100 protein-coding genes and 1 pseudogene (1 of these 101 only partly in view) are annotated in these 115,343 nt (G+C 48.3%); 47 read left to right on the top strand and 54 right to left on the bottom strand.

Annotated features, from left to right (window positions below; translation table 11 throughout):
* The first annotated feature begins 422 nt into the window (after positions 1-422).
* The 7 genes from ACKFKF_RS00185 to ACKFKF_RS00215 all read left to right on the top strand — a co-directional run bounded on the left by ACKFKF_RS00185 (position 423) and on the right by ACKFKF_RS00215 (position 12,088).
* Entirely contained in the window at positions 423-1,310 is an 888-nt protein-coding gene (locus tag ACKFKF_RS00185) for a hypothetical protein (protein ID WP_446865840.1), read from the top strand.
* 1,531 nt (positions 1,311-2,841) lie between these two features.
* The gene (locus ACKFKF_RS00190) at positions 2,842-4,017 is read left to right on the top strand and encodes a response regulator (protein WP_446865841.1); all 1,176 of its coding nucleotides are present in this window, start codon (positions 2,842-2,844) and stop codon (positions 4,015-4,017) included.
* A gap of 45 nt (positions 4,018-4,062) precedes the next feature.
* A complete protein-coding gene (locus ACKFKF_RS00195) occupies positions 4,063-4,428 on the top strand; it encodes a response regulator transcription factor (protein ID WP_446859274.1) in 366 nt (121 codons plus the stop codon).
* Between the two features lie 14 nt (positions 4,429-4,442).
* Positions 4,443-4,982, top strand: coding sequence for a chemotaxis protein CheW (locus tag ACKFKF_RS00200; RefSeq protein ID WP_446865842.1), 540 nt, complete (start codon positions 4,443-4,445; stop codon positions 4,980-4,982).
* Positions 4,979-8,542, top strand: coding sequence for a GAF domain-containing protein (locus tag ACKFKF_RS00205; RefSeq protein WP_446865843.1), 3,564 nt, complete (start codon positions 4,979-4,981; stop codon positions 8,540-8,542). Before ACKFKF_RS00200 ends, ACKFKF_RS00205 begins: the two co-directional genes overlap by 4 nt.
* 17 nt (positions 8,543-8,559) lie before the next feature.
* Complete coding sequence (locus ACKFKF_RS00210) at positions 8,560-11,619, top strand: response regulator (protein ID WP_446865844.1); 3,060 nt, start codon at positions 8,560-8,562, stop codon at positions 11,617-11,619.
* Positions 11,597-12,088, top strand: a complete 492-nt coding sequence (locus tag ACKFKF_RS00215; protein ID WP_446865845.1) for a chemotaxis protein CheW — start codon at positions 11,597-11,599, stop codon at positions 12,086-12,088. The genes ACKFKF_RS00210 and ACKFKF_RS00215 overlap by 23 nt, the downstream gene beginning before the upstream one ends.
* Positions 12,089-12,137: 49 nt before the next feature.
* Here the strand turns inward: ACKFKF_RS00215 and ACKFKF_RS00220 are convergent, their stop codons facing one another.
* From ACKFKF_RS00220 to ACKFKF_RS00275, 12 genes are all read right to left on the bottom strand, one after another.
* Positions 12,138-13,103, bottom strand: a complete 966-nt coding sequence (locus tag ACKFKF_RS00220) for a transglutaminase family protein (protein ID WP_446865846.1) — start codon at positions 13,101-13,103, stop codon at positions 12,138-12,140.
* A 3-nt stretch (positions 13,104-13,106) separates the two neighbouring features.
* A complete protein-coding gene (locus tag ACKFKF_RS00225) occupies positions 13,107-14,060 on the bottom strand; it encodes an alpha-E domain-containing protein (RefSeq protein WP_446859268.1) in 954 nt (317 codons plus the stop codon).
* A 127-nt stretch (positions 14,061-14,187) separates the two neighbouring features.
* A complete protein-coding gene (locus tag ACKFKF_RS00230) occupies positions 14,188-14,421 on the bottom strand; it encodes a hypothetical protein (RefSeq protein WP_446865847.1) in 234 nt (77 codons plus the stop codon).
* Positions 14,421-14,708, bottom strand: a complete 288-nt coding sequence (locus tag ACKFKF_RS00235) for a type II toxin-antitoxin system HigB family toxin (protein WP_446865848.1) — start codon at positions 14,706-14,708, stop codon at positions 14,421-14,423. The genes ACKFKF_RS00230 and ACKFKF_RS00235 overlap by 1 nt, the downstream gene beginning before the upstream one ends.
* Before the next feature lie 149 nt (positions 14,709-14,857).
* A complete protein-coding gene (locus tag ACKFKF_RS00240; protein WP_446865849.1) occupies positions 14,858-15,229 on the bottom strand; it encodes a type II toxin-antitoxin system RelE/ParE family toxin in 372 nt (123 codons plus the stop codon).
* Positions 15,222-15,518: a hypothetical protein gene (locus ACKFKF_RS00245; RefSeq protein ID WP_446865850.1), complete on the bottom strand. Its 297-nt coding sequence runs from the start codon at positions 15,516-15,518 to the stop codon at positions 15,222-15,224. The genes ACKFKF_RS00240 and ACKFKF_RS00245 overlap by 8 nt, the downstream gene beginning before the upstream one ends.
* Positions 15,519-15,591: 73 nt before the next feature.
* Positions 15,592-15,804 carry a hypothetical protein gene (locus ACKFKF_RS00250; protein WP_446865851.1) on the bottom strand — a complete coding sequence of 71 codons (213 nt, stop codon included), beginning with the start codon at positions 15,802-15,804 and terminating at the stop codon, positions 15,592-15,594.
* Between the two features lie 134 nt (positions 15,805-15,938).
* The gene (locus ACKFKF_RS00255) at positions 15,939-16,073 is read right to left on the bottom strand and encodes a type II toxin-antitoxin system RelE family toxin (RefSeq protein ID WP_446865852.1); all 135 of its coding nucleotides are present in this window, start codon (positions 16,071-16,073) and stop codon (positions 15,939-15,941) included.
* A 130-nt stretch (positions 16,074-16,203) separates the two neighbouring features.
* Entirely contained in the window at positions 16,204-16,416 is a 213-nt protein-coding gene (locus tag ACKFKF_RS00260) for a hypothetical protein (RefSeq protein ID WP_446865853.1), read from the bottom strand.
* 44 nt (positions 16,417-16,460) lie between these two features.
* A complete protein-coding gene (locus ACKFKF_RS00265; RefSeq protein WP_446865854.1) occupies positions 16,461-19,037 on the bottom strand; it encodes an NACHT domain-containing protein in 2,577 nt (858 codons plus the stop codon).
* Positions 19,038-19,132: 95 nt separating this feature from the next.
* Entirely contained in the window at positions 19,133-20,566 is a 1,434-nt protein-coding gene (locus tag ACKFKF_RS00270) for a circularly permuted type 2 ATP-grasp protein (protein ID WP_446865855.1), read from the bottom strand.
* A gap of 323 nt (positions 20,567-20,889) precedes the next feature.
* A complete protein-coding gene (locus tag ACKFKF_RS00275) occupies positions 20,890-21,492 on the bottom strand; it encodes a DNA-3-methyladenine glycosylase (RefSeq protein WP_446859353.1) in 603 nt (200 codons plus the stop codon).
* 162 nt (positions 21,493-21,654) lie between these two features.
* On the opposite strand from ACKFKF_RS00275, the gene ACKFKF_RS00280 reads away from it, so the two are divergent.
* From ACKFKF_RS00280 to ACKFKF_RS00295, 4 genes are all read left to right on the top strand, one after another.
* Positions 21,655-21,777, top strand: coding sequence for a hypothetical protein (locus ACKFKF_RS00280; RefSeq protein ID WP_446859354.1), 123 nt, complete (start codon positions 21,655-21,657; stop codon positions 21,775-21,777).
* Between the two features lie 76 nt (positions 21,778-21,853).
* Entirely contained in the window at positions 21,854-23,497 is a 1,644-nt protein-coding gene (locus ACKFKF_RS00285; protein ID WP_446865856.1) for an MBL fold metallo-hydrolase, read from the top strand.
* A 245-nt stretch (positions 23,498-23,742) separates the two neighbouring features.
* Complete coding sequence (locus ACKFKF_RS00290) at positions 23,743-24,444, top strand: hypothetical protein (RefSeq protein WP_446865857.1); 702 nt, start codon at positions 23,743-23,745, stop codon at positions 24,442-24,444.
* A 665-nt stretch (positions 24,445-25,109) separates the two neighbouring features.
* Complete coding sequence (locus tag ACKFKF_RS00295) at positions 25,110-26,501, top strand: malic enzyme-like NAD(P)-binding protein (protein WP_446865858.1); 1,392 nt, start codon at positions 25,110-25,112, stop codon at positions 26,499-26,501.
* Positions 26,502-26,659: 158 nt separating this feature from the next.
* On the opposite strand, the gene ACKFKF_RS00300 is transcribed toward ACKFKF_RS00295, so the two are convergent.
* Positions 26,660-27,436 (bottom strand): LmeA family phospholipid-binding protein, encoded by a 777-nt coding sequence (locus tag ACKFKF_RS00300; protein WP_446865859.1) that lies wholly within the window; start codon positions 27,434-27,436, stop codon positions 26,660-26,662.
* 391 nt (positions 27,437-27,827) lie between these two features.
* Between ACKFKF_RS00300 and ACKFKF_RS00305 the strand changes: the two genes are divergently transcribed.
* Together ACKFKF_RS00305 and ACKFKF_RS00310 are read left to right on the top strand one after the other, a co-directional pair.
* Positions 27,828-29,078 carry a DUF4912 domain-containing protein gene (locus tag ACKFKF_RS00305; protein ID WP_446865860.1) on the top strand — a complete coding sequence of 417 codons (1,251 nt, stop codon included), beginning with the start codon at positions 27,828-27,830 and terminating at the stop codon, positions 29,076-29,078.
* A gap of 241 nt (positions 29,079-29,319) precedes the next feature.
* Positions 29,320-29,889 (top strand): hypothetical protein, encoded by a 570-nt coding sequence (locus ACKFKF_RS00310; protein ID WP_446859360.1) that lies wholly within the window; start codon positions 29,320-29,322, stop codon positions 29,887-29,889.
* 61 nt (positions 29,890-29,950) lie between these two features.
* Here ACKFKF_RS00310 and ACKFKF_RS00315 read toward each other — a convergent pair whose 3' ends face one another.
* From ACKFKF_RS00315 to ACKFKF_RS00380, 14 genes are all read right to left on the bottom strand, one after another.
* A complete protein-coding gene (locus ACKFKF_RS00315) occupies positions 29,951-30,376 on the bottom strand; it encodes an ATP-binding protein (protein WP_446859361.1) in 426 nt (141 codons plus the stop codon).
* A gap of 2 nt (positions 30,377-30,378) precedes the next feature.
* On the bottom strand, positions 30,379-32,046 hold the full coding sequence (locus tag ACKFKF_RS00320; protein ID WP_446859362.1) for a SpoIIE family protein phosphatase: 1,668 nt from the start codon (positions 32,044-32,046) through the stop codon (positions 30,379-30,381).
* Between the two features lie 238 nt (positions 32,047-32,284).
* Positions 32,285-34,501 carry a GumC family protein gene (locus ACKFKF_RS00325; RefSeq protein ID WP_446865861.1) on the bottom strand — a complete coding sequence of 739 codons (2,217 nt, stop codon included), beginning with the start codon at positions 34,499-34,501 and terminating at the stop codon, positions 32,285-32,287.
* Positions 34,502-34,719: 218 nt separating this feature from the next.
* Positions 34,720-36,189, bottom strand: coding sequence for an SLBB domain-containing protein (locus ACKFKF_RS00330; RefSeq protein ID WP_446865862.1), 1,470 nt, complete (start codon positions 36,187-36,189; stop codon positions 34,720-34,722).
* Positions 36,190-36,382: 193 nt separating this feature from the next.
* Positions 36,383-37,627, bottom strand: coding sequence for an L-2-hydroxyglutarate oxidase (lhgO, locus tag ACKFKF_RS00335; RefSeq protein WP_446865863.1), 1,245 nt, complete (start codon positions 37,625-37,627; stop codon positions 36,383-36,385).
* 68 nt (positions 37,628-37,695) lie between these two features.
* Positions 37,696-38,919 (bottom strand): class I SAM-dependent methyltransferase, encoded by a 1,224-nt coding sequence (locus ACKFKF_RS00340; protein ID WP_446865864.1) that lies wholly within the window; start codon positions 38,917-38,919, stop codon positions 37,696-37,698.
* A gap of 52 nt (positions 38,920-38,971) precedes the next feature.
* Positions 38,972-39,895: a phytanoyl-CoA dioxygenase family protein gene (locus tag ACKFKF_RS00345; protein WP_446865865.1), complete on the bottom strand. Its 924-nt coding sequence runs from the start codon at positions 39,893-39,895 to the stop codon at positions 38,972-38,974.
* Positions 39,896-40,354: 459 nt separating this feature from the next.
* Positions 40,355-41,008 (bottom strand): PIG-L deacetylase family protein, encoded by a 654-nt coding sequence (locus ACKFKF_RS00350; protein ID WP_446865866.1) that lies wholly within the window; start codon positions 41,006-41,008, stop codon positions 40,355-40,357.
* 24 nt (positions 41,009-41,032) lie between these two features.
* Positions 41,033-41,821 carry a glucose-1-phosphate cytidylyltransferase gene (locus tag ACKFKF_RS00355; RefSeq protein WP_446859369.1) on the bottom strand — a complete coding sequence of 263 codons (789 nt, stop codon included), beginning with the start codon at positions 41,819-41,821 and terminating at the stop codon, positions 41,033-41,035.
* Positions 41,822-41,872: 51 nt separating this feature from the next.
* Positions 41,873-43,186 (bottom strand): DUF4910 domain-containing protein, encoded by a 1,314-nt coding sequence (locus tag ACKFKF_RS00360; RefSeq protein WP_446865867.1) that lies wholly within the window; start codon positions 43,184-43,186, stop codon positions 41,873-41,875.
* A gap of 29 nt (positions 43,187-43,215) precedes the next feature.
* The gene (locus tag ACKFKF_RS00365; RefSeq protein WP_446865868.1) at positions 43,216-44,553 is read right to left on the bottom strand and encodes a UDP-glucose dehydrogenase family protein; all 1,338 of its coding nucleotides are present in this window, start codon (positions 44,551-44,553) and stop codon (positions 43,216-43,218) included.
* Positions 44,553-45,704: an NAD-dependent epimerase/dehydratase family protein gene (locus ACKFKF_RS00370; RefSeq protein WP_446865869.1), complete on the bottom strand. Its 1,152-nt coding sequence runs from the start codon at positions 45,702-45,704 to the stop codon at positions 44,553-44,555. Before ACKFKF_RS00370 ends, ACKFKF_RS00365 begins: the two co-directional genes overlap by 1 nt.
* Before the next feature lie 82 nt (positions 45,705-45,786).
* Positions 45,787-47,022: a methyltransferase domain-containing protein gene (locus ACKFKF_RS00375; RefSeq protein ID WP_446865870.1), complete on the bottom strand. Its 1,236-nt coding sequence runs from the start codon at positions 47,020-47,022 to the stop codon at positions 45,787-45,789.
* A gap of 257 nt (positions 47,023-47,279) precedes the next feature.
* The gene (locus ACKFKF_RS00380; protein ID WP_446859374.1) at positions 47,280-48,323 is read right to left on the bottom strand and encodes a glycosyltransferase; all 1,044 of its coding nucleotides are present in this window, start codon (positions 48,321-48,323) and stop codon (positions 47,280-47,282) included.
* Positions 48,324-48,374: 51 nt separating this feature from the next.
* On the opposite strand from ACKFKF_RS00380, the gene ACKFKF_RS00385 reads away from it, so the two are divergent.
* Complete coding sequence (locus ACKFKF_RS00385) at positions 48,375-48,506, top strand: hypothetical protein (RefSeq protein WP_446865871.1); 132 nt, start codon at positions 48,375-48,377, stop codon at positions 48,504-48,506.
* Between the two features lie 78 nt (positions 48,507-48,584).
* Here ACKFKF_RS00385 and ACKFKF_RS00390 read toward each other — a convergent pair whose 3' ends face one another.
* The 5 genes from ACKFKF_RS00390 to ACKFKF_RS00410 form a co-directional block, all read right to left on the bottom strand.
* Positions 48,585-49,802 (bottom strand): methyltransferase domain-containing protein, encoded by a 1,218-nt coding sequence (locus tag ACKFKF_RS00390; RefSeq protein ID WP_446865872.1) that lies wholly within the window; start codon positions 49,800-49,802, stop codon positions 48,585-48,587.
* A 9-nt stretch (positions 49,803-49,811) separates the two neighbouring features.
* A complete protein-coding gene (locus ACKFKF_RS00395) occupies positions 49,812-50,861 on the bottom strand; it encodes an NAD-dependent epimerase/dehydratase family protein (RefSeq protein ID WP_446865873.1) in 1,050 nt (349 codons plus the stop codon).
* Positions 50,785-51,636, bottom strand: a complete 852-nt coding sequence (gene rfbF, locus ACKFKF_RS00400) for a glucose-1-phosphate cytidylyltransferase (protein ID WP_446859377.1) — start codon at positions 51,634-51,636, stop codon at positions 50,785-50,787. Before rfbF ends, ACKFKF_RS00395 begins: the two co-directional genes overlap by 77 nt.
* 97 nt (positions 51,637-51,733) lie before the next feature.
* Positions 51,734-52,702, bottom strand: coding sequence for a glycosyltransferase family 2 protein (locus ACKFKF_RS00405; protein WP_446865874.1), 969 nt, complete (start codon positions 52,700-52,702; stop codon positions 51,734-51,736).
* A 291-nt stretch (positions 52,703-52,993) separates the two neighbouring features.
* The gene (locus ACKFKF_RS00410) at positions 52,994-53,959 is read right to left on the bottom strand and encodes a glycosyltransferase family 2 protein (RefSeq protein ID WP_446865875.1); all 966 of its coding nucleotides are present in this window, start codon (positions 53,957-53,959) and stop codon (positions 52,994-52,996) included.
* Positions 53,960-54,550: 591 nt separating this feature from the next.
* On the opposite strand from ACKFKF_RS00410, the gene ACKFKF_RS00415 reads away from it, so the two are divergent.
* From ACKFKF_RS00415 to ACKFKF_RS00450, 8 genes are all read left to right on the top strand, one after another.
* The gene (locus tag ACKFKF_RS00415; protein ID WP_446865876.1) at positions 54,551-56,335 is read left to right on the top strand and encodes an ABC transporter ATP-binding protein; all 1,785 of its coding nucleotides are present in this window, start codon (positions 54,551-54,553) and stop codon (positions 56,333-56,335) included.
* Between the two features lie 38 nt (positions 56,336-56,373).
* A complete protein-coding gene (locus tag ACKFKF_RS00420; protein WP_446865877.1) occupies positions 56,374-57,453 on the top strand; it encodes a glycosyltransferase family 2 protein in 1,080 nt (359 codons plus the stop codon).
* 41 nt (positions 57,454-57,494) lie between these two features.
* Positions 57,495-58,730 (top strand): glycosyltransferase family 4 protein, encoded by a 1,236-nt coding sequence (locus ACKFKF_RS00425; RefSeq protein ID WP_446865878.1) that lies wholly within the window; start codon positions 57,495-57,497, stop codon positions 58,728-58,730.
* A gap of 365 nt (positions 58,731-59,095) precedes the next feature.
* Positions 59,096-60,151, top strand: a complete 1,056-nt coding sequence (locus ACKFKF_RS00430) for an NAD-dependent epimerase/dehydratase family protein (protein ID WP_446865879.1) — start codon at positions 59,096-59,098, stop codon at positions 60,149-60,151.
* Positions 60,138-61,475, top strand: coding sequence for a glycosyltransferase family 4 protein (locus ACKFKF_RS00435; protein WP_446865880.1), 1,338 nt, complete (start codon positions 60,138-60,140; stop codon positions 61,473-61,475). Before ACKFKF_RS00430 ends, ACKFKF_RS00435 begins: the two co-directional genes overlap by 14 nt.
* On the top strand, positions 61,448-62,680 hold the full coding sequence (locus ACKFKF_RS00440) for a glycosyltransferase family 4 protein (RefSeq protein ID WP_446865881.1): 1,233 nt from the start codon (positions 61,448-61,450) through the stop codon (positions 62,678-62,680). The genes ACKFKF_RS00435 and ACKFKF_RS00440 overlap by 28 nt, the downstream gene beginning before the upstream one ends.
* A gap of 126 nt (positions 62,681-62,806) precedes the next feature.
* On the top strand, positions 62,807-64,003 hold the full coding sequence (locus ACKFKF_RS00445) for a glycosyltransferase (RefSeq protein ID WP_446865882.1): 1,197 nt from the start codon (positions 62,807-62,809) through the stop codon (positions 64,001-64,003).
* Positions 64,004-64,022: 19 nt separating this feature from the next.
* Entirely contained in the window at positions 64,023-65,279 is a 1,257-nt protein-coding gene (locus ACKFKF_RS00450; protein ID WP_446865883.1) for a glycosyltransferase family 4 protein, read from the top strand.
* A gap of 293 nt (positions 65,280-65,572) precedes the next feature.
* Here the strand turns inward: ACKFKF_RS00450 and ACKFKF_RS00455 are convergent, their stop codons facing one another.
* From ACKFKF_RS00455 to ACKFKF_RS00465, 3 genes are all read right to left on the bottom strand, one after another.
* On the bottom strand, positions 65,573-66,835 hold the full coding sequence (locus ACKFKF_RS00455) for an O-antigen ligase family protein (RefSeq protein WP_446865884.1): 1,263 nt from the start codon (positions 66,833-66,835) through the stop codon (positions 65,573-65,575).
* 138 nt (positions 66,836-66,973) lie between these two features.
* A complete protein-coding gene (locus ACKFKF_RS00460) occupies positions 66,974-68,344 on the bottom strand; it encodes a hypothetical protein (RefSeq protein ID WP_446865885.1) in 1,371 nt (456 codons plus the stop codon).
* Complete coding sequence (locus ACKFKF_RS00465; protein ID WP_446865886.1) at positions 68,344-68,919, bottom strand: YqeG family HAD IIIA-type phosphatase; 576 nt, start codon at positions 68,917-68,919, stop codon at positions 68,344-68,346. The genes ACKFKF_RS00460 and ACKFKF_RS00465 overlap by 1 nt, the downstream gene beginning before the upstream one ends.
* A 348-nt stretch (positions 68,920-69,267) precedes the next feature.
* Between ACKFKF_RS00465 and ACKFKF_RS00470 the strand changes: the two genes are divergently transcribed.
* Positions 69,268-69,453 (top strand): hypothetical protein, encoded by a 186-nt coding sequence (locus ACKFKF_RS00470; RefSeq protein WP_446865887.1) that lies wholly within the window; start codon positions 69,268-69,270, stop codon positions 69,451-69,453.
* Positions 69,454-69,755: 302 nt separating this feature from the next.
* The gene (locus ACKFKF_RS00475) at positions 69,756-70,484 is read left to right on the top strand and encodes a Bax inhibitor-1/YccA family protein (RefSeq protein WP_446865888.1); all 729 of its coding nucleotides are present in this window, start codon (positions 69,756-69,758) and stop codon (positions 70,482-70,484) included.
* Positions 70,485-70,680: 196 nt separating this feature from the next.
* Here ACKFKF_RS00475 and ACKFKF_RS00480 read toward each other — a convergent pair whose 3' ends face one another.
* On the bottom strand, positions 70,681-71,283 hold the full coding sequence (locus ACKFKF_RS00480; RefSeq protein WP_446859394.1) for a Uma2 family endonuclease: 603 nt from the start codon (positions 71,281-71,283) through the stop codon (positions 70,681-70,683).
* 249 nt (positions 71,284-71,532) lie between these two features.
* On the opposite strand from ACKFKF_RS00480, the gene ACKFKF_RS00485 reads away from it, so the two are divergent.
* A complete protein-coding gene (locus ACKFKF_RS00485) occupies positions 71,533-71,940 on the top strand; it encodes a VOC family protein (protein WP_446865889.1) in 408 nt (135 codons plus the stop codon).
* A complete protein-coding gene (locus tag ACKFKF_RS00490; protein WP_446865890.1) occupies positions 71,906-72,976 on the top strand; it encodes a dipeptide epimerase in 1,071 nt (356 codons plus the stop codon). The genes ACKFKF_RS00485 and ACKFKF_RS00490 overlap by 35 nt, the downstream gene beginning before the upstream one ends.
* Positions 72,977-73,046: 70 nt before the next feature.
* On the opposite strand, the gene ACKFKF_RS00495 is transcribed toward ACKFKF_RS00490, so the two are convergent.
* Positions 73,047-74,528 carry a WD40 repeat domain-containing protein gene (locus ACKFKF_RS00495; RefSeq protein ID WP_446865891.1) on the bottom strand — a complete coding sequence of 494 codons (1,482 nt, stop codon included), beginning with the start codon at positions 74,526-74,528 and terminating at the stop codon, positions 73,047-73,049.
* 80 nt (positions 74,529-74,608) lie between these two features.
* On the opposite strand from ACKFKF_RS00495, the gene ACKFKF_RS00500 reads away from it, so the two are divergent.
* The 3 genes from ACKFKF_RS00500 (at position 74,609) to ACKFKF_RS00510 (ending at position 77,836) form a co-directional block, all read left to right on the top strand.
* Positions 74,609-75,298 (top strand): Uma2 family endonuclease, encoded by a 690-nt coding sequence (locus ACKFKF_RS00500; RefSeq protein WP_446865892.1) that lies wholly within the window; start codon positions 74,609-74,611, stop codon positions 75,296-75,298.
* A 129-nt stretch (positions 75,299-75,427) separates the two neighbouring features.
* Positions 75,428-76,618, top strand: a complete 1,191-nt coding sequence (locus ACKFKF_RS00505) for an RNA-guided endonuclease InsQ/TnpB family protein (protein ID WP_446865893.1) — start codon at positions 75,428-75,430, stop codon at positions 76,616-76,618.
* 180 nt (positions 76,619-76,798) lie between these two features.
* Entirely contained in the window at positions 76,799-77,836 is a 1,038-nt protein-coding gene (locus tag ACKFKF_RS00510) for a DUF1611 domain-containing protein (RefSeq protein WP_446865894.1), read from the top strand.
* On the opposite strand, the gene ACKFKF_RS00515 is transcribed toward ACKFKF_RS00510, so the two are convergent.
* The gene (locus ACKFKF_RS00515; protein WP_446866006.1) at positions 77,816-78,145 is read right to left on the bottom strand and encodes a DUF3037 domain-containing protein; all 330 of its coding nucleotides are present in this window, start codon (positions 78,143-78,145) and stop codon (positions 77,816-77,818) included. The genes ACKFKF_RS00510 and ACKFKF_RS00515 overlap by 21 nt on opposite strands.
* Before the next feature lie 76 nt (positions 78,146-78,221).
* Between ACKFKF_RS00515 and ACKFKF_RS00520 the strand changes: the two genes are divergently transcribed.
* Positions 78,222-78,464 carry a hypothetical protein gene (locus ACKFKF_RS00520; protein WP_446865895.1) on the top strand — a complete coding sequence of 81 codons (243 nt, stop codon included), beginning with the start codon at positions 78,222-78,224 and terminating at the stop codon, positions 78,462-78,464.
* On the opposite strand, the gene ACKFKF_RS00525 is transcribed toward ACKFKF_RS00520, so the two are convergent.
* The 3 genes from ACKFKF_RS00525 to ACKFKF_RS00535 all read right to left on the bottom strand — a co-directional run bounded on the left by ACKFKF_RS00525 (position 78,461) and on the right by ACKFKF_RS00535 (position 80,687).
* Positions 78,461-79,189 (bottom strand): choice-of-anchor W domain-containing protein, encoded by a 729-nt coding sequence (locus ACKFKF_RS00525; protein ID WP_446865896.1) that lies wholly within the window; start codon positions 79,187-79,189, stop codon positions 78,461-78,463. The two genes, ACKFKF_RS00520 and ACKFKF_RS00525, sit on opposite strands and share 4 nt — an antisense overlap.
* A 264-nt stretch (positions 79,190-79,453) precedes the next feature.
* A complete protein-coding gene (locus tag ACKFKF_RS00530; RefSeq protein WP_446865897.1) occupies positions 79,454-79,897 on the bottom strand; it encodes a retroviral-like aspartic protease family protein in 444 nt (147 codons plus the stop codon).
* Between the two features lie 61 nt (positions 79,898-79,958).
* Complete coding sequence (locus ACKFKF_RS00535) at positions 79,959-80,687, bottom strand: hypothetical protein (protein ID WP_446865898.1); 729 nt, start codon at positions 80,685-80,687, stop codon at positions 79,959-79,961.
* Positions 80,688-80,814: 127 nt separating this feature from the next.
* Between ACKFKF_RS00535 and ACKFKF_RS00540 the strand changes: the two genes are divergently transcribed.
* The 6 genes from ACKFKF_RS00540 (at position 80,815) to ACKFKF_RS00565 (ending at position 87,545) form a co-directional block, all read left to right on the top strand.
* Positions 80,815-81,120, top strand: coding sequence for a small RNA NsiR4-regulated ssr1528 family protein (locus tag ACKFKF_RS00540; protein WP_446865899.1), 306 nt, complete (start codon positions 80,815-80,817; stop codon positions 81,118-81,120).
* A 51-nt stretch (positions 81,121-81,171) separates the two neighbouring features.
* Positions 81,172-82,206 carry a threo-3-hydroxy-L-aspartate ammonia-lyase gene (locus ACKFKF_RS00545; RefSeq protein WP_446865900.1) on the top strand — a complete coding sequence of 345 codons (1,035 nt, stop codon included), beginning with the start codon at positions 81,172-81,174 and terminating at the stop codon, positions 82,204-82,206.
* Positions 82,207-82,391: 185 nt separating this feature from the next.
* Positions 82,392-82,799: an acyl-CoA thioesterase gene (locus ACKFKF_RS00550; protein WP_446865901.1), complete on the top strand. Its 408-nt coding sequence runs from the start codon at positions 82,392-82,394 to the stop codon at positions 82,797-82,799.
* 149 nt (positions 82,800-82,948) lie between these two features.
* Positions 82,949-84,421, top strand: coding sequence for a TIR domain-containing protein (locus ACKFKF_RS00555; protein WP_446865902.1), 1,473 nt, complete (start codon positions 82,949-82,951; stop codon positions 84,419-84,421).
* Between the two features lie 1,333 nt (positions 84,422-85,754).
* Positions 85,755-86,792: a hypothetical protein gene (locus ACKFKF_RS00560; protein ID WP_446865903.1), complete on the top strand. Its 1,038-nt coding sequence runs from the start codon at positions 85,755-85,757 to the stop codon at positions 86,790-86,792.
* Between the two features lie 129 nt (positions 86,793-86,921).
* Positions 86,922-87,545 (top strand): hypothetical protein, encoded by a 624-nt coding sequence (locus tag ACKFKF_RS00565; RefSeq protein ID WP_446865904.1) that lies wholly within the window; start codon positions 86,922-86,924, stop codon positions 87,543-87,545.
* Between the two features lie 543 nt (positions 87,546-88,088).
* Here the strand turns inward: ACKFKF_RS00565 and ACKFKF_RS00570 are convergent.
* From ACKFKF_RS00570 to ACKFKF_RS00600, 7 genes are all read right to left on the bottom strand, one after another.
* Entirely contained in the window at positions 88,089-89,237 is a 1,149-nt protein-coding gene (locus ACKFKF_RS00570; RefSeq protein WP_446865905.1) for a hypothetical protein, read from the bottom strand.
* Between the two features lie 300 nt (positions 89,238-89,537).
* Positions 89,538-90,494 (bottom strand): NAD-dependent epimerase/dehydratase family protein, encoded by a 957-nt coding sequence (locus tag ACKFKF_RS00575; protein WP_446865906.1) that lies wholly within the window; start codon positions 90,492-90,494, stop codon positions 89,538-89,540.
* A gap of 28 nt (positions 90,495-90,522) precedes the next feature.
* Positions 90,523-91,689 carry a hypothetical protein gene (locus ACKFKF_RS00580; protein ID WP_446865907.1) on the bottom strand — a complete coding sequence of 389 codons (1,167 nt, stop codon included), beginning with the start codon at positions 91,687-91,689 and terminating at the stop codon, positions 90,523-90,525.
* A 152-nt stretch (positions 91,690-91,841) separates the two neighbouring features.
* On the bottom strand, positions 91,842-93,119 hold the full coding sequence (locus ACKFKF_RS00585; RefSeq protein ID WP_446861644.1) for an aminotransferase class I/II-fold pyridoxal phosphate-dependent enzyme: 1,278 nt from the start codon (positions 93,117-93,119) through the stop codon (positions 91,842-91,844).
* Positions 93,120-93,746: 627 nt separating this feature from the next.
* Complete coding sequence (locus tag ACKFKF_RS00590; protein ID WP_446865908.1) at positions 93,747-94,634, bottom strand: hypothetical protein; 888 nt, start codon at positions 94,632-94,634, stop codon at positions 93,747-93,749.
* A 45-nt stretch (positions 94,635-94,679) separates the two neighbouring features.
* A complete protein-coding gene (locus ACKFKF_RS00595) occupies positions 94,680-95,186 on the bottom strand; it encodes a hypothetical protein (protein WP_446865909.1) in 507 nt (168 codons plus the stop codon).
* 139 nt (positions 95,187-95,325) lie between these two features.
* On the bottom strand, positions 95,326-96,420 hold the full coding sequence (locus ACKFKF_RS00600; protein ID WP_446865910.1) for an aromatic ring-hydroxylating dioxygenase subunit alpha: 1,095 nt from the start codon (positions 96,418-96,420) through the stop codon (positions 95,326-95,328).
* Between the two features lie 159 nt (positions 96,421-96,579).
* On the opposite strand from ACKFKF_RS00600, the gene ACKFKF_RS00605 reads away from it, so the two are divergent.
* Entirely contained in the window at positions 96,580-97,056 is a 477-nt protein-coding gene (locus tag ACKFKF_RS00605; protein WP_446865911.1) for a hypothetical protein, read from the top strand.
* 209 nt (positions 97,057-97,265) lie between these two features.
* Here ACKFKF_RS00605 and glgP read toward each other — a convergent pair whose 3' ends face one another.
* Together glgP and ACKFKF_RS00615 are read right to left on the bottom strand one after the other, a co-directional pair.
* Positions 97,266-99,857, bottom strand: a complete 2,592-nt coding sequence (gene glgP / locus ACKFKF_RS00610) for an alpha-glucan family phosphorylase (RefSeq protein ID WP_446865912.1) — start codon at positions 99,855-99,857, stop codon at positions 97,266-97,268.
* A gap of 212 nt (positions 99,858-100,069) precedes the next feature.
* Positions 100,070-100,474, bottom strand: a complete 405-nt coding sequence (locus ACKFKF_RS00615) for an NIL domain-containing protein (protein WP_446861638.1) — start codon at positions 100,472-100,474, stop codon at positions 100,070-100,072.
* 169 nt (positions 100,475-100,643) lie between these two features.
* Here ACKFKF_RS00615 and ACKFKF_RS00620 point away from each other — a divergent pair, with 169 nt between their 5' ends.
* Positions 100,644-101,243 (top strand): thioredoxin family protein, encoded by a 600-nt coding sequence (locus tag ACKFKF_RS00620; protein WP_446865913.1) that lies wholly within the window; start codon positions 100,644-100,646, stop codon positions 101,241-101,243.
* 103 nt (positions 101,244-101,346) lie between these two features.
* On the opposite strand, the gene ACKFKF_RS00625 is transcribed toward ACKFKF_RS00620, so the two are convergent.
* Positions 101,347-102,642, bottom strand: coding sequence for a pentapeptide repeat-containing protein (locus ACKFKF_RS00625; RefSeq protein WP_446865914.1), 1,296 nt, complete (start codon positions 102,640-102,642; stop codon positions 101,347-101,349).
* Between the two features lie 701 nt (positions 102,643-103,343).
* Between ACKFKF_RS00625 and ACKFKF_RS00630 the strand changes: the two genes are divergently transcribed.
* From ACKFKF_RS00630 to ACKFKF_RS00650, 5 genes are all read left to right on the top strand, one after another.
* Positions 103,344-105,443: a CapA family protein gene (locus ACKFKF_RS00630; protein WP_446865915.1), complete on the top strand. Its 2,100-nt coding sequence runs from the start codon at positions 103,344-103,346 to the stop codon at positions 105,441-105,443.
* Positions 105,444-105,512: 69 nt separating this feature from the next.
* Complete coding sequence (locus ACKFKF_RS00635; protein WP_446865916.1) at positions 105,513-106,382, top strand: aldose epimerase family protein; 870 nt, start codon at positions 105,513-105,515, stop codon at positions 106,380-106,382.
* Between the two features lie 172 nt (positions 106,383-106,554).
* Positions 106,555-107,862, top strand: coding sequence for a sensor histidine kinase (locus ACKFKF_RS00640; protein ID WP_446865917.1), 1,308 nt, complete (start codon positions 106,555-106,557; stop codon positions 107,860-107,862).
* A 103-nt stretch (positions 107,863-107,965) separates the two neighbouring features.
* Entirely contained in the window at positions 107,966-108,175 is a 210-nt protein-coding gene (locus ACKFKF_RS00645; RefSeq protein WP_446865918.1) for a DUF6888 family protein, read from the top strand.
* Positions 108,172-108,405: a DUF6887 family protein gene (locus tag ACKFKF_RS00650; RefSeq protein WP_446861631.1), complete on the top strand. Its 234-nt coding sequence runs from the start codon at positions 108,172-108,174 to the stop codon at positions 108,403-108,405. The genes ACKFKF_RS00645 and ACKFKF_RS00650 overlap by 4 nt, the downstream gene beginning before the upstream one ends.
* Positions 108,406-108,409: 4 nt before the next feature.
* On the opposite strand, the gene dusB is transcribed toward ACKFKF_RS00650, so the two are convergent.
* Both dusB and ACKFKF_RS00660 read right to left on the bottom strand, forming a co-directional pair.
* The gene (gene dusB / locus ACKFKF_RS00655; RefSeq protein ID WP_446865919.1) at positions 108,410-109,468 is read right to left on the bottom strand and encodes a tRNA dihydrouridine synthase DusB; all 1,059 of its coding nucleotides are present in this window, start codon (positions 109,466-109,468) and stop codon (positions 108,410-108,412) included.
* A gap of 62 nt (positions 109,469-109,530) precedes the next feature.
* Complete coding sequence (locus ACKFKF_RS00660) at positions 109,531-110,601, bottom strand: Gfo/Idh/MocA family protein (RefSeq protein WP_446865920.1); 1,071 nt, start codon at positions 110,599-110,601, stop codon at positions 109,531-109,533.
* A 97-nt stretch (positions 110,602-110,698) separates the two neighbouring features.
* Here ACKFKF_RS00660 and ACKFKF_RS00665 point away from each other — a divergent pair, with 97 nt between their 5' ends.
* Complete coding sequence (locus ACKFKF_RS00665) at positions 110,699-111,373, top strand: carbonic anhydrase (RefSeq protein WP_446861628.1); 675 nt, start codon at positions 110,699-110,701, stop codon at positions 111,371-111,373.
* 295 nt (positions 111,374-111,668) lie between these two features.
* A complete protein-coding gene (locus ACKFKF_RS00670) occupies positions 111,669-111,968 on the top strand; it encodes an RNA recognition motif domain-containing protein (protein WP_446861627.1) in 300 nt (99 codons plus the stop codon).
* A 488-nt stretch (positions 111,969-112,456) separates the two neighbouring features.
* Here ACKFKF_RS00670 and ACKFKF_RS00675 read toward each other — a convergent pair whose 3' ends face one another.
* A complete protein-coding gene (locus ACKFKF_RS00675) occupies positions 112,457-113,506 on the bottom strand; it encodes a D-alanine--D-alanine ligase family protein (protein ID WP_446865921.1) in 1,050 nt (349 codons plus the stop codon).
* A 775-nt stretch (positions 113,507-114,281) separates the two neighbouring features.
* Between ACKFKF_RS00675 and ACKFKF_RS00680 the strand changes: the two are divergent.
* Positions 114,282-115,169: pseudogene (locus tag ACKFKF_RS00680) on the top strand (RNA-guided endonuclease InsQ/TnpB family protein).
* A gap of 84 nt (positions 115,170-115,253) precedes the next feature.
* Positions 115,254-115,343, top strand: partial view of an NAD(P)/FAD-dependent oxidoreductase gene (locus ACKFKF_RS00685; RefSeq protein WP_446865922.1) — the beginning only. It continues 1,113 nt past the right edge of the window; only the first 90 of its 1,203 coding nucleotides appear in the window; it begins with the start codon at positions 115,254-115,256; its stop codon lies off the right edge, out of view.

Raw genomic sequence — 115,343 nt, forward strand, 5'->3', positions numbered from 1 at the left:
TTTGTCTAACGGGTTTGTGTTCTTTAAGCTGTGTTTTACATAGTAGAGCATTGAACGCAATTCAACCTTTCTAGTGGATGCATTGGTCGAGTCTTCTAACGCGATCGAGGTAACCTGTGCTTGCAAAAAGTTCTTTTTTTGTTGGGAGGTTCCGGTTTCTCTCAAAATCCTCCGGACTATTGCAAGATGGGTTCGTAACTTTGAGAGTGTCTTTCTGAAAAAAATATTATCTCTGTGCTCAAATTTAAAGTAGGTCAGCTTAATTAACCTGAAGGTAGAACCCTTTACCCATCTATCATGCAGGATTACGGAGCGTCTTCAATTTAGTTCTACTTTGCGATTTAATGCAATGTGCAACTTCAAATTCATCTCCATCGCGCTATTGACTCCCTCTCAATGCCTCCTTATGTGAATCACCCATCATGGACAAGTCCTTATTTAAGAAATTCCTGTTGCCTGGCATTTTAGTTGCTTGTGCTACTTTTTCGGGATTAATCTTCACATTGACATCGAGGCAGTCAACGCTCTTTTTAGCCGAAACAACCCCATCGCAGGAGGGCACTGTTCAGCGGCTATTAACAAATGAGCGTAAGGAACTTGCGATTCGCCATGTTGGGGTGTCTATTATTTTGAGTGTCGCGTCTGGAATAGCCACCATTGAAATGCTCAGAAGGTGGTATAAGTTTCAAACAAAAATTCAAGAAAAGTTGCAGCAATTTGAGGTCACCCAGCATTTTGTGACGACAGAAGAGGTTGCCACACCTTCATTCCTCGCTAATGATTTCCTCGATTCTGAAAAAGACACTGCCCTACCAGAAACCTTTAATCTAGACTTGCCACCAACGATTGTTCTAGACGAATCTTCTGATGTTGCAGTCCTTGCTCCCCAAGCTGAGCCAACTAGCTGGAATGATGTTGCCTTCTTCCGTTCACCAGTCTTTAACGCAGTAACCTCTAATTCAGCAGCCTCCCACTCACAGACCGAAGGGGTCGTCGCTGAACGCCATAGTTTTGCCCAGAATGGGTCTCGATCGGTTGCTCAACCCTCGATCGAGATGCCAATTTTAGAATTACAGCCACCCTACCAGACTCATCGTGTGACCCTGCCTGGTTCTTCCCGTTATCAGTTTGCCATCTTGTTTGATGACCAGTCTTATTGCCTCGTCAAGTTAGAGAAGACGCGCGAGAATGCACTCAAAGTTGCAGCCTTGTTAGCTGACTTACATCAGCGGGTCATTATGACTAACACCAAGCGAGGGTATGCGATTTGGACTTGGCAAGCTCAGGCAAATCAAAAGTTTGTCCTTTGAGCTTGTAGTAATTGCCAGAAATCTCCTAAGAACTGTAAATTTAGGAATGAGACTTAAATAACTTCGACAATTGTAGAGCCTCGGATCGCCCTCCTCACGAAGTGGGGCGAAGCCCTCGCCAACCCTTCTCCCCAGGGCTACCGTGTACACACAAGTTGATTGATCCGTCATTGCCGAGACCCTTCGCCCCCTAAATCCCCCAAAATTGGGGGACTTTGAGCTGTCGTCCTGGCTTTGAACTTTGGAAATCTTTCCTTGGTCAAAGTCCCCCAGAATGGGGGATTTAGGGGGCTGAAGCCGATTGAAACGAAGCGATTCCGGACTTGTGTGTACACGGTAGCCCCAGGGAGAAGGGAGCCAGATCTCTTGTTCCCTCTCCTTGGGGAGAGGGCTAGGGTGAGGGTGAAATTTCGGAGTTATTTAATCCACGATCCTTAGTAAGCCCAAAGACTGGGTTACATTGAGCTTTGTGAAACGCACCGCTTTCAAACGTTAGTGGTGTGTTTTGCTGAAAGTGGTTGTTTGCGATCGAGCTTTGAATCCAGTTTCCCCCCTTTTTAAGAGGCTAGGCGAATCTCATGAGTGTCCTACTAAAAATGATTATTTGCGATCGACTAATCCTGATTGCACATCAAGTCTCTTCTCAAATAAAGATTGGTTTTTCCTGAAGTTGGGCTGGAGTTCAGTAGAGATACTAATCATTGTTGAGTTGTTATAAAGGTGCTAGAAAAATACTAACAACGGCGTATGAAGTTCAGCAAAAATGCTGGAAATTTTGAGAGAAAATAGCAAGAATGATGGTAACTTAGATTTTAGAGAATTCAACCCTGGCTGTTGGAACGAGATTTTCAGGGAACTAAGGGCTTTTACCACTACAAGGATTTTGACTCAAACACCTAAAGCCACCGAAACTCTACCAGGGTGTTTACATCGATGCAGCTACCACAGACAAGATTAAACGTCGATCGTGTGCCTTTGACGAAAGTAGTTACGGCTAGAGACATCCCTTCATAACTAACTCAATAATGCAGAAAAGCATCCTGAGCATCTGTTTGGAAAGTTCGGCTGATAACAGAATCTACTAGATCCCCTTACAAAAGGAGACAGTGAATTCGGTTCCTGCTTAAAGTCCTACCGTGTACACACAAGTCGTTGTCGCTTCGTTTTAGTCGGCTTCAGCCCCCTAAATCCCCCATTCTGGGGGACTTTGACCAAGGAAAGATTTCCAAAGTTCAAAGCCAGGACGACGGCTCAAAGTCCCTCACTTGTGGGGGATTTAGGGGACGAAGGATCTCAGTAATGACAGATCGATCAACGTGTGTGTACACGGCAGGCTTGAAGGCAGAGGCGATTTTAATAGAAGGAACTCCCAAAAATCTTGATTGTTCCGATTTGCTTTGGGGCAAGTTTTCACCATCCATCTCAAGAATCATAGTTTCAAAATTCTTTTGCTCCAGCCCTGCTGTTTTTGGGGCGCTGAGTCTCTATCACATCCAAAAACTTTCTCTTAACAATGTTTACTCCCTCCTCTGTGAAATCGATAGAGCCTCCGATCGCAACTTACAAAGTGGAGACGACTGATGAACTAGCAAGACATATTCAAATTTTTACTCGTGAGAAAATCTCAGGGCGGCTCGACTTGAGTGCTCCTAATAGCGAGGGAGCCATGTGGAGTTTGTTTTTTCGACTGGGTTGTCTAACCTGGAGTGCTGGTGAAATGCATCCGCTGCGCCGTTGGAATCGACAACTCTATCAGCACTGTCCGCATTTAGTCGCTGACTCTTTTGAACAACAAACAGGCCGTCCTCAGCACTGGGACTATAAATCTCTGATCAACCAGGTAAAACAGGGAAAAATTCAGCAAGGAACGCTGGCAGCGATCGTCGGAGGTAACATTCTAGAGATCCTGTTTGATGTCATTCAGGCAGAACAACACCCCCATCAACCTTCAGCAATGAAGCTGGACTACTACAACAAACTCCCTCAAGAACTCATTCATTCAACATTGGTTTCGATTCAAGCTGACCGGGCCTGGCAGCACGCAGAAAAAGCCTGGGCAATCTGGCAACAAGCAGGCTTGGTTAACTTTTCCCCTAACCTGGCTCCGATTATCTGGGACGAAGAGGGACTGCGACAGCAAACGTCTCTACTTGCCTACCACAACCTCTCTACGTTTGCCGATGGCAGTTGGACACTACGGGACTTGGCTATCAAGCTAAAACAACCCCTGGTGCCCTTAACACAGTCTCTCATGCCCCACGTTACTCAAGGGATGATGGGGCTAACGCTGGTCAACGACATCGCCTTTCAGGTCAAGCCTAGTAAAGGGCCTTTGGTTGCCTACATTGACGACAGCCGATTTGATAGTGCAACAATGGAGCGCATTCTAATCCCGGCTGGCTATCGGTTCATCAACATTCGCGATTCAGTACAGGCGCTACCAATGTTACTAGAACACAAACCTGACCTGATCTTTTTGGACTTACTCATGCCAGTCGCCAATGGCTATGAAGTGTGTGCCCAAGTTCGTCGCATCTCAGCGTTTAAAGAGACTCCAGTGATTATTCTCACGAGTAGTGACGGGATTGTCGATCGCGTGCGCGCAAAAATTGTTGGCTCTTCGGGCTTTTTGGCAAAGCCGATCGAGTCAGACAAAGTGCTATCTGCATTACGGCAGCATTTATCAGTTTCCTCCGTAACATTCTAATCAGGGTGCCGATTTGAAGAACGTTGTATTACGAGAACATTGCTCATGACTACGATCCTTTTAGTTGAAGATAGTTTGACAGAAACCACAGTGCTCACCTACTACCTTAAACAAGCAGGGTTAGCAGTAATTAGTGTGACTAGCTGTGAAGAGGCTCGAATCAAGCTTGGCTTAAATAAACCAGATCTGGTTATTCTCGATGTGATCTTGCCAGGTCAAAGCGGGTTTGAGTTGTGCCGCGAACTGAAGACACAGGCGAGTACTTCACAAATCCCGGTCGTCATCTGCTCAACCAAAGGAACGGATGTCGATAAGATGTGGGGAGCCATGTTGGGGGCTGATGCTTACCTCCCTAAACCTGTAGACCAGAAAGAGTTTACGAACATCATCCTTCGTTTAACGGCTGTTTAGGAAGCCACTCTACAATGCAATCCTTTGATTTAGTACCTACCATCAGTAACCTGAGCGCGCTACTCTTAGCGCCTCCTCCTCCAGACACTCGTCAACGGCTGCTCTGCTTTCCTCTGGGGACTCAAGATAGTGTGCTCCTGCCTCTAGAACAAATTACAGAAATTCTCAGTCTCGATCGCTCAGGAATTTTACCCGTTCCCGAAATGCCAGACTGTGTAATGGGAATCTGTAACTGGCGAGGCGAAATGCTTTGGCTAGTAGACTTTAATAACTTTGTGGGTTACCCCTCTCCGCTATTCGCGCACTCGTTGGATGCGATCTCGGTCATTGTGATTCAGATCAATCATCAGTCGATCGGGCTTGCAGTTCCCCAAGTCGATGACATTCAGCTACACGATCTCCAGCAACTCCAGCCAGCGACGATCGGGTTATTTCCGCCTAAGCTATTGCCTCTTGTTCAAGGTACGCTACCTGGGTGCAGCGATGCGGTCTTAGATCTCAAAACCATTGTTCATTGCCCCCTATGGAAAAAACACCCAGGCGGAGAGGGTTGAAGTTTTTTGCTTTATCCGCTTCTCCAACCGTCCGATTTGTGAGGCAACTTGTGGGTAGTGACCCCTCACAAGTGCCAGACGTGACTGATACACACCCTGATGTCAGCTTGACTACCCAGGAAATAAGGCTGGAAGCTGATTCCCACACTTTTCAACTAGACGATCTCGATGATTCACACCGTGAGCGGGCTGATGCAAGTTTGACTGCTCAGGAAGGGGAAGTTTCCCATTTTTCTCAACTAGACGATGATGCACAGACACCAACAATCATGCAAAAACTAGAGCAATCTGAATCAAGTCACAATCCTAGTTACGAGATTATCCACCCACCTACCTACGAGACGATTCATCCAATGCCAAACTCGATCCATAGCGGCGAGACACTGACCGAAAACGCTGATCACTCTGCTCTGAGTTGGTTAGTTAACATTGCTGACCAGATGCGCCATGCTGAAGCAGTAGAGCATCTATTTGAAATTACTGTGTCTGCGGCTCGACAATGTTTGCAAACCGATCGAGTACTGATTTATCGCTTTGAAAATAACCAACAGGGTGTTGTGTTAGCTGAGTCGATGGTTAACGGCTACACGCCCAGTTTGAAAGAGTTTTTACCTGCGATCGCGTTTGGAGCCAAACAAGCACAAGATTATCAACAGCAAGCCTTTATTGCTCTAGAGGATCAAGAATCTCTAACTCCTCATCAGCTTCAGCTACTAGAACGGTTTCAGGTGAAAGCTAGTCTTAGTTTCCCAATCTGGGTCGAGGAGCAGCTCTGGGGGTTATTAGTTGCTCAACGCTGTGCTGACTCGCGCAAATGGCAAGCGTTTGAACTAGATCGACTTAACCAAATTGCTAAAGAACTGAGACTCCATCTTCAGCCTGTCGTCGCGCGGGCCCAAAAGCAAAAGAAAGTTGAGCAAGACCGGATTATTACAAGAGTTATCAATAAGATTCACCAGTCTCAGGATGTGTCCAGTGTCTTTCAGACGACGACTCACGAAGTTCGGCAGCAGTTGAAGTGCGATCGCGTCGCTGTCTATCGCTTTAACCCTGATTGGACAGGTCAGTTTATCTCAGAATCAGTAGGCAAAACCTGGACTGCACTGGTCGGACTTAATCTGGAAACCGCCTGGAATGATACCTACATGCAAGAGACGCAGGGCGGCCGTTATCGCAACCATGAATCGATCGCCATTGACGATATCTACAACGCAGGTCACAGTCCCTGTCACATTGAGATTCTAGAAGGGTTTGAAGTCAAAGCTTATGCCATTGCCCCAATCTTTGATGGAGACACCCTGTGGGGCTTGCTGGCTGCCTACCAAAACTCAAAACCACGCCATTGGGAGCCGACTGATGTCAGTTTGCTGGTTCAAGTTGGTCAGCAGTTTGGGCTGGCACTTCGACAAGCAGAATCTTTGGAGCAAGTACGATCGCAATCCATCCAGTTAAACCGGGAAATCGAACATGGGCAAGCAATCACCGATGTCATCGACAAACTGCGCCAAACCCTGGAAGTAGATGCCATCTTCAAGACGGTCACTCAAGAGATTCGCAGACTTCTCAATGTCGAGCGGGTAACGATTTACAAGTTTCGCTCAGACTTTTTTGGCGACTTTGTAGCGGAATCAGAGGCTAAAGGCTTACCGCAACTGGTCGGGAGTGGTTGGGAAGACCCTTACCTTCAGGAACACAAAGGCGGTCGATTTCTCAATAACGAACCCTTAGTGATCGATGATATCTACAATGCAGGTCTCACCGACTGCCATATAGAAGCTTTAGAGAACTACAGCGTTAAAGCTTGTCTGGTGGTTTCTATTTTCCACGGGCAAGAGCTTTGGGGGCTACTGTCGGCGTTTCAAAATAGCAAGCCGCGACATTGGGAAGAGGAAGACATTCGGCTAATGATGCGCGTGGCGGCTCCTTTTGGGTTTAGCTTACAACAGGCGGAGTACATCGAACAACTGCGAACTCAAGCCAAACAGTTGGCAAGAGCCGTCGAACAGCAACAGTTTACCGCCAAGGTGGTTGAGCAAATTCGGCAGTCGCTTGATTTAGAGAAGACCTTCAAGACCACTGCTAGAGAGATTCGAGGCTTTTTGGAAGTCGATCGCGTTGCTCTGTTCAAGCTCTACCCTGAATCTGGCTACACGATCGGAGAAACCATCGCCGAGAGTGTTAAACCCGGTTTTGTTTCAGCCCTGTCTATTAAGGTTGAAGACCACTGTTTTGGCGATGGATTTGCAGAACACTACAAAAAAGGGCGAGTCTGCGCGATCGATGACATTTACAATGCAGGGCTAACGGATTGCTACATCGAAGTACTTGCCCAGTTTCAAGTAAAAGCCGATCTGGTCGTAGGCGTTCTTAAAGGTGGGGAACTGTGGGGCTTGTTGTGTATTCACCATTGCAGCGAACCTCGACATTGGCAAGAAACAGAAATTGAATTTATCAAACAGATTGCCGCTCAACTCGGCGTTGCAATCCAGCAGGGAAATTATGCCCAACAGCTAAAAGAACAATCGCAGCAGTTAGCAGAATCAGCCCTACAAGAGAAGACCGCGAAAGAGCAGCTTCAGCAAGAAGTCATTCAAGTCTTGATGTCAGTCCGACCCTCGTTAGAAGGTGATCTGACGGTTCGCGCTCCGGTTACAGACACCGAAGTTGGAACGGTTGCCGATGCTTACAACAATACTCTAAACAGTTTGCGACAAATCGTTATGCAGATGCAAACTGCCGCCAGTCAAGTCACCCAGACAACTCAAATGAGCGATACATCTATTACAACGCTGACTGCTCAAGCTCAAGAACAACTCCACTCAATCGACCAAGCTCTCCAACAAGTGCAGACGATGGTTGACTCAACAGGAGCAGTGGAAATTAACGCCCAGCAAGTAGAAGCCGCAGTCCAACAAACCAACCAGACTGTTTTGGCGGGGGATGCTGCGATCGACCGCACTGTCGAGGAGATGGAAGACATTCGAGAAACCGTTGTAGAAACCAGCAAGCGGCTCCAGCGTCTGAGCGAATCTTCTCAAAAGATTTCTAGAGTTGTCAGCTTGATTGGTAACTTTACGACTCAGACCCAACTACTGGCACTGAATGCGTCGATCGAAGCCACACGAGCCGGGGAGTTTGGGCGAGGGTTTGGCGTAGTTGCCGATGAAGTGCGATCGCTGGCTCGACAGTCTGCGACGGCTGCTACCGAGATTGAGCAGCTTGTTCAAGAAATTCAGGCAAGCACGGCTGAGGTGTCTACTGCAATGGAGGTCGGAATTCAACAGGTGGAGTCAGGAACCACGGTTGTGAATGAAGCTCGGCAAAATCTAAATGAGATTGTCAGTGCGACGGCTCAAATTAGTCAACTGGTCACAGGCATTACTCAAGCCACTCAAGCCCAGACTCAGCAGTGTCAATCAGTGACCCAAACAATGTCGAAGGTAGCCGCGATCGCTCACAAAACCTCTGAAGATTCGGTGACGATTTCTGCATCCTTTAAGCATCTCCTGGCAACGGCTCAAGACCTGCAATCTAAGAGTGAACAATTCAAAGTCAACTAGCATATTGGACTTCTATCATGTCCCTAGACCCTACCATCCGCGAGCAAACCTATCAATACTTTCTCCAAGAAGCCCCCGAACTCCTGCACGCGATCGAAGAAGGCTTGTTGAGCCTCAAAGAAAACTGGGGCATCAATCAAGTCAACAACCTGATGAGAGCTACCCACACTCTCAAAGGGGCTGCGATGAGCGTAGGCTTGGAGACTATCTCCGTTGTCGCTCACTCTTTAGAGGATATCTTTAGAGCGCTCTGTCAGCCCAATGTCTCCCTTGATCTGGAGGCCGAAGCGCTACTGTTTGAGGGCATGGAGTGTCTGCGCCTGCCGCTCATGGCTCAACTCACAGGCAGATCGGTTGATGATGCTGAAATTCTCGATCGAGCCGCCACCATTTTTTCTCAACTACAAGGGAAACTGGGAGACTGTTTTGGTCACGAGGCTTATCTGCCGACTTCAACTGATTTGGGCTTTGATTTGACGCAATCTTTGTTTGAAGTTGGAGTCACCCAGCAGCTAGAGCAAATCAAGACGGCGCTAGACAGTCAATCACCTGAGAAAATTGCCACGACCCTGCACACTCAGGCTGAAATTCTCTTAGGGTTAGCCGAATCTTTGAATCTAGCTGGGTTTGGGGCGATCGCGCACACTGTTCTCACCGCTTTAGACAATCACCCGGAACAGTCTGTGATCATCGCTCAAACTGCGTTAGTAGACTTTCAAGCAGGACAGGCGGCTGTACTCGCGGGCGATCGCAGTCAGGGGGGCGAACCTTCGATTGAGCTACAACAACTAGCAAATCTTCCGCCTCGTGCGAATACCTTCTCACTAGAGGCTGGACTAGAAAGCAATGAGTTGTTAAGCGAAGAACCAAACGCGCCTCTTTTAGAAAGCATCTGGGGAATGCAGTCTACGACAGACGAGCCAGCGATCGAGCTAGGAAAACTCATGGCCTCATCAGAGGTCAGAAGTGAGCAAGCTACCAAGGAACACGCTTCTTCCCAACCAGAGCGATCGACGACTTCTCTCAATTCCTGGTCTCAAAAAGATTCAGCTTCACTGTCTCCTAGTGTGCGAGTGAGCGTCAAACATCTTGACCACCTGAATTACTCAGTCGGAGAACTCGTCACCACCCAAAGTCGTCAGGTGCTCCAGACCGAGCAACTACAGTCTGCGAGTAAAACGCTGCTCACCCAAATCAAGCAGCATCAACAACTCCTCAACCAACTTCAAAATCAGTCTGACCATCAGGTAACTTTGCTAAAACAATCGCAAACCGGGAACCCTACAACTTCTCGTTCAAGGTCTTCTAAAGCGGCCCATAGAGCTTCTAAGAAAGGGAAGGTACACCAAACTCGCTCTGATTTCTTAGCGCGGGACTATGGGAGTAATGCTGCGTTGATTCAGACAATTTTGGATCACGTTGTGCAGTTGGCAGAAACAGCGGATGCCATTGATTTGTTAACGCGCGAGTCTAATCAAACGCTCGAAAAACAACATCAACTGCTAACCTCTACTCAGAGTGCTTTGATCGAAGCCCGAATGCTACCGCTGGGCGAGATTTTTGGTCGCTTTCCTAAGACTTTGCAACAGCTAGAAACTCTGCACAACAAGCCCGTCTCGCTAAAACTACAAGGAAACGACGTTTTGGTAGACAAGGCGGTTGCTGAGAAGCTATTTGACCCCCTGCTTCATCTAGTTCGCAATGCGTTTGACCACGGGATTGAGGCTACCCAAGTTCGCCAACAGCGCGGTAAATCAGAGAAAGGGCAGATTAAAATCGCTGCTTACTACCAGGGAAGGCATCTGGTGATTGACGTGCAGGATGACGGAAATGGACTAGATTTTGAGCAGATTCGACAACGTGCGATCGAGCGACAACTCCTCTCATTCGATCAAGCACATCGTCTCAATCCAACTCAACTAGCCGATTTACTGTTTGAGCCAGGGTTTTCTACGGTGTCTCACATCAGTGATTTGTCTGGGCGCGGTGTTGGGCTGGATGTTGTGCGAAGTCAGTTACAATCTCTGCGCGGGTTAGTAACGGTTGAGTCTGAACTACATCAAGGAACTACGTTTAGGTTACAAATTCCGCTGAGTCTAACGATCGCTCAATTGTTTGTCTGTGAAGTTGGCTCCAAAACCTATGCTTTGTTAGATGATGCCGTCGAGCAAATTCTACTTCCGCTTGCTAGTCAGATTCAGGAGCGCAATGGGGGTAAGTTTCTCCGCTGGACTAAAGGCACAGATGAGAAGGTCGCTCCTATCTACTCGTTGACAAGCATTCTGGAGTATGATGCAAGCCCAGCTTCCCAACCTTTTCAGTCTCCTGCTCTTACTCAGTCAGTCAATCCTGTGATTGTGATTCGCTGCCAAGACACGCTGCTGGGGTTAGAGGTCGATCGCTTAGTCGGCGAACAACAGTTGGTTATTCGTCCTTTAGGAACCATGATCGGGTCACCAAACTACCTGCACGGAGCCGCTGTTTTAGCTGACGGACGATTGGCCTTAGTGATGGATGGGGCGATGTTGCTGCAAAAAGTGTTTGATCAGCAGCGCGACATTGGAATTGAGAACAGTTGGGCAATGTCTACGGTTGCGTCACTTCCAGAAAACAGGCAGCGATCGCTGCTTCAATCTCAGTTCACGTTTCCAAACCTCCCAGCTTCAGATACCAGGTCAGACACGCGCATTCTAGTAGTAGATGATTCCATCACAACTCGCGAATCTCTAACGCTGACGCTGCAAAAAGCGGGCCACCGCGTGTTTCAAGCTCAAGATGGTTATGAAGCCCTTGAGCAGTTTCAACGTCAGTCTGAGATTCGCTTGATCATTTGTGATGTTGAAATGCCTCGAATGAATGGATTTGAGTTGCTGAGAAGCCGACAACAAATCCCTCAGTTAGCAGACATTCCGATTTTAATGCTGTCGTCTCAGAGTGGTGAAAAACACCAGACACTCGCCGCACAATTGGGAGCAACCGCCTATATGGTCAAGCCTTATATGGAGTACAAACTGTTAGCAATCGTGTCAGAGCTACTAGCCAGAAATGTACTCAATGCTGTATCCGAGCGAGGATAGTCTGAAACCGATGCAAAATGAGTCAAAAGCGGAGAAGTTTATTGCATTTGCTGTGGAGGATTATGATCTGGCGCTGCCGATCGCTGAAGTTCTGCAAGTGGTCAGGTGTCCTCTCAGCACAGATCCCAAAGTCGGCAAAATGGGGCTAGTGCAGATTGGTCAGCACATGGTTCGAGTTTTAGATTTGCACCAGCAGTTAGGAGCAGAACCGACCTCACGGCCTTTTTTATTGATTGCACACAGTTTTCCAGGAGAGTTTTGTGCAATTCCAGTCTCTGAGCCACCGAGTTGTATCGAGTTTTTGAGAGAGAACATGCAGCGACTACCACAGTCTAGCCCGTTGTCTGGTGTGCTAGCGATCGCGAGTCATGCGCTGGTCATCCCCCAGGAGGAAACGACAACAACTATTCTTCTACTAGACATCAAACGAATCTTAAACATGACCACTCCCGCTCTTGCGCCAGGTTAAAGAACTAGATGAGTTTGTTCACTCTGCTTATAGACTCGGCTTGCCCCGTCTAACTTCCAAGGCCTTGAATTTGCAGGTGATACTTCATCTCAGATTGTATGCCGCCTGTTTGTTTGAAACTACCAGAGATGGGGGCGGCGTAACTAGACAGGGAACTGGCAACTAAGGCAATGTGACGATCGCTCACTGCTAACCCATGCGTCGGATCATAGCCTCGCCAACCTGCTCCCGGTAGATACACTTCTGCCCAGGCGTGGAGGTGACGATCAGCGCTGTCCAAATCGCCTTCTTGATAGCCGCTGACAAATCGGGCAGCCAGTCCGATCGCTCGACACACTTCGACAAACAAAACAGCGAAATCTCGACAGGAACCTTTCTTCTCGCTCCAGGTGACTCCGGGTGGGGTGGGTGCGCCTGTTTCGCGGATCATGTATTGGCAGTTTTGGTAGATGCGCTGATTGAGTTCTCCTAAAAATTGAATCGGGTCGCTTTGGGTGGTTTGCTGAATCTCCTGGGCTAGTTGCAGGGCGATCGGGTCGATGGCGGTGGGGTACTTTAACCCTTGTCCGATCAGATAGGGCTGAAGTTGGGAGAGCAGTGAGGAAGGATAGTCGATCGGCAGTTTGAGTGCCCAAGACTCCATCAGATAGTTAAAGGGATTGCTTTGATGAGTGATGACCTGTGATTGAACTGTGATCGCTAGGGAGTCTGTAAGCGTTTGCGGAAACCATAGTTTGATCAGCGTGTTGCCATCCAGGTCGGTGATGTCCGATCGAGACAACGGGGTGGGAGTGACGGTCAGCATGAACATTTGCAGGGTTTGCCAACCATCCGATCGCGGTCGCAATCGCACCAGATGAGGCTGCAACATCACAGGCTGACTGTAGGTGTAAGTGGTAGTGTGAGTGATTTGGTAAAGCAAAGAGAGAAGGGATGAGGGATGAGGGATGAGGGATGAAATGGGTAGTTTGTGATCGCTGAAGGTGGGACGGTGTTTCTGGGATTCAACCCGCATTTTTTATCCGATCGGCTCCAGTGCAAAGAATGTCTCAAAGATCTTTTTACCGACATCGTTAGTGCGTCCTTGTAGATTGTCGAGAAATTCATGAAGGCCAGTGTGAACGATTTCGTCGATCGTGATGTAGTCTAAGTCCGATCGCAATCTTCCTAAAGCGCGTTCGACCGGACTGTTCCACGTTCCCGGTGGCGTGCCCGTGATTTCGTGGAGCGATCGTTCGGCTTGCTGGATGCAAAAACGAATCGATCGGGGAAATTCTCGCTCTAAGACCAAAAATTCTGCAACCGACTGGGGCGAGATGCGGTGGAGTCCTCGTTTGCGATACATCTCGTAGGCGCTGGCTGATTTGAGCAAGGCCATCCATTGCAACTCATCCAGAGTGGTGCCGACATCTTTGACCGACGGGAGCAAGATGAAGTATTTCACATCGAGGATGCGGGTGGTTTTGTCGGCGCGTTCGAGAAATCGTCCAATTTGCCCAAAGTGCCAACCTTCGTTGTGGGTCATGGTGGCGTTGCTGACTCCGACAAAGAGATGACTGGCGAGTTTGACTTCGACAAAAAAGTCAGAAAGATTAGACAAGGACTGATTCTCTGAGGCTTCTTTGACCAGGAAATAAAAGGCGTTAACCTGCTGCCACATTTCGGAGGAGATGATTTCTCGCACCGATCGGGCGTTGTCTCGTGCGGACTGAAGGCAAGACAGGATTGAGTTGGGATAGGCGCGATCGAAGGTCAAAAATCGGATCACGTTCTCTTGGGTGGCTTCGCCGTACCGTTCTTTGAACAGGGGCAAGTCTCCGGTTGTCATCACCAACGGTTCCCATTGTTGTCCCAATCCCAAAGGCGAATCGAGCAGCAGGGTCAAATTCACATCAATGAATCGAGCAATGTTTTCGGCCCGTTCGACATAACGATTGAGCCAGTAAATTGAGTCAGCAACGCGACTAAGCATAAGAGAGGTTGGAGATGAGATTTTTGCCGATTGGTTTATCGTAAAGGACTGTTGGCGCGACCCCTTGCGGGTAACTTGAAGAGATCGCTCCTCAATTCGAGAGTTTCGGGATGGGTAAAACCGTAAGCTACGCCACTTCTTCTAACTCAGGAACGTGTTCAGCTTCATAGTTTTCGATTAAGACACCGATTACATCCATCATCGAAGCAAGGGGATGATCTTCATTTTCGCCGACTTGATCAATCAGACTATCAAGTAGTTCGACTAGGCGATCGTATTCCTGTTCGGTATGAGGAACAAAAACTGTCTCTGCAATGGATGACCAGGCAACAATTGTTTGATCTAGATTAAGGTTTTGCATTATTCTTCCCACCTATCATCATCGTATTCGCCATGAGTTAATACAGCTCGAATATAAACTTTTTTGCGATTGTAATGAATCGCTGCAATGAGTCTAACTTTGTTACCTCCAATATTGAAGACATTTAATTTCCCGACTTGATCGGCAGATGGAAAGAGTTCACGAAGTTCAACGAATGAATCAAATTCATCTTGCTTAATGAACTTATACCACTGAGCCAGAGCGTTTTTTGTATCTGGATGCAGTTTGGCAAATTCATTAAGCCGTTTGCGTGTCATCACATGCATGTTAGTTTGCTCATGCGTCCTCCATTTTTGATTTTACATTTTTAATTGTTCCTGTACCCATGTTCGGAGTTACTCGTCGGGGTCGTTGAGGGAGCGTCGTGCAGCAGTTTGAGAGTTTTGGGATGGGTAGAATATTGGTGAGGAAAGCTTCAGACATTTGTTTCTTCAGAAGTTGTGTTAAATCCTTTGATGATTTGACGAATCTCATCTACTTCTATATCTGACTGGTCAGACTTTGAGTAAATGTCTAACAAAACAATCAACTCAGTAGATACGATCCAGTAAATTAGACGATAGCCACCACTTTTCCCTTTTTGACTGTCGCTGTTTTTGAGCCTCACCTTCATAACTGTGGAACCAATACCAGGAATTTGATTTCCTAGAGATACTCCAATTTGCAATTGCTCAAGAATGGGCTGAAGATCAGCTCGAATTTGGCGATACTTCTTGACTAATGCTTTCAGCTTATGTTGAAACTCAGGAGTCAGTCTAATCTCGACCAAGGGTGCGTCGTCAGTCAACTTCAATACCCTCCCAAAGTTGAGAAAGAGGTAGGGTTTGTCCGGTTACTGCTTGCTGCCAAGAGTTACGAAAGCTTTCTGTTGAAAAGTTTGTATCTGCTTCCGGCGTGGCTTGATTTTCCAGAGAATGGGTTTGTTGAATGATTGTGGATAGTGTTTTTAGAAGTTCAAGCTGCTCTGTGAATGAAAGCGACTGAGCGAGATTAATCGCTTGTTGAAGTTGAGATGTCATGGCATGTCCTCCATTTGTAATTCTATAGTTTGAATTTTTAATTGCTCCTGTGCCCATTGTCGCAATTGCTCGTCGGGGTCGTTGAGGGAGCGTCGTGCAGCAGTTTGAGAGTTTTGGAATGGGTAAGCAATTAACCTTTCCAGTTTTCCTTTGCTCTAGAAAAAATTTCGTCCAATTGCTGCTCTTCGTAAATCTGACGAGAAATTTCTACAGAGTCGGTTGAGTTTTGGTTGATCAAAGCTAGAAAGCGTAAAGTAGCTGCCATGCCTAGCTCTTTCTTGAGAGCGGCGATCGGTTTGACTCGAAGTTGAGTGTCGTTCATAGTTGGGGTAGAGTCCGTCATGGGCTTTCTCTCCAAATATAGTTAACTGGATTCATGGCTTCACAGGCTAATGCAAGTTTTCTGGCTTGCCGTGAGTTGCTCGATCGCACAGCAGTTTAAGGATTCTAGGATGGGTGCGATCGGGGGTATAGCAATTAATCTTTCTTGTAAATGTCACCTCTATTGCCAATGACATACACTTCGATATCACCAGAGGCGATATCAACTGTGAAAATCAGTCGAACTTTGCCAATTCGGAGCCTGTAGAAGCCTTCCCATTTCCCTTTCATCTGTTTGATGTCAAGTTCTGTAAACGGAATGATGCTTTGTTCTTCAACAACAATCAGCAGTTGATTCAGACTTGCTTAAATTCGGCTGAAGGTGCTAGGGTCAGCCTTCTCGATAAATTTGACTGCTTGTTTACGAAGCTTGATTGCCATGCTTCACCCACGCTGTCATATCAGTCGCTTCATCTTCGTTATAATCAGCGGGCGAACCAAACTCGGCTTCTAGTTCTGCTTGTTCGGCATCATCAACATAGGGCACCAGGATTTTGCAGAGCATCAATCGCTCCTCTCGCAAAACTTCCCGCATGGTTTCTTTGATTAACATCTTCAGTTCTTGAATTTCCACGGTTTCATCCACTAAATTAAGTTTGCCTTTCTGCGATCGTGTTTCTATTGTCTCTCACCTGCCATCTTTTCTAGTTGCTCCTGTGCCCATTTTCGGAGTTGCTCGTCGGGGTCGCTGAGGGAGCGATCGTGCAGCAGTTCAAGAGTTTTGGGATGGTTGGAATAATATCTGATAATATTCTCCAAAACTATTATTCTAAAATCTCTACTTGAATCTTTTGCACAATGTAAAAGGAATTTAAAACTGTGTGGAATATCTTTGTAATGATAAGCAATCGACTTAATTGCTCGCACAAGGAGAATCACTGATGGAGCATAATGTTCGATAGCCAAGGTAAGTAGTTGAGACATTTTTTTCTCTGTGTCATCAAGTACTTCTTCGGAATGTACAAACTCAATCTCATCTTCCCGCATTGATTCAGACAGAAGGGAAAAAGCCTCTAAATATCCGGTAGGATCTTTATTAACAAGGCCTATGAATTCTGAGTGTCCTAAACTGTTAGGTTCATAAACGTATTGAAGTATCTTTTTTGTTCTCTCAAAAGCTTTAAGTCTTAAATGGAAAACGTCTTTCTTGCTGAAGACCTGAAATAAGCATTCGTTTGCTAAAAATATATTTATGAACTCTTTCGATTCATCATTTTTTTCAATCAAGAACTCAACTAGCTGACATGTAAAACTCGTGTCAACCGCTCCACAAATCAGCCTCAAAACCTCATGCCAAGTTTCATCCTGCCAGTGTTGACCGAAGACCTCATCTCGCAATTGTTCAAAGGTCAAAGTGCGCTGTTTCTCAAATCGATGAACAATCTCCATCGCGCAGAAATATTCTAGAAAGGTGCGGTGGACAAAGCCGTAGGTGTCGGCTCCCCGATCGCACAAAATCCAATTCCGATGCCGCAACTGATCGATTAATCTATTCGCCTTTTCACGCGGTTCACCAAAGCCCTGATCGCGCAAATAGTTGGTCAAAATTTGGGTCAATCGATCGGCGCTAATCAGATTTCCTTTCAGCCCGTCTTCGCTAGTTTGCATCTCGTAGGCAATCAGGCGAAGCATTTCCTGTTTTTCGCGCCGCCCGATCGCATCCATCGGTAACTGCAATCGCTTGTGATCCACATCCCAGTGATAGAGCAACACTCGCGAGGCTTGGTCGTAGAGGTCAGCACGATCGCTGGGTAATTCTTGCCGTCGATTTAGAATTGCCATCATCGTCAGCAGCAACGGATTATCGGCCAAATTTTGGATGGCTTTGGAGTTGGCGATCGCTTCTTTCAATCGTGTGACTAATCGAAGCTTATCGACATCATTTCCTAATGCTAAGGTATACCAGCGATCGATAAATTCATGAATCTCATCAGTATCTAACGGCTGAATCGTAAAGTGACGAAAATTCGCGTGTTGTAGTCGTTCTGGGTTATAGCCAATAATGCGCGATGTAATCAAGATTTGCGCTTTTGGGTATTGCTGGGCAAAGCGGATGATGTCGTCAATGATGGCGGATTGAGTGGAGCGATCGAACACCTCATCCAATCCATCAAACATCACCAGCGTTGAATGTTCCTGCAAATGCTGATCAAGTTGCTGTTGATCAAACTGCCAATCGACACCCCGCCCACGATGCAGAAAGTCTAAAAAGTTATTAACTGGCGCAACTGCATACTCTTTCAACTCAATTAATAGCGGCAATAATTTAGTCTTGCTCTCCACCCATTCCAGCGCCAGATATTGCAATAGCGTAGACTTTCCTGCCCCCGGATCGCCCAGCATCACCGCTCGTTGAGAATCTGCAACTGCCTCCAACACCTTCTGAGAGGGTTGCTGAAAGTAGGCTTGTCGATAGTGTTTTAGAGCTTCGGGAGACAAATCAGATTCTAATTGTCCCCGTGCTTGGAGTTGACGCTTTAGATCTAGCGGCAGTTCTGGTGGTAATGCTTCTCGTACTGTTTGTTCAATGAACATATTCCAGAGCTTGATCGCATCCATTTGATCGGTACTGTCGATCGCATACAGCTTCAAATGCCCATAGCTACACTGCAAGCTCTCTCGATATTGAGCAACATCAAAACCGGGTGAGATTTGAGCCGTGTTATGAGCAATTTCTTCTAGCAGTTCAGTTTCTAGGAGCGATCGCAGTTCCGGCATTTCTCGCACGATTCGCCGCACTCTTTTTAGATACAAACTGCCGACTTGCTGCCAGTCAAATTTCTGTGGCAGAACTGGAAACGACTTGTCTCTCAACCTCGATCGCTTCCAAATAGTTTCTAACGCTGTCGTGTCAATCGCCGCACAGTCTTTTTCAAACGCTTTGCCCAACAGAGGTTTGACCGATTCATCTTTCACAAACTCAATCAGGGCTGGATCGTAGCGATCGCGGATTTCTGCTCTCGATAATTCTTGATCTTCCAGTTCTTCTGCCACGATCGCCAGAAACTCTTTTAGAGCCATTGCCACCGCTTTTTTTGCCACCTCTGGTTTGACAGCCGTGATCCCTTCCTTGAGGCAACCCTTCAAGAAATCCTTCACGTAGTCCTCTGCGGCAGATTGCCCCAACTTCAGAGCTTGCTCAAAGATGGCTTTACCGATTTCCGCTGCGCCGATCGTTATTAACCATTCCAACATACTGAATGCTCAGAGGTATCGAATCTTGTTACCAATATGGCATCTAGGGTAGCAGTCAGACTCAGTAGCGGTGAAATCAAGTCATGGGCTGCTCTTCACTGACAGACGACCCAGGTATCTTTACTGCCGCCGCCCTGAGATGAATTGACGACGAGAGAGCCTTTTTTGAGCGCGACGCGAGTTAGACCACCGGGATTGACATAAATCTCTTTGCCGTAAAGGACATAAGGGCGTAGATCGACGTGACAACCCTCAAACTGATCTCCGATTAGAGATGGGACACGAGACAGTGCGAGAGTCGGCTGGGCAATATACTTGCGCGGGTTAGCTTTGATCTTCTCGGCAAACTCAGCTTGCTCCGCCTGGGTTGAATGTGGGCCGATTAACATCCCATAACCGCCTGACTCATCCGCCGCTTTGACGACGAGCTTATCCAAATTGGCAAGAACGTGATTTTGCTGCTGTGCCTCCCAACAGAGATAAGTCGGGACATTTGAAAGAATCGGCTCTTCGCCCAAATAATAGCGAATCATCGCCGGAACGAAGGCATAAATCACTTTGTCGTCAGCGACCCCGGTTCCCAGTGCGTTCGCCAATCCCAATCGACCGTTACGATAAACCTCCATCAAGCCCGGAATCCCCAACAGCGAATCGGGACGAAACGCCAAGGGATCGATGTATTCATCATCAATGCGGCGATAAATCACGTCTACCCGCTTTAAGCCCTTGGTCGTCCGCATCTGCAAATAGCCATCAGACACGACCAGATCCCGACCTTCGACCAACTCCACGCCCATCTGCTGCGCCAAAAAAGAATGCTCAAAATAAGCCGAGTTATACATTCCTGGTGTCAGCAAAACGACGGTGGGATCGGGCAAATGGTTGGGCGCAAGATTCAGGAGCGTTTCGAGCAGATGACTCGGATACTCCTCCACAGGCTGAATCTTCATCGTATTAAAGACAAGGGGCAGCGTACTTTTCATCACGCGCCGACTTTCTAAGACATAAGACACCCCAGACGGACAGCGCAAATTGTCTTCGAGCACATACCACTCGCCATCGCGATCGCGCACCAGATCCGTCCCAGTAATATGGCACCAAATATTTTCTGGCGGCTTTAACCCCAGACACTGCTTCATGAATCCCTTAGATGAGAGAATCAACTCCTCCGGGATCACGCTGTCTCGAATAATCTTCTGCTCGCCGTAAATATCTCTAAGAAACTGATTGAGCGCATAAATTCGCTGCTTCAACCCCTTCTCAAGCTTGGCCCAATCTTGACCCGACAAGACCCGTGGAATGATATCAAACGGAAAAATTCGCTCGGTGCCCTCATTGTCACTGTAGACATTAAACGTCACACCCATCTTAAACAGGGCAATTTGGGCCGCTTGCTGACGGCGTTGTAGCTCTGCGATCGTCAATGAGTTAATCCGATTGATCAAAGGAACGGCTTCGGGCCGAGGTTGCCCTTTGGTGATGAAAAGCTCATCGTAAAAATCACCAGGTTCGTAATCGTCCAAGTTCACGGCTTGCCCAACGTTAACGCTACCCTAATCAATAGAATTGTGTCCGACTTCAAACTGTAACAATGACTACGTTATTTTCTTTTCATCGTCCCTCAAGGATTATAGATTGAATAGAACCGACGATCGAGCTACAAAGTTCGATACTATTTGACATCAATTCGATGAAGTTTTTTCGCTGCGTTGTTCAGCACTTCTGCCCCCCAAGCCGCCAATTTTAAGAAACTTCAAGAGAAGACTTCTGGTTCAAAGTCCCCTACTCGTGGGGGATCTAGGGGACTGTCCGGATTAATCACCGTAGCGAAAGATCTCATCAAAACTCAAGCTCATCCCTTCTTCGACACCGCCGCACAATCTTTGACATACCACCGCCAGGGCAAGTCGGCTCCTTGAGTCAACCCGATGCGCGTCGTCTGGACAAAGGAAATCGAGTGGCGATCGATCTGATCTTGATAATCCTGGCTGCGAGGCTCCAACCACAAAGGCTCTCCAGGCTGTAGCGGTTTTGCCGTTAGAGTGAGATCGATTTTGAGCGCACGACAGAGTTTTCCGGGCCCAGCACCCACACGAGACGGCTTTTCGGCAGGACACCACACCGGAATCGTCTCCAACTGCAACGCCCGAATCAAAACCGCGCTAGGAATGCCATCCAAATCAGTCACGACATTCAAGCAGTGATACATCCCATAAATCAGATACACATAGGTCATCCCCGCCGGGCCAAACATCACTTTGTTACGCGGAGTCTGACGGCGGTAAGCGTGGCAAGCCGGATCGCCCTCCGTATAAGCCTCCGTCTCCACAATCAGCCCCCGAATCAGTGACCCATCTGGCAACCGACGCACGATCGTACAGCCCAACAGATCAGGCGCGACGAGAAGAGACGATCGAGACAGCCAATCCGGTTGAATAAAAGGCGTAATGCTCAAAATCCAAAACTCAAAACTCCACTTCTCACTTTAGGAGAATCTGAGAAAAATCTTTGGTTTGTCAAGATTACAGAGCGTTCAGTATAAGATCACTGCCAAAGGTTACAAGCATTTCTGCCTCATCAACGGTACACTTCAGATAAACTCATCATAGAAACTCATATGGATGTCAAACTCGTTTTACTAATGCTGACTGGCGTTTTCACGATCGCGTGTCTTTTCTTTGGCACCCGCAACGGCTTCTACGACTCTGACAACTACCACGGCAACGGGTCAGCCCATTAATCGAGTCGTTTGGATTAAAGCTGGACGTTGGTCGCCAAGAGCGATTTCTATAACCTGATATTGCGATCGTTAGACTGTGATTCAACTGGATTGTTTGCCCTATGGCGTGGGTCATGCGGATGAAGGGGTGTGTTTACTCGTCCGGATGGGGCCATACCGGGTTTTGCTCGATTGTGGATTGCGCGACCTTTCGTCGCTGACTGGCTTGGGGGCTGAAGTTTGTCCTGCCGATTTGGTGTTGTGCAGCCACGCCCATGCCGACCATGCAAGAGGATTGCTGTCACTGCATCAAGCATTTCCCAAACTGCCCATTTATTCCAGTGAGGTGACGACTCAACTCCTGCCGCTCAACTGGACAGGTGCACCGATGTTTAGCCATGCCCTGCCGTGGCGATCGCCCGTTGAGTTTCAAGATGGACTAACCGCAGAATTGTTTCCCGCCGGACACCTACCCGGAGCGGCCGTCATTTTGCTGACGTACACGCCGCCTCCATCCGTTTCCGATCGCTCCTACACAGTGCTCTACACAGGGGATTTCTTTCTCTCTAACTCTCGCCTCGTCGAAGGGCTACGCCTGGAAGAACTGCGGAGCTTGCAGCCAGATGTGCTGATTGTCGAAGGCAGCTATGGCACGGCCCGATATCCCCATCGACGACAACAAGAAAACCAGCTTGCCGAAAGAATTAGCAGCGCGATCGCTCATAATCAATCCGTTCTCTTACCCTTGCCGACGTTGGGTTTGGGGCAAGAATTGTTGATGTTGTTGCGAAGCCATCATTTGTTTACCGGACGCAATATCGACATTTGGGTAAATGGAACGGTGGCGGCGGGCTGCGATGCCTACCTAGAATTGCTGCCTAGTTTGCCGAGCGCTGTTCAAAATTTTGCCCGTCACCAACCGCTATTTTGGGATGAGCGAGTCCGTCCCCATGTGCGTCACCTTGAGGTCGAACAGCGATCGACGATCACGCATCCCTGTATCGTTCTCACTGATCTCACTGTCGATTTGAACCAGTTTTGTCAACCCGAAGATTCGTGGCTGGTGTTGTTGCCACAGCAGGTTAGTCAGCAAGAAGGGCAAGCGATCGAGGAAGTTTCTTCGTCTCAGATCGCGATCGAGACCTATCTTCTGGCCCAACATTGTGACGGCCCCAGTACCACTCAGCTAATTCACAATTTGCGCCCTCAACATGTGGTGTTTGTGCATGGAGCGCCCAATTATTTGGCTGATTTGACGGGGCTAGAAGAATTGCACAATCGCTATCATCTACATTCGCCATCAGCCGGAAGTTTGGTAGAACTGCCGATCGGCGAAACTTTTTTGCAGCCTGTTGCACCTGACAATAGCTATGAAGGCGAACTGGCAGAATTGGGAACGGTGGTGACAATTACACTTCCTGACTCGGTGATGGCCGATCCGCGCTGGCGATCGCTAGCTGATACAGGCCTGGTCGAAGCTCGCTGGCAGGGAGAAGAACTGGTTTTGCGAGGGCTACATCAGCGTGAATTGTTGAATCAGGGAGGCGATCGACTTCCCGATTGGTCGCTGAGAGAATGCTGTCAAAATTGTCGTCATTTTCGCGGACAGCGCTGCTGGAATCCAGGTTCTCCCTTATTTAACTTTAAGGTGACACCCGACGGCTATTGTCCTGGATTTGAGGCGACCCAAGCTCTAAGTGAAAGTTTGGAAGAGATAGAAGACAGAGGATCAGACAGCTAGAGAACGAGAAGAGTAATTGAGAAATAACAGTCACTCTACTGCTCTCTGAAGTGATCTCAAAAATCTAACCTGAGACTGGTGTAGATCTGTCATCCTGGGTACTATTAAGTTAAGGTCTGGTTATAGTTTAGTTATCAATTACTGAACCTAATCTGTCGAAGCCTGTAGGCGTTTGGGCGGCGGATTTTGGGCGAGTGATTGATAGTTTCGATCGCCACTAGCTCAACTGTTTGGAGAATGCTTAAGTGAAATTTTGGTTAAAACTCAGTCTAAGCAATTGGGCAACTAGATTACTTTATTTATGTCTAGCGACAGATGTCGGTCTTATATTTGTTCATATCGTCCATTGGCAAACGAGCCTCGCAAATAGTCATCTCTTCTCGATCGAAGCCGATCGTGGATATGCAGAATTTTTTCAATATATCAAAGAGTACTGGATTGTTCTTTTGTTAGGATTGACTGCACTAGAAAGACGCTCAATTCTATATTTAAGCTGGGCTTCACTATTTGTCTATCTATTACTAGACGATTCGCTACATATCCATGAGAGATTAGGTGAGTCTATTTCAATAAAGTTTGCGTTTTCCGACTTGTTAGGTATACGAGCCATTGATTTAGGAGAGCTAATTGTATCTGGAGCATTTGGGTTAACATTTTTAATCTTTATTGCTGTTTCCTATCAGTTTGGAGACTCTAAATTTAGAAGAACTTCTAAACGCTTAACTTTTTTAATGCTTATTTTGGTTCTGTTTGGGGTGGTCATCGACATGATTCATGGTGTCCTTAACTTCACAAAAATAAGTTCTCTAATTGGGCTATTGGAAGACGGCGGCGAAATGCTTGTGATGAGCACGATCGTTTGTTTTGCCTTTAGCTTATTGGGATCTTCTCAAGCTCAAAGCGAGACGGCAACAAAGCTTGTAGAAAACCCGAACGCTTTTGAATAAAAGTTACTTTCAGCCTCTTGAGATTTTGTGAGTTTATGCCAAATATCACAGAAATCAGTTTGAGAAACTTTAGACTACCGATTCAATAGTTGCAATATTGCCTATTTTGATTGGTGATGTACAGTTCCTAGAATTCAAATTCTTGGTCAAGGGGCTTCCATTAAACACGAGGCTGGATTTCTGCTAGTTTAAGTCTCCATACTTGCTCATCCGCTTCGCCCACATTCTCAAAGTTTATATATTCACCTTCATTTAGAGAACAGACACTTAGAGAACAGATTGCATAATTACAATCTTTAAAGTCGTACCATTTCACTTCCTCTTTGAAACACTACCAAACTCTAGCTCATACGATCGCTTCTACAGTACGCCTAGAATAAATACAGATCTACATTGCACTTTAGGGAGTACTTTTGAAGCAGCGATCGCTAAAAACCCCAGTATTTCTCTCGCTATAAAGTTGTAGTTTTAAGGCAATCCAATAATGGGTGGTATTGAACTGCTGTCATTCAATGATTCAACTTCCATATCGATTTTGTGCTGAATTCGTGCAGTTGAGTACAATCTTGCTGCTTGCCTTCCTTTAAGCTACAAAAGATTGATTAATTTGGACTTTAGATTCCGATTCAATCTAAGATCTAAACTCCCAAATCTAAAATACCGCTATGGCAAATCTCACCCCCAATCCCAGCTACAGCCTCTCCATCCGCTTTCAAGTGCCCAATCAGCCCGGAATGCTTACTAGCGTCACTCAAGCCGTCTCCGATCGCGGCGGCAATATGGGGCAAATCGATGTCGTCGAACAAACCCGCGACTCCTCCACACGAGAAATTGTCGTCGATACCGCCAGCACCGAACACGCCGAAGAAATCATTCAAGCGGTGAAAGCACTGCCCAACGTTAAAGTTCTCAACAGCTACGATCGCACCTTCGCGCTCCATCAAGGCGGCAAAATCACCGTTCGTAGTAAAGCCCCTCTGAGCAGGCAGTCAGATCTGGCCATGGCCTACACCCCAGGAGTCGGTCGCGTCTGTATGGCCATCGCCCAAAACCCTGATCGCGTTTACGAATTGACCATCAAACGCAACACTGTGGCGATCGTGACCGATGGCAGCGCTGTTTTAGGATTGGGCAATCTGGGCCCCGAAGCCGCCATGCCCGTGATGGAAGGCAAAGCCATGCTGTTTAAAGAATTTGGCGGACTGGATGCTTTTCCGATTTGTCTCGCAACGCAGGACACCGACGCGATCGTTGAAGCGGTGAAAAACATTGCTCCTGTCTTCGGAGGTGTAAATTTAGAAGACATTGCGGCTCCGCGCTGTTTTGAGATCGAAGCCCGCCTTCAAAAAGAACTTAACATTCCCATCTTTCACGACGACCAACACGGAACGGCGATCGTCACGTTGGCCGCTCTGACCAACGCCCTAAAAGTCGTCAAAAAATCCCTATCTACAGTAAAGATTGTGATCAATGGAGCCGGGGCCGCCGGGGTTGCGATCGCTCATCTCCTCCTCAAAGCGGGTGCGACTCAAATCGTAATGTGTGATTCCAAAGGCATTTTGTCAAGCGATCGTCCCGATCTAAACGATCAAAAACGTGCTTTTGCAGTCGAGCAACCGGGTAAACTTGCAGACGCAATGAAAGCTGCTGATGTCTTTCTAGGAGTGAGTGCGCCGGGAGTGGTTACGCCTGAAATGGTGCGATCGATGGCAAAAGATCCGATCGTTTTCGCGATGGCCAACCCCGTCCCCGAAATTCAGCCCGAACTGGTACACGATGATGTGGCAGTAATGGCGACCGGACGCAGCGACTACCCCAATCAAATCAACAACGTGTTAGCGTTCCCCGGAGTGTTTCGCGGTGCATTAGACTGTCGTGCCTCTGGCTTCACTACTAGCATGTACTTGGGTGCTGCTCTAGCAATCGCCAGTCTAGTTGCTGACAGTGATCTAAACCGAGAAAATATCATTCCGTCTGTGTTTGACGATCGTGTGGCCACTGCCGTTGCTGATGCCGTTCAACGAGCCGCTCGCGAAGATGGAGTCGCCAGAATTTAAGCAAGATTGCCGGATCACAAATTTCCTCAAAAACAAAGCCAGGAGTGCTCACCCAAACCAATCCGCACACTTGTTTCATCCTTATTCCTCATCCCTCCTCACGAAGCGGATTACCCCCAAAGGGGAACAGATCATCGAAGTTCTCCCTCATCCCTTCTTCAAGGACTCACCAACAATCTCGCCTCACACACCACCTGTCCCGCCGTCAACGTCAATTGTTGAATTTGAGTTTCTGTTCCGAGGCTGACCGTGTAGCCGTTGAGGTCGTCGATCGCCATTCCTCGTTTTGCTTTGGCATGGGGGAGCCATTGAGGATTGACAAGTTTTAGCTGATGGGGACTAGTCACCTCAAATCCGGTGCGAATGGCGATCGCGCTCACGGCTCCACTTACAGAAATTAATGAGGCACTGATGAGAACCTGATTCTCTTCGAGGGCAATTTGGAGGTTTTGCAAATTCAAATCGGGATCAGAGAGAGAATCGGTCAGATCACCTGACTTAAGCAGCATAATCAAAAACTCTTTGACTCCATTTGCCAACAGAGGAGCCTTCAGAGACGCATCCAGATCTTCCTGGTGCAACAGTACCCGCCCCTCAACAGAAATGGGTTCCAACAACTCCAGAGCCTTACCTCGCAGCACCTGACCTAGATTGACGCGAATGTTTGCTCCTGTTAAAAAAATCTCGCTCAGATGCAGACCCTGGTAAACCGCTTTACAAGCCGACAGCCTGATCTTAGGAATGCAGCCCGACAGAATCTGTCGATCGCCCGCCGTGATCTCTAGCTGCAACGCTTCAACGTGTTCGACCTGCGATCGTAGCCACAACCTCACAGCCGGAGACAGAATTTTGCTAATCAGACGACTTTTTTGAGTTGGGGGATCAGTCTGCTCCTCCACGGGGTTTGAGTTCACATCAGACTGAGAAGAATCCATACAGCCTCAACATTAAAGACGATCGTAGGTTGCCATACAGCATACAGGAAACTACAGTCGTCCTTTTTGCCTTTGCTAAATTCCTTTTTTGGGTGCTGATTGTCAAGAAATCCTGACATTTAGATTTCTTTTGGGATCTTTACCTTCTGTAAGCATGATTTAGCGATCCCCAAGTTAGAGAAAATGTCATGACTTCATAACATTGCGATCCCCGATCTGCCCGAAAACTCGTCGATCGACCTGAAACTCAACGCTTTGACCCCTTGACCCAACTCGGACTTTTGGGCACTATGACTCAGTAGAGAGCGATCCCCGGATTGTTAACGAAGGTAAACTTAGACGAGTCGTTAGGAACGATTGATGCGGTTAGAAAAGATTGGAGCAAATAATTATGGCAACCGAACGTCCCCCTCTCGAAGAAATGACCCTACGGCAACTGAGACGAGTTGCAAGTGAGTACGGAGTCTCCCGCTACAGCCGAATGCGTAAAGATCAGCTTTTAGCGTCGATCGAAGAAATCCAGCGCACCCGATTTTCAACAAACCCATCCCGTAAACTTGAGGCACAGGAAGAAGTGGAAGCAGCAAAGTTTGATGTTGGACAGAGTGATCTCACAGGTGGTTCTTTAGCTGTCGTTGATGAAGACCTGGCAGACTTACCCCAGGGTTATGGTGAGAGCCGCATCGTGCTGATGCCCCGCGATCCCCAATGGGCCTACACCTACTGGGATGTCTCCAACGAACACAAAGAAGCGCTGCGCTCTCAAGGCGGTCAACAACTTGCCCTGCGAATCTACGATGTTACCGACCTGACCTTACAGTTTCAAAGCCCCCACAGCGTCCAAGAATATCCCTCAGATGAGTTGGCGAGAGAATGGTATTTGCCGATTCCGGTGAGCGATCGCGATTACATGGCTGAGATTGGCTATCGCTGTGCAGATGGTCGTTGGCTCGTCTTGGCGCGTTCTACTCCGGTGCGAGTGCCTCCGGTCTACCCCTCTGATTGGATTGAAGATCAGTTCATCACCGTCTCGTGGGAAGAAGATCTGCGCGACAAAACTTTCCTTGAATTGGTGCCTCCTGCCAAACGCATGATGATGGGCGAAGCGGCGATCGCAGGCACGATGACCAGAAACCCCATCTACGACGAAATTTTTGGATTGGCTCAAAGCATCGAAGCTCAACGGATCGCCGGGTCGCTCTACGGCTCCATGCAGCAGGTTCCCATTCACGAAGAAGCCATCAGTTCCTACGTCTTCCCGTCGGGTGTAGGCATGTGGGCAGTGCCAACGACTTCTGGCTCAACGATGTCGGGCGTGGGGATGTCGGGAGTCGGCTTTTCTGCCTCGATGCCGCCGATTCGTCCTCGTCAATTTTGGCTAGTTGCGGATGCAGAACTGATTGTCTACGGCGCAACTGAACCTGATGCCACTGTAACGATCGGCGGTCGCCCCATCAAACTCAACCCCGACGGCACGTTCCGTTTCCAGATGTCTTTCCAAGATGGCATGATTGACTACCCGATCATGGCCGTTGCGGTTGATGGCGAACAGACCCGCGAAGTTCACATGAAGTTTGAGCGTGAAACCCCTAGCCGTCGCACCAACACCAAAGAAGAAGCAGTGCAGGAGTGGTTGGTCTAAGAAGGGATGAGGGATGAAGCCTTTCAATCCCCTTCTTCTTCTGCCTATTTTCTAGTTTTTCTAAATCTCCCTAGTCTTTCCCTCGCATGGTCGGGGGATTTTTTTGTGCGATCGTCCATCCCTCATCCCTCCTTGCGAAGCGGATTACCCCCAAAGGGGAACAGATCATCGAAGTTCTCCCCCCTCCCGAAGCGGAACAAAGTTCTCCCTCATCCCTCACCATTCCTATTAAGATGGACTAATGACACCAGAAGAAATTCCCACAACCCTTACCACTCTGTTTGGTGAAACCATTCAAACGCTTGCGCCTGGTTCCTATCAGGTCGAAACTGCTGAATTTAGGCTGCTTGTGTTGCTTTCAGACGACCAATCCTGGCTGAGAGTGCTATTGCCGATCGCCCCCGCTCAAGAAGCCAAACCCTATTTAGAAGAACTCTTAGAAGCCAATTTTGACACGACGCAAGAAGCCCGATACGCGCTGCATCAAGGCGTTTTGTGGACGGTCTTTCAGCACAGTTGTCATGGGCTATCGATCGCAGACTTCACCGCAGCTTTAGAGCGACTCATTTTTCTACATCAGCAAGGGTTGGATGAGAGCTTTAGTGCACTCGCCGAAAAGCAAATTCGCCAAATTATTCAAGCCGCCAAACGCCAGGGGCAATCTTTGGAACTGACGCTGCAAACGCTCGATCGCTTCTATGAAGAAGGACTGCTGGGCGAACTAAGCATGAGTGCCCAATCTCGCGAAGAGGTGTTGACCGCGTGGCAACGTCAGCTTACAAGACTGTGGGCAGAGGTAGAACCATCCTGATCAAGGCTCCCTCTGGGCAGAGGTAGAACCATCCTGATCAAGGCTCCCTCTTCAAACGCCCCTACTTAATGCCTGCCATCAGACTCGCCTCTAGCTTGAGACAATTGCGACCGTCTACCTGCAAACGGTACTCCACGCGATCCATTAGGCGATTCAAAATGAGCCAGCCATATCCATGCTCTTGTTTATCCTCTGGACAGGGAGCCAAATAGGTCGAAAGGTCATACCCCTGCCCATAATCCCAAATTTCTAGCGCCAGGTCGCGATCCTTGACCTCAAGGCGAATCAGCACAGGAAGGTTAGGACGATCGCGATGAGCATGACGCACCACATTGGAGTAAGCCTCTACCAGCGCCAACCGTAAGCGAGAAGACTGACGAGTCCAATCGACCTCATCCCCAATCTCAATCTCTAGACTGCTCAACAACCAGTTCTCAGCAATGCTCAAAAACTTTAAGTCGCTTGGGATGTGAAGCTCAGTTCTCATAGTTAAAGAACCTCCAGAGATAAAATCGTCTGGTCATCTTCTTGAACGGCATTGTGGGATTGGATTTGGGCTAACAGTTGTTTCAAGTCTAAGCGTTCCCCTTCTTGCAGCAGCAATTGCCAAAGTCCGGCTTGTTTTAACATCGAGCCTTCACCCGCCGCTCTAGACGGACAAGTCGGCTTCTCAGAATGAATCGTTGCTTCAGTAATGCCATCACTGGTTAACAAAACGATTTCTTTGGAATGAAGGTCAATGCTGCCTGCGATCGCCGTCCAATCCGGTAAAATCCCCAACGGAACGCCACGCACTTTGAGATAAGTTGGCTCGATCCCACAGAGATCAGGCTGTCTTGACCAGACCATCGGATAAATATGCCCCGCATTGGCGTAAACTAACCGCTTTGTGGTCGGCGTATATCGCGCTATGACCATTGTGATAAAACAGTTTGTGCTGATCAAATCCTGAGACAGAATGCTATTTAGACTCCGCATGACGACATCGGGTTCAGGCGCACCTTCTTGAGACAATTCTCGTCTCAGCACCGAAATCGCACTCGCCATAAACAGCGCCGCCGGAACGCCCTTTCCTGACACATCGCCCACCGCCAGCCAGACATCGCCTTGAGGGTGATGATAGACCTCAAAAAAATCGCCGCCCACCTCTCTCGCTGGGTGACAACAAGCCTGCACCTTCACGCCCTCTAACACAGGCAACGTCTGCCGCAAAAGATTGCTTTGAATCTGTCGAGCGACGGCCAACTCAGCCCGAATCTGTTCTGCTTGCTGTTGGGTTCGCTGGTAAAGCTTGGCTTGTGAAATCGCCAGGGCTGCCTGCTCTGCGACACCTTCGATGAGTTCGATGTCCTCCTTTGACCAGGGACGATCGCCCTCCGCCTGATGTAAAGAGAGAATCGCCAATAGATCTTGCTGATAGGTCAACGGAACTGCTAAATGGGTTTCTCTTTCTGCTGATTTGCGGGGTGGATCTATTTGTGTCCTTCGATTTACCAAAACCGCTTGCACTAAGGGAGCCTCGCGATCGTCCTGACTCTTAGGGCTAGACTCCTGAGACACGCAATATCGAGCAGAATGACGCTGAAGACTGGATTCCTCGACGGGATGAAGCATACAGCAAGCCGCATTTAGGGTCTGCCCCAGCGTCTCTACAATGGTTTGCAGCATACTGTGGTAATCGAGAGACTCGCGAATCGCCGTTGTGATTGCATTAAACAGAGATTCTCGGCGCAGTGCCCGACGCAGATCTTCTGTTCTTTGTTTGAGAACTCGATAGGTTTCTGCGGCTTGCTCGACTACGACTTGAAGCTGCTGCGGTTTCCACGGTTTGGTGATGTACTTAAAAACTTTGCCCGCGTTGATCGCCTCGACCAGATCTTCAACATCCGTATATCCCGTCAGCACAATCCGAATCGTATCGGGGTAGCGATCGACCGTTTTGCTCAAAAACTCAGTTCCCAGCATTTCAGGCATTCGTTGGTCAGAAATAATCACGGCCATCTCGCCCTGCTGATCGAGTAGTTTTAGCGCCGAAATTGCACTGTCTGCTCTCACCACATCAAAATCTCGTCGAAAGGTGCGATAAAGCAAGTCCAGATTATCTGGCTCATCGTCTACGATCATCAGCTTGAGCTTGGGGGTAGCTTCCCGTCTCATGCAGTTTTTTGCTCCTATGAGAGTTGGTAGAACTCATCTAAGTGAAGATGCCCCAGTCTTCCGTAAAACTAACCTGGCTTGATTTTGGCGGGGTGTGTATGATGACGCGCTTTATCTAAAACGACCCTCATAAAAAAAGAGCGCATTAGCTGCACCCTTCTCTGTTTGTCAGTTTTGAGATGAATGTGGGGACGAATTAGACCGATTTGAAGTTCAAGACTTGACCCCCTCGATACGACTATCTGCGGGTTGCACCTCCGATCGCTTGCTGAGTCTGCACCGTGTCGTAGTAGTAAGCCATCTGCAAATTGCCAACATGATGTTTGGAATCATTAGCAACCGTCCCCAAGATCACCGTGGGAGAAATTCTCAGCCCTTCTAGCGCTTGCTTTTGAGCATCGCGATTGGTCTTACCTAGCCGCGTCACAAGCAGCAGCCCGTCGGTTTTAGCAGCAACCAGATTTGCATCGGCAAGGCCAATCAGAGGAGGCGTGTCATAAATCACTAGATCAAAGGCAGACTTAAACTGCTCCATAAGCTGCTGCATTTTCACAGAAGACAGCAAGCTGACGGGATCTCGCGAAACCTGCCCAGCGGTCAGAATGAAGAGATTTTCGTCTTGAGGAGACTGCTGCACCACTTGCTTGTAGTCCAAGTTTGAGCTAACCAGATCGCTCAGTCCTTTGGTGTTCACCAATCCCAGACGGTTATGCAACTGAGGGCGACGTAATTCTGCATCCACCAATAAGACCCGCTGCCCCATTGCGGCGGCCACCTGCGCTAGGTACAGTGCGACCGTGGACTTGCCATCTTGAGGGGTTGGAGAACTAACCACCAGAGCGCGCACCGGAGTCTCTGAATGCAGAAGCCGCACATTGGTATAGAGCGATCGAAACGCTTCCAAAAAAGGCACTGCCCCAAACTTACGAGGCTTGAAACCCATAAATTGGCTGGCTCGTTGAAAGACTCCACCCGCGTCAGGTAACGCATTGAGCCGATCCATTTCGTCTAGCTCTTGATTGGTCGGAATCACCCCCAACATCGGGAGGCGAGTCGCTGCTTTGACTTCATCAGGACTGTAGAAGATGTTGTTTAACTTATCGACCAGAAGGGCGATCGCTGACCCCAACAACAATCCCAAAATGGCTCCTAGCAAGAGGGTTGTTCTAAAGCGAGACTGTCCCGGTTCACCAGGGGCCGCCACCAGTTGCCAGGGGGTTTGTCGCTGTCCGGCATCAATTCTTAGCGCTTCACGCTTGGCTAAAAACTGGTTGAGGTTATCAGTTGCGATCTGGAGTTCACGCTGAATTCGAGTGTACTCACGAGCAATCACAGAAAGTTGCTTCATGCGATCGTTGAGTTGGCCTTCGGTGCTGACCAGCGCCTGATTACGAGCAGACAAATCTCGAATCTGACTGGCTACTTCGTCTTGCACCCGTTGGGCTTCATTATTAATCAGAGGCAGCAGGTTCGATCGCTGGTCTTGCAGCACCCTGACGTTGGGACTGCCATTTACAAATAATGAAGACTCAGCCGCGATCTGAGTGTCTACCGTTTGCAGTTGTTCGAGTAGTCTTTGGTAGCGCGCGTTTTGACTGAGAGCAGTCGTGGCAGCAACGCCGTCTGGCTTTTGAGCAAGCTGAGATTGCAGGTCAGAAAACCCGGAGCGAATCTGATTGAGCGCCACTTCGTTTTCTAAACGCTGCCGTCTAAAAGCGGTCATCTGCTCAGACAGTTCACGGCTCTGCGATTCGGGGTCAAACAGGTTGTACTGTTGGCGAAACTGTTGTAGCCGTTGTTGACCCGTTTCGACTTGTTTTTGCAGTTGAGGCAGTTGGGACTCGATAAAATTTGTCCCCTGGCGCACGTCTGCGAGTCGCTCGTCAAGACTGTAGGCCAGGTAGCTTTTGCTTAATTCGTCCAGAATGGCTTTGACTTTTTCGGGCTTGGAGTCTTCGTAGATAATCTCAACAATTTCTGTGTTGGGCACCGGCTTGATGCTGATACCCGCCGCCAAGCTTTCGTAGGTCAGTTCGGGGTATTGGGGTTTGAATTTGTCTACGATCGGCTGAATGATTTTAGAACTGGTCAACAGCTTCATGCGAGTATCGTCAAAGCCGCGCACCACATTGTTGACATCTCGGCTGGCATTGGCATTGGAATTGAGCGCTTGAGGCAAGGAGGTCACGACCTGAGATTCGGCCGTTACAGGCCGGGTCAAGATCTGGAAGGCACTCTTATAGGTGGGATTTGTGACCGCTTTGACGAGTGCTAGTGAGGTGACAACTGTTGCCACACCTGCGATCAGCAACCCCCGGCGGCGCAGCACCGAGAAGATCTGACCGAGATCTAACACATCATCCTCTTCGGGCTGACCGCCTGTCATGAGCCAGTGAGGGCGTTTACCGTTTTTTGACGATAAGGGGGGCAGCGATTGGGGATATTGTCCGTCCATCTTGACCTCTTCCAACTTGCTTGATGAATAACGATCGTGTATCTCTAGAAATCGATTGAAGCCACACCTTTGAGTCAGGTTGATCAGTGTGTTTTGAGGTCTGTTGCCTAGGGTTTAGAAAGGCTGGGGGGATCTTTTAAGTGGAGTGTCCTGAATTGTGTCATTGTCAATGCCCCCAAAGTTAACTCAGTCTTAGTGTTTCAGTCCAGTAATAGAGACTATCTAAAAATATTGAAAAAGTTCAGGACTGAGAACACGTTGCTAAACGGACTCAAGATTGTGCCTAAGACATCGGTGGCTTTGGTGATACCAGAACGGTTGACCACAATCACGTCATCATTTCGCAGAGCGGGGTTTTTGTTTTCATCGATGCCTCTGGTGAAGTCAATGCCGATCGTCCGTTGAGAGATTGTACTGTCAGGATTAAGGCGAATCAGTTCTACCGTGCTGGTTTTGGCGCGTCGATTGTCAAAGCCGCCTGCTGCTAAAATGACTTTATTCAACGGCGTATTGGGCGGCACTTCTACCACACCCGGTCTGGTCACCTCACCCACCACATTGACGCGAATCGTATCCGGCGAGAAGCTGGCAGACGCGATCTGAGCAGACTCCGCAGCCGTCACCGAGGTCGCCGTAGGAATCACGATCGTATCCCGGTCTTGCAGAATGAGATCCTGGCGCAAATCGCCTTCTTTGAGCAGTTTCCAGAGGTCGATCGTCAGCGTTTGTTCGGCTCCGGTTTTGGTGGTGCGCTTGACTTGAATCTGCCGGACATCTGCCATTGGTTTAATGCCCCCAGCGACCTGAATGGCTCTAGTGATCGTGGGCACGTTGTCGGTCGTATTGTTGTTGGTATTCACGCCACTGGCTCCACCCGGAATTCCAGCAGCACCTGTACGAGCCGTTCCGGTGACGGTGTAAGGGCCGGGGCGATAGACTTCACCGACGACAGCAATATTGAGCGGCTGGTTGCGGTCAGAAGAAAAGCTCGTGGTGGCCAGTTGAGAAGACTCGGCTAAATTGACTTCGCTGGTTGTCGGAATATAGATTGAGTCGCCGTCACGCAGCACAATGTCTCTTCGCAGATCGCCTGTTTGCACAAAGTCCCACAGATCGACGTTGATCACCTGTTCGCCGCCGTTGGGTTGGGGTCGCCGGAGTTGCGCTCGTCGGAGGTCTGCGGCCTGAGTGATGCCCCCTGCGGTTTGAATGGCGCGTGTCATAGTGGGCAGTTGCGAGCCGCCTTCAGCCGTTGACAGCAGGTAAGAACCGCGACGGTTAACTTCTCCGGAAACGCCAACTTTGACTGGGCGAGGCGCGATCAGGGTAACGGTCACGATCGGGTATTTCAGCAGTTTTGCGTATTGTCGGGAAGCGATCTCTGAAGCTTGGGTCAGCGTCATGCCGCGCACCGGGATCTTGCCCACTTGCAGCAAGCTAAGGGAACCATCGACCAACACCTGAGTTTCTAGATTGAACTGAGGCAGCCGAAAAACCTCGATTCGCACGCGATCGCCCGATCCCAGGGTGTAAGATTCATCCACTGACGCGTCGCTAAAGGCCTGTGAGCGGGTGCCAGGAGTCTGAGTGGGCGGTAGTTGCGTTGCGTTGAGCGGGGAAGCTGTGGCCCAGGTGAGGAGGGTCAATCCAGCAAGGGAAAGGATGGGCTTGGGTAGGAAGGGTCTCATGTCTGACTAGGCTCTCTGAATATCTGACCGAAAAGGGTGTTGTTGAAAGGCGATTTAAAGATTTGACGGAATACGACAGGATAGAGTCAGCAAAGATACGAAGAAGCTATGAATTAATTAAACAAAGCTTCAGTAAATTCTGGACGGTCTGGGGCGGTTGTTTGTCAAATCATTATGTTTCTTGTCGATTACTTTAAGTAGAATTCGCGTTGACGTTGAGCGAGGTGGGGCTGAGGAACACGGGAGAAAATTGGGTAGTCGGCACCTGAGCGGCGATCGCTTGACCGATTTCCAGCGAGGCTGTTGCAGCGGGGGAAGGGGCGTTACAGACATGTAGAGCATTCCCCGATTGCACGATCAAAAAGTCATCCACCAGTTTGCCTGCGGGTAGAAGCGCCTGGGCCCTGACTCCAGCGTGAGTGGGAATCAGATCGTCGGATTGAATGTCGGGAATCAATCGCTGTAAGCTCCGCACAAACAGGGCTTTGCTGAACGATCGGGCCATTTCTCGCAGCCCTTGATCGGCGTGTCTGGCGGCAAGTTTCCAGAAGCCAGGGTAGGTGACCACATCAGCAAAGTCACGTAGATCGAAATCAGTTTTGTGATAGCCTTCTCGCTTAAAACTCAGAACCGCATTAGGGCCTGCATGAACGCTACCGTCAATCATTCGAGTAAAGTGAACGCCCAAAAAAGGAAAGTTGGGATTGGGAACGGGATAGATCAACGTTTTGACGAGATGCCGCTTTTCTGGCTTTAGCTCATAATATTCTCCTCTAAATGGAATAATTTTGGCGGGCGGTTTGGTTTTGGTGAGTTGAGTGAGGCGATCGCTCTGGAGTCCCGCACAGTTGATCAAAAATCGAGTGTTAAACATGCCGTTGGGGGTGGCGATGCCGTGTCCCTCGCTGGTTTTGACCAACATTTCGACCTGAGTGTTGAGGCGCAGATCGGCTCCCTGGGCGATCGCCAGTTCTGCATATTTCTGACAAACCTGTCTATAGTTGACAATTCCCGTTGAGGTGACGCGGATGCCAGCCAGACAGCGCACATGCGGTTCGATTTCTTGAACTTGAGCGGGTGTGAGACGGGAGACGGGCAGACCGTTTTGGAGTCCTCGCTGGTAGAGGGTTTCTAGGTGGGGCAGTTCCTGGGGTTGAGTCGCGACGATGACTTTGCCGCAGACTTCGTGATCGAGGCGATGTTCTCGACAGAATTGGATCAGCGATCGACTGCCTTCGCGACAAAATTTGGCCTTGAAACTGCCGGGTGGGTAATAGATGCCTGAATGAATCACACCGCTGTTGTTTCCGGTCTGGTGGTGGGCCCACTGGCTCTCTTTTTCGAGCAGCAAAATCTTAGCGCTGGGATAGCGGGTTGCCAAAGTCATGGCTGTCGATAAGCCGATAATGCCGCCGCCAATAATTGCAAAATCATACATAAGGTAGCCCTGACCGTCGGTGAACCGTTCTTAGCCTTGAAAAGGGTGTTTCGTTATTTTTTTGGACGTTAAATTGAAACAAGGTGGGTTGAAACGCCCATTTGGTTAAGCATTTGTTGAATCTCGGTACAGTAAATCGCATTCATGACAATCACTTCATCGGGCTGATACTCTTTGAGAGACTGAGGCGATCGAATCTCTTGCCCCACACCTGGAATAAATCGACCGTGACGATGAGGATTGATGTCTACCACACAGTCGATCGCGGTTTGAGTCCCCAAGGTCGTCAGAAAGGCTACACATTTAGAGCCAGATCCCCAGACGGCGATGCGTTTTCCCTGCGATCGCATGTCCTCCAGGTGCTGTTTCCAATAGGCTAATTTGGGGGCGATACAGGTTGTGAAGTGCTGAACCGCTTGCAAAAGTTGGTCTACGCTCTCCTCGGCTGGGTGGATTTTGGTAGAAGGTGTGACGACAGGACGCGCTTCGATCATCAAATACTGATCGCCGTAGTCCAGATACAAATCTTCGACCTCAAATCCTGCATGACGAAACAATCTAGCCAGCGATCCAGGGGTGAAGTAAGAACAGTGTTCGTAATAAATGTCTTCAAACGCCTGCTCTTTGAGAACTCGTCCCATGTCTGGGATTTCAAAAAAGACGGTGGTTTCGAGACGATCGCCAATCGATCGACGAATCGTTTTGATCAACTCAGCGGTTTGGTGAATATGTTCCAAGGTGTGGCGACAGCAGATCAGATCACCGCAGCGATCGGCATATTTTTCAGAATAATAGTCTTGGATGAATTGGATGCGATCGGCTGCCTGACTCTGGACTCGTCCGCTCACCGAAGTGGGATCAATACCCAGTCCACGATTGTTGCCCAACTCACACAGCAACACCAAAAAGTCACCTTTGCCGCAGCCGATTTCGACAATTTCTTGATCGTGCAGGTCAAACTTCTCAATTAGACGAGTTGCCAGTTTGTAAGCAAAAGAGTTGAATGTCGGTGAAAAACTCTGCTGATCTTCATAAATCGGCGAGTAGTCAGAATGGCGGGCATCAAACGCCACGTTGGTAATAAATCCACACTGCGAACAAACACCCAACGCCACATCCCCACAGGGAAAATCCAGCGCTTCCTGTTGAGTCGGCATCATCAAACAGCTATGTACGGGGACGTTTTTCACCTCATAAAAGACCGCAAGTGCTGAGTGTCCGCAGCTTGGGCAAGCCTGGGTCGTCTGCGGTGCGATCGGGTTAGCTTGTTCAATAACGGGCGGTTGACTCATGAGAAATGTTTGTGAATGGGACGATCGCAGGATTGGCTAAATCTGAACTAACTTAAACCGAACTTAATTCAGGCTGAAAGATCAAGCCTTCTTCGCTGGGGGTCGCATCATAAAGAGACACAATTTCTTCAGGAAGCCGAGCAAGATCGCTGCCGCGCATGAAATCTCTCAGCGAAGTGCCCGTAGGCGCAGAGTCAATATTAGAAGCGCCCCCTTTAGAAAGGATTTCGTCCAGGTGTGCCGTTCTAAAATCAAGGCTGTAGCGACTCACACCCGACGTGTTGGGCACCGTTGAGTGCATTTGTGCGCCCGAAAATAAGACAATTCCTCCAGCGGGGCAGACAACGCGAACCTGGGGATCTAGCTCGATCATTTCAGTTGCGTGGGGCTGTTTGCGAGTGTCTGACTTGATGTGCTGTGAGGCATTTTTGCGTCCGTTTTGGTTCCACTCATAGTAGTTAAAACTGCTGGATTCGTTTTCTACAGCCTGATTCCAGTAACGAGGGTGAAACGCCATCGAACTCTCAGACTCAATCTCATAAAGCGGGAGCCACCAGTTAAGCTGACACATCGGCGCAGAATACCACGTATCTCGATGGGGGTGGTGAGCATAGCCCACGCCGCTCGTCAGATAGCCATCCGAGGTCACCATACGAAAGCGCGGCACATCTAAATAGGTTTGATCTAAATCGCACGCCAAATCAGTCAAAACGTCCCGAATCAACTGCTTGGTGCTGGGATGATGAATAAACTGAGGCTTGAGAGGAGCGACGATCGCCACGTATTCCTCAACTGACAGATGATATTGAGCCGTTTTGGGATCGAGGGGAGCAAAGGCCGCTTCGAGCATCTCGCGGGCAAGCTGACACAGAGCTAACGTGCTAGGGCGCGGCGAAAAGACGAAGATTTGCCCTTGATAAAGGCGTTGTCGTCTTACCGAGTCACTGACAGCAGAATCAAAGTAAACAGTATGCATTGAGGGGTTCTCTCAGCGATTGCAACAAAATGACAGGTGTGGCTGGCGATCGTTTCGGTGGAAAAACTCTCTGGAAAAACTCTGATCAATCTTCAATATCAGACTCAAACGCTAGGCCTAAATTCTGGCTTGCAGCTTGAGCCAGCGTTAGATCGTTCCAAAAACCTTATCTCTTCCGTAAATCTTCGGGCAAGTCCTTTCATGCACTCTTCATGGTTATGGATGAATTTCTTCAAGGTTTGGGGTGATCACTCAGTTATATTCAGCATTCATCGAAGTTTTCAATTTAAAGGTTGAGTGAAGCTGCTCTGTATTATGGAGGCTAATAAAAGATTTCTAAAATTCCATCAAGAGATGATATTAAATCGACCCTCAAAGAAAAAGAGACCCCTACAGAGATCTCCTAAATTGCTAATAAATCGCTAATCAATTGAAACTTTCGATCGTTTGCTCTACAGATCACATCACGACCTTTCGACAGTGAAAAGCTTCCGCAAATTTGCTGGGGGAATTAGACTCAACGCCTCGCAGCCGCAGGAGTGCCTGAAAAGTATCTTCAGTAAACCACTGTCGTTTTTTCTGTGTTTCAAAGACATCTAGAATGGTTTGAATTTTGCGTTGACAAATCGTCTCGTCGAGAGGCACAAAGAAATTGGGGTTACCAATATCACCATCATATTTGGGGATTTCATACTCCAAAATTAAGTGATCTCGAAAACTATTCCAGGTCAGATCAGAAATTAAGCGGTGATCTTGATGGGCATCCTTTCGATAATGAGTGAAGACCAGATCGGGTGAAAATGCCTGCTTAATTTCCTCAAAATATTCCTTAATCTCAGCCCCTACAAAGGGAAAGAAACTGTTTCGGAAGTTTTTGACAACAATATTCTCAACTTTTGCATCTTTGAGAAATCGGTTGGCGCTGAGAAATGCTTCCTTCGATCGCACTTCACTAGAGCTAAAGACAACCCAGTAAAAAACGAGGTTTGGATAGGTTTCAATTAGCTTAAGAATCGTTCCTCCACAGCCAATTTCGATATCATCGCAGTGGGCACCGAGACACAAAACTCGATACGTCGAATCGTCGGTTTGGTCAAACTGTAACTTCAGCACTTTTGCTCTCCGTGAATCGTGGCGTTACAAAATTTCAGGCGTTTTCCAAACTTCCCAAACGGCTTTGCCTTGAGAATACATATCATCCAAATTTTGTTTGTCTCTAAAAGTGTCCATGCAAGTCCAGAAGCCGTCGTATTTATAGGCAATCAGTTCTTCTTTTTCGATAAGTCTTTGGAAAGGTTCGATTACTAACTCCTCACCTTTTTCCATGAATCTAAAAATGTCTCTCTTAAAGGCAAAGAAGCCACCATTAATTCGTGTATCTGAGCTTGTTACGTGTTGGATGCTGGTAACTAAACCATTTTCTTGAGTCGAGACGACATGAAACGTTTGCGTTGGTTTGACACAAAGAAAACTCGCCGTTTTATCTTGTCGAATAAAGTTGTCAATGTAATGATCTAAAGGAAGATTGGTCAACCCGTCGCTGTAGTTTGCTAGAAAAATTTCGTCATCGCCAATATGTTTTTCGACGGCTCTTAGACGTTGACCAATGTTGGAATGTAACCCTGTATCAACGAAGGTAATCTTCCAATCTTGGATGTCACTATTCAACATTTGAACTTCTTTACCGCCGCTCGATAACACAAAGTCATTTGACAAACATTCGTTGTAGTTCAAAAAGTAATCTTTGATAAAGTCAGCTTTGTAGCCAAGACATAAAATAAATTCTTTGTGACCATAGTAGGCATAGTATTTCATCAAATGCCAAAGAATCGGTCGATAGCCAATATTCACCATCGGCTTTGGAATACTTTCGGAATAGTCTCTAAGTCTTGTTCCTAAACCGCCACAAAACAAAACAACTTTCATTGGAATAGTCTCCTTGCGTTAATTTCTTTAAGAATTCCCTATTTTTTGATGTCACAGCAATTCTCTTAACAAATCGTTTTTGATCAGGGCATCGGCAGCTTTTTTGATCGCATCGAAGTCAGAATTAGAGCGATCGGCAATCTCCAATAAACTATGTTGACCATCCGATAAGTTGAGCGTCCACAGCATCGCCATTTCGCTAATCCCACTCCCTGACGTGCCACCCACTGCCCGATAAAGTCCCCGTTTTCCTAGCTGAGGTTCACATTTGGGATTTTGATTTAAGTAGGTTCTATTGTGTTCCAGAACCGAGAAAACCGCTAAACATTTGACAAAAGAATCCTTCAGGTAGACAGGCTGAATAAATTCTAAGTTGTCAGCCGATGTGTGATATTCAGGATACTTGCCATTCGGAGTTCTCATCAGACAACCGACTGGAAGATTGAACCCTGGAGAACAGTATTGCCGCTCATCATAGCCGTAGGGAATGAACTCGATCGCTTCAAATTCCTGTCCAGAATGCTGCAAAACGTGAAGAACTGCTCGATCGATTTCAGTATTGCCTCGCCGACTTTTTTTGTAGGTTGATTTACCTGAGTCGCCCAAACAACTCAACACCAACCCATGCTTAATGTTGGCGACCCGATCTTCGTTTTGACTGAGCCAGGTGATCGAACCAATGGTAGCTGGAATGAAAATAAATCGATAGGAATAGCGACGCGCAATCTGACTTAACTGCTTGGCTAAAAAGGTGGCGATCGCAATTCCAGCTAAATTATCATTCGCAAGAGAAGGATGGCAAGCATGACAGGAAATCAGCACCTCATCCGACGTTTCTCCAGGCAGATAATACTCGCCGTAAGTGAGATTTCCAGGCTCTAAGGTGGAGTCAATACAAACCTCATACTCACCTTCTGGAAGGTTAAGGAACTGCTGATGAGTCAGACAAAATCCCCAACTGTCTTTGTAGTACGACGTGCGGTAAGGAACCCAATCAGGGCGATCGGGCAACGTAAAAAGATGGGGCTTCAACGATTCCAGCGACATGGTTTGATGAACTGGAATGCTGTAGTTCACCACATGCAAATTGGACTTTTGGAAATCGATGACGCGATCGCCCTGAGAATTTTTGACATACGCATCTCGAATATTCCACTCTCTGGGCACCGTCCAGTCAAAAACTTGAGTTCCAGACGGCACTTCGTAGAGCGTCAGAGGAATGTGGGATTGAATCTGATTCAGCGTTTGGCGAAAGCCGTTTCCCGTGATGCTGCGACAAATCGGGTACAGCTCCGCCGCAAACTGATAGATTTCCTGTGCCGTGTGGTCTAGATCAAGTTCTCGTCTGAGATCACTGATATTCATGGCGTTTAGCCTCTTGAGGTCACAGGTTGTTACAGCCCAATTCCTTCGTAGCGCTCAATGCTCTGCTTCTCCAATAGACGGCGACCATCGATAAATAATGGCTGTGGATTTGTCTGAGAAAGGATTTGGGGCACCGATCGAAACTCATCCCACCGCGTCACCAGCACGATCGCATCCACGTTTTCGAGAACTTGAGCCAAACTGTCACAAAAATCGAGCTGGTCAGAACCGAGTATATGGGCCGCTTCCTGATTGGCAACGGGATCGTAAGCCTTCAGAATTGCCTTTTGTGCCAACAGATCTTTGATTAGAGGAATCGCGGGAGATTCGCGCATGTCGTTGGTGTTGGGTCTAAAGGAGAGTCCCAAAATGGCAATCCGAATCCCTTCCAGCGAGGGGAAGTGCTTGTGAAGTCGATCGATCACCTGTTGAGGTTGAGCCTGATTGACTTGAATCACTGCGTCTAACAAGGGCATCGGACGATTGTGCTTTTCACCGTGGGCAATCAGCGCCTTCACATCTTTGGGCAAACAGCTTCCCCCAAAACCACAGCCAGCCGCGAGAAAACTGGTAATCGGCGGGACAACGCGATCGCCATTGGGCAAAATCGTGGTCAAATAGCGGCTGTTATGAACGCCCTGCATCACGTCTACGATGTCGGTATTGCCGATCGCCGCACACAAATTCCCCACTTCATTCGAGAAGGAGATCAGCAGCGCCAGCAGAGAGTTTGACGTGTACTTGATCATTTCTGCGGTCGAGTTGTTAGTTCTGACGCGATCGACTCCTTCAAATCCACTGTAAAGTTCGCCCAGCAGATCGATACTTTGGTCATCAATACCGCCCAGGACGATGCGATCGGGATACATAAAGTCGCTCACCGCTTCGCCTTCGGTCAGAAATTCTGGGTTCATGCCCACGCCGAAATCAACGCCCGCTTTTTTGCCAGAAGCCGCTTCCAGAATCGGTAACACCACTTGATCGGTTGTGCCCGGAACAACAGTACTTTTGACGATCACTAGATGATACGTGGACTTGTCTTTGAGCGCTTCGCCAATTTGTTGAGCGGCTTGCTTGACGTAGGTCAGATCGACTTCTCGCCCATCGAATGGAGTGCCCACGGCGATCAACGAAACATCGGTTTCCAATATCGCTTTCCGAAATTCGGTCGTGGCTTTGAGACGAGTGTGAATGTTGCGTTCTAGCAGTTCGTCTAATCCGGGTTCGTAAAATGGCGAAATGCCCTGGTTGATTTTTTCAACTTTGATGGGGTCAATATCGACGCAGAGGACTTGATGCCCTTTTTCTGCAAAACAAACGCCCGACACCAATCCGACATAGCCTGTGCCAATGATCGAAACTTGCATTATGCGTCCTCCGCTTCCTGGTTGTCGTGATACCAAATCAGCGATCGTCTCAGTCCTTCTTCGACAAAGATGGTCGGATTGTAGCCCAGATGGGTGCGAGCTTTTTCGATGATCGGGCAGCGTCGGTTGGGATTGTCTACGAGATAATCCTGGTCTTCACTGACTTTGCGAACCACTTTACCTTGATAGCCAAACAGTTCTTGAGACAGGGAAACGACGCGCTCCGCCAGTTCTGCAACCGAGATTTCAGGAGTCTCAATCCCAATGTTGTAGGCTTCGCCTGCGTGGCCTTTGACCAACACTTTGTAGTAGCCCGTAATCGAGTCAGCCGCATAGCAGAAGGTGCGTTTGGGCGATCCATCCGACAGCATCGTGATATCTCGACCCGAAAAAACGTCTCGCGCAAAATCAGGCAGGAGACGACGATCGGTAATCTTCAACCCCGGCCCATAGTTATTAAACGGACGCGCAGTTTTGATCGGCAAGCCATACTGTTGAGCAAAGTTGACGCAGAGTGTTTCACCATAGCGTTTGGCTTCGTCGTAGCAAGCACGCGGGCCTGTACAGGACACATAGCCGCGATAATCTTCGGGCGTAGGAATATTCTCTGGAGACGGATCACCATAGATCTCGCTGCTAGAGAAAAACAAAAAGCCGCCAACTTCCTTGCCCTGTGATTGCTGATTTTTGAAGTGTTCCAGCAGATTTCGCAGTCCGTTGACGTTGGCATCCATCGTGCCGATCGGGTCTCTGCGGTAGAAAGTGGGAGAGGCGATCGAAGCGGCATGAATAATGTACTGAAAATCTCCCATGTCAGATGGGAGTGGCTGGGTCAGGTCATGTTTGAGCAGCGTCAGCGTCGGATCGCCTTTGAGATCCGTCAGCCAAGTGGGAACGCCCCGCGAATAGTTGTCATAGACGGTGAGATTGATTTGCTGTCCAGCGTCCGCTTTCTGATTCCAGTGGAGAACGGATTGCACAAAGTAGTAGCCCAGGAAGCCAGCGCCCCCGGTGATCAGCAGATTTTTGCCTGCCATCTGACCAAATTCTTCGGTGAGATTGGCGCAGATGTAGTCGAGGTCTTGGGTGATGATGTCTTTTGCGGTGAGCGTGGATTGGCGATCGACGCTCACATTACTCGTTCCAACCATAGGTGTCCGGGAGATAGTGAAGTGATTAGTAAGTTCAAATTGCTGAATTAACAGCGACGAATTGACGACGATGAATTGACGACTAAGAATAGATTTTGACTTCAGGAATCGGAATCACAAACTGTCCGCCCCACTCGCGAATGTAGGAAACCTGATTCATGATTTCGTCTTTGACATTCCAGGGCAAAATCAGCAGATAGTCCGGCTTGGTTTCTCGAATTTTGTCGGGCGACAGGATGGGAATATGCGTTCCTGGCGTGAACTTGCCCTGTTTGTATGGGTTGCGATCGACCGTGTATTCTAGAAAATCAGTGCGAATGCCACAGTAGTTGAGCAGCGTGTTTCCTTTGCCGGGAGCGCCGTAGCCTGCGATCGTTTTGCCCTTCTGTTTCGCAGTGACCAAAAATTCCAGCAGTTTGCGCTTGGTTTCCTTGACTTGCTCGGTGAAGGTAAAGTAGGTTTCTAGCTTGTTAAAGCCAGCCGCGTCTTCTCGTGCCAAAAGCTCGGTAACGCGCTCTCCCACAGGTTTAGAACTGTCTTCGGCATGACGGGCATAGATTCGCAACGAGCCGCCGTGAATGGGAATTTCTTGAACGTCAAACAGCGTCAGCCCATGATGCGCGAAAATCTTCTGAACAATCGCAAAAGACAGATACGAAAAATGCTCGTGATAAATGGTGTCAAACTGATTTTCCGCCATCAGGCGCATCAGATGAGGAAACTCCATCGTGATCACGCCGTCAGACTTGAGCAAAACCTTCATTCCAGAGACAAAATCGTTGATGTCGGGGACGTGGGCCAAAACATTGTTGCCCAACAGTAAGTCTGCTTTGCCGCGCTCATCGGCTAACTCGATCGCCGTCTGTTTGCCAAAAAACCGATTAACGACCGGGATACCTTTATCGATCGCCACCTGAGACACATTCACCGCAGGCTCGACACCAAGAACAGGAATCCCTTTTTTGAGAAAATACTGCAACAGATAGCCATCATTACTGGCAATCTCAGTGACCTGACTTTCAGCGGTGAGATGGAAGCGATCGACCATCAGATCCGCGTAGTCACTGGCATTTTTGAGCAGCGCATCTACATAAGACGAAAAGTAAGCGTACTCAGTAAAAATATCCTGGGGACTGACGAATTCTTGCAACTGCACGAGAAAACAGTTGTCACAAACATAGGTATGAAGCGGATAAAACGGCTCCATGTGGTTGAGTTCTTCGGGGGTGATGTGGGTCTGACACAGCGGCGACATGCCCAAATCAACGAAGGTGTGGTGCAGAGGAGATCCGCAAAATCGACAACTCGAACTATTCATAGACAGTGCACCTTGCAGTGGAAAACATTCAGATCACCTGGTTTAATTAGGAAGTTTTGACTCAACTTGCCGAGCCTAATTTACCAGAGTCAATGCTGTCCGTTAACAACTTCGGACGATTCTAAACATCTGTCTAAAGTCTGCGGTACTTCTACTGAATTTCCTAGTCAACGTCCGGCACTTCTACGTAATCTTTACCCAAGTCTGCACAGTCTTTACTCAAAATACATGCAGAAAAATTAGAAGGGTTCACTCTGTTAACGGTTAAAAATGTCTAGCGTGTCTTGTTCAAAATGCCTTGTCAGGAAACAGTTTAGGGATTCCACTCCATTCAGTTTGTAGTCCACAGACGATTTAAAGATAAGCACCTTGTTCTTCGTGTTTTTGACTTGAAGCGAGACAGCCATAAGCCGATTCAGCTTTCCTAGATACTGGAGAAAAGCGCTGGGATGGTAGCGTACTAGCAGCAACATTGTGCGTATAGCAGGTACAAATCGCTTGGCTCTGGCTTCATTTCCAACTTTGCCTGCAAGGACAGATCCCCAAAATTTTGACCAGTTTTTTTTGCCAATTTCGGAGTCTTCCTGGTAGTGGGGGTGAGCTTGAATGTAGTCTTGCTGAGAATCGATGATGCCTAAAACTGCCTTGAGCATCCGGGTGGCCTGGCTTGAAGCATTTTCTGCATGTTGGCGATAGTCAGCAATTAATTGGTTATGACAATAAATGGGGAAGGCTCTGGCAACTCTCAAATAGAGATCATAATCTTGAGCCAGTCTGAGGGCGGGGTTAAACTGCCCGATCGCTTCAAAAACGCTACGCTGAAACAACACAACTCCACAGGGGCAAATCCCCAAATTGGCTTGCAGCAGTGCTTGATAATTGGCAGTCTCAACAGGCTCTTGTGGGTCGGCTATTAGTGCGCCATCAGCCGCAACGGGTCTCGATAGCCCAAATACAAAGCCAGCGTCCGTATGAGTTTGCAGGTAGGCGACGTTGGTGGCGATCGCGTCAGGCAGCAGGCGATCGTCACTATCCAGAAACAGTACGAGCGATCCGCGACTTTTCTCAAGCCCATGATTGCGGGCAACGCTGACCCCTTGATTGGGTTGGTAGTGATAAGCAACTGAGGGATAGCGGGCACAAATTTCGCGAGTGTTGTCGGTGGAGCCGTCGTCAATGACCATCACTTCAATGGGACGATAAGTTTGGGCAAGGACGCTCTCGATCGCTTCACTAATAAATGACGCATTGTTGTAGCTGGGAATGACGATCGAAACCAGAGTTGACTTTTTCGCATCCATGTTTGTCGCCTCCTTTTCAGGTGAGTATAGGGGCGATCCTGGAGCTTTTGTGTGTCAAAGGCTTGTCGTCCACACTTCGCTGATATGGCAGCTTCTTATGAAAAATCAGGCGCAAAGGAAGCGTTAGTTTATTCGTTGAGAAAGCCTAAAATGCTCTGGTTGTATGGCTTCTACGATCGATAAGTATGTGCTGATCAAACAGGGTTAGTGATTAATAACACACACAAGCGTCAAGTTTAAGCAGCGATCGATTGCTCTCGACTAAACAATTTTGGGAGATGGAATTGGGATGATAAATTGACCGCCCTGTTGCTGATAATCGGCTTGCTGGCGCATGATTTCTTCGGCAAAGTTCCAGGCTAAAATCAGGACATAATCGGGTTGGTCTGCTAACAGTTTGGCAGTCGGAAAGATCGGTAGGTGATTTCCACCCATGTATCGTCCGTGCTTAAACGGATTCAAATCCACAACGTAATCAATTAGCTGCTGGTCAATGCCAAAATAACTGAGTAGCGTGGTTGCTTTGGCGGCGGCTCCATAGGCTACAATTCGTTTATTTTGTTGCTTCAGATTCCGCAGAATGGCGAGAAGATCTTGACGGATGGTTTGAATACGATCGGCAAAGTTCAAATAATAATCCAGGCAATCGACGTGACGATTCTTTTCTTCCTCCAATAATATTTTTACCGATTCGCGCACCGCTTCTACAGGCTCGACAAAGACGCGCAGCGATCCGCCGTGGACAGAAACTCGCTCCACATGATTGAGATATAAATGGTGGCGACGAAACAAGCGATCGAGCGCTGTCACTGAGAAATAACAAAAATGCTGATGGTAAATGGTGTCAAATTCGCCGTGATCGACCAGATCAACAACATAGTGAGCTTCCATTACGGCAATTCCTGTCTCTTTGAGAATCGTGCGAATCCCTTCGACAAAGCCGTTGAGATCGGGAACGTGGGCCAACACATTATTCGCTAAAAAGACATCTGCGACTTTGTTTTGCGATCGTAGGTCTCGCGCCAATTCTTGATTAAAAAACGTGTTGAGCGTGGGAATTCCTACCTTTTGAGCAGCCGTTGCTGGGCCGTCAGCGGGATCGATGCCCAAAACGGGAATGCCTTGTTCTACAAAATTTTTGAGCATGTAACCGTCATTGCTGGCGGCTTCGATCACCAAACTGTTAGCGTTGAGGTGCCGGGATGAGATCAGCGATCGGGCACTCTGCCCAAAATGCTCCATCAGCGACGGCGAAACCGAGGAAAAGTAAGGATAGTCTCGACAAAACAGAATTTCTGGCGGCACCGTTTCTGTAATCTGCGTTAGCGAGCAGACCGGACAAAAGGCAAAATCGAGCCGTGCGGTGAGTTCGGGTTGTTGGGGATGGGTAAGTAGCGCGTCAGCAAGCGGCGTTTGCCCAAAGTCAATGATGATATCGAGATCAGGGTTGCCACAGGAACGGCAAGTAGGATGACTCATGGGTGAATTCTACAACTCCGTCTCAGTTAGCGTCGTCTTCTGCCAGCGCAAATTGGAATCGAGCATTCCATCATTGATCAAGTACTTGATGTGAGCAATCCGCTTGTACTTTTCGCCCTCAAACTCATCCAGCGTTAGCCCCACCTTTTGGTAGGTGTTGTAAAGTTCCACGGCTCCCTTTTGGGCCGTCCACTGGGGCTGATATTCAGGCAGCGTTTGAGCGATTTTGTCGCAGTCCACACAGTAGCAGCGCAGATCAGGGCCCGCATCCTCGGCGTATTCTACTTCGCATCCCGGAACGGTTTCTCTCACAATCTCAGCAATGTCTCGAATCCGGTAATTTTCGCTTGTCCGTCCCACGTTAAACGCCTGATTATGAACCAGTTCACGAGGCGCGTGCAGTACCGCGAGAAAGGCGCGAGAAATGTCTTCAATGTGAACGATCGGTCTCCAGGGTGTGCCGTCACTTTTGATCAACACCTTGCCCGTCGTAAAGGCCCATGCGACTAAATTGTTTAACACCAGATCAAAGCGCAATCGAGGCGAAACTCCATAGGCCGTCGCACTTCGCATAAAGGTGGGAGAGAAGCGATCGTCTGCCAGCTTCGTCACTGCCTGCTCGGTCATCGCTTTTGAAGAACCGTAGGGCGTGACAGGATTAAAGTCAGAAGTTTCATTCACAGGCGTATCCCCCGCCGCTCCGTAATTGCTGCAAGACGACGAGAAAATGAATCGCTCTACCCCGGCTGATTTTGCCAGCTTTGCTAAATGCACTGAGGCTGCGTAGTTGATTGCGTAAGTCAGGTCAGGATTCAAATCGCCCAGCGGATCATTCGACAATCCCGCTAAGTGAATGACTGCCTCAAATCCCGCCAGATCAGCCGCGTCAGCGTCACGAATGTCTTTTTGTAGACAGGGAATTTCGGGAATACGGCCACCAAACGTACAGCGCTGATAGAGGTCGCTATCAAATCCGACGACTTCATGCCCGGCTGCGATTAGCAGGGGTGTCATGATTGTGCCGATGTAGCCTTTGTGCCCCGTTAACAAAACTCGCATTCTGATCTCCCCAAACTTTCCAAGGTGCTTTGCCGCTTTCCCAGAGGCTTTCGAGAATTTTCTTCTCGCGAATGGTGTCCATACATTGCCAAAAAGACGTATGTTTGTAAGCCATCAACTGCCCATCTCTAGCCAACCGCTCTAAGGGTTCTTTTTCCCAATGGGTTGTATCGCCATCAATGTAGTCGAAAATTCCCGGCTCCAACACAAAAAACGCGCCGTTGATCCAGCCTTCTCCAATCTGAGGCTTCTCAGAAAACTCGACAATTTGCTCTCCATCCAGTTGCAGATGGCCAAACCGCGCCGGAGGACGCACTGCCGTCAGAGTCGCCAATTTTCCGTGTGATCGATGAAACGCCAACAGTGCACCCAGATCCACATCAGACACGCCATCGCCCCAGGTCAGCATAAAGGTCTGATTGCCCACATAGGGAGCCAGTCGCTTGATTCGTCCGCCTGTTTGGGTCGAGAGTCCGGTGTCGATCAGGTCGATCGTCCAGTCTGGCTTTACGCCGCCGTGCATTTCAATCTGTCCAGTTTGCAAATTTACCGTCAGATTGCTGTTAAGCGAACAATAGTCCACCATGTACTTTTTGATGACTTCGCCTTTGTAGCCGAGGGCGATCGCAAAGTCCTTGAAGCCATAGGTAGAGTAGTGCATCATAATGTGCCAGAGAATCGGACGGCCCCCAATCTCGATCATTGGCTTCGGTCTGGTTTCAGTTTCTTCGGCAAGACGAGAACCCAATCCGCCTGCCAGAATTGCGACTTTCATGAAAACTCCCACAAATGGTATGCCAAACTGTTGACGATGCACGCTGTCATAGCAAACTTAATGAAACCCGTGCGACACCACTGCTGGATTTTGGGATTTAGCCATTGACTTGAGACGGTTTCGGTGGGCTGGGTGGACTGCTTCCGGGCTTCCCGACCTGCAACAATTGACTCGTCGCGGACAAAACATCTCTCACCATGTGTTTCCAGTAGCAGTTTAGCCACTCGCGCATGTGACCCAGACAGGCCATTTTTTCGGCGCTGCTGACGGGGGCTTGTAAAATCGATCGACAGTATTCAATAAACAATGTCCAGCGCGGCAGCATAAATTTACCCGACTTAGAGGGGTCAAACCAAACCGTGTAGCCAAAGTAATCCTGATCGCTATTCTCTTTGGCAAACAGTTTGCAGGACTGCTCTGCGTGTTGTCTGGAGAGGAATAAATATTCTGGAAGCTCATAATATCGCCCCAACAGCGCCAATCGCGCCAGCAGCACCCCATCTGCGTGACCATACGACCCGTGTAAGGGAATTGACCTGAGCGCACTGATTCGCATTACCCCAAAAATCGGAAAACATTCTTGATGAGTGCAGACAATATCGTGAAACCGCTCGTGAGGCTTTTCAGAATTGAGTCGCAGCTTGCCATCGTAATCATAGTGACGCGCATCAGGGTCACCCTTCGCATCTACAAACTGAGTCCACGGATAGCAGTTGATGATGTCGGGATGGCGATCGAGCACTTCAACGCACTTCTCTAGATAGGTTGGCGCACACATATCATCATGGGCTGCCCACTTAAAATACTTGCCTCTTGCCAGCGCGACCAGCCCGTTATAGTTGCGAGCGGCTCCAATATTGGTCTCATTGCGGTGGTAGCGAATTCGCGCATCTTTTGTCAGGTATTCTCGACAAATCTCTTGGGTGCGATCGCTCGAAGCGTTGTCCGAAATAATCAGTTCAAAGTCGCTAAACGTCTGAGCTAGAAACGAGTCGATCGCTGCCTCCAAGTAATTTTCACCGTTATACACAGGAATGCCAATGCTTACACGAACTGTCTGCGTCATCTGGGTATTTTCTCCACATCGCTGAGGGGGGCAGCTTTCAACAACTTGACACCAAATTGATCATCTTATGGAGAAATTGTACAGAGCCAATTGAGAAAAGTGGGCGTTCTTGCCAACATCCTCTGACCAACTTGAAAGCGATCGCCCAAAAAATTCTCTTTTCTTTTCTTTTCCTAAGGTCTCTGTGACTTCCAGGCTGATGACTTAGAAGGCTACGCGATCGCTTTCATCACTCCCCTATCGCAATCAGAAATGCAAATCGACCTGTTTGACGACACCGGACGGGTTGGACTAATTTGCCTGAGAAGGCTGATGACGGCTCATGCCCTGCTTGAGAGAGTGAAGCGAGTAATTGACCGCGCCCAAAACGTCTCTCACCATATGTGTCCAATAGCAGTTGACCCAAACTTTGAGTTGACGAAAACAGGTAATTTTTTCAGAAAAGCTAATGGGCGCTTGCAAAATCGATCGGCAATATTCGATAAACAAAATCCAGTGCGGCAGGGTAAATTTTCCGGTCTTGGAGGGGTCATACCAGGCAGCATACTCAAAGTAGTCGTAGTCGCTGTCTTCCTTGGCAAAAACCTTACAGGACTGCTCTGCATGTTGCCTGGAGAGAAAGAGATATTCTGGAATCTCGTAATATCGACCTAACAGCGCCATTCGAGCCAGCAACACCCCATCTGCGTGACCATAGGAACCATAGAGAGGCACTTGTCTCAAAGCACTCAACCGCATCAGCCCAAAGATCGGAAAGCATTCTTGATGAGTGCAGGCAATATCGTGAAACCGCTCGTGAGGCTTTTCAGAATTGAGTCTCAGCTTGCCGTCAAACGCATACACTTCAGGACAGAGCAGCCCTCGATCGTCGATATATCGCGTCCATGAATAACTGAGAATCACACCGGGGTCGCGATCGAGAATTTCGACACAGCGCTCTAGATAGGTCGGCTCATGAATATCGTCGTGGGCAGCCCATTTGAAATATTCTCCCTGAGCGTAGTCAATTAGGCAGTTGAAGTTGGGGGCGGCTCCCAGGTTGACCTCGTTGCGGTAATAGCGAATTCGGGCATCTTTTGCCACGTAGGATCGACAGATTTCTTCAGTGCGATCGCTCGAAGCATTGTCTGAAATAATAATTTCAAAATCCTTGAAAGTCTGGGCGAGCAGCGAGTCTATTGCCGCTTCCAGATAGTTATCCCCGTTGTAAACAGGAACGCCAATACTGACACGGGTACGATTATTTGTTTGATCCATCATCTGAGATCCTTCTGATGCAGCATGATTGCTAAAACTTATGCTTAAAATTTATGCAACTTGAGTACAAGCGCGATCGCAAATTGAGAAACGGGACGATCGCGAAACTGAATGACCTGTGCTTTCCACGATTATCAAAAAGCGCGTGAGAAAAGCCAGTGCTTCTACGGGGTCTTTACCGAAAAAATACATTATGTTTGGAGAAAGCCTCTTTTCTACTCCAAGAAAACACGATTGCCTCTGTGGTAGTTGATATACTGAGCAAACCAATCAGACCCCCTGAGCAGCGCACCCCTCTATGAAGATCAAGTGAAGTCATTTTTGAAGCAATTGCGCCTGTTGAAACGTTTTTAGAAGGCCATCAAATCGATTAAAGTCTTGAAAACTCAGGTTTTCGCCAACCAAAATGTGGCTTACAAATCATGCTGACTTCCTTGAAGATCTTCCGTAATTACCCTGCTCAGTCTTGTCAAATTGAGAGGCCTTTCATAGAAAATGAACCATGAAAAGTGGCAACTTTCCCCAGTACACCGCTGCTAAATTGAGACTCACAACAGGACTATTTTTTACAAGCAATGAGGTGCTGACCAGATGATGAGTTATCTGTCCAAGTTTTTCTATCTTCTGGGAGAACGAAGAAACCAATTATTTCTGCTCGTGTCTCTATTTATATTTACTTCTTTATTAGAGACCCTGGGGATTGGACTGGTTGGCCCTTTCATTTCGATCGCCACCAATTTGAAGTTTATTGAACAAAATGAGCGACTGAGTTGGCTCTATCAACGCTTTGGATTTACACCAGGTCAAGAATTTAATTTTTTGATTGCGGTCGGCTTGGTGGTGGTTGGAATCTTCTACTTAAAGTCATTCTTGAGTTTTTACATTCAAAGATACATTTTTGAGTTTGGATTCAAGCAGCGAGGAGAGCTTTGTACTCGGTTACTTCATGCCTACTCAGCAGCCCCTTACACCTATCACCTCACTCGAAATTCATCGACCTTGATGCAAAACATGCTCAACGAAACTGAGTTGTTTAGCTACAAAGTTGTGATGCCGATGTTGTTTGCAATTTCTAATAGTGTGGTCACGCTGGCGATCATCTTTCTATTAGTTAGCACCAATTCAATGGCGATGTTTATTATTATTGGCATCGTGTTGTTGGCATCTGGGTTGTTTTATCAGTTTAGACACAAGCTCGTTTTTTGGGGGAAGGAACGATCGGAGTCCTACGAAGAGATGATGCGAATTATCAATCACAGTTTAGGTGGACTCAAAGAAGTTCGGGTGATTGGTTGTGAAGGTTATTTTGAAGAACAAGCCAGCGTTCAGATGGATCGATTTGCCGTTTCGAGTGCGGCGCACATGTCGTTTACTAATTTGCCTCGCTATGCGATCGAAGCCTTTCTCATCACTTTCTTAGTCGGCTTTACCGCCATCTTTTTAGTCTTTAATCCGGCAAATAGTCAAAGTTTAAGCTCGGTTTTGGGCATCTTTGCGATGGCTTCTATTCGCCTGCTGCCAGCGGTTGGCAATGTGGTTAACTCGCTCAATGATGTGCGATATGCCAGCTACTCAATGGACAAGCTCTACTTTGATCTACAGTCTCTAGAAAAGCAGTCACCAAAGTTACCAGAAAGATCTAAAGAACAGGCGATGCCATTTTCTGAACAGCTTGTTTTAGATCAGATCACCTATCGCTATCCCAACGTTGAAGAAGAGGCGCTGGATCGAATTTCTCTAACCTTAAAAAAAGGAGAATCAATTGGGCTGATTGGGCGATCGGGTGCCGGGAAAACAACGCTAGTCGATGTCATTTTAGGACTGCTAACGCCAGAAAGTGGAGATATCAAAGTAGACGGCGTTTCTGTTTACAACAATCTTAGAGCCTGGCAAAATCTGATTGGCTATGTGCCACAATCTATCTTTTTGATCGACGACACGTTAGAGCGAAACATTGCCTTTGGAGTTCCCGACCATCTCATCAATCAAGAGAAGCTAATTCAAGCTATTCAAGTCGCTCAATTAACTGAGTTGGTAGAGCAACTACCTGAAGGAATCGGCACCGTTATTGGAGAACGAGGCGTTCGGTTATCAGGGGGGCAACGGCAACGAATTGGAATTGCTAGAGCGCTCTATCACGATCGCCAACTGCTCATTTTAGACGAAGCCACGGCCGCATTAGATAATGAGACCGAAAGTTTAGTCAGTGAAGCCGTTAAATCATTAGGAGGCAGCAAAACAATTATTCTCATTGCTCACCGATTGACAACTTTGGAACATTGCGATCGCATCTATCAAGTTGAAAAAGGACGCATTACCAAGTCAGGAAGCTATCAAGAGGTCGTGCTGAGTAAACAGGCTTCGGCTCAATCCTAATGCTGGTTCAAAACTTGCTTAAAACTTGACAATTGCCCATGAATTCACCTGAGATTTCTGTCATTATCCCCACCCTCGATCGGGCGACTCTGTTACTAGAAGCGCTAACTTCTTTACAGCAGCAAACGTTTGAAAACTGGGAGGCATTAGTCGTTGATGACGGTTCTCAAGATGACACCGAATTACAGGTTCTTCAACTGAACCAAATTGATCCCAGAATTCGCTATGTCAAACGGTCTGAGACACCTTCGGGCGCACCTGCCTGTCGCAACCTGGGAACGAGATTATCAAAAGGCAAGTATTTGATTTATCTAGACTCAGACGATTGTCTGTCCCAAGATGCTTTAGAAAAGAGATTTTCTTGTATGGAGATGTCACCCAAACTTGATTTTGGAGTGTTTCCCTGCATCATTTTTCGGGAGCATCCTAACGACTTACAGCTACTTTTGAATGTGGATAAAGAAGTCGAAGATGTCGATCGTTTTCTCTCTTTTGATTTGCCCTGGCAAACCATGTGTCCAATTTGGAGAAAAGACGCTCTAAATCGATTGGGGGATTGGCATGAAGCACTCTCAAGCTGGCAGGATGTCGAATATCATATTCGTGCGCTTGCGTTGGGTTTCAACTATCAAAAATTCCCTTATCCAGATTGTTTTTGGCGAGTCTGTCACGCTGGATCAGTCAGCGACAAAGCACGAGGCACGGCGCATCTCAACTCTCACAAAAAATTGCTGATTGAATTGCAGAAAAATCTCGATCGAGCAGGACTATTAACCAAACAGCGCAGACACCGAATTGGTGGGCTTTACTTCGGGTTTATTGACCCCCTTGCGAGTGAAGGATTCAAAAAAGAAGCGCTGGAAATCTGGTCGTTGGGGTTTGAGCAGGGCATTTTTAATGCTCAGGTTCATCAACAGGGCGTTTTGTATATTCTCGCCTCGACGGTTTGGGTGCCCCATCGCCTGGTTCGTAGAAGCCTTCGTCGCTTGATGCGAAAATACTTTCAGCTTACCTGGGGGACTCCCTTCATTCCAGAACCCTCAAAAACGATTCGCAGCATTCCTGTAACAACCGCCTATCCCTCTGCTCCAAGTTCTGAAGCCGCCACCACTGATTAAAAATCAATCAAAATATTCACTGAGAACTTTAAATAAGAATTATGAAGGTGCTACTGCTCAACGAGTCTGATATCAACGGAGGGGCAGCACGGGGCGCATATCGGCTTCATCAAGGATTGCAGACGATCGGCGTAGATTCCTCAATGCTGGTGCGCGATCGCTTTAGCAGTGATCAGACGGTGACCGCTCACAAAACGATTTTGACTAAGCTTGGGCCGCCCCTAAATGGCATTCCCCTCAAGCTCTATCCCAAAACTCAGACACTTTTTTCAGCCCAGTGGTTGCCTGACGATCTGCGGTCTGCGGTACGCCAAATCAATCCCGATGTGGTCAATATCAATTGGGTCTGCAACGGCTTTCTACAAATCGAAACGATCGCCCAATTTAACAAACCGCTCGTCTGGACGCTGCACGACATGTGGCCGATGACGGGAGGCTGTAACTACAACGAAGGGTGCGATCGTTACCAGTCCAATTGCGGAAGTTGCCCTCAGTTGGCAAGTCATCGAGAATTTGATCTGTCTCGCTGGATTTGGCAGCGCAAGTCCCGTGCCTGGAAACAGTTGAACTTAAGTCTGGTCGCTCCCAGTCAATGGATTGCCGACTGTGCGGCTAAAAGTTCTCTGTTTAAAGAGCGGCAAATCGAGGTGATCAACGGCGGATTAGATACCGAAAAATATCGTCCGATTCCTCAGTCGATCGCGCGTGAAGTTCTGAATTTGCCACAGGACAAAAAACTCATCTTGTTTGGCGCACCCGGAGCCATGACCGACAAGCGCAAAGGATTTCATCTCTTGTTGCCCGCTTTACAAAACTTGAGTCAGTCGGGTTGGGCAGCGCAGAGCGAAGTGGTCTTGTTTGGCACATCTCAGTCTGATTCCGCCCGCTTAGACTTCAAAACGCACTACCTGGGCAAGCTGGCAGACGATGTGACGTTGGCGCTGGCTTACTCTGCTGCCGATGTGATGGTCGTGCCTTCGCTGCAAGAGTCTTTTGGGCAAACGGCTTCTGAATCGTTAGCCTGTGGCACACCTGTTGTGGCTTTTGACGCGACCGGGCTGAGAGATATTGTGGATCACGAGCAAAATGGCTATCTGGCAAAACCGTTTGAGATTGAGGATCTGTCGCGGGGGATCGCCTGGGTGCTAGAAGCGGACGATCGCCGCCAACTCCTCTCTCAATCTGCACGAGAAAAAGCCCTCCGAGCCTTTTGCGTCAAGCTGCAAGCCGATCGCTACCAACGGTTGTTTCAAACCCTCTTAGCGTCAAAGATTTAATAGGTTGTTAACCCAGTCACAGTTCTACCCTAAACAAAAAGCGATAGGGTAAGTCAAACCTGATTACGCGATCACACTTACACTCTCTTTACTTTTGTCACAAATATTACAGTCAGCCGGGTTCAGAATTCGTGAATTTACCGGAAAGTGTCAGGTTCATTCCTTAAAGAAGCAGTGAAACCGCCGACAATCCCTAGCAAAATCACAAAGCTGGCTGATTTAATAGCGTTACTTGGTGTAGACATTTGGCGAATCCCTGAACAATTCTGGGCGCAGATTCTCAGCGATCGCGTCTCGGCTCAATCAGGCAGATCGTTCTTCCCAGGGTGAAATCTATTCCGTAATGAATCCAGGAGTGATCTTAGATGCGAGTTTTAGTGACGGGTTCGAGTGGTTTGATTGGGTCTGAAGCAGTGGAATATTACGATCGAGAGGGGCATCACGTCGTCGGAGTCGATAACAATATGAGGGCTGAGTTTTTTGGCGCTCAAGGCGACACTACCTGGAATTTAAGCCGTCTCCAGCAAAAAACCAGCCAGTTTGAACACTACACGATCGACATCCGCGATCGAGAAAGTCTGTTTGAGCTATTTCGCACTCACAAGTTTGACTTGATCATTCACTGTGCAGCCCAACCCTCCCACGACAAAGCCTGCCAGATTCCCATTCTCGACTTTGAAGTCAACGCCCTCGGCACCATCAATCTTCTAGAATCGACTCGCCAGTTTTGTCCCGAAGCGGTCTTCATCCACATGAGCACCAACAAGGTCTACGGCGACGCTCCTAACGAAGTGCCAATGGTAGAACTCGAAAAGCGCTACGACTATGCCAACCAGTCAGACTATCACGGCATCCCAGAAACCTGTCGCATTGATCGCTGTCTCCATTCCCTATTTGGCGCTTCTAAAGCATCAGCCGACATTGTGGCTCAAGAGTATGGACGCTACTTTGGCATAAATGTGGGCATCTTTCGTGGGGGTTGTCTAACCGGGCCGTCTCATTCGGGCGTTGAGCTACATGGGTTTCTCTCTTACCTGGTGAAAGTCGCAATTAACGGCGGCACCTATAAAGTATTTGGCTACAAAGGGAAGCAGGTGCGAGACAACATTCACAGCTACGACGTGATCCAGGCGTTTGAAGCGTTTCGCAACAGTCCCCGTCCGGGTGAAGTGTATAACCTGGGAGGCGGCCGAGAAAACAGCATTTCGATTCTCGAAGCCTTTGACGTGGTTGAAGAGCTGACCGATCGCAAAATGAAGTGGGTCTACATGGACGAAAACCGCATCGGCGATCACATCTGCTACATGTCCGACTTGCGAAAGCTTAAAGCCCATTTTCCCAACTGGCATCTGACGCGCAGCGTTACCGACATTCTGCAAGAAATCGTCACGGTGGAGCAATCCCGCTATGTTAATGCCTGAAGTCGGAGATCGCAGCCCAGAAGAACGGGAGGCTTTAGGGTCGCTCAACACTCAACCCCCAACTCTGAATACTCAGTCAAACCGCACCCCTGATTCGCGGCTGATGATGTTTGAGCTTTCGGTTGGCGGGCACTATCCGGGATACATTCAGCATCTCGTGCGCTATTGGCGAGAACGATCGCTGATCGGGCATCTAGATGTCGTGGTTTCGCCAGAATTTTTGGAGCGGCACTCAGAGGTCGTAGCGGAAGCGGGAGACCATTCTAGAATTCAATTTAGGGCGATCGCTCCCTCAGAGGCGGCGGTTCTTAGTCCTCGCTCGTCGGCCCGATCTCGGTTCGTTCGCGCCTTTCAAGAATGGAAGCTGCTGCGGCACTATGCAACAACGCTGAAATCGGATCACTGTCTGATCCCCTACTTTGACACTCGACAGTTTCCTCTAGCGCTGGGGGCGACGCTGCCCTGCTCGTTTTCTGGAATCTATTTTCGTCCCACGTTTCACTACCCCAGTTTCGAGAATCATTCGTCTCGCCACGATTGGGCACAACAGTTGCGCGACAAGGTTTTGATGAACCGCGTGTTGGCAAATCCTCAACTGCAAACCCTGTTTTGTCTCGATCCCTTTGTCCTAGAACACTGGGAGCAGTTTCACACCAACGTGCAGCCTGTCTATTTGCCTGATCCTGTGCAAATCTATGATCAACCGCTTGAAGTTACAGATAGCCTGAAAGTAAGCTTAGGCATCGAGCCACACAGAAAAGTCTTTTTGTTGTTTGGTGCATTGGATGGGCGCAAAGGCATCCATCAGCTATTAGAGGCGATCGCGCGACTCCCTCCTGAAGATTGTCAGCAACTCTGTCTCCTGCTAGTCGGCCCGATCGACCCCGCAGAAAAACCTCAACTCGACGGTCAGATTGAGTCGCTTCGGCGATCGCTGCCCGTTCAGATTGTGGGGTCTCATCAGTTTGTGATCGATCGCGACATTCAGCCTTACTTTCAACTAGCCGATGCGGTACTGGCACCTTATCAGCGCCATGTAGGAATGAGCGCCATTTTAGTCAGAGCAGCCGCGGCTCAAAAGCCTGTTTTAGCGTCCAACTATGGATTAATGGGCGAGATTACTCGTCGCCACCAGTTAGGAGTTGCCGTCGATTCTACTGACCCTCACGCCATTGCAAACGGGATAACGTCTCTATTGCGAAACCCCATAGACCAGATGGGCGATCGCCAAAAAATGCAGACATTCGCCGCCCAAAACTCAGCCCAACGATTCGCCAACGTTATTTTTGAAACGATATGGACAGGTCAGCCTCAAACGCTCTAGCAAAGTCGCCCACTAACTCGCCTCTACCCCATCCTGAAACCCCGATCGAGTCAGACATTGCCAATCTCAAGGTGGCGTGGGTGTTTCCTTCGCTGGCTCTGGGTAGCTACTGGCATCCGGTTTTTACTCAGTTTACTAAGCGAATTAAGCAGACCAAGATTTTTACAGGAGTCTGGACTGGGTTTGCCCCAGGGTTTGAGAACGCTTTTACGGTTGAGATTGTTGGAGAGACAAAGTTCATTCCGACCGAAGCCGACACTGGGCAATATGTGCGAAATATCACCGTTGCCTCGCCTCGCATTGTTCCCCAGTTGCTGCGGTTCAGACCCGATGTGATTTTTGCGAGTGGCTTCTCAATGTGGACGCTTTTGATCCTGTTGTTAAAGCCGATCGCGGGCTGGCGCGTCATCATTGCTTATGAGGGCTGTTCTCCGGCCTTTGACTTTTTAGACGATCCGATTCGGCTGTTTTTTCGGCGGCGCATGATTCAGTTTACGGATGCCTACATTACTAACAGCGACGCAGGGCAGACTTATCTGATTGATGTTCTCAAGACCCCGCCAGAGCGCGTTTTTGCTCGACCCTATGAAGTGCCCGACGCACAAGCCCTCCTAGGTCGCGTCAAAGAGCGAGAACCTGACAGCTTTAAAGATGCCTCACGCCCAGTTTTTCTGTTTGTTGGGCAACTGATTCGTCGTAAGGGCTTACATTTGTTGCTCGAAGCCTGTGCCGTTTTGCGAGCCTGGGGCTATCAAGATTACACGCTGGTCGTGGTAGGGGATGGCTGCGATCGCGATGAGCTAGAAATCCTCAGCCGCAATCGAGAACTTGACAACGTTCGCTGGGAAGGGTGGGTCGCTTATGACGAGCTTGGCTCCTATTTCTGCAACGCCGATGTGTTTATTTTGCCAACGCTAGAAGACACCTGGGGCATGGTCGTTTTGGAATCAATGGTGTTTGGGAAACCTATCCTCTGCTCAAACTGTGCGGGAGCCGCCGAGATGGTAGCAGACGGTGAAAACGGCTATGTGATCGATCCCAATGACCCCGAAGCACTGGCAGAACGGATGAGTCGGTTTATCAAAGATCCCAATCTTGCGCCAACGATGGGAGCGCGATCGCAGCAAATCATCGAAAGCTATGAGCCTGAAGGAGTTGCCCAGTTTCTAACTCAGGTCGTGGAATTTGCTCACAAGGGTCGGTGAGGGAGAGCTGCGCGAGGAGGGAGGAGGGAGGAGGGAGGAGGGAGGAAACCGCAGGCGTTGGTGTCTGGAACTGCTTCCTGAGACTGTTTTCTTGGATGGAAGGGATCGCAAAATGGGTCAGATTGAATGAATCTTTACTTGTATCTCAAGCACTTTCCGGCTCAGGAAAATCCTGCTCATGAGGGCACTTCTAAGGCAGTTCACGGTTTGGCATCAGGTTTGGCATCTTGTGGGGTGAGTGTGACGATTCTCTGTGAAGGGACAACACCGGGGTGTTTTCAGACAGAAGCAGGCTACCGAATTCGCTGTTTTGCAAGTCCCAACACTCATCCGTCTCTGAGCCTTTCCGCTGCCCTCAAGCGATATATTCAACATCACATCTATGCTGAAGATCTGGTAATTCTCAACGGCATTTTTCACCTCAGCGTCTATGCAATGTCTCGCTGCTTGATGCGATCGCGCATTCCCTATGTGGTTGCTCCTCACGATCCCTATCATCCAGCCATCTTTGGCACCAAGTCTTTTCTCAAGTGGACATATTGGTATTTGATAGAGCGGCGGCTTTTGAGACAGGCCAAGGCCGTGCAGGTTTTGGATTGCCGACATGGAGAATGGCTGAGACACCTAGGCATTGCCACCACGATCGTGGAAGTCTCCAACGGTTTTTCACCCCAGGATGTTCACCCCGAAGCGACGCTGAACTGGACAAGTAATCGCCCGCCTCGACTGTTCTTTTTGGGTCGATTAGATGCCTACAACAAAGGATTAGATATTTTACTGAATGCCTTTGCTGAGATTGTCCAGGTTGCAAACGCGACGCTCGAAATTCAGGGGCCGGACTGGGGCGATCGCGCCTCCCTGCAAACCCAGTCCATTCGACTCGGCATTCACGATCGCGTCACCTTCTTAGAAGCAGACTATCAAAACTCACCCTCTATGCTGATGGGCGATCGCGATATCTTTTGTTTGACTTCTCGATTTGAGGGGTTCAGTTTGTCCGCATTGGAGGCGATGTTAGCGGGTCGCGTTTTGTTGGTGTCAGAAGTTGCGGGAATTGCGCCCCATGTCCAATCGAGTGGGTGTGGAGTCGTGGTTGCACCAGAAACTGAGGCAATCAAAGCCGGACTTTTGCAGTTATTTCAGCGTCGCGGTGAGTGGCAGAATCTCGGTTTGCGAGGACGACGCTATGCGCTAGAGTACCTGCAATGGAACCAGATCGCCGCCCGTGCTCTAGAGCAATATCAGTCTCTTTGTGGCTTTTCGGCCTCTCAAACTTCTACAAAATCGTCTCCGTCTCATCTGCCTGCCAGAGTTGATTTTTAGTCATTTAACTTTCACGTTTATGAAAATTTTGCTATCTGCTTATGCCTGTGAACCAAACCGCGGTTCTGAACCAGGAATCGGTTGGAACATGGCGCAGGCTATCCCCAAGCATCACCAGGTTTGCATTTTGACCTCCAATACCCATCGGGCAGCTATCGAAGCAGAATTGGCCAAAAATCCGATTCCCAATCTTAAGGTGGCTTACCTTGATCCGCTGGGCTGGGTTTATGACTGGAGTCAAGAAGGTAAACGTCCTTTAGTGGGGGTGCATTTACACTACTATTTGTGGCAGATCTGGGCATATTTTGTGGGGCGATCGCTGCATCAAGCCATCCAGTTTGATCTCGTCCACCATGTTACTTATGGAAAATATCAGAGTCCCAGTTTTTTGTCGCTGCTGCCGATTCCCTTTGTGTTGGGGCCGGTGGGTGGTGCAGAGTTAGCGCCTCAGCCTTTTTGGAAAGACTTTAGCCTCAAGAATAAAATCTATGAAATTGTGCGGGCGGCCGCCCAACGGATAGGAGAGTTTGACCCGTTTGTGAAGATGACGATTCGGAGAAGTGCGATCGTCTGGGCCACCACCGATGACACCGCAAAACGACTGTACAAGCTGGGGGCCCGGTCTGTCGAAGTGATGAGCGCGCTCAGCCTCCCTGATTTAGAAATCAATCAATTAAAACAGCAGTCTGCGGTCAAAGATGCGCCGATCCGCTTTATCAGCATGGGTCGATTGCTGCATTGGAAAGGGTTTCACCTGGGTTTACAGGCTTTTGCGGAGGCCAATCTCCCTGACGCTGAGTATTGGATTTTGGGTATCGGGCCAGAGCAGCAGCGGTTAGAAAATTTAGCAGAATCTTTGAACATTGCCCACCAGGTTAAGTTTTGGGAGCGCCTGTCAAGAGAAGAATCCCTGCAAAAGTTAGGGCAATCTCATGTGTTGGTGCATCCCAGTCTGCACGACTCAGGCGGATGGGTGTGCATTGAGGCGATGGCGACGGGCCGCCCAATCCTCTGTCTCAATTTAGGCGGGCCCGGTGAGATGGTGACAAATGAAGTAGGAATCAAGGTAGCGGCTCAATCTCCTGAACAAGCGATTCAAGATTTAGCGCAGGCGATGAAAAAACTGGCTCATAATTCAGAGTTGCGCGATCGCATGGGTCAAGCCGGACAGCAGCGGATTCGAGAAGCCTACAGCTTGGAGAGCAAGGAGCAGCGATTCACCCAAATCTACCAGGAACTCACGCAAGCTTCTAAAGACTCACCTAAGTCAGCGTGAATTCAATGAGAATTTTTCGCTTCGTTGCTGATGGCTTCTGCTCTCCAAGCTGCCAATTTTGACGTGAATTCGATGAAATCTTCTCGCTTTGTTGTCCAGCGCTTCTGCCCCCCAACCCCCCAAAATTGGGGGACTTTCAGACAAGATCTTGGGTTCAAAGTCCCTCACTCGTGGGGAATTTAGGGGGCTGCCTGGATTCACAACCGCAGCGAAAAATTTGCTCGAATCCACGTTAAGACAGGCATTTTAGTTCACAATTTGCCGTGTTGAATACGCACTCATTTAAGACTCATTTAAGGCTGCTCGGCGACTGTCCACTCCTCGGTCTCAGATTTGTCAGGCAGCGATCGCAGTTCTTGAAGATATTGATTTCTCATTCTGTAGTGCGCTGCTTGCAGACCGATCGCCGTTCCGGTCAATAGCCCCAGAGGAGACATCGCAAACACATAAACAATCACGTTGTCTGTAACCATCGAAAGCCCAATGCTGACCAGCGCCAGGAAAGCCGCAAGTTGAACATGGGCATTGTCACGATCGTAGCGATCGGCCCACAGCCAGGATTTGAACGTGATGGCAATGAGCCAAGCGTAGCCGAGTCCCCAAAAGCTGAGTCCCAGATAGCCAAAATCATGCTGTAGCCGCAAATAGTCATTGTGAGGTTGTCCCCCTTCAATCACCAGTGAGGTCGCGCCCGGCCCTAACCCAATGATTTTCCCAAACAGCGGCGCTCTGGCGATCGAGTTTTGCACCGCCTGCCATAAATATTCTCGCCCCGACGTGTTGAGGCTTATGCCCCCAATTTGACCGCTGTCTCCCACTTCTGTAAAGCGTGCCCGAATCGGTTCAACAAAATTGAAGGCTAGATAAGCAACCAGAGCAATAAAGCCTGCCCACAAAAAGAATCTGATCCAGGTTTTATAGTTGTGCGGCGAGATTCGTGAGAACGGAAAGATCACAAGCGCGATTACAGTAGCGGTGCGTGACAAACTCATGCCAATCAAGGCAATCAAAATAATCGCCCACAGCAAATCTTTGGAGTATCGGTAACGGGCGCTGGCCAAAAACCAGGAGACGGCAATCAAAGCAAACAGCGCAAACGATCGCGCCCCAATAAACAGATTGCTCCCCGGCCCTGCGACCAGACTCGCGGCATAAATCAGCCCAGCACACTGACAGGCTCGATGGAATCCCGTGTGCAAATACCAGAGCTGATCTTTTGCTCGATAAGTCTCGATCGCCCCCAGCAGCAGCAACCCAACAAAGCCACAATACACCAGTAAACTTTGAGCCTGATCGCGTAATGAAAGATTGAGGTCGGCGGGGTCAAATACAAGTGAGGCGACCCCTAAGCTGAGAAATCCCATCAGTAGAGCACCTGGCCCTATAACTTGCTTAGGGATCTTGGCTCGTAGAACCACAAACGCGAGGCTGAACACCCCCAGTAAAATTGTCCAACCAGCTTGAATGCTAAACGAACCTCCTCGAAGGCGAGTGCCTGCATCGACGATGCCGCAAATCAGGGCGCTGGCTGTGAGGAGAATAAGTGAGAAGTTCATGGGCGTTTTGGGTAAGTAGGATGCTGGTACTTTGGGGGAGGGATTAGGGATTAGGGATTAGGGATGAAAGAATTGCTTCTATTGGTTGGGGGGATTAAGATTTCTCACTGCATTGTTGACTGCATTGTTGACGGACGACTAGAAAGACGATCGTGACGCAAGGGCGTTGTATTGAGCCTGGTTTAGGAGAGCGGTTGTCTCTTGAAATTGCCAGAAATTATTGAGGCCTGCACTCAGCAATAGACAAAGAATCAAACCCAGGGCGACTTTACGAGTTTGACCGATCGTACTCAGGGCGGCAACGGGCAGCAACAGAGCCAAAAAGTTAGGCGCATAGAGAAAGGTTTCCTCACCAAAGAGAATAAAGAGTCCCAACTGCGTCACAACAGATGCTCCTAGGACGAGCTTGAATCGTGGGTTACGATCGACCTTAAAGAAATTCCAAACGCCCAAACCTAGAATGGCTGTCCACAACCCGACAGCGACTCCGCCCAAAACACTGCCTGATCCCGGTCGCGATCGCTGGATGCTCAACAGTTCGGGAGAATTAGCGTGAGGGAGCTTTGTGGTTTCTGGCATAACCTCTGGCATAACCATTGTGTGAGCGATCGCAGCACCCAAAACTTGCCCAATGCGCTCAGGAGAAGGGACGGTCAGAAATTTAAGCCGAGTTTTTTGGACGGGTGATTCTGAAGAGGCGGTACTTGTCAGCGTCAATGAAGCTTGAGCCGCAGGTGGCATGGTTGCCGATCCGACTGGCAAAATTAGACCTTTAATCACATAGAGCACCAGCACCAGACCCACCGTTGCTGATAGAATGCCTAGCGCAGGTTTCCAGGTTTTGTAGATCAGCGTAGCGATAAGACTTGTGAGCCAGTTAGTGATGGTAAATCCTAACGCAACGACATTCGCAACAACGTACCAGATGGGCGAAACGGGACGAGATTCACTGACCAACGCCACCCAAAACGTTAGCAAAAATCCCAACGCAGCAAACTGACAGGTTTCTAAAATCGTTCCCCAAAATAGAGAAGTCGCACTGACGATCGCCACACAGGTCAACAAACTGGCATCCAGCAAACGGCAACCCATATTTCGCACAACCAGAAACAGAACGCCACTCCAAACCCCTGCTACCAGGCTTACCAACAGCCGAATCGACTCAATCACGTCAACCCCTAGAATGAGTCGAAACACCGCAGCCACCGGAAAGACAACCAGCGAAAACAAGGGGTGCAGCTTGGTGTAGTGAGCTTGGTGAACTGGGTAGGCAGCCCGTTGAAATTGCAGCGGCAGATCAGCTTGAAACCAAACATCAAAGAAGTTGTAAAGATTAGCGGGAATTTGATGAGCCAGCCAATAAGTAATCAGTCCGCTCACACTTCCAACCAGCATCACCGCCAGCAGATCTTGGCGAGGTTTTGAGATGTCTTTGAGCATGGTAGAAATCATTTGCTTGACTCTAGTAGTTGACCCTGGATCGAGAAGTTGAGGTGCGATCGTCGTCATCAAACCTGTTTACGAGAGTATTCCTGCTCCGAAAAGTTCCATAGTTCTTGAGGTCGAGTGTAGGGTTTTTGAATCAGCCAGCCCGCAATTTTTTCCCACCAGCGAGGCGGATGGGGGAGAGACGCAACTTGAATCGATCGACATCCCACAATCCACGCCCCAATTAAATCGGTATGCAAACTGTCGCCGATCACCACAACCTGACTGGAGGGTAGCCCCATCGATCGCAGGGCGCATCGAAAGCTGCGCGGAAAGGGTTTGCGAGCAGGACTAAGGGTGGGCATTTTGAGGCGATCTGACCAATAATCAACGCGGTGCTGACGTTTACCGTTGGAGAGAATGAAGAAGCTGAATCCCAATGATTGGGCTGTAGCAATCCAGGTTTCGGCGTGGGGGGCGAGGTAGCGATCGTCTTCTGACACCACTGTATTATCCAAGTCGAGAATGATTCCTTTGATGCGATGGTACTGCAAAAGGTCTGGCTCGATTTCGGCAAGGGTGTGAACGTACCGGGGAAGCGGAAATTTGGAGCGACGAGCCGCTACTTTTCTCAGTTTGATTTGCCAATTATTCATCAGCTTCTTTAGGTTGACGAATCACCATAAGTTCTTTCCCGATTCAATAGAGAGCTTAATTATTCAACTACTTTTTAATTGCCACATGGCTGAATTCGCTAAAGCTCAGTAGATCAACGCACTCCACGAACTTTTCTCAGCAAAAGCGCTGACTCTAAAAGGGAAGCGGCCGCAATTCTACTGACCTATCTTTTACAGGAGATGGTACGGGATGACAGTTCTAAAACCCAAAGTTGAGGGGAGCTTTTACAAAATCTTTAAGAATTTCAGACCTTTATTAGAATTCAAAATTAGCTCGACCCGTCGCGAGTCGTAATACTCAAACGAATACTGACAAGCTATTTAGATTTGAATCAGCACACTCAAGACGCGCTTCAACCAATCGTGGCTCAGACACAGGTTGCTCAAAGTTTAGAAACGCTCCCGTCTACATCTGCTCAACGGCGATCGGGCATGGAGCAGTCAGTGGAAACGCCAGATTTTTTAAGCAAACCACCCTGCGATCGATCAATGTTGAAATTGACTTTAGGCTGAGGTATGGCATCAATGCGTCGCTGGGCTACAAGTTTGGGGGCGCGGGTTAAAGGTAAATTTTCTTATGGCAGCAACAATGTTGATAACCAAGTTCTCACAACTCAAATAGGATAGCTATATCTATAAGGTGTATTTAGACAAAGGCAGCAAAAAATAGATGTAAGTGAGCAGTTCAATTGTGGCTGCTGCAACGAGCATTACTGTAACAGGCTCACATCCTTTATTTTCTTGATACTTTTTGGTCGATTCTCAAAAATCGGAGGAAAATAGAAGAATGACAAACTCTATTTACCTGGAAGCACATGAGTAATACCAGTAATTTCCGTCAAGCGATCCGCGATGCGAAGGGGCAGGCGCTCGTCGGCCCTAACGTGATTGCCAATGCCCTTCCCTGGTTGGGCGGCGGTCTGATGCTCACGGCGTTGGGCACTTACGGCGGTCTGACAGTCATTGCCAACAATCCGCAGATTTTTATGCCCACGTTTATTGGGGCAGTTATTCTCGAATTGATTTTGTTTTTCGTGGCTTCTAGCGTTGCCCAAAAAGGAAACAATAGCGTTGCACTGCCGTTGTTGGCAACTTATAGTTTGCTGTCGGGCTATACCCTGAGTGGGTTGGTCTTTTTAGCACTGCAAACTTCGGGAGTCGGGATTGCAGGAGTGGGATTTGCGGCTTTGGGCTGTGGTGTCACGTTTATTGCAGCAAAACCGATCGGCTCCAATCTGTCCGAAGAAGACGGGATGGCGCTGTCAAAAACGATTCAGCTAGGCATCATCGCGCTGTGTGTCGTGCTGTTGGGTCAGTTCCTTCTATCGGTCTTTGGGATATACACTCCTGGATTCTTAGAAGTAGCTATCTCAGCGATCGGTGTTCTGTTATTTGTCGGTTCTGCGGTGGTTGACTTTTTTATTCTGCCGCGCACTTACACCGATGAACAGTATCTCCCTGCTGCGCTGTCGATGTATTTGACTTACATCAATCTGTTTGTGTTCATTCTGCGATTGCTGATTGCGATTAACGGTCGTGACTAATTCTTGATTTCAAATCATTGAATTATTTGTAAGAGAGGCGTAATTCGTTGCGTCTCTTTTTCTTTTCTACTTTCTTTCTATACTGAAGGAAGAGTTAGGATACTTCTGTTTGGAGTCACGGAATTATTAGATTTCCTGGCAGATTGCAAAGATCAACGTCTGGTGCCAGGTCGCCCTGACTCCACCGTTGCGATGATCAAGTGAGTTTGGTCGGAAAGGCTTTAGACAAATCCAGCGTTAGATCAGGGAAATAAGGAAGAGTAAGCCCTTCATTTGGCAACAAGACCCGCTTAACTCGATAACCAAATCCCTGCGATTTTTGATAAGGCTCACGATAGGTTTCTAGAACATTTTCGAGTAGATTAAAAATCCAATAATCTTGAATATTGTGTTCTGCATAGAGATTTAGCTTTGTCTCCTGGTCATACGTCAGAGAAGCGTCAGAAAGCTCAATCAACCACAATACATCTTCTGGCTTTGGATGCGACTCTAAATAGTCATCAGAACGATTTGTAACGATCGTAAAGTCGGGTTCTGGCTCACTGTTAGAGAGAATAATAGGAGACTGACATCTTACAGTTGCACGGTCGGACAGCAGTTGAGGCAACGCTCGAATCAGCTTGGTCAAACAGACCTCATGAGAAGTTCCTTTTGCTGCCATATAGACCAGTTCTCCTCGGATTAATTCGATGCGATCGCCCTCCGCAAAAAAACCAAGCTCACTCAAACGATGATATTCGTCTACAGTGAAACGCTTGACGGTAGGCTGACTCGGACTTTTGGTGATTGGGAGATTCATAAGCTTTAGCGTAAAATCGCCTCGATAGTTGGATTATAGCGGCTTCTGGTCTAACCCTTGATTTGAGAAGATTCTGAGTCTAGAGTGCTAGGTTAAAGCCATTATCGATCTATTAAAGATAATCTTCTCATTGGTCAAGTGATTTTAGAGAAGCTAGACTTGCTGGCAGATTGCAAAAAACAGCGATTAATTCCCAATCCAAAGAATCTTGATTATCCAGTTGCCGTGATTAAGTAATACAAAAATTTTATGAACGTCGATCGCTTCGATCATTTAGTTCTCACTGTTCAAGATATTGAAGTGACTTGCGAATTTTATACAAAAGTTTTAGGAATGCAAGTCATTACATTTGGACAGAATCGTAAAGCCCTAAAGTTTGGTTGTCAGAAAATCAATTTACATCAGGTTGGTCAAGAATTTGAGCCAAAAGCACTCCATCCAACCTCCGGTTCTGCTGATTTGTGTTTCATCACCCAAATCCCGATGCAGCAGATCATTCGTCATGTACGATCGTGCCAGGTAGACATTCTCGGAGAGCCGATTGAGCGAACAGGCGCAACGGGCAACCTTCTCTCGATTTATCTGCGTGACCCTGACGGCAATTTAATCGAACTCTCTAACAATGCAAATTCAGATCCAAACCTTTACCGTTCATAAGCGGTTTGCCCTCACCATTAGTCGCGGAACCACTGCCCAAACCACAAATGTCCTGATCAGAATTGAGCAAGATGGCATCGAAGGCTGGGGAGAAGCGTCGCCGTTTTCGATCGGAGAACAGCCCCAAACCACCGAGAAAATTGCGCGGTCTCTCCAAGCGATCGCACCCCTACTTAAATCCTTGCATCCCCTCGAACGTAGCCGCATCGACCAACTAGCCCAGCAGTCTCACCTGCCCTCTGCCGCCTGTGCCGCGCTCGATGTCGCCCTACATGATTGGGTAGGCAAAGCCATCAACCTCCCGCTCTGGCAACTGTGGGGCTTGGAAAGAGAGAAGATTGTTCCGACTTCAGTGACGATCGGCATCAGTTCTCCAGAAGCCGCAAGACAGCGAGTATTAGATTGGTTAGGCAAAGGCACGGTTACCGAACCCTCTCTCGGAATTCAAGCCTTGAAGGTGAAATTGGGCAGTCCAGAAGGAATCGAAGCCGATCGAGCCATGTTGCTGGCCGTCAAAGAAGCGGCTCCTCAAATTTCGCAAATCAGTATTGATGCCAATGGCGGCTGGACAGTAGAAACCGCGCTCAAAATGGCATTCTGGCTGGCAGATCAAGGCGTAACTTACATTGAGCAACCGTTACCCAAAGGACAAGAAGCTGATCTAGCCAAGCTTTACTATCAGTCCCCGTTGCCGATCTTTGTGGACGAAAGCTGCTGGACGAGTCGGGATTTGCCGTTGTTGGTCGATCGCGCTCACGGCATCAATATCAAACTCATGAAGTCAGGCGGTCTGTCAGAAGCGTTACGCATGATTCACGCGGCCAGAGCCTTTGGCTTTAAGGTGATGTTTGGCTGCTATTCTGACAGTTTGTTACTCAACACCGCCCTTTCTCACTTGTCCCCATTAGCCGATCACCTCGACTTAGACAGCCATTTGAATTTATCGGATGATCCCTTCATCGGGGCCACCTTCCAAAACGGGCGCGTCGTCCCGACTAATCTCCCCGGCATCGGCGTAAAACTGAGAAACCACTAATCGCACTTTGAGAAGCTTACAAGTTGATAACTTACAAGTTGATAATCCATTCAAAACGTTCAAGAGCAAGTTACGGCTTTTCCCTTTTTTCGACGATCGCCAAGTGCTGACCATCAGGACTAAAAACTTTAAACTCGCCCTGAACTTCCATTACCTTGATACCTGAGCGATTAAATAAGTAAATCTTCTCTTTTGAAGTAGTACTTAATTGACCAGTTGAATTAAACTCTGGAGCAAGTCCTGGTAGTTGAGCAACTTGTTTACCGGATGAATCATAGAGATAGCTTTTCTGAGAATCACTTGTAATTAAACGTTGTCCATCCGGGCTTGAGAATGAGAAAGATTTGCTGTAAATTGCTTCCGAAGGGAGTGGAGTGCCACCAGCCCCATATAAAATCATTTCAGCCGGAGAAAGATCTCCAGCCATTTTGGCAAGTTCTCGACCAGAGCCATCAAACAAGCGGCTTTGTCCACCAGAAATATCATTGGGTTGTTTGTTCTTTCCAGTTAGAAAGGTTACAACTTTATCGCCCTGCGGTAGGAAAGCAGCATAATTTCCTGGCAAGCGAGCAAGTTCTTTTCCTGACACATCATATAGATAAACTGTATTGCCTAAAACGGTCACCAAACGCTTACCACTCGCACTAAATCTCCCGTTTCTCCCTCGTAGTTGAGCAATTTTTTTGCCAGCCGAATTGTACAAGTAGCTTGAGTCTCCTCTAAAATCAGTAGTCAGAATGAATTGTTCACTGCGATCGAAGATGCTAAAAAAACCTGATAGTTGAGCGATCTTCTTACCCGAAAAGTCATACAGATGAAGGAATGGTTCATCCCACGTCCCCACCGCGGAGAAAAACTTTTGCCCTTTGGGACTAACCCCTGAACATGCTTTTGGCAATTGAGCGATCGTCTGACCCGCTGAGTTAAACAAATTACAAGTTGTGGAATCTAATCGATTTAGAATCAGTCGTTTCCCATCTGCATCAAACCCACTATAAAGGTCAAGAAATAACCCTTGCATTCGAGCCAGTTGCCGACCTGAAGCATCAAACAAATAGGCACTATCGTCTGTAAGCGTGACAACTCGTTGACTATCTGGACTGAACATGTGCGATGAGGAACTTCTTCCCGGTAGTCGAGCCAGCTTGCGCCCTAGTGAATCGTATAGCTGAAAATAACCTTTATCTCCTAAAATGATTCGTTGTCCATCTGGGCTAAACTCTGGTGCGCTTCCTTCAAGTTGCATTAGTTTTTTACCAGATAGATCAAACAAGTAAAAGCGTCCCAGCCCAAACCCTGATTCTGTTAGCAATTGTCGCCCGTCTGGACTAAAGCGATATATCTTTCCTTCAAACTCAGCGAGTTTTTTACCAGATGAATTAAATAAACGAGTGACATATTCTTCTTTAGCAGAAACGGGTAATTGTTGTGCAAGTTCTGTTACGTTAGTCGCTACAGCCCGCCCAGGTTCATATTGAGAATGCAGCAGTGACGGGGTTGCGATCGCAAAAAATAACACTGCAACAATAACGCTCGTTCGTTGAATTAACATTTTGCTGTGTGATTAACATCTTGCTTTAACGTACCCAGTTCTTATACTAAAAAGAGACTGTGACACACAGGAGAACGGCTATGTCACTCGAACCTATCCTGACCAACCCGCTCAACCCCCAAGAACCCCTTCTCGCTGGTTACGAGCCTGATCCTGAGCCTGACCCAGAATGGGAATTTCCGTCACCGCCCACCGATCTTCCTTACGACGACGGAGAACCCTTGGAAAGCAACCGCCACCGCATCGCCATGAATGTGTTGATTGACTCGACCCTACAAGCCCTCAGTCACCGGACAGACTACTTTGCAGGCGGCAACATGTTTGTCTACTACAGCCAAAACCAAGCCATGAATCGAGACTTTCGAGGGCCCGACTACTTTGTGGCTCTGGAGGTGGATGGCGATCGAGAGCGGCGCAGTTGGATTACCTGGGAAGAACAAGGACGCTACCCTGATGTGATCGTCGAATTCATGTCCCCATCTACTGCTAACATCGACCTCAACGAGAAAAGACACCTCTACGAACGCACCTTTCGCACCGCAGACTACTTTGTCTACAATCCATTTGACCCCACCTCTCTACAAGGTTGGCATTTGGATGCTTCACAGCGTTATCAGCCTTTGACTCCCAATTCTCAAGGATGGCTCTGGTCTGAAAAACTTGGACTCTGGTTGGGCAATTGGCACGGGAGTATTCGGCGAGAACCTCCGACGGGAGGCTGTTCCTGGTTGCGACTTTACCGAGATTTTGCGGAGAGCCCCGCTCCTTGAGGACGGGGATGCAGAGCAACGGCGCTATCGCGCCAATCTCTCAGGCAGCAGACCAAGAGATTTTCAACACATCTTATACATCTTATATTGACTGTGCTAATATAAGAATATCGTGGGTGGGTCAAAACGATGCTGGTCTTAGAGTTCAAAACATACGGGAAATCAAGCCAGTTCAAAGCAGTAGACGAAGCAATTCGCACTGCCCAATTCATCCGAAATAGCTGTATTCGGCTGTGGATGGATGTTAAGGGGACAGGACAAAACGATTTGCAAAAATACTGCGCGGTGTTAGCAAAGAATTTCCCGTTTGCAAATGAACTTAACAGCATGGCTCGGCAAGCCAGTGCAGAACGAGCCTGGTCATCCATCAATCGGTTCTTTGAAAACTGCAAGAAAGGAATCCCCGGTCAGAAAGGGTTTCCGCAATTCCAAAAAGATTGTCGCTCGGTTGAGTACAAAACCTCTGGATGGAAGTTGGCAGACGATAAGAAGTTCATCACGTTCACGGACAAAAAGAACATTGGGCGCTTGAAACTGAAAGGAACCCGCGATTTGCATTTCTATCAACCTGACCAAATTAAACGGGTGAGATTGGTAAAACGGGCAGATGGCGTATACGTTCAGTTCTGCGTAGATGTGAATCGTTCAGAGATGCTAGAGCCATCGGGAAACACTATCGGGTTAGATGTGGGCTTGAAAGAGTACTACACTGACTCAGAGGGCGTAAGGATTGAGAATCCGACCTTTCTCCGTAAAGGTGAAAGAGTTCTCAAGCGTTCCCAAAAACGTGTTTCTCGCAGGGTGAAGGGGTCAAACAACAGGCGGAAAGCAAGACAGGTTTTAGGTAAGCGCCATCTCAAAATAAGTCGGCAGCGTAAAGACCATGCCATTAAGCTGGCGCGGTGCGTCATCACATCTAACGATGTAGTCGCCTACGAAGATTTGAGAATCAAAAATATGGCGAAGAATCATTGTCTTGCCAAGTCGATTAACGACGCATCTTGGTATCAGTTCCGAGTCTGGATTGAATACTTTGGAAAGGTGTTTGGACGAATCACGATAGCCGTGAATCCTCAATACACCAGCCAAGAATGCTCTCGCTGCGGTGAAGTGGTCAGGAAAGCTTTGAGTACGCGCACTCATGTTTGTCGGTGTGGGTGTGTGTTGGATAGAGACCATAATGCAGCGAGAAACATCCTCAGCCGGGGGTTGGGTACGGTAGGGCATACCGGAACCTTTGGTCTTGAACCAAGCAACGCTTTAGGAGAATCGACCTCTACTTTGGCTGGAGCAATCCTGCTTGAGCAAGTTGGCTCGTAGATTAAAGAATCCCCGTGCGTTCACGCCGGGGAGTGTCAAGACTCACAAGGCAATCTGGTTTTGTTAGCTGAGGAGTTAGCCCACGTCGCTCAACAGCAAGCCGAAGAAGAACGTCAACGGGCCGATCGCCTTGCCACTCGTCTGAGAGAATTAGGTATTGATCCTGACCAAGTTTAGTTTATGCTGACGGACATCGATCGGGTTGCAGTTCTTCTCCATGAAGGCATTCGGGGAACTCAGGGAAAAACGGGACTGGCTCTAATTCGCTATCGGCCAGACACGATCGCCGCTGTCATTGATGCAGACTGTGCAGGAGAATCGTTGCAATCGCTTACGAATATTCCCTGTGATGCGCCGATCGTAGCCTCTGTTTTAGATGCACTAGCCTATCAACCGACGGTATTAGCCATTGGTATCGCGCCGTCTGGCGGACGGTTGCCCGATGCTTGGCTCTCGGAACTGAAGGAAGCGATCGCGGCTGGCATGTCGATTATGAACGGTTTGCATACGCGAATGTCGGCAATTCCTGAACTGCAAAATCAATTACAACCAGGGCAGTGGATTTGGGACATTCGGCAAGAGCCATCGGGGTTAAAAGTAGGAAGTGGAGTGGCGCGATCGCTTCCCTGTCTCAGAGTTCTTACCGTGGGGACGGATATGGGCGTTGGCAAAATGGCGACGAGTTTAGAATTACATCGGGCTTCTCAAAAACGAGGGCTGCGATCGCGCTTTTTGGGCACAGGTCAGGCTGGCATTATGATCGCGGGCGATGGCATTCCGTTAGATGCAATTCGGGTGGATTTTGCGTCTGGAGCAGTCGAACAGTTGGTGATGCGTCATGGCAATCAGGCAGACATTTTGCACATTGAAGGACAGGGTTCTCTACTCAGTCCGGCTTCAACCGCAACGTTACCGCTAATTCGAGGCAGTCAGGCGACCCATTTGATTTTGGTGCATCGAGCCGGACAAACTCACATTCGCACCTTTCCTGATTTTGCCATTCCACCGCTTGAAACTGTAATTCACCTCTATGAAACGGTGGCAGCCGCAGGCGGATCATTTGCACCGACAAAAGTTGCAGGCATTGCATTGAATACAGCCCATTTGGATGAAGCAGCAGCGAGGGACGCGATCGCTCAAACTCAACAACAAACCGGACTGCCCTGCACTGATCCCGTTCGCGATGGTGCCGATGTGTTATTGAATGCAGTCGTGTGACGGGCGCACCATTTTATCCAGGAGACGGTCAAGAACGGCAGGCAGATCTTGGCAAAGTCCAGTATGCACCCGTGAAGTCTGAATGATGGTACTTCGAGACGCTACCAGCCAATAAAAACGCTCTCTCAAAGGCAGTTGACCGATCGCACCCGCTGGCAACCCTCCCACACAAATCAGAGGAATTACCGCCAGATGGTCACGAATAGTTTCAAGCTCTACCTGGGGATGGATCGCACTCAATCGCTGTTCATCTAATTCGATCTGGGCTTTGAGAAACTTTCGAGGCGCACAGCAAACAATTACGGCTATTAGAAAACTGAAGTGCGGTTACACGCCCCGCCAAGAGTCTGCAACTGCACGGCTGCAAACTTTAGGTAAGTAAATCATGACATACAACGCCGATCGTAGTGATTTTGCGTCAGAGATTTCTGTGACCTATCGGGAGCGATTGAAGTGTTGGGCGATCGTTCGCTTATTACCGAGGATGCAGCGAGTGGTGGTCGATCGCTTTCACAAACGCGCCGATGCCGACGGTCATATGTACTTTTTACGGCAACAGATTCCCGACGGCACCTTTGTTGTAATGTTTGATGTGCAGATTGATCGCGTCGATCGCGACTGTCTTTAGGCCGCTTTGGCTTTCTTGCTGCCTGCGATCGCTAACCCTATGAGCATGAGGGCGGCGATCGTTCCCGGTTCGGGGACTTTCTTTTGGATGGGAGTGGTGCCCACTTTAAGCTGATAGGCCAGCGCAGAATTGTTGGGTCTGTTTCCTGCCCAGGTCATCGTCGATTTACCAGTTAGCTTGAATGCGCCCGATATCTTGCTTAATTGCAGATAATCAACATCGCTGGAGGTAGAACCAGACGACAGCACATTCGTGATTGCTAGATTTGTGGACTTGGCATCGCTGAAAACTAGATTGCTCAATAACATACTGCTGTTAGCGGCAGCACGAGTGCGGAAGAAGATATCGCTCACAGCTCCACTAAATACATTACTGCTGATAGTTTGATTGCCGACGATGTATTTCACCAAAGAGCCGTCATACTCCAAAGAGAAATCAACCGCTTGCCCACTTGTCCACTGACGTTGTTTTTGATCGACGGGCAATAGATTGTTTTTAGGGTTTAGGAGATCGATTTCTTGAGTGCCGTTGGTGGCATTATTGCCGATGCGACTTTGAGCCACAAAGGATTCTGTAAATTTGCCTGTGGTAATGAGCTGCTCAAACCCTGTATCGGTCAACGTGGTTTGGGGAACGATCGTCGCAGCTTTGGCGTTTAGAGAATTGGCAGCTAAACCTGTTGTAGACAATACAAGCGCAACGAGTAACTGGTGGGGTTTGATCATGGATGTACTTAGTATCAGATATGACAAACGATGTAATTTTAATTTGCCCGAATATTTCTGGTTTTCAGGCTAATCTAGAAAATCTTCACGTTCCTTTCGCATTGGCTTTGCAAACATACAAACGAGTGGCAACAGCCCGATCGCGACTTACAAAACGTTTAGACATTCTTTGTTGACTAGAGCGATCGGGTAACCAGTTCCATAAATGCACTGATGTTTATGAAAGTGACGTTTAAGATGTGGCTTGATTGGTGGAGCAAATCGCTACTTGATAATCGCCACCGGATAATCAGGATTAGCAGGATTAGGAATCAAGCGTTGATTTTTGCAATCTGGCAAGAGATCCAACTTCTCTAGAATCACTTGACCAATGAGAATTTCGTCACCAACCACGAGTGCCTCATCTGCGGTTTTACGCCCTTCGCATTCGACAATGATCGATTCTGTAACACCGACAAGTTCTTCAGACCCATTGGCAAATCGAGCAAGCTGTTGACCGCGGATTCGTAAACCCAATTGCTCCGCAACCTTTTGAGGAATGACTAACATTACCGCTCCCGTATCGACTAATGCCCGTCCTCGATATTGCCCAAGATGGCGAGGGGCAAGCACGCCTCGATCGACCATCCCCTGATCGACTGCATTGGTTAGTGTAACTTGAGTATGAACTGCTCCCATATCTGTTGATTTGTCTGTTGATTTAACCATTGTTTTCTCCTCTATAGAGAGTTCCTAATTGCATCCTGTTTCTACCAAGTTGGTTGTCTTTCTATTGTTTGGAGGGAGACGATCGCTTGATAATCGCCACCGGATAATCAGGATTGGCGGGAATTAAGCATTGATTTTTGTAATCTGGCAGGAGATCTAACTTTTCTAAAATTACTTGACCGATCAAGATTTCATCACCAACCACGAGTGCTTCATCAGTCGTACTGCGTCCTTCACATTCAATCATGATGCCTTCTGTAACGCCTACCAGTTCTTCAGATCCGTCGGCAAATCGAGCAAGCTGCTGACTGCGAATTCGTAAACCCAACTGCTCTGCCACTGTTTGAGGAATAACTAACCTGACGACTTCCGTATCGATCAATGCCCGTCCCTGATATTGGCGAAGCTGTTGTGGGGCAAGCACTCCACGCTTGATCATTTCTTGATCAGCAGAATTTGTGATTGTGACCTGTGTGTAGACTGCTCCCGTCTCTGTTGGTTGAACTTGTTGAACCAGTGTGTCTCCTGATTGAGCGGGTTCTGGATTTGAGTCAATTTCTATCTCGCTGGTTTCGATTAAGAACTTTTCTGCCAAACGATCGTAGGTTCCCGGCCCGACAAATTGAGGAAATTTATGTGATCGACTGTATACCCAGACCAATTCTCCATTTTCCAGAATGCGGATATCGCTAAACCACTTGCATTTTGGAATTAACAATTTGCCTGCTTCGAGAGCATCTGTCCAGCGATCGTAGGTTTGAGAAAATCCAGGTGTAATAACTTTGAACATGGGAAAAGGGCAATCCAAACTCTTACTAGCAGTGTATCTGTTGCGACTCTTGAATCGCTGCTTTCTCAAATGAGTGGAGTGTGCATTGCTTGGTAAGATACCTTTGTAAGTTTTGATCACTCTTCACATGTCACCCCAAACAAATTCAGAGATGCAGTCCACGACGGGCGCAGATGCGATCGATGTTGCGATCGCTCAGGGCATTGATTTCGACGGTTCGCCTATTCCGACCGCCAAGCTTGACCTTTATACCAAAGTCATGGGGCTAGAAGCGGGTCGTCAGCGGAGCGGTGTTTCTAATACAATGCGCTCTAGAATCGTCCGAATTGGCGCAAAGCACATTCCCCAAGACGAACTCAACCAAATGCTCACCGCAGCCGACTTTGCCCCTCTCAAAGAGAAAGAAGTCGCCTTCTATTACGGTGGGAAATAAAGGGCGGGAAATCAACGACCTGTAGGCGCAGTTTGAACCGCCAGCTATCCCATGACTGATCAATCCTTGTCTTTGCCCGCGATCGCTCACTCTGACATCGAAGCTGCCGCCAGCCGACTGTTGGGAACGGCTCATCGGACTCCCGTTTTGACTTCGACAATGGTGAACGATCGCACGCGCAGTCAGGTCTTTTTTAAGTGCGAAAACTTTCAGCGGACTGGCTCTTTCAAATTTCGGGGAGCCTTTAACGCACTGTCGCTGTTGTCTGACGAACAGAAAAATCGGGGCGTTCTGGCCTTTTCTTCAGGTAATCACGCTCAGGCGTTGGCGCTGGCGGGACAAATTTTGCAGATTCCCGTCACGATCGTCATGCCCGATGATGCGCCTGCGGTTAAGCAAGCTGCGACCCGTGGGTATGGAGCCGATATTATTTTCTACAATCGCACCACTCAAAAACGCGAAGAAGTGACGCAGAGAATTGCTGCTGAACAAGGCTCAACCCTGATTCCCCCATTTGACTATGCGCCCGTGATTGCGGGACAGGGGACAGTGGCTCAAGAGTTGATTCAAGAAGTCGGAGAATTGGATATTTTGCTGGTCTGCTGTGGCGGAGGTGGGCTGATTTCGGGATGCGCGATCGCTGCTCACACGCTGTCTCCTCACTGTCAAGTGATCGGAGTTGAACCCAAAAAAGCCGACGATGCTACGCGATCGTTCTATAGTCGCACGCTGCAAACGGTTGAGAATCCGACCACGATCGCGGATGGGGCCCGTTCTACCAGTTTGGGAAATCTGACCTTTCCTTTGATTTTGCATTATGTGCAGGATATGGTGACGGTTTCAGAGGCGGCGATCGTGCGATCGATGTTCTTTTTGTGGGAGCGGATGAAACTTGTGGTAGAGCCAACTGGAGCCTTGGCCGCGACTGCTTTACTCGAAGGCATTATTTCGGTTCCTGATGCGCGGATTGGCGTGATTATCAGTGGCGGCAATGTTGATCTCAAGGAAGCCAGCAAACTCTTCTCTAAAACAAATTCCAAAACCAAACGTACGCCTCGACTGCCTCTGGCCCAAGAGTTGAGTTAATTAACGTGAATTCGACGAAATACTTCGCTCCGACTGCAAATTCGGGAACGCCCCCTAAATCCCCCACAAGTGAGGGACTTTGAACTGGAATTCTTGTCTTAAAGTCCCCCAATTTTGGGGGGTTGGGGGGCAGTAGCGCTAAACAATGAAGCGAAAAACTTTATTGAATTGATATCACTTTTCTTATGCAGACTTTTATTACACAGCTTCGAGTTCGACATTATGAAATGGATGCTTTAGGACATGTTAATAATGCAGTTTATCAACATTATTTAGAACAGGCGGCGATCGAGCATTCTGAACATCTGGGCTTTTCGCTAGAACGATACAGAGAACTGGGTGGCGTTTTTGTGCTGCGGCGAGTTGAGATTGAATATTTGAGTTCGGCGATCGCAGGTGACAATTTAGAAATCAAAACTTGGCTAGACACCATGAAGGGCACTCGCGCCACACGCCACTATGAGATTCGGAGACAGGGTGAAGAAATGTTGTTAGTAACGGCAAAAGCGCTATGGGTTTGGGTCGATGAAACAATGCGCCCTCGACCGATTCCCAAAGATTTTTTGACTGCATTTGGCATAGTTTCTCCCTAAATCACAGCTTGGATGTTGCGGAGTCACAAGTTTTGCTAATTTCTCTATCAGATTGGGCAAGATTGGAGAACTTTACGATCGACCTTCTCCGTGAATTGCACGTTTGCCCCTGTATCTAGTCAAGACCTCCTGCTAGAGAGGAAACTCTGATGCCCTCTACTAATTCGCCCTCTATCCTGCGCAGGAATGATCTGTTTATTTCTTATTCTCGTCGAGATAAGGAATTTGTTCAAATCCTGGATGCTGCCTTTCGCAAACTCAACCGCGATCCGTGGATCGATTGGGAAGACATTCCGGCTGGGGAAGAATGGCGCAAAGCGATCGCGCACGGCATTGAGAATGCAGACACCTTTATTTTTGTGATTACGCCTGATTCGGCTGCTTCTAAAGAATGTATCAAGGAACTCGAACAAGCGATCGCATTAAATAAACGCATTATTCCGATCGTTCGTCGCGAAGCAACAGGCGTACACCCAGTTTTAGCCGAGTTGAATTGGATCTTTTTTAGAGAAAATGATGACTTTAACATTGCATTTCGCAAGCTGATTAAAGCAATTAATACCGATTTAGCGCATGTGCAAGCTCACACTCGGTTACTGCGTCGAGCGATCGAATGGGAACACGGACGCGATGACGGATTTCTCTTGCGCGGAAAAGATTTGAAATCGACTGAAGAATGGTTAGCACAATCAGGAAAGAAAGAGCTGATACCGACAGAGTTACAGCACAAATACATTACCAAAAGTCGTGAAGTTGAGGCGGCCGATCAGCGACTTGCAGACGTAGGCCGTAGAGCAAAACAGATCGTTCGGTTGAGCGCGATTCTCTCTTTGGCGAGTTTGATCAGTGCAACCGTTGCGATCGTATTCGCAGTTCATCAAGCCAATCAAACGATCGACGAACGCAATCAACAAATCCAACAACTCAACACCAATATTGAAGCTAGAAAGAGCCAGATCGAGGGGCTAAATCTACAGCAGCGAAGACTCAATCAAGACAAAACCGTTTTGATCAAACAACTTAAGAAGTTTGGCTTTACTGATAAAGGAGTCGAAGATCTGTTGGCCAGTTCTCCCGCAGAACAAGATTATCGAGTCGAGCAGATCAAAAAGGCTAACGACAGCTATCGTCAAACTATTGAAAAACTTGCGGCTCAAACGGATGGAAGCTCGATCGCCGAGACAACGCCCTCATCTGAAACGATCGCTCCTGTACCCTCTCCGATGCCTTCTACAACCCCTGCTGCGCCTGACCAAACTCAAATCATGGTGCAGAAATCTCAGCCAATTACAGTTGAATACTATCCCAAAGATGTTGACCCAGAAGCACTACAAGCAACGCTAACCAAACTGGGATTTAACCTGGAGATTAAAAAACCAGAAGTGACTGACATTCCAATTAACATTCTTTTCTATGGCAAAAATGTTAGTGAAGATAATGTCAAACTGGTGGCCTATACCTTGATTCGGGCAGGGGTGCAAATTAAAGCGATTCAGCCTTTTACAAGACTGGCCGACGAGAAAGCGATGGTTATTCAAGTGGGTGCGCTGTCAGGACTAGAAGATAAGCCAGCCTTGGAGGTAGAAGAGATCCGATCGCAGTCCCTTCCTTTACCGCGTTAGAGAAGACGCAGACTTTAATGAATTCTACATCTTCTCTGTTGGCTATATTCTGTTGGCTATGATCCGAATTCGATGAGATTTATCGCTTCGTTATCAGCCCTTCTGCCCCCCAACCCCCCAATTTTGGGACTTTTAGATCAGATTCCCGGTTCAAAGTCCCCCAGCATTGAGGGATTCAGGGGGCTACCCGGATTAATCACCGTATCGAACAATTTCATCGAATTCACGTCATACCCAATCAATTTGTTAATGCTATAGATCCTTCGCCCCCTAAATCCCCCATTCTGGGGGACTTTGAGAATCCGATACTTCCGCAAAGCTGACGGTGTACAATCACATACGCCTCTGAAGTTATTACGCCTAATACCAAATCAACCAACAAACGATACTCATAAAAATCAGTTAATTAACCGATTTCCATCTCTCAGATTTGAAAAAAACCTATCAGGAAAGCCGTTTCAAAGTCCCCCAAAATGGGGGATTTAGGGGGCGAGGATCTGTATCAGTAACTAGTGAATTTGGTATAACTTTAGATGGAAGTCCTCGGAGTCTGATTTCCTAGATCAGATTTCGGGGCGCTTGATCCACCTGCGGAATATCTTACACAAATTTTTGGTTTTTTGGAATCCTAATTTTTTGAGAAGGAGCGATCGCGGTTAGTGCAGAGTGAGCGATCGTTTTTTGACTGTCGATTTTGAACAAACAAAGCTCTTTAGTTATAAGAAATACTGAAGATTTTGCAACCCCTGATTTGCACCGAAGTATCATTTACGTAGTTCGGCTTAGATTCCTCAAGGAAGCTCTAGGTGCAGGCTATCGGAATAACTCGCAGGTTTTGGGAATCAACCTCAAGGCAAGTGTTCATTTATTAGGTCATTAGACTGCTCAACTTACTGTAGAAGCGCAGTTATAAGATTGTTGAAGCATAGTTGCCTTATCCATTAAAAATTATCCTCAAGGGTACTACGAGAGGCTAAATCTAAGACACATACTGGAAGTAAATTTACCCATCAGCAATGAGAACGCTCGGAATTTTGTCTGTCGTTTTGTCTGTCTATGATCATTTGCTTGCAAGCACTTACACTGTTGATCTTTTAGTTGGGGATCTACCTATCAAAAATTAATTGTTGAATTACCAAACGTGGAGGAAACCATGAACCATAAAAAAGAATGTAATTCGGCTGGTTTAGATATGACAGAAACTAAACTTGAATCAAGAGCGATTGGAAAGAATTCAAAATTTTATGAGAAGACTCGTTGGCTCGTTTTTTTCTCAACCACTGCTTGCGCTATAAGCTTCTTGCTGCCCATCTCTGCGATCGCAGCACCTGTCATGACACGCTTCAAACCTAACGAACACGGCTTCAAATTCACAAACCGTTTCAAAAACATTTTCATTAGCGAACTCAATTGGACAACAAGTGGGCTATGCGGTGGAATGGCCTATTCTGCACTTGACTATTTCAATGCTCGAAGCCAAATTCCGCAGCAAGACTTCATGCCTGCTGAAGGGACAACCCTGCAAAGCTATCTCTACAATCGTCAGGTCAACTCGATCGAGCGCAATATTGATAAGTGGGCAGAATATGGGTTCAATCCCGGTGGGGCACGTAATCGCGAGTTCTTCAACTGGGGGCTTCAGTTTGGGGGAGGACGATTGGGAGAGCTGCGCCAGCGTCTTGACCGAGGACAGCCTGTACCCCTAGGTCTGCAATCCTGCGGTAGCGATTGTGGATGCCCAAAAGGTTGTCCTGGCAGCCACCAGGTACTTGCGATCGGGTACGATTTGGGTGACTACACAGGCAATCTTAATGCTAATGCTGAAGATGTTTCGATTTTTGTGTATGACCCCAATTTCCCGAACCGAATCTTAACACTCAAACCCAACGTGGCAGGTGCCATGTACACTTACGCAGAAGAACCCAACAAACGCTGGCGTGCCTACTTTGTCGATACCAAATACTCGCGTGCTACGCCACCAACCGTTACAGACCGACCAAATGAGTTAGTCGTCCAGTTTGATACGGGAAGTGACGATTTGCGCGGTGGCAATGATAATGTCCATCTCTCACTGATTTTACGCACAGGTACTTCCATCCGGTTTGATAATATCAACGATCGCAAACGCTGGATTGACAACTCAAGTCAGTCTGTATCACGAACTCTACCCGCAACCCTCCAACCTGAAGATATTCTCGGTGTTAGGTTGGAAACAACCTTTAGCGGTGGAATTGGTGGCGACAACTGGAATCTTGATGGTTTGCAGGTGAGAGTGCGACTAGGGGGCAAGGATCGGACGCTACTCACTCAAAAGGGAACACCGCTTTTCCGATTTACTGGCGATCGGCGTGTTCGCGAGTTTCGCTTCTGAGGGTTGCATTGTAAGATCCTGATTAGCTTGCATCTACCTCGCAGGTCTAAAAACTGTTGCACCGTATTGTTTAAATGGACTAATACCAACCATTAAAAGAAATCTGTTTAAGGTGGAGAGTGACTACTGATGCCTAAGACATCTTCAGAAGATCAAGAGAATCAGTCTAAGAAGAATAAACTTGACCCAACTATCTTTGTGGCGATCGTCACTTTGATTGGAACAGTGATGACTGCTGTATTTGCCAGCCCTGTGCTAATCGCATGGATTCAGAGAACACCTGATGCAAAGATCGCCTCTCCTCAACCAACATCTGAGCCGAGTGTTACCCCTAATCCTGAGAAGCCAACCAGTAAACCATCGTCTTCACCGGATGTGATTGCAACAAACACACCAGCGCCAAAATATACCCAAACAGTCTGTATTACATCGTTAGACAATCCTCAAGCACCAGTTGCAGTCGATGCAAATTCTCTCAGCTTTAGTGGAGGTTCTCGGTTACCTTTAGTGAGTGGTCAATTGATTCCTTTTACTAACATGAAGCAATTTCAGGTAACAGAAGTAACCACAAGTCCGCCGCCCGTCATTAGCGTGACTTCTATAAAAGTTGTGATCACATTATTTGATGGCACGATCGTATCGGATGCTCTAAACGGTAATGGGTATTTGAATGGCAAAACAAAATTCGGTGGGTTTATTAAAGCTCTCGACAAAATCAAGAAGGTTGAGTTCAAAGAACAGGCTGCTTGTTAGTAAACAATAAAGTATATATGCTCTGTGTGCAGGTTAGACGTAATCTACAGATTGTATTTTAGTTTGTAGAATGCTCTAGCGACTCCATAAACCTGGTTCGATCGCTTGCAAAAACACATCTCCAAAACACACTACTCTGCACAAACAATCCAAACCACACAATTAGAAGTGCTGTCAGATCAATGTTCAACTTGTCAAAGACAGCAAGACAATCACCAAAGCCACAATAGATGCTAAAAATAACGTGAATTCGATGGAATCTTTCGCTGCGGTTATAGATCCAGGCAGCCCCCTAAATCCCCCAAAATTGGGGGACTTTGAACGAGAAATTTTGCCCGAAAGTCCCCCAATTTTGGGGGGTTGGGGGGCAGAAGCGTTGAGTAACGAAGCGGAAAACCTTTGTCGAATTCACGTTAAAAATAAAGTCGATCAAATTCATATTAAAAGTTCATATTAAAAGTTCATATTAAAAACAACTCCCCCCATGCACAATGACCCTTGAGAGGAGTTGTTCATTAGACAGTGCTAATCAGAGCTATGAACTTACGGAGCCGGAACCGCAACCCGATTATCAGGAACAATCTGCGTCTGATACGAAAACACCTCGCGACTACGCGGATTGACCGTTACCTTGAGCCACTGCACGTCGTTGTTGCCAGTTGCCGCACTATTGCCAAAGGTTTCAACACGAGTGAAATTCTCTAACCGTCTGCCTTGAGCATCCAAGAATGGTCTATCAATGCGGTAATAGTGCGAGTCACCATGCACGTAGGCGATTGGCTTACGAAAAGCAACCACCTCGGCGCGCAATGCTAATAAAAATTCTTGGAAGCCATCGGGCTGTCCGTCCGTCTGGGCAAGGGTTCTTGGGTCACGCAAAGCCGCTCTGGTTCCGTCGCTGAGATCCCACCCCGGATTGGCTTGAGAAATCAACATCACCGCCACCGAGTTACGTGCCTTTGCCACTCTAAAGGTCTCTTTCAGCCAGGCGATATTAGCTGCATTTCGGGCTGCATACTCCTGTGGGTCAGGCGCAGTGTCGCACAGGTTGTTACACGAACCCTGAATGTTGAGTGTTGCATAAGTCACTCTACCAACTTCCCAACGGCGGTTTTCGACACAGGGCACGGCACCCTTTACACCGAGACATAGAGGCCCTTTTTGAACTGCCTGAGCCAGTTTACGCTGACCAAGAGAAAACCTTGTGCTAAAGAATAGTTCTCTTTGACGATCGAGACGTTCGCGCGAGTTAAATGCACCATTTGAGGGGCGATCGCAGTCAGTCCAATCGTTGTCGCCTGGTGTGAAGATCGCGGGAGCTTTCAAATCGTTGAAGTAGCGAAGCGACTGGATAAAGAGAGCATCGTCGCAGGTAGTTGGCGTGACCGAGTTGGGCGTGGAGTTGCCTGCTTTCAGGTCGCCGTTGTGGGCTGTGAAGGCTAGTTTTTGCGCGTTCATGTCAGCAATCAGGTTGGGTACGCCTGTCTGCGCCTGCACGTCTGAGTAGGGTAAATCGCCCCAAAGTCCGATCGCGTATGATTCATTTCCGCCTTTGTTCTCTTTTTGGTTAGCCGATGCAAAACCGATCGTAGAACTTGTTAGAAATGGTACAGCCAGCGCCAGTACACACACTTTACGTAGCAAACGCACCGTGGTGATGCGTTGAAACACTAAGTAGCCAAGCTTTGTCATCATCGATATCCCTAATTATTCTCTAAATCCGTGAGCGTCATTTTAGACAGGTAGCCCCGACCCGTTGCACTCTAGGTAGAAAATTAGATTACCGGATTGTTCAGGATAGATGGGTTACGACTGGGTTATGGACGGGTTACGAGTTCACTTTTTTATCAGTACTTTACAGATACTTCACAGATACTTCACAGATAGTTTACAACTCCTTCACAGACCATCTCCAGGTTTCTGGTTCCTCTCGGCTACTTGTTCTCAATTCTTTGAATATTTTGAATATAGAGATTGTGTCGTTGGTAATGATTAGTTGGCGACGAGTTCTTTGAGCGTTGTTTCGACCGATCGTGGGTTCCATCCGAGTTCTTTTCTGGCTTTGGCACCTGTGACACGGACACAGCGATCGTAGACATAGTGCACTCGCTCACGGTCGATCGGGGGTTGCCAGGAGAGCGATCGTCCGATTCCATCTAACACGGTTCCGACGACGCGCACGATCGATTCGGGCACTTCATATGGGGGAGAAATTCCGGTTTCTTGGCTAAAAACTTGGAACATGTCGCGAGTGGATAAATCGCCCGCTGACGCAATATAGTAGTCGCCCGGTTTGCCCTTTTCGGCTGCGAGGATCATCAACTCTGCCAGATCATCAACGTGAACTACACCCGTAATGCGATCGCCGCCTGCCCAAACTTTTAAGCGCCCCTTGAGAAAGGAATTGAGGACGGGCATAAAGTGAGGATCGTCGAGTCCAAAGATTCCAGAGGGCATGACGCTGACGATCGGAAAGCCTTGAGCAGCGGCTTGATCAACGAGTTGTTGTGCTTCATATTTGGTACGATCGTAGGCTGAAGAAAAGTTTTTTTGAACTCGTTGAAAGGTCTCATCGATGACTTTGCCTTGAGTGTCACCAAAAATGCCGATCGTGCTGCAATAAACCATCTTTGAAATGTTGGAAGATTGAGCAACTTGGAGGAGCGATCGGGTGCCTTCAACGTTGACTTGTTCCATTCGGGCCGCATCGACTAAACCCAATTCAACATAGGCTGCCGTGTGGAAGATCGCATCGACTTTTTGAATGGCTTGTTGGAGAATGGAGCGATCGGTAATATCGCCATAGATCAACTCAACCTTTGTACCTGCCAATCGGGATAGATCACTTGATTTTCTTGCCAATCCAATGACAGAATCTCCTCGTTTTTCTAGCGCTTTGACGAGATGAGACCCTGTGAAACCGTTTGCCCCTGTTACAAATGCTTTCATCTGAAATAGTCCTCTGTTTTGTATCAGGTTAAACTAAGCTTTTTTCATACATTCGGTAGGTTTTGTAGATCTTTCCACCAGACGCTTCGATCAGTTTACGTGAGGGAGAATTGTCTTCATAGACCCAGGAAAGTTCTGCTCGTTTGTAGGGTTTTCCTTTTTTAATTCCGCCCGTCATTCCTAAATAAATTAGCCCTAACGGAACCATTTTTCGCCTAAATTCTGGAAGCGAACAGATGGCGATTACTCTTCCTTGATCGATCTGTCTACGGTGCCAGAGAAACTTGAGGATTCCTAACCAATTCAATTTACCATTGACGTGTTTGAGCGCAATATTATAGTCAGGCAATCCCATCCAAAAGCCGATCATTTCACCATTGTATTCGGCGATCGGAAACACGTCTGGATCGACTAAACTTTGCAGCGATTTTGCTTCTTCTAAAAATTCTTCCTGAGTGCGCGGGGTCGAACTCCAGTTATTAGAAAAGGCTTTGGTAAACAACTGATAGAGGCTAATTGCATCTTTCTCAAATCCTTCTTTTGTATTCAAAGGACGAAACTTAACGCCTGATTTGCAAGCAATTTGATAGCCTTTTTCAAACTCTGGAGGCAACGGTTTATCTAACCGAAAATCATAAGCGTAGGCATCTTTTGCTTTGTGCCAATGATCTTGCTCTAAAAATTGCGGGTAGTAAGCGGGATTGTAGGGCATCATCACCATCGGCGGCGAGTCAAATCCATCAACCAAGAATAGACAATTGTTGTGAGTTGAAAGGTCGATCGGGCCTCTCACTCTCGTCATTCCCTGTTCTTTTAGCCATTCACCCGCCGCATTCAACAGAGCTTGTGCCACTTCAAACTCTTCAACACATTCAAAGAAACCAAAGATGCCGATCGCCATGCCTTCCCTTTCAACCAAGCGATCGTTAACGGCTGCAACAATTCGCCCGATCGCTTTCTGATTTCTAACGGCGATAAATTGCTGAAGTCTGCCGTATTGAAGAAAGGGATTGTCTGCCGCAAACTTTTTGGCTACATCACTTCGCAGCGGAGCCACCCAATTGCGATCGTTGGCATAAACGATATCAGGCACTCTCAAAAATAGGGCTTGTTCTGCTGAATTCGTGACAGGAATAATTTGAAAAGTAGGAGATGATGCAGCGTCTATAGAATTTATATTGACAGAGGGTTTCATGAGTATATAACCTCCTCTAGAGTTGTTGCTGAAGAATATACCAGGCTTTTAGCAGGCGACTGAGCGAATTCGCAAATTTATAAAACAAGCGATCGCCCCCTCGTTTAGAAGCGATCGCCTGTTCACCCATTAAACACCCAATCTGAAATTGTCTAAGCGCTAATCGTGGGTTGGTAAACCAGATCGCGACTCTTGACCATACCCGTCACCAAGCGATCCATCTCTTCTTTGGTGTGCAGGGCGTTGACGGTGATCCGAATACGAGGCTTGGCGATAAACCAGATCGGAGACACCCAGATGCCAAAGTCCATCAACTCCCTAGCATATTCTTTGGGGTTGAGTTCGGGGGGCAACAACACAGGCACGACGTTGGTTTCGCCGATCGCCACAAAATCATTGGCCGCAAGGTGCGATCGCAGATATTTCGTGTTTTCCTGCAAGCGCTCTACCCGTTCTGGCTGATTGGCGACGAGACGAATGCTCTCTAAAGCGGCGGCCGCGGTCGGGGCAGGAAGCGAAATCGTGCCGATCGAAGTCGGGGACACATTCAACAGCGGAATCAGTTCCGGTACATGAGAACTAATCGCCGCCCCCGCTGATGCCGCAAACTTGGAAAACGTCGTCATGATCAACGGATTGACACCACGCGCGATCGCATCTTGAGGCTTGAGACCAAAGTATTCGTAAATGCCTCGACCTGTGGCTCCGATCGCTCCACTCGCGTGAGCCTCATCCATGAGCAGGGTGCTATCTGGATAATTCTCCAACACGTCTAACATCTGAGGCAGAGGCGCAATGTCACCATCCATTGAGAAGACCGCATCCGAAACCACCATGATGCGATCGTCCGGTTGAGCATAGCGTTTTAGCTTTCGAGCCAGATCCTCTACATCACAGTGACGATACGCCCGCACCCGCACCCTTGCACTATGCCCAAACATTTTTCCAGAACGAGTGCCCGCATTCGCCAGAGCCGTCACGATACAGCCGTGGTTCAACACATCCGTCAAGATCAGCGTTTCGCGGTTGTTTTGAAAGCCAGGAACCGGAATCGCCAGATGACAAAAGGCATCCATCAGCGCCTGCATCGCCATCCAAGCGTTGAGAAATAGCTGCGTATTCGGCAAATGCTTGAAGGCAGAAATTTCGTTTTCTAGCTGACGGTGGAGATCGATTCGACCGCTCAGTACCGATGTAGAACTATTGGACGTTCCGTACTGCAAAATGGCATCGATCGCCGCCTGTTTGACCGATTCTTCCTGGGTTAGCCCCAAAACGTCATTGGTACAAAAGGTGAGAACGGTACGGCGTTTGCCCGTTTCAGCCTCTTCAATTTCAACAAAGTTTCCTTGGCGTTTATGGCAGATGTACTCGTCGGGGTCTAATCCGCTTTCGTACCAGCGCCGCACATACTCCTTGACAACTTGCACAGTTAGCTCCTCTCACCTTTCTAGATCGCGATTCCTCTGAAAAAATCCACCTGAGCAACCCCTTGCGGGTAACTCGAAGCGACCCCTTGCGGGTAACTCGAAGAGATCGCTTTGACTCAACAGTATATTTGCCTGCGAAAGATTTCGCTTATCAATCAGATACAAAGCTGGATATTAGAAACATGCATTTGATCGTCAATTGTCTGAATACAGCTTATCAGTAAGCACTCGAAGTCAGGAGGTACAAACTAATGATTCACAAAAAAAGACCGCCTGAGCCTCATAGCCAGCCGTGAATGACTGGGGGTACGACTACTCACAATAGGACGGTCTCGAACAGGATTTAGTTGCAATGAGCGATCGGAAGGAATGGACAAAATGCAAGTTTCTCAAATGCAAGTTTCTCATCAGCAGTGAATCAGAGACGGTTAGACAACAACGCTCAGGGGAGCGATCGTCTAAAAATGGGCCGTCCGCATGTCTCCTAAATTTACGTTGGTTCGATGAAGTTCTTTCGCTGCGTTGTTGAGATCTTCTGCCCCCCAAGCTGCCAATTTTGGGGGACTTTTAGACAAGATTTCTGGATCATCGCTGATAACCGCAGTGAAAGATTCGATCGAATTTACGTTAAATTTCTGCGACCGCCCGTTCGATCAAGCGTCGCGCCAGGGTTTGCGTTCCGGTGTGGGTGTAGTATTTGACCGCCACATCTAGAAATGCGCCCACGTAGTCCAGTTTGTCGGCGGAGATATCGACGTACTTTTTGACGTTGCTCAACAGACTTTCTTGGGTCAGATTGCGAGATCCGACAAAATCGCCCATCCAGCCCTTTACCGAGTCAAAACTTTGGGTAATGAATCCCAACTGACCCGCAGGATTGCCACCGGGAATCAGCGGACTGACGCTTTTAAAGGTCTGGTTTTTTTGCAGCTCATCCGGGCTGGTTTGAGAAATTGTAGACAGCCCCATGTTGATAAAGTCTGCGCCCAGCGGAATGATGCCGTCAAAGCAGACCAGGGCGGTCATTCGCATCAGAGACTCGCCGCTATAGTCGCCCAACGCCCCCAAAAAGTCGCCAATGCTATCACCCGGAATGCCGTTAATCTGGCAAAAAGCCACCAGTTCGACGACCAATTTGATCGTCAGGTCGAGACTCTGGACTTTTTCTGGCTTGGGGGTCAAGTTGCCCAAAAATCCTAAAAATGAGATGTCTTGACCAATTTTGTTGGCCATGGCTGCCGCGCCCAAAGCTCCTGCTGCATTGTCTACGGTCTGATAGAGCCACATCGCCCGCTGATAGCCCTGAGATTCGTCATTGTAAAGGTAGACGGCTCGATCGCCGATCGCCTGGATCATGGCATCATCGCTTTCACCCGTCACCGCGCGAATCGTATTGGTAAAGCCTGTCAAATTTTGCCACTGACCTGGAATCACAAAATCCAGCGAGTTGAGCGCTGTCACCGTGGTGCCGCCTTTGGGCAATTCGTCCACCAGTTCAAAAATGGGTTTGCTCATGAATGCTCCTAGCTAATAACGGTTTTTAGGTCTTTTCAAGGGTTTCTAGCTGAGTTTTTCTAACCCTTTGAGGTTAAATTTTTGTAGCCAAGCTTCGCGATCGGCTGGGGTAAATGACGGATCGCGGGACTGAACTTTGACCTGATATTTGCCTACAAGCACGCTAGTAGTTTGGTTGCCCAGAGTGACCATTGGGTAGCCGCCGATTTTTTCGGTACTCTTGGTGTACTTTTGTGCCGCTCCAGCAATACCCGTCGTATCGTTGATCGAGAGCATCGCTACATTTTTGCCACCTTTATTGAGTTTTGCTGAAGCAAACCCTTTTTTCTCTTGAGAGAAAGTACGACTGTAGCCCGCACTGGCAGCCGGGAAAAATTTATTAAATTCACTGCCCTGAGTCGCATCTTTCGCAACCGCAGTCACGCCTTTTTGAGTGCTTTCTTGTTGAGCTTGAGAAAATTGAGAGGGCGCTTTTGGCTGGCAGCCCGTCACCAACAGAACGACAGAGAGCAAGAGGGCAACCCCGACTCTGCGCCAGTGTTGAACAGTCATTTGGTTAGTTCTCATAAGATGTGATGAGAGGGAACGTTTGCAGGAGATGGACAGCATTTCCATCGGGTACTTTTGTAATTTAATGCGATCGCACTCCGATTGGGCGACTGTTGAGACTACATTTTGCAACAAACAAAGATTATCGGCTCACAACTTTGGGCTGGGGCGTTTCGGCTGGGCGCGACAAAGCGTGCTGTTTAAAGGCTTCGTATTGTCGCACCATCAGTCTTTGTACGGCGATAATTGCTGGATTAACTTCGACATAGCGGCGTTGAGGATCTTTGAGATAGTTTTCTTGTTCGCTCTCGATCATCTCAATGTCCTGTCTCAAAAACGGCATAAACAGCAGATTTGAGATAATGGGCTGCAAAATGGGGCGCAGCAAGTTGACCAGACGTTTGGGCAGGCGCACTTTGAGAAACATATAGGTAAACGATCGACTTTCTTGGGGTGCGATCGGCAGCCTCATCAAATACAGCGACGAAATGCCTTGCAAATCATTCACATAGTTGGGGTAGCGATAATCGACCGAAATAATTTGTGTGGTGACGCGATCGCTGACTTCTCCTAGCCCCAACAGCTTTGACAATACGCCTCGATAAGACACCTGATAGTCAGCCTTAACAAAATTTTCGGTCTCTTGCAGCTTGAGCAAAATTGGGTCAAACCAGCCTTGTAGATTTTTGTGTAGATAGCCGTGAAACACATCCATCGTGTTCTCATTGCAGATGGTGAAATGTGCTTTAAAGTGTCCGTTTATCGGAATCATCAGCCAGTCAGGGTCGTCATATTGAGGAATGTCGAGCAAAGGAGTCGTGTCTGCGAGCGCGCGATCGCCCGGAAAGATCCAGATCAGCCCATATTTCTCCTGTACGGCGAAGGGACGAAGTTGAGCGCAGGGGAGTTTTTGCCCAGACTTCCAGTAGGGAATATTTACACAGTTGCCTTCACCATTAAATTCCCAACCGTGGTAGGCGCAAGCGATCGCGTCTCCTTTGACCTGTCCCTTATCCATCGCTACGCCCTTGTGAGGACAGACATTTTCAACCGCCTGTACCTGATTTTGACTGTCGCGAAAGAGGGCGATCGACTGTTGCCAAACCGTTACTGATAGAATCTTTTTGGGCTGCAAGTCGGTTGCCCAGGCCACTGCGTACCAATGATTGCCATTAATGCCAATTTCCCGCACCTGATTGCGAACTGCCTGACCTTTGAGAGTCGTTGCCAGTTCCATATGTTCACTCCTTGTGGGATGGATTGTGAGTATTATCAGCGATCGGGCGAGGGATGAGGAGGAGGGAGGAGGGAGGAGGGAGGAGAATGGCTCTTCACTCTTGAAGCGGTGCAGTAAGATCGAGTCAGAATGACTTCACACTATCTTTACCTGTAAGCAATGAACTCCGATACTGTCACTCAGCTATTGCAAAAAGGGTTTCACGTCACGATCGGGGCAACCGCCTCCCTGGTCGAATCGCTGCAAGACCCTCAAAAGCGTGAGCAAAATTTTTCAAGGTTAAGGTCAGAGTTTAGTGAGTTAACAACACCATCTCTGGTCGAGTCGCTGCAAGACCCTAACAGGCGTGAACAAAATCTCATAAGGTTGAGGTTAGAGCTTGATGAGTTGACGCAAGAGTGGGCCCAAAAAGGCGAAGTCACAGAACGTGAAGCGCGGGCCTTTGTCGATACGATGCTGGCCCAGCGAAATCAGGGAACCTCGTCAACGACGACCGTTACGACGACTGCGACACCCGTTTCGACCATTTCACCAGAAGTACAGTTAGAACTCCAGGCGTTGACGGCTCAGTTGGGAGCGATTCGGGCCGAGTTAGAGCGGTTGCGGAGTGAGGAAGAGATGAGGGATGAGGGATGAGGGATGAGGGATGAGGGATGAGGGATGAGGGATGAGGGATGAAAAAAGAGATGAAGAAATTGTGGCAATTGGGGTTGATTTTGGAAGTAGCTGATCGATTCAACGAGTCAGCCTTCTAATCGACCAAAAAAGCAAAAGATCAACATCAAGTCAAGAGAAAACGAGGCTAATTCTTCTTTCATCCCTCTTCCCTCCTTTTATCCCTCACTTCAAAGCGCCCACAAAATCAGCCCTAGTGCAAAGGGGTTGCTCAAATTGGGGTGTTTGGGCAAGATTCGCAATGACAAGCCTTGAAGACCACTGGCAGAATAGGCGATCGTGCCTGTATAGAGGCTGTGGCCCTGGGTATCGGATTCTTGCCACTCCATCACAACCGGAACGCCATTTACGATTTCACCATCGGCGTTGAGTGTGCCTTGATAAAGCTCAACCTGTACGTCGCTGGGAGATAGAGAAGCTAGATTTAGACGGGCTTTGACGGCGATCGCTTGATTGACTTTGACATCGGCTGGCTCAGAAATGTCTACGGCTTCGATTTTGATGTCGTACCAGTGTTCAAACAGTTTGGCTTTCCAGGCGGCGAGATCTTTGGCGGGGGCAAACTGATCGGCGGTGAGATTGGCGTAGCGATCGCTGGCCGGAAAATAGCCGCGGGTGGCATATTCACTCACCATGCGCGCTGTGTTGAAGTGAGGGCAGTTTAAGCGAATGGTGTCCTTCATTTTGGCGACCCATTTGCGGGGCAAGCCGTCTTCGTCGCGATCGTAAAACAACGGGACGACTTCTTTCTCTAGCAAATCATAGAGGGCGTTGGCTTCTACGGTGTCTTGAAAGTTGATATCGTCGTAGTCTTCGCCATGCCCGATCGCCCATCCGGTTTTTACGTAATCGGCTTCATCCCACCAGCCGTCGAGAACGCTGAGATTGGGCAATCCATTCATTGAGGCTTTCATGCCGCTGGTGCCAGAGGCTTCTCTCGGACGACGCGGTGTATTTAACCAAACGTCACAGCCCGCAACCATTAACCGCGCCACATAAATATCATAATCGGGAACAAACACAACATTGTGAACGCCACTGGTGCGAGTGTAGTGAATGAGATCGCGAATCAATTCTTTACCCGGAATATCTTTGGGATGGGCCTTCCCTGCGATCACAAACTGCACTTTATGACGATGGTTACCAGAGAGGATTTTGTGAATGCGATCGAGATCCCGCAAAAACAACGTAGCCCGCTTATAAGTCGCAAATCGTCGCGCAAATCCGATCGTCAACACCGACGGATCAAGCACTTCTTGCGCCTGTGCGATTTCAGTTGGAGAAGACCCCCGATCGCGCAGACTTTTCTCTAATCGATCGCGAATAAACAGCACCATCTCCGATCGACAGCGTTCATGATTGCGCCAGAGTTCTTCATCGGGAATAGATTTGACGCGATCCCAGATGGGGGAATAACTGGGGGCATCTGACCAACCGAGACCGAGGTAGCGATCGTACAGTTCTTGAGTGGGTTTTGCGACACAGCTTCGCGCATGAACGCCATTCGTAATTGACGTAATCGGCACTTCTTCTAAGGGCACTTGAGTCCACAGGTTTTTGAACATTTGCCGTGAGACTTGACCATGTAGTTTGCTCACCCCATTGATAAAGCCAGCCATCTTAATCGCCAAAATCGCCATGCTAAAAGGGGATTCCAAGTTCCCAGTTTTCTCGCGTCCTAGTGCCAAAAATTCTTCTCGATGTAAGCCAAAAATCGAGGCGTAGCGGCCGACTGAATGCATCAATTTGTCGGGTGGAAATAGGTCAATCCCGGCGGGGACGGGCGTGTGTGTCGTGAAGATCTGTGTGGCTTGGGCGACCTGTTGAGCTTGAGCAAACGTCAATCCGTCTTCTTGCATCATCAGGCGAATCCGTTCGAGTGACAGAAACGCGGAGTGACCTTCATTCAGGTGGTAGACAGTGGGATTCAACCCCAACGCTTTGAGCATCTGCACACCGCCAATTCCCAACATGATCTCTTGATCGATCCGCATGTCAAGGTCGCCGCCATAGAGTTGATCAGTGATGTCGTGATCGTATTCTTTGTTGGGTTCAATGTTGGTGTCGAGCAGATAAAGCGGAACGGTGCCTATTTGGACGCGCCAGATGCGGGCGTAGACAGTGCGATCGGGGTACTCGACTCCAATTCTCAATTCTGCTCCGGTTTTATCGCGCTCCAAATGCAACGGCATGTTGTAAAAGTCGTTGATCGGATAGCGTTCTTGTTGCCAACCGTCAGCGTTTAAATATTGGGCAAAGTAGCCTTTTTGGTAGAGCAATCCCACACCGACCAGCGGCAAGCCCAAATCACTCGCAGACTTGAGGTGATCACCCGCCAATACGCCCAAACCGCCAGAGTAGATGGGCAGACAATCGACTAGACCAAACTCAGCAGAGAAGTAGGCGTAGCATTCAGTGTGCGGTGTGAGGTGTGAGGTGTGAGGAGGGGTTTCGGTGGAGGTGCGGGTTTTGCGATACCAGGTGCGGTCTTGGAGGTAGTCGTCGAGTTGGCGATCGACTCGTTCCATTTGGGCAATAAATCCGTCGTCTTCAGCGACTTCTTGCAGGCGCTTTTGGCTGATTGTGCCCAACATGAGAACGGGGTTGTGGCGGGTTGATTCCCACAGGTCAAAATCGAGGCGACGAAATAAATCTTTAGTTTCTACATTCCAGTCCCATTGCAGGTTGTAGGCGATTTTGCGAAGCGGTTCGAGTCGAGTCGGGAGTGCAGGCGAAACGTTGAATGTCCGGATCGGTCGCATCACAGAATCCTCCAAAACAGCTAAAGCTATTCTCTCTTGAGTTTGAAGGAACTAGTTATTAATAAAACTTGAACTCGATATAAGTGGCTGCGCTGTTCAGATCTTCTGCCTCCCAAGCTGCCAATTCTGGAGGACTTTAAGACGAAACTTCTAGCTCAAAACTGTTCTATTGACTTACTCGAAATCTCAGGACGATCGCCCCACTCAGCCCTTCAGAAATTAGTCGAAATCGCTTGCACGGGGCAGGTGGGAATACACTGTTCACAAACGATGCAGCGCGATCGCGTAAAGGTCAATCTAAAAGTTTGGGGGTCAAGGGTCAGCGCCTCGGTGGGACACACGCCCGTACACAAGCCACAATCAACACAAGCCACTTCATCGATCACAATTTCTCGACTGGCAAATGACACGCCGATATCCTGCGATCGCATCCAATCCAGGGCGGCATCTAGCTGATCAATATCGCCCGACAACTCAACCACCAGTTTGCCAATCTGATTGGGCGCGACCTGAGCACGAATAATATTGGCCGCTACATTAAAGTCTTTTGCCAATCGATAGGTGACAGGCATTTGTACAGAGCGTTTGGGAAATGTCAGCGTCACTCGTTTTTTCACAATCGGATTTTGGCAGATTTTGGCAGGTCATCTTCTCATTGTAGAGAGCAGATCGAGTGCATTCCTGAACTTCGGAGTTATGGAAATAGCATCTTTGTAAAGGCACGATCGCGATCGCTCAGTAGACTAGAAATACAAGACTACAAACACAGTGACTCTTCACAAGCATATGGCTACGGATTCACCCAACTCGACGACTCCCGCCCAAAATGGGACACAACTCAGAAACCTTTTGATCGTGATGGTGGCGATCGTGCTGACGGTTGCCTTTTCATTGGGGCTAAAAACTCAGACAACTTCAGTTTCACTCGATTCGATGGTTAAGGAGGCGATTCCTTTAGAGGTTGCGCTGAGTAATCATAAGCCGACGCTAATGGAGTTTTACGCTAACTGGTGTACAAGCTGTCAGGCGATGGCTCCAGAAATGAAATCGCTTAAAGATCATTATGGCGATCGTATTAACTTTGTGATGCTCAACGTGGATAACGAAAAGTGGCTTCCCGAAATTTTGCACTATCGAGTCGATGGAATTCCGCATTTTGTTTATATGAAAGCAGGCGGAGAAGGAATTGGACAAGCGATCGGAGAACAGCCCCGCAGCGTCATCGAAGCTAATTTAGTCGCTCTAACTGAAGGAACTGCCCTGCCTTACGCCCAAAGTACCGGACAAACCTCAGCCTTTTCTACTTCAGTCGAGACAAAAGATAGTGCAGCCAATAGTGCAGCCGATCCTCGCAGTCATGGCAGTCAGGTTGTTGGTAAAAGCTAGTCCGATCGAGTTTTTTCGCTGCGGTGCTGAGATCTTTTGCCCTCCAAGCTGCCAACTTTGGGGGACTTTAAGACAGGAGATTCCAGAGTTTTCTAGTGGCTCCTCAGCGTCCCAGCTTATTTGGAATCCCTTCACAGCCACCGGGAATGGTCGATCGCGTCTTTGAGCCGCCCCACGCACAACAGTAATAACGCTGCTCAGGAGACATATCTTCTGCATTGGTAAAGTCTGCATTTTCAACGACTGCACCCGTTTGGGCACCTGTTTTGTAGTTGGGTGGGTCAGTGCGACTGCGCGGAGAGGCGGCTTCGGCGGTTCCATAAAAGAGGCGAGTTCCATTCAGGTCAGCCCCCCTCAAGATGGCACCATAGAGAATGGTTCGCGCCATGTTTGCTTTGACCAGATCACAACAGGTCAGGTTAGCCCGAATCAAATTTGCCTCACTTAAATCTGTCCAGCGCAGGTCAGTCCCCGACAGATTTGCCCCCGCCAACATCACGCCCAAATCAATCACTCTGGTTCCGTAGTTGCGATCTTCGGCATAGCCCCCAGAGCCATCGAGAATTGCCCGTCCCAGTCGTCGATCGCGCTTTAGAGGTGACAGCAGTTTGGCACGAGACAGAAATCGGAGAATCTTGGCTTTTCCAGATCCGTCTACACTGCTCAAAATGGCGGCCGTTCTGCCTTCTGCGATCGCGCGCTCTTGGGGCCAATCTTCGAGCAGTCCTTCTTCGTCTAGTACCAGTTCAGAAATGCCCTGAAAGTAGGTGTCGATCGTTTGCTGCTGCGTGATCGTGTTTTGTTGAATCGTCAGATCTTTAGAAATCACATACTGTCGCCAGGCAATGTAAACCGCCAGAATCGCGATAAAAATCTGCCCCAATGCCCCAAACACTTCGCCCAATGCTCCGATCGCGTCCCAGTTTAGCTGTTTGTACCAGATGAGAAGCGTGTTCTCAAATCCAACCAGTTTCAAAAAGCCAACCACGGCCGCTGTCAGCCCCAACGAAGCGATAAAAATCGCCCCTTCTTGCTCAGAAACCAACTCCGCCAAGATCGGCCGCAATACAGGATAAAGCACCCGTATCGACAAAATCAGGGTGACGATCGCCCCCGCCAACACCAGCCAAAAACTATTGATCCACAGTCCCGCAATCAAAATGACGATCGCCACCAGCAAAATCAGAGAAATTGCAGGGCGAGCGATCGTCAAACTCGATATAGAATTTTGAGCGTTTCCTGATAAGCCAGAGGCAAAAGTTGCGGCCGTTCTTTCTCTAGAAATCTCAGCTTTAGAGGGAATGGCAGCACTGACGGGATAGGGTTGAGCGCCATTTTGTTCTATGCCATTTTGTTCTACGCTTTTTTGAGCATCCTGGGGGGTGGGGTCGATCGTCATGTTGCAAACAGCATTCAAAGCCTATGCCCTATCGTACCTGCTTCCAGAAAGCTGAGTCTTTTTCTCACGGTGGGATTGTTAAATAGAACGGGCTGCCATCAATGAGTGATCGGATTTTCAATAAAACCGTGGACGGGGTACTTGACAAAATCCCATGCAGTATATCTTTGTGACAAATTAATTCCTAAGGCTGACTTCACCAGATACAGCGCGTAGAGGCATAAGAAAATTTGCAACGATCGGGTGACATATTTCATTAGTTTCAAACCGTAGTCCTGTGTCGCACTCTATTCACGCAGCTTTACATTTAAGTGAACCAAAAGCGTCGGGGATGTGTCAGATGCTCTGACTGTTTGCGCCGCAAGTTTATCTAAAAGTCTCCAGAGTTAGGGGACAGAAGCACTCAACCACGAATCTCTTTCAGGAAGGGACGTTAATTTTGGTCGTCTAATTTTGATCGTCAAGAAGCCAATTCAATCAACTGCCCATCTACTTTGGGGTCGATCGCCGCTAAACTCACCCATTTTTAGCCTCAACCCTCAAAACTCTGGAGATAAACCGAATAATTTTAGTGCAAATGGAGAGTTTTAGAGTATTAATAATGCTGTGGCTCTTCTCAGACAGCCTGCTGAACGATGAGCTACTGTCATTTTTGGTTGCATCTCAATGGTATTTGATGTCGTGTGTGTGGGAGTTGAAGTATGAACGCAGGTGATCATTATCAGCCATCGGTTGTAGAACTGGCCCGCTCAGGCAACTTTAGGGCGATCGCTTATTGGCTTAACGTGTTTCTCCTACCTCATAATCTTTATGCACGAGTCGAGGCAGCCCTTCAGCCAGGCTGTTTGCAGATACTCGTAGAGTTTCACCCGTCACCCGAACACGATGCCAAATCGCCGGAATTTCGGGGCAGTCTGGTACGGTTTATCTGCCACCATCTCTGGAAACTCAACTCTGAAGTGATCGAAGGTGTGCAGGTGACGGCTCGATTTGTGGGTCAGCCCCAAACCCTCTGGCAGCAGTCGGTTCGCGTCATGTCTCCGGCTCGTCGCGCCAAACTGGGTCGCAAAGCCTCTCCAAAACCTTCTTTAAATCATTCAGCAAATCATCCGCTGCCTCTGCGATCGCGCGTTCAGCAAGCCACTCGCCAAAAAGTCCAGTTTCGGGCACTGCGATCGCTGCTTTTGACGGGCACGACGGCGGCGGCTTTTATCATGGGCTGCTGGCTGGGGTATAGTGATGCGCCTGCGGAGCAAACCAGTGCGTCTGCGTCTCCGATGGCTTCAATCCGCCCGGATAGCATTCTCACGGCGATGGGCAACGTCCCGGTTGAAAAGCACGAGACGACCGATTCCACTGATCCCACGGCTACCCTGATGTTTGGTGGAGATGTCGCCCTGACGGATGCCTACACAGATCTGGTGGGCAGCGATCCCAAGTGGGCGTTTGCAGGACTCGAAGAATATCGTCAGGCAGATGTGGCGATGGTGAATTTAGAAGCTCCGCTGACAACTGCCACCACGCCTCAACACAACAAAGAATTTAACTTTAAAGCCAGCCCTGAGACGGCGCAAGTCCTAAAAAATGGCGGCATTGATATCGTCAACCTGGCCAACAATCATGTGATGGACTACCAGACGATCGGCTTAGAGGAAACGCTGAAAACGCTCGATCAGGCAGGCATTGACTATGTGGGCGCAGGCCGCAACGTTCAAGAAGCCCGCCGCCCCGAAATCATTGATGTCAAAGGTCAGCGCATTGCATATCTGGGCTACTATGACGGAGACTTTCAGACAGCGGGCGACTCTACCCCTGGCACAAATGAGGGACAGCAAGATCGCATCGCCGCCGACATCAAAGCCATTCGAGATCAGGTCGATTGGGTGGTCGTCAATTATCACTGGGGCGTGGAGTTGGCGAAATATCCCACCGATGCTCAGATGGATCTGGCCCACTTCACGATCGACCAAGGCGCGGATCTGGTGGTGGGTCATCATCCTCACATTCTTCAGGGTGCAGAGATTTATAAGGGTCGCCCGATCGTCTATTCGTTGGGCAACTTTATCTTTGGCGGAAGTTCTCGCAGCGACTACGATACCGCCGTTCTTAAAGTCGGTCTAAAAGACAATCAGATGAAGGTAGAATTTTTGCCTGTCGAGGTGAAAAGCTATCAGCCCAAAGTGGTGAGCGGCGATCGGGGCACTGAGATTTTGCGTCAGATCGAGAATGTGTCTGATATTTTTCAAGAGCCACTCAAGTCGCCTGTAATTTTGGATGCGCGATCGCGTACGGTGATTTCTACGCCCGCCCCATCGACACCCGCTAGTCAATCGCCCGATCCTGCTCCATCTGCCGAACCGCCCAACTCTGAAACGGCTCCCGCGATCGAGGCTCCCGATTCTGAGATGCCGATCGACAGTCCATCTTCCGAACCGCCCAACTCTGAAACGGCTCCCCCCACCGAATCGCCTGCTGACACGCCCCTCCCTCAACCCAGTGACGATCCTTCGGGCGCTCAACCCTGGAAAAACGACTCCTTTATCTCAGATCCCACGCCTAGCCCAACGATCGTGCCGGATACATCCCCCAGTCCCACGGCGACAGAGCCTCCCAGTCCCGATGCAACGCCCCAACAGCAAGGAGACGCTTCGGGGAATCTCAGCCCAAATGGGGTCGCCGTCCCTTCAATTTCTCCGACCGCATCTCCCAAACCAAGCAATAGTTTAGAACCGATGAAAAAGCGCTACGCTCAGGCTCCCTTGCCTAGAGAAGTCGCAGCAGCTATTTCTTCTGAAGAGTAAAGTAGTGAACACCGCGTTCTTTTGCAACTTGCTACGCTATAAGCCAATGATTTATCAGGGATAAAGCCTGTGTTTGCGATCGCCTTTCGACGACAGCAGTATGACACCTATATTCTCACTGACCAGGCTGCCCAGTCTCGGCTAGAGGTGGTTCCCGATCGTGGAGGCATCATCACCAGTTGGCAGGTGCAGGGTCGAGAGTTACTTTACATGGATACCGCCCGGTTTGCAGATCCCAGCCTTTCGGTGCGGGGGGGCATTCCGATTCTGTTTCCGATTTGTGGCAATCTGCCCGACAACACTTACACGCACAACGGACAAGCCTACACGCTCAAACAGCACGGATTTGCACGAGATTTGCCGTGGGAGGTGCTGGATCGCGTCACTCACGATCGCGTCAGCATTAAGTTAGGACTTTCGAGCAGCGATCAGACTCGTGCGGTTTATCCGTTCGATTTTCTATTAGAGTTCACGTACACGCTGCAAGGTGAAACGTTAGCAACTCACCATCGGTTTACTAATCGATCGCATGAATCAATGCCGTTCTCGATCGGGTTTCATCCCTACTTCTTAGTGCCTGATAAAAATCAACTGCGCTTTGAAATTCCAGCGAATGAGGCAAAAGATCACCAAACTCAAGAAGTGCGATCGTTTTCCAATACCTTTGACTTCGATCGCGATGAGATTGATTGGGCGTTTCCTCACCTCAGCAGTCAGGCGGCCAGTGTTAGCGATCTGAGCCGTCACACGCGCATGACGCTGACTTATAGTAACAACCTTGCCACGCTAGTTTTTTGGACGATAAAGGGCAAAGATTTTTATTGTTTGGAACCCTGGAGCGCGGGTCGAAATGCGTTGAATTCGGGCGATCGCTTGTTTTATCTTGAGCCAGGAGCCAGTTTAGAAACCGAGATGAATTTGAGAGTAGATTTTATCTAGCTTTGTATAACTTTTTTGTGAAAGCGGGCGACATGTCTTAAAGTCCCTCAGAATTGGCAGCTTGGAGAAAGTGCTCATCACCGTAGCAAAAAAACTTCATCGAACTAACTTCAGAAGTGCTGTGCTGCTTGAAACGTTAGAATCTTTTTAGTCCCTAGCCTCGGCTCCTAACATGTTTCAGGCAACTCGTCGTCGGCTTGCACTCTGGTACACAATGGTCACGGCAGTGTTGCTGTTAGTGTTTGCCAGTGGGTTTTATTTATATGTTCGCAGTACGTTAATTGAACGAATCGACGACACGCTTAATCATGTAGTAGAAGTGGTGCAGCGATCGCTCGTCATCGAACCGATCAATCTTCATCAAGAAGGCGGCGGCGTGCGCGTCAATGTCGAGTCCAGCTTTCGCGATAACCCAGTTCCGATCGAAGACGATCACATTGAGTTGGAGTGGTTTAGTCCGATGGGGGATGTGCTTTGGTCAACGCTCAAAACGCCGCTGATCGTTCCGCTACACGTCAATAAATATGGTGAAACGGTGAGAATGTCAGACGATCGGCTGCTGCGACAAGTCACCCAACCAATCCAAATTGGACGGCAAACCCTCGGCTTTTTGCGAGTGAGTGAACCCTGGTTTGAGTTTACCAAGCCGACTCGTCAACTGGTCTGGGATCTGATTTTGGGAACGAGTGTGATGGTGGCGATCGTCGCGACCAGTGGCTGGTTTCTTTCAGGTCTGGCAATGCAGCCGATTCGCGAGTCTTACCAGCGATTGAAACAGTTTACAGCAGATGCCTCTCATGAATTGAGGAACCCGATCGCCATCATTCAAACTAACGTTCAGGTTGCACTCGCCGATCCAGACTCAGAACCCGAAACCCAACGCTATCACCTACAGGTCGTCGAACGCTTGACTCGACGCTTAGGACGATTAGTAGACGATCTCTTATTTCTGGCGAGACAAGACAGTGGAATCATTCAGCAAAGATGGGTATCGATTGATTTTAATGATCTGCTCATGGAAGTGGTTGAGGAGCAGGATACGATCGCCACAGAAAAAGAAATCACGCTCTCAATCACTTTGAACTCTGAAGATGAATGGGTTTTGCAAGGCGATCGCGATCAGCTTTCTCGATTATTTACGAACCTGGTGAGCAATGCAATCCAGTACACTTCTGCAAACGGCAAAGTTATTGTTGAGTTACAAAAAATAAAGCGTTTAAGTATTGACTACTTTCAAGTCAAAATTACAGACACCGGAATCGGAATTCCAGAAGAAGCGCTCCCCCATTTGTTCGATCGCTTTTACCGCGTCGATCCGGCTAGAACTAAGGCAACAGGTGGATCAGGACTGGGACTGGCGATCGCTCAAGTAATTGCCGAAAACCACAGCGGACAAATCCAAATCGACAGCCAAGTTAACCAAGGAACCACGGTTACAGTCACGCTGCCACAACACCACCCTGAAGCGGCGATCGGTTAAAGAGATACACCAAAGCTCTTATCCAATCTCCTAGAATTGGTAGCTTGGAGGGCAAAAGCGCGAACACCGAAGCGAAAGAACTGTATCGCACATTCGCTGTATATTGATCTATGCCACAATTGAGGAAAGACCAATTTTACCTACTGATGAGCAAGCTCATGCCTGCCTGCGCGTTTGTCAATTGTTCTCTAGCTACTATCGAGATGTTCAGCTCTTTCGCTTTGATCCCCTTACTGGATATGTGTTCATCTTAGTCAGCGAAGAGCTTCAAATTCTTGTGCCACCTAATGGACTTTGGGAATTTATATCATGACGAAACCGAATTTTGATGAAATGAGTGTTCCTGAGCTTAGAGCCTACGTTTTGAGCCACCGAGATGACTTGGAGGCAATTCGTAAGCTTTTCTTTCATCCATCGCTGAAATATCAAAAAATGCCTCCTCTATACGAAAACGGAAAGCCTAATGAGGAGAATATCCGCTATGCTGAAGAAAACTTTGAACGTTTGTTTGGGAAGAAAGACGGCCATTCTGAAGAAGGTTGAATCCCTAAACTTCAACTAGCTGAGATTCGGCTTCCTCAATGTCTTGCCAGCTAGAGTTTGTTAACCGATCGATACCCCGATCAATAATCACCAATCCCTGCGCCACATTCTCGATCACACTTAACTGACCGCGCAATTCTGCCGCCCCCGCAAAGCCTTTTGCATACCAAGTCATATGTTTTCGAGCTTGTCTGACTCCCCGATCGCCCTTGTATTCCCACAACATTTGGAGATGCTCACGGGCACATTCGAGACGCTCGATCGGGGTGGGTTTGACCTTTTCAACGCCCGTTTTTAGAAAGTGATCAATTTCGCCCACCAAGAAAGGATAGCCCAGCGTCCCCCGCGAACACATCACTCCATCTGCACCCGTCTGCTCCAGACATCGCACCGCCGCCTCAACCGAAAACATATCGCCATTGGCAATCACCGGAATCGAAAGCACTGCTTTGACGCGCCCGATCCACTCCCATTTGGCAGGCCCGTTGTAGCCTTGAGCGCGAGTCCGACCGTGAACGGTGATCATTTTTGCGCCCGCATCTTCCATGCGTTTAGCAAAGTCGAGAATATTGATTTCTTTTTCAGTCCAGCCGATGCGAGTTTTCACCGTCACGGGAATATCAACCGCTTGCACGACCGCCCGAACGATCGCTTCCGCCGTTTCTGGATCGCGCAACAGAGAAGACCCGCCGCCATTTTTGGTAATTTTATTGACCGGGCAGCCCATGTTGATATCAACCGTATCGGCTCCTTCTGCAACGGCCATCTTGGCCGCTTCTGCCAGGAAATCGGGACGACAATCAAAAAGCTGGATGCTGATGGGGCGTTCGTTAGGGTCAACCTCCATAATTTTGGGCAATTCTTTGACGTAGTGCAGCCCTGTTGCGTTGACCATTTCGGTATACATCATCGAATCTGGCGCAAACCGACGCACCAACCGCCGAAACACCAGATCTGTCACGCCCGACAAAGGAGACTGCAAGACACGACTTTTGACCTCAAAGTGACCGATTTTGAGCGGTTCTGCGAGTCTAGCTTTCAGGTGAGGAGAGAGCGAAATCATGGCGTTAGAAACGAATCGATACTTCTTTAGGATAGTTGATCGGCGCGATCGTTCTCCAAGGTTCAGACCCGACACACTTGATGAGTTTCTGCCGATCGTCGCGCCGCTTCTGCCACTCGCAAGGTATATAAACTTTCTTCAGCGCTGACGTATAAAGGCGTATTTTGAATTAAATGATCCAAGACTGCGGTGGTGTCTTTGATGAATAACCCGCGACGGGCACCAACGGCGATCGCTTGACTACCTTCCGCATTAATCAACAGCCCGCCATCGCCATCAAAGACCAGCCCGCCTTTTTCGCCCTGCACTTCCATCTTGCGCTCAGATTGCCAGAGAGCATCGCCCTTGCCATAGAGCACATCTGCAATTAGCCCACTTTTGAACTGCAACTGAGCCGCACAAAGACAAGCACTATAGTAAGAATCGTTGAGTTGCCAATAGCGATTTTGACAATAAACAGTCTCAACTTCTCCAAACGCATGAGTTAGCCGATGCAGCCGAGACAACGCTCCAGATAGTGGGAAGCCAAACAATTCAGTATGATAAGTCCACTTTTGCGGAACGGGATGCTGAGGAGTCACGGTGGCATAGCGAGCATAAATAGGAATGCCGATTTGCAGCAGAGACCCGATCAGCGCTTGATGAACGCCGCCCAGCAGTTCAATATGTTCAACATGTAGTAAGCGGTTTTTGGACTTGGCCAGGGCGATTAATTCTTCAGCTTCTTTGACATCCAATGACAGGGGATATTCAACTACAACATGTTTGCCAGCTTGCAGGGCCGCACGAGCGATCGGGCCATGATCTCGATTGACCCCAGAAATAATGACCAGATCTAGACGAGGATTATCGATTAATTCTTGCCAAATACTAAACGCTTGCGTCTGATGGATATGACCAAACTCCTGAGTCTTTTCTGACCTGTGCCCCGCAACGCCATTGAGCTGTGCCCGTGGGTCTGCGTTGATCGTCTCTGCTCGAAGTTTGGCTGCAAAGCCCGTACCCACCAATCCGACTTGCAAAGGCAGCGTTCCTGAGAAATTTGTCATTGCGATCGATTCATCAACGTCATAGATCAACTTAGTGTAAATCAGGTGACCAAACCAATTGAAGTTCTCTGATACAAAGTGCAAGAGGGTAGCCTAATCACTCCCATTAATTTTTCAATCCCTTAGCTCCTACTTTTGGGCAGTAAAGTAACTCTAGCCACTCCATTACAAAACTTCTCTCATGAGAAAAATTATTGCGGGACTGCACGACTTTCAAACTCACTACTTCGCCGAACACCAGGAATTTTTTGAGAAGCTTTCTCACGAGCAGCACCCCAGAGCGCTCTTTATCACCTGCTGCGATTCGCGCATTGATCCCAATCTGCTCACCAGAACTGACCCAGGGGAGTTATTTATTATTCGCAATATTGGCAATGTGATTCCGCCGTTTGGGGCGACCGATGGGGGAGAAGGAGCGGCGATCGAGTATGCAGTTCAGGCGCTAGGGGTACGGCAAATCATTGTTTGTGGACATTCAGACTGTGGCGCGATGAAGGGCCTGCTGCATCTCAACGACCTTCAGGAAGACATGCCGCTGGTTTACAACTGGCTCAAACATGCCGAAGCCACCCGCCGCTTGATCAAAGAAAATTATCAGGGGTATGAAGGCGACGATCTGTTGGCGGCGACGATCGAAGAAAACGTCCTCACCCAAATTGAGAATCTTCGTACCTATCCCGTCATTCACTCAAAGCTGCACAAAGGCGAAATCAGCATCTATGGCTGGGTTTACAAGATCGAAACGGGCGGCGTTTTTGTCTATAGTATGGAGCGCTGTAGCATCGGTGCAGACCACGAGCCTTTTGAACTGGATGACTCGATCCCCAATCCGCTGAATGGGAGCGCTGTTCATTAATCCTTCTTTATAAATCCTTCTTCAACCGTGGTTAAACGCACTGATCAACCGCTTAACTGAACAATTTCCTCAACAATCGAGAGTGGCATAGAGAGTGGTACTGTAGAAAGGAGGGCTGAGTCCATGCCCAATTTTTCTCGTTTAGTAAACATTTCTGTACTTTTCAAATCGAAACTTAACGCCCCCGCAAAGCTGTGTTAGCCTTAATCTCAAGGTTTATTTTCGGCTGTGTAATTCGTTTTTCGACGTTTCTCCGAATCTAACTCCCTACACTTCCTGATTCTGGAGATACGTTATGTCAATTTACGTCGGCAACCTGTCCTACCAAGTGACGCAGGATGACCTGACCCAAACCTTCGCCGAGTACGGAACTGTCAAGCGGGTGCAGCTACCCACCGATCGGGAAACCGGACGACTCAGAGGGTTCGCTTTTGTAGAAATGGAAAACGAAGCCGAAGAAACAGCCGCGATCGAAGCGCTCGATGGTGCTGAATGGATGGGTCGTGATCTCAAAGTCAACAAAGCAAGACCCCGCGAAGAAAGAGGCACCTCTGGCGGCAACTGGTCGGGTGGCAATCGCTCTTCTCGTTATTAAACAGGCGATTTAGGTCGCTCTAAAGTTTTGAGGGTAGGCAAGCTGTCTGCCCTTTTTTAATGCTCAGGTAATGTTTAGGATCGCGAATTAAATAAGATCGTTTATTGCCAAGCGACTTCGCCCCGTAAATCCCTCATTCTGGGGGACTTTGAGATCAACAAAATTCTGGAATTCAAAACGGGTTCGAGCCTCAAAGTTCCTCAAGTTTGGGGGATCTAGGGGGCTGCAACCCACTGAAACGAAGCCAAAATCAGCTGACCAAGCATATTTAAAGAATTTCAGGTTAATAAACTCGCGTTCCTTAGATTGGGTAGGTCAACGTCACATTTGATGCCGATCGCTTCCAGACCGGAAGATAAAACAGCAATTGAACTTTCTTACCTCAGTTCTCTCGCACAACGATAAAAATGGTCGATACTCTGATTGCAGTTGCAAGTTCCTGAAGCGGTTCTCATAAGAGAATTTGACTCTGAAATCATCGCATGATTCTAACTTGACAAATTTTTTTCTAGCGCGAGTTGAATTAGTCGATCGACCAGATCCAAAAACGGGATGCCCGTCGCGGCCCACATTTCGGCATACATGCTGGTAGATGTGAAGCCAGGAAAGGTGTTGATTTCGTTGATCAAGACTTCTCCGGTGGACTCAACATAAAAGAAATCGACTCGCGCTAACCCGGCCGCATCGACGGCGGTGAATGCCTGAATCGCGCTTTCTCGAATTTGGGTCGCGATCGCTTCTGGCACATTGGCAGGAATGATCATTTGAGCCTGACCCGCCGTATATTTTGTCTCATAGTCGTAAAAGTCGCTCTCAAAAGTGATTTCTCCCACCACTGAGGCTTGAGGCTGATCGTTGCCCAAAACAGCACATTCGATTTCTCTGGCAACCACGCCCGCTTCGACAATGATGCGACGATCGTAGCTGGCAGCACTGTCTAAAGCGGCTTCGAGTTGGGCGCGATTTCTGACTTTGGAGATGCCGACTGAAGATCCTAGATTGGCAGGTTTGACAAAGCAGGGGTAACCGAGTTCCGATTCAATCTGGTCACAGAGTTTTGGGAAAACACAGGGATTGGAGTAGACCTGAGCGCGCGTTACCGCCAGATACTTCACCTGGGGCAATCCAGCCTGAGCAAAGGTCGTTTTCATGGCGATCTTATCCATGCCCATTGAGGAAGCCAACACTCCTGATCCGACAAACGGCACCTGCATCAGCGTCAACAACCCTTGCACCGTACCGTCTTCACCATTGGGGCCATGCAAAACGGGAAACCAGACCTCTACGTCAGCCGCCTGAGTCGGAAACTGCCAGCGAGACGCTCCGGCTTGAGAGACCGCAACCCCCGATGTGAGCACCTGTTGAGCCACGTCTCCCCCTTGCCAGTAGCCATCTTTTTGAATGTAAAACGGCAGCACCTCGTATCTATCAACATTGGCACCCGTTCTCAACGCTTTGTTGATCGCACCCGCCGAGACGATCGACACCTCATGCTCTCCCGAACACCCCCCAAACAGCAGCCCCACTTTTAACTTCATAGCCTCATCCCTACAGAGTTTGATTCAACGTGAATTCAACCAGGTCTTCGCGCTGCGTTGTTGAAATCTTCTGCCCCCCAACCTCCCAAATTTGGGGGACTTTCAGACAAGAATTCTAATGAAGGATCTGCTCAATGGAGACGCTGGCTCTCCTAAATTCACAACCAGCGTGAGAAACTGCATTGAGTTCACGTTTGATTTAAGCTATTTTGCATCCAATTGGGCCATCCGGGAAGAGTCGATCAAGGCAGAATTGACGGTTTGTGATTTATCACCGCCCATCAGAAACTCTTGATACGTTTGGGAACTCAGCGTCTTCAGACCTGAGCAGAAAAACGAACTAGCGGTTTTAACTGTCTGCCCGCCATAATGAGCGTATTCGTAGCGGGAACTGGATATGCTTCTCACTCAAACTAATCGTTTGAAATTGAATAAAGCAGAGACGGAGATTGCAAAACAGCTTTGTCGATTGAGCAAGAATATGTTCAACGTCGGGCTGTACAACGTCCGTCAATACTTCTTTCAAGAGAGAAAGCATCTTCGGTATGAGGGCAACTATCATCACTCGAAGGGGAATGAAAATTACGAATTGTTGGCGACAGACATTGCTCAACAGACTTTGAAAATCGTTGACCGTTCGTTTCAATCGTTCTTCAAGTTGCTTGGAATGAAACAACGTGGAGAATTGAGCGTGAAAGTAAATATTCCTGGCTATTTGCCCAAGGAGGGATACTTTCTGTTGGTGATTCTAATTCGCCCTAGAGACCTCGAAAAGATGCCTAGCAAGAATTGGGAATTCACCGTTCCCACATCGAGAAAGTTTCGACGGGAGTACGGCGCAATCTCTTTCACAATCCCTGAAAGACTTAGAGGGTTAAGCATCAAAGAAATTCGCATTCTCCCTAAATTGGGAGGACGCTACTTTGATGTCGCCTACGTCTATGAAGGTGCTGAAGAGAAGCAAGTTAACCCGTCTCAAGAGATGTTGAGCATCGATTTGGGATTGGATAACTTTGCAACCTGTGTCAGCACGACACGAGAATCGTTCATTCTGAACGGACGTGAAATTAAGTCGATTAATCAGGGATACAACAAATAAAATGCACGACTGCAATCGATTCAGGATTTGCAGGGAATCAAGGGTTTGACGAACCGACAAGCAGCATTGCTGAACAAGCGGAATCATCAAGTTCAAGATTTCCTGAATAAATCCGCTCGTTACGTGATCAACTGGTGCATCGAACGAGACATCAGCACGATTGTTGTGGGATACAACCCTGACCTGAAACAAGGGATCAATCTGGGCAACCGCAACAATCAGAACTTCACACAGATTCCCGTTTTTACCTTTAAGCGCAAGCTGGAAAGCCTCTGCGAACGGTACGGAATTGCCGTGATTGAGCAAGAAGAGTCGTACACCAGCAAAGCAAGTTCGCTTGATGGCGACCCGGTTCCGGTTTGGAATGCGGATAATCCAAGAACTTATGAATTCAGCGGCAAGCGCATTAAGCGCGGACTGTACCGCACCGCTCAAGGGTGGGTCGTCAACGCAGATGCGAATGGGGCACTGAATATCTTGAGGAAGCATACAAGTAAGCTGGATGAGTTTCTCGGACAGTTTAGGGGCTGCTTGGCACAGCCGTTAAGGGTTAACCTCTCTTAAGAATCCCCGCGTCTTCAGACCGGGGAGTGTCAACTCCCCCAGTCTTCCTTACAATGAGGAAAAGTCCCCTGATCCCTTCTCTGTATGTCGCAACAACCTGCTCGGATTTGCATTCTTGGTGGTGGCTTTGGTGGTCTGTACACCGCACTGCGCTTGAGCCAACTGCCCTGGACA

The sequence above is a fragment of the Phormidesmis sp. 146-12 genome (assembly GCF_052939495.1).

Excerpts from the sequence above, each read along its gene's own strand:
- ACKFKF_RS00185 (WP_446865840.1), top strand. The coding sequence starts at position 423 with ATGGACAAGTCCTTATTTAAGAAATTCCTGTTGCCTGGCATTTTAGTT.
- ACKFKF_RS00195 (WP_446859274.1), top strand. The coding sequence starts at position 4,063 with ATGACTACGATCCTTTTAGTTGAAGATAGTTTGACAGAAACCACAGTG.
- ACKFKF_RS00200 (WP_446865842.1), top strand. The coding sequence starts at position 4,443 with ATGCAATCCTTTGATTTAGTACCTACCATCAGTAACCTGAGCGCGCTA.
- ACKFKF_RS00210 (WP_446865844.1), top strand. The coding sequence starts at position 8,560 with ATGTCCCTAGACCCTACCATCCGCGAGCAAACCTATCAATACTTTCTC.
- ACKFKF_RS00215 (WP_446865845.1), top strand. The coding sequence starts at position 11,597 with ATGCTGTATCCGAGCGAGGATAGTCTGAAACCGATGCAAAATGAGTCA.
- ACKFKF_RS00220 (WP_446865846.1), bottom strand. The coding sequence starts at position 13,103 with ATGCGGGTTGAATCCCAGAAACACCGTCCCACCTTCAGCGATCACAAA.
- ACKFKF_RS00225 (WP_446859268.1), bottom strand. The coding sequence starts at position 14,060 with ATGCTTAGTCGCGTTGCTGACTCAATTTACTGGCTCAATCGTTATGTC.
- ACKFKF_RS00230 (WP_446865847.1), bottom strand. The coding sequence starts at position 14,421 with ATGCAAAACCTTAATCTAGATCAAACAATTGTTGCCTGGTCATCCATT.
- ACKFKF_RS00235 (WP_446865848.1), bottom strand. The coding sequence starts at position 14,708 with ATGCATGTGATGACACGCAAACGGCTTAATGAATTTGCCAAACTGCAT.
- ACKFKF_RS00245 (WP_446865850.1), bottom strand. The coding sequence starts at position 15,518 with ATGGGCACAGGAGCAATTAAAAATTCAAACTATAGAATTACAAATGGA.
- ACKFKF_RS00250 (WP_446865851.1), bottom strand. The coding sequence starts at position 15,804 with ATGACGGACTCTACCCCAACTATGAACGACACTCAACTTCGAGTCAAA.
- ACKFKF_RS00255 (WP_446865852.1), bottom strand. The coding sequence starts at position 16,073 with ATGAAAGGGAAATGGGAAGGCTTCTACAGGCTCCGAATTGGCAAAGTT.
- ACKFKF_RS00265 (WP_446865854.1), bottom strand. The coding sequence starts at position 19,037 with ATGTTGGAATGGTTAATAACGATCGGCGCAGCGGAAATCGGTAAAGCC.
- ACKFKF_RS00280 (WP_446859354.1), top strand. The coding sequence starts at position 21,655 with ATGGATGTCAAACTCGTTTTACTAATGCTGACTGGCGTTTTCACGATC.
- ACKFKF_RS00295 (WP_446865858.1), top strand. The coding sequence starts at position 25,110 with ATGGCAAATCTCACCCCCAATCCCAGCTACAGCCTCTCCATCCGCTTT.
- ACKFKF_RS00300 (WP_446865859.1), bottom strand. The coding sequence starts at position 27,436 with ATGGATTCTTCTCAGTCTGATGTGAACTCAAACCCCGTGGAGGAGCAG.
- ACKFKF_RS00305 (WP_446865860.1), top strand. The coding sequence starts at position 27,828 with ATGGCAACCGAACGTCCCCCTCTCGAAGAAATGACCCTACGGCAACTG.
- ACKFKF_RS00310 (WP_446859360.1), top strand. The coding sequence starts at position 29,320 with ATGACACCAGAAGAAATTCCCACAACCCTTACCACTCTGTTTGGTGAA.
- ACKFKF_RS00315 (WP_446859361.1), bottom strand. The coding sequence starts at position 30,376 with ATGAGAACTGAGCTTCACATCCCAAGCGACTTAAAGTTTTTGAGCATT.
- ACKFKF_RS00320 (WP_446859362.1), bottom strand. The coding sequence starts at position 32,046 with ATGAGACGGGAAGCTACCCCCAAGCTCAAGCTGATGATCGTAGACGAT.
- ACKFKF_RS00325 (WP_446865861.1), bottom strand. The coding sequence starts at position 34,501 with ATGGACGGACAATATCCCCAATCGCTGCCCCCCTTATCGTCAAAAAAC.
- ACKFKF_RS00330 (WP_446865862.1), bottom strand. The coding sequence starts at position 36,189 with ATGAGACCCTTCCTACCCAAGCCCATCCTTTCCCTTGCTGGATTGACC.
- lhgO (WP_446865863.1), bottom strand. The coding sequence starts at position 37,627 with ATGTATGATTTTGCAATTATTGGCGGCGGCATTATCGGCTTATCGACA.
- ACKFKF_RS00340 (WP_446865864.1), bottom strand. The coding sequence starts at position 38,919 with ATGAGTCAACCGCCCGTTATTGAACAAGCTAACCCGATCGCACCGCAG.
- ACKFKF_RS00345 (WP_446865865.1), bottom strand. The coding sequence starts at position 39,895 with ATGCATACTGTTTACTTTGATTCTGCTGTCAGTGACTCGGTAAGACGA.
- ACKFKF_RS00355 (WP_446859369.1), bottom strand. The coding sequence starts at position 41,821 with ATGAAAGTTGTTTTGTTTTGTGGCGGTTTAGGAACAAGACTTAGAGAC.
- ACKFKF_RS00360 (WP_446865867.1), bottom strand. The coding sequence starts at position 43,186 with ATGAATATCAGTGATCTCAGACGAGAACTTGATCTAGACCACACGGCA.
- ACKFKF_RS00365 (WP_446865868.1), bottom strand. The coding sequence starts at position 44,553 with ATGCAAGTTTCGATCATTGGCACAGGCTATGTCGGATTGGTGTCGGGC.
- ACKFKF_RS00370 (WP_446865869.1), bottom strand. The coding sequence starts at position 45,704 with ATGGTTGGAACGAGTAATGTGAGCGTCGATCGCCAATCCACGCTCACC.
- ACKFKF_RS00375 (WP_446865870.1), bottom strand. The coding sequence starts at position 47,022 with ATGAATAGTTCGAGTTGTCGATTTTGCGGATCTCCTCTGCACCACACC.
- ACKFKF_RS00380 (WP_446859374.1), bottom strand. The coding sequence starts at position 48,323 with ATGGATGCGAAAAAGTCAACTCTGGTTTCGATCGTCATTCCCAGCTAC.
- ACKFKF_RS00390 (WP_446865872.1), bottom strand. The coding sequence starts at position 49,802 with ATGAGTCATCCTACTTGCCGTTCCTGTGGCAACCCTGATCTCGATATC.
- ACKFKF_RS00395 (WP_446865873.1), bottom strand. The coding sequence starts at position 50,861 with ATGCGAGTTTTGTTAACGGGGCACAAAGGCTACATCGGCACAATCATG.
- rfbF (WP_446859377.1), bottom strand. The coding sequence starts at position 51,636 with ATGAAAGTCGCAATTCTGGCAGGCGGATTGGGTTCTCGTCTTGCCGAA.
- ACKFKF_RS00405 (WP_446865874.1), bottom strand. The coding sequence starts at position 52,702 with ATGACGCAGACAGTTCGTGTAAGCATTGGCATTCCTGTGTATAACGGT.
- ACKFKF_RS00410 (WP_446865875.1), bottom strand. The coding sequence starts at position 53,959 with ATGGATCAAACAAATAATCGTACCCGTGTCAGTATTGGCGTTCCTGTT.
- ACKFKF_RS00415 (WP_446865876.1), top strand. The coding sequence starts at position 54,551 with ATGATGAGTTATCTGTCCAAGTTTTTCTATCTTCTGGGAGAACGAAGA.
- ACKFKF_RS00420 (WP_446865877.1), top strand. The coding sequence starts at position 56,374 with ATGAATTCACCTGAGATTTCTGTCATTATCCCCACCCTCGATCGGGCG.
- ACKFKF_RS00425 (WP_446865878.1), top strand. The coding sequence starts at position 57,495 with ATGAAGGTGCTACTGCTCAACGAGTCTGATATCAACGGAGGGGCAGCA.
- ACKFKF_RS00430 (WP_446865879.1), top strand. The coding sequence starts at position 59,096 with ATGCGAGTTTTAGTGACGGGTTCGAGTGGTTTGATTGGGTCTGAAGCA.
- ACKFKF_RS00435 (WP_446865880.1), top strand. The coding sequence starts at position 60,138 with ATGTTAATGCCTGAAGTCGGAGATCGCAGCCCAGAAGAACGGGAGGCT.
- ACKFKF_RS00440 (WP_446865881.1), top strand. The coding sequence starts at position 61,448 with ATGGACAGGTCAGCCTCAAACGCTCTAGCAAAGTCGCCCACTAACTCG.
- ACKFKF_RS00445 (WP_446865882.1), top strand. The coding sequence starts at position 62,807 with ATGAATCTTTACTTGTATCTCAAGCACTTTCCGGCTCAGGAAAATCCT.
- ACKFKF_RS00450 (WP_446865883.1), top strand. The coding sequence starts at position 64,023 with ATGAAAATTTTGCTATCTGCTTATGCCTGTGAACCAAACCGCGGTTCT.
- ACKFKF_RS00455 (WP_446865884.1), bottom strand. The coding sequence starts at position 66,835 with ATGAACTTCTCACTTATTCTCCTCACAGCCAGCGCCCTGATTTGCGGC.
- ACKFKF_RS00460 (WP_446865885.1), bottom strand. The coding sequence starts at position 68,344 with ATGACGACGATCGCACCTCAACTTCTCGATCCAGGGTCAACTACTAGA.
- ACKFKF_RS00465 (WP_446865886.1), bottom strand. The coding sequence starts at position 68,919 with ATGAATAATTGGCAAATCAAACTGAGAAAAGTAGCGGCTCGTCGCTCC.
- ACKFKF_RS00475 (WP_446865888.1), top strand. The coding sequence starts at position 69,756 with ATGAGTAATACCAGTAATTTCCGTCAAGCGATCCGCGATGCGAAGGGG.
- ACKFKF_RS00480 (WP_446859394.1), bottom strand. The coding sequence starts at position 71,283 with ATGAATCTCCCAATCACCAAAAGTCCGAGTCAGCCTACCGTCAAGCGT.
- ACKFKF_RS00485 (WP_446865889.1), top strand. The coding sequence starts at position 71,533 with ATGAACGTCGATCGCTTCGATCATTTAGTTCTCACTGTTCAAGATATT.
- ACKFKF_RS00490 (WP_446865890.1), top strand. The coding sequence starts at position 71,906 with ATGCAAATTCAGATCCAAACCTTTACCGTTCATAAGCGGTTTGCCCTC.
- ACKFKF_RS00495 (WP_446865891.1), bottom strand. The coding sequence starts at position 74,528 with ATGTTAATTCAACGAACGAGCGTTATTGTTGCAGTGTTATTTTTTGCG.
- ACKFKF_RS00500 (WP_446865892.1), top strand. The coding sequence starts at position 74,609 with ATGTCACTCGAACCTATCCTGACCAACCCGCTCAACCCCCAAGAACCC.
- ACKFKF_RS00505 (WP_446865893.1), top strand. The coding sequence starts at position 75,428 with ATGCTGGTCTTAGAGTTCAAAACATACGGGAAATCAAGCCAGTTCAAA.
- ACKFKF_RS00510 (WP_446865894.1), top strand. The coding sequence starts at position 76,799 with ATGCTGACGGACATCGATCGGGTTGCAGTTCTTCTCCATGAAGGCATT.
- ACKFKF_RS00520 (WP_446865895.1), top strand. The coding sequence starts at position 78,222 with ATGACATACAACGCCGATCGTAGTGATTTTGCGTCAGAGATTTCTGTG.
- ACKFKF_RS00525 (WP_446865896.1), bottom strand. The coding sequence starts at position 79,189 with ATGATCAAACCCCACCAGTTACTCGTTGCGCTTGTATTGTCTACAACA.
- ACKFKF_RS00530 (WP_446865897.1), bottom strand. The coding sequence starts at position 79,897 with ATGGTTAAATCAACAGACAAATCAACAGATATGGGAGCAGTTCATACT.
- ACKFKF_RS00535 (WP_446865898.1), bottom strand. The coding sequence starts at position 80,687 with ATGTTCAAAGTTATTACACCTGGATTTTCTCAAACCTACGATCGCTGG.
- ACKFKF_RS00540 (WP_446865899.1), top strand. The coding sequence starts at position 80,815 with ATGTCACCCCAAACAAATTCAGAGATGCAGTCCACGACGGGCGCAGAT.
- ACKFKF_RS00545 (WP_446865900.1), top strand. The coding sequence starts at position 81,172 with ATGACTGATCAATCCTTGTCTTTGCCCGCGATCGCTCACTCTGACATC.
- ACKFKF_RS00550 (WP_446865901.1), top strand. The coding sequence starts at position 82,392 with ATGCAGACTTTTATTACACAGCTTCGAGTTCGACATTATGAAATGGAT.
- ACKFKF_RS00555 (WP_446865902.1), top strand. The coding sequence starts at position 82,949 with ATGCCCTCTACTAATTCGCCCTCTATCCTGCGCAGGAATGATCTGTTT.
- ACKFKF_RS00560 (WP_446865903.1), top strand. The coding sequence starts at position 85,755 with ATGACACGCTTCAAACCTAACGAACACGGCTTCAAATTCACAAACCGT.
- ACKFKF_RS00565 (WP_446865904.1), top strand. The coding sequence starts at position 86,922 with ATGCCTAAGACATCTTCAGAAGATCAAGAGAATCAGTCTAAGAAGAAT.
- ACKFKF_RS00570 (WP_446865905.1), bottom strand. The coding sequence starts at position 89,237 with ATGACAAAGCTTGGCTACTTAGTGTTTCAACGCATCACCACGGTGCGT.
- ACKFKF_RS00575 (WP_446865906.1), bottom strand. The coding sequence starts at position 90,494 with ATGAAAGCATTTGTAACAGGGGCAAACGGTTTCACAGGGTCTCATCTC.
- ACKFKF_RS00580 (WP_446865907.1), bottom strand. The coding sequence starts at position 91,689 with ATGAAACCCTCTGTCAATATAAATTCTATAGACGCTGCATCATCTCCT.
- ACKFKF_RS00590 (WP_446865908.1), bottom strand. The coding sequence starts at position 94,634 with ATGAGCAAACCCATTTTTGAACTGGTGGACGAATTGCCCAAAGGCGGC.
- ACKFKF_RS00595 (WP_446865909.1), bottom strand. The coding sequence starts at position 95,186 with ATGACTGTTCAACACTGGCGCAGAGTCGGGGTTGCCCTCTTGCTCTCT.
- ACKFKF_RS00600 (WP_446865910.1), bottom strand. The coding sequence starts at position 96,420 with ATGGAACTGGCAACGACTCTCAAAGGTCAGGCAGTTCGCAATCAGGTG.
- ACKFKF_RS00605 (WP_446865911.1), top strand. The coding sequence starts at position 96,580 with ATGAACTCCGATACTGTCACTCAGCTATTGCAAAAAGGGTTTCACGTC.
- glgP (WP_446865912.1), bottom strand. The coding sequence starts at position 99,857 with ATGCGACCGATCCGGACATTCAACGTTTCGCCTGCACTCCCGACTCGA.
- ACKFKF_RS00620 (WP_446865913.1), top strand. The coding sequence starts at position 100,644 with ATGGCTACGGATTCACCCAACTCGACGACTCCCGCCCAAAATGGGACA.
- ACKFKF_RS00625 (WP_446865914.1), bottom strand. The coding sequence starts at position 102,642 with ATGACGATCGACCCCACCCCCCAGGATGCTCAAAAAAGCGTAGAACAA.
- ACKFKF_RS00630 (WP_446865915.1), top strand. The coding sequence starts at position 103,344 with ATGAACGCAGGTGATCATTATCAGCCATCGGTTGTAGAACTGGCCCGC.
- ACKFKF_RS00640 (WP_446865917.1), top strand. The coding sequence starts at position 106,555 with ATGTTTCAGGCAACTCGTCGTCGGCTTGCACTCTGGTACACAATGGTC.
- ACKFKF_RS00650 (WP_446861631.1), top strand. The coding sequence starts at position 108,172 with ATGACGAAACCGAATTTTGATGAAATGAGTGTTCCTGAGCTTAGAGCC.
- dusB (WP_446865919.1), bottom strand. The coding sequence starts at position 109,468 with ATGATTTCGCTCTCTCCTCACCTGAAAGCTAGACTCGCAGAACCGCTC.
- ACKFKF_RS00665 (WP_446861628.1), top strand. The coding sequence starts at position 110,699 with ATGAGAAAAATTATTGCGGGACTGCACGACTTTCAAACTCACTACTTC.
- ACKFKF_RS00670 (WP_446861627.1), top strand. The coding sequence starts at position 111,669 with ATGTCAATTTACGTCGGCAACCTGTCCTACCAAGTGACGCAGGATGAC.
- ACKFKF_RS00675 (WP_446865921.1), bottom strand. The coding sequence starts at position 113,506 with ATGAAGTTAAAAGTGGGGCTGCTGTTTGGGGGGTGTTCGGGAGAGCAT.